Consider the following 81,242-nt stretch of genomic DNA (forward strand, 5'->3'; position numbering starts at 1 on the left):
GCGCTGCCCCTCTCCCAACTTCGCCTAGCCAGCAGGCTGGCAAGGCTTCGTATCCCTCTCCCCCCAGGGGCGAGGGTTTTTCAAGCGGTCCTTCGGGGCCGCTTTTTTTGTTTCATGAGCGGGAGAAGCATATGACGGATCAGGTGATGGATAAGCTGGACGGCGCTTTGGATGCGGTTCTTCAGGGTGAACGGATCGAGGGATTGGAGGGCGAAATTGCTTCGTTGAAAAGCGCTTTGCTCGCGCAGCAGCGGCCTGCTCTGGATGGCGTGAAGGGGGGTGCTGTCGATCCGGTGCGGGCGGCTTTTGTGGATCGTTATGTGCGGCAGGGGCTGGAAGCGGGGGTGGAGCTGAAAAGTTTCTCCGGGGCTTCGGGCGCGGCGGGTGGTTATGCGGTGCCGCGTGAGATCGACCAGTTGATCGGATCGACGCTCAAGGCCATTTCGCCGATCCGTGGCATTGCCAATGTCGTGCGGACGGGGTCGGCGGGCTATCGCAAGCTGGTGAGCGCTGGTGGCATCGTGTCAGGCTGGGCCAGCGAGACGGGGGCGCGGGCGGAGACGGCGACACCGGTATTCAATGAGATCGCGCCGCCTTTGGGGGAGTTGTACGCCAATCCGGCGGCGTCTCAGGCGATGCTGGACGATGCGCAGTTCGATGTCGAACGCTGGCTGGCGGACGAGATCGCCCGTGAGTTCGCGACGGCGGAAGGGGCGGCCTTCGTGAATGGCAATGGGGTGAACAAGCCCAAGGGCTTTTTGACCTATGCCACCACGAACGAGGCGGACGGCGTGCGGGCGTTCGGGTCGCTGCAATATGTCGCGTCGGGCGCGGCGGGGGCGTTCGGGTCGGGGCAGCAGGACAGGCTGATCGATCTGGTGCAGAGCCTGCGTGCGCCGTACCGTCAGGGTGCGTCGTTCGTGATGAACAGCGCGACGCTGAGCGTCATCCGCAAGATGAAGACCGCCGATGGCGCGTTCCTGTGGCAGCCGAGTCTGGCGGGTGGCCAGCCCGCGACTCTGCTGGGCTATCCGGTGGTCGAGGCGGAGGACATGCCCGATATTGCCGCGAACAGCCTGTCCATCGCGTTCGGCAATTTCCAGGCGGGCTATGTCGTGGCGGAACGGGGCGAGACGAGCATCCTGCGCGATCCGTTCAGCAACAAGCCGTTCGTGCATTTCTACGCCGTCAAGCGGATCGGCGGCGCGGTGGCGAACAGCGAGGCGATCAAGCTGATGAAGTTCGCCGCGTCCTGATTGGTCGGACTGGGAATGAGAGGGGGGTGCCTGCGGGCGCTCCCCTTTTTTGTGCGCTTTGGGGGAGACGGATGCGATGCTGACGCAGGAGGAAAACGGGGCGATGGCGGCCTCCCTCGACGAATTGAAAGCCTATTTGCGGATTGCGCGGGATGATGAGGATGGGGTGCTGACGGACCTGCTGCGCGGGGCGGCGGCGCTGTGCGAGCAGTTTGTCGGGCAATGGCTGATCGTGCGGGCGGCGCGGGAGACGGTGGCGGCGGGCGCGGGGTGGCAGCGGTTGATGGCGACGCCGGTGGTGAGCATCGTGAGCATGGCGGCGGTGGATGCGGGCGGCGTGGAGACGGTGCTGCCGGTGGATGCCTATGCGATCGACATCGATGCGGCGGGCGATGGATGGGTGCGGGTGACGCGCGGTGGCGATTGGCGTGGGTTGATCGTGCGATATCGGGCGGGGATGGCGGTCGATATGGATGGGCTGCCTGAGGCGCTACGGCAGGGGATCGTGCGGCTGGCGGCGGAGCATTTCATGGCGCGCGGGACGGAGAGCGCTGCGCCGCCTGCGGTGGTGAGCGCGCTGTGGCGACCCTATCGCCGGATGCGATTGTCATGAGGGCGGCGGTCGTGCGGATGGTCGAGCGCCGGGCGGCGGTGCGGCGGGCGAGTATCGCGGCGGCGCTGACGGCGGCGGGGGTCGAGGCGGTGGTCGTGGGTGAAGATGTGCGCGCGAGCGGGCGCGGCATCGTGGCGCGGTGGTGGCGCGACATGACGCTGCGCGATGCCGGGAGGGGCAGATTATGAGCGCGGAGGTGACGGTGCGCGCGGCGGTGATCGCGGCCTTGCGGGCGGACGGGGCGCTGATGGCGCAGGTCAATGCGCTGTTCGATGGGGAGCCGGTGCGAGCGACTGCGCCCTATGCCGTGGTGGGCGAGAGCGTGGGCGCGGAATGGGGCGGCAAAGGGATCGAGAGCGCCGAGGTGCGGGTGACGATCGCGCTTTATGACGCGGGGGAGACGCCTGCGTTGTTGGCGGGGATGATGGCGCGGGTCGATCCGGCGCTTGGGGGCGCGCCGGTGCTGGAGGGGTGGCGGATCGTGACCGCGCGGCTAATCCGGTCGCGGGTGGCGCGGAGCAGCAGGCAGCCGGGCAGCGGGTGGCAGGCGGTGATGGATTATCGGGTTCGGGCTGTGCGGGATTAACAACGCAGCGTGCTCCCGCGCAGGCGGAGTCCAGGGCGGCGGTGGGACTGGGTTCCCGCCTGCGCGGGAACACGGCGTTTCTTGCGGGATAGCTGTTTTCGATCGCGGCGCTTCGCCCCTCACCCCGGCTTGTTATAATCCTCATATTCCGCCGTGATCTTGTCGACATATTCGGAGATCTGATCGTCGGCGTCTGACTGGGCGGCTTTGTCGGACATGCCGTCTGCCTTGTCTGCGGCGAGGATAGCGTTGCGGAAGCTGGCTTCCTTGGCGGCGCAGGCTTTTTTCATTTCCGACTGAAAGTCACCGAGCGTCAGCTTCTTTTCGAGGCTGGGCTGGATCTGGCTGGCTACGCATTGCGCATAGGCTTTGCGGCCCGCGCCGACGGCATCGGCGGGTGTGGGCGCGGCGGCGGCCAGCAACATCAATGGGGCGACGAGCAACATAGGACTCTCCTTAACCTGCGTTTCACACGCTTTATCTGACGAAAGGATGCGCCATGGGCGTCGAAAAAGGAAGTGCATTTCTGCTGAAGGTTGGAAATGGCAACATGCCAGCAACCTATGCGACGGTGGCGGGGATGCGGACCACGCAATTGTCGGTGAATGGCGAGGCGGTGAACATTACCAGCAAGGATTCGGGTGGTTGGCGCGAATTGCTGTCGGGTGCAGGGGTGCGATCGGTCAGCGTATCGGCGGCGGGCATCTTTACAGGGTCAGCGGCGGAAGTGCGGATTCGCAATCATGCGCTGGCCGGCACGATCGAGGATTATGAACTGAGTTTCGAGAGTGGCGAGCGGATGCGCGGGCGCTTTCTGGTCACGCGGCTGGACTATGCCGGGGATTATAATGGCGAGCGCAATTATGCGCTGAGCCTGGAAAGCTCCGGCGCGGTGGTGAGCGAATGAGCGGGCCGAATGTCGCGCGCGGGGAGGCCGCGCTGGAGATTGGCGGTGACGTCATGACGCTGCGGCCGAGTTTCGCGGCGCTGGTGGCAGCGGAACAGGAGGTGGGGCCGCTGTTCGATCTGGTCGAGCGGGCGGCGGACGGGAAGTTGTCGCTGGGCGATCTGGCGGCCCTGTTCTGGCATTGTCTGGTGGATCGGGAGCGGTTGAGCCGGGAGGCGCTGGGCGAGGCGATGCTGGCGGTGGGGCTGGTGAAGCTGACGCCGGTGCTGAAAGCCATACTGCATCAGATATTGGCGGGGAAATGATGCGCTTTGCCGATGTGGCGGGGCGGCTGGCGGGGCTAAGCGGGTGGTTGCTGGGGTGGCGGCCTGATGAGTTCTGGCGCGCGACGCCGTTGGAACTGGCGGCGGTGCTGACGGCGGCGCGGGGTGAGGATGCGCCGGATGTGGGCGTCGATGGGGGTGAGTTGGTCAGGCTGATGGGGGTGATGCCGGATTGATGGTGGTGCGTGGGGCCAGCCCCCACCCCAACCCCTCCCCTGAAGGAGAGGGGCTATTCAGTTTTTGAGGGGGCGGTTTTATGGATGAGGATATCGAGACTTTGGTGGTGCGGGTGCGGGCGGATACGCAGGCGCTGGGGCGCGATGTGGAGACGATGCGCGCGGGGATCGAGGGGCCGCTGGCTTCGGGAGCGGAGCGGGCGGGGCGGCGGATCGAGCAGGGGCTGCTGCGGGCGGTGCGGACGGGCAAGCTGGGGTTCGAGGATTTGCGGCGGATGGCGCTGTCGGTGCTGGACGAGATTGCGGCGGGGGCTTTGCGGTCGGCGATGGGCGGCAAGGGCGGCGGCGGCGGGCTGATCGGGCTGGGGACGTCGGTGCTGACGTCGGCGCTGGGGCTGCCGGGTCGGGCGACGGGCGGGCCGGTCGCGCCGGGGCGGGCCTATATGGTCGGCGAACGCGGGCCGGAAATGTTCGTGCCGACGAGCAGCGGGCAGGTGATGGCGAGCGGGAGCGGCGCGCGCGACGTGCGGGTGAATATCGCCATTAGCGGGCGTGGGCAGGACAGCGAGCCACGGATGCTGGCGCGCAGCGCGCGGCAGGTGGCGCGGACGGTGAAGGGGGCGATCGGCGGATGAGCGGTATCGACTATTGGCTGGCCGATGCGCGGCGGGGGCAGGAGACGGCGTGGATGAAGCGCTTTGCGCCGACGCACTGGACCGTCAACTTCCCCCGGCCGATGATGGCGAGTGTGGTGACGACCGGGCCGGACAGCCTGCGCGCGGATGCGGTGTTTTACGGGTCGGGCGATCTGGCCGGGCTGATCTGGGAAGCGGAGGATCGGTGGAGCCATCCACTGCTGGCATACGAGACGGCGCGAGATTTCCGGGCGTGCGTGCTGCGCTTTCGGTGGCGTAGCGGGGGGCTGCGGAAACTGGACGAGACGCATGGGCCGACGCTGACGATCGAAGGGCGGGACGCGGCGGGGACGCCGCGCGCCTGGTATGTGCGGCTGTGGAACTATGCAAATGGCGTGCCGGAAGATGCGGAAATCACGCTGGATTTTGCCGAACTGGTTGGCGGGTTTCGATTGCCGGACGAGGCCGACCCGGTGTGGGCGGGGGATGTGGACCGGATGTTCATATCGCTGGTGTCGCCCGATTATGATGAGGGCGACACGCCCTTTACGGTTGGGGTCGAGGGGTGGGCCGAACTGTCTGGCATCCGTTGCGAGGGCGCAGGGTCGGTGCTGGCGGTGGGCGATGTGGTGCTGCCCGAAAATGGGCTGTCCATGGCGACCGGCTATGACGATTGTTTCAACCAGACGCCCGAACGGGTGGTGGGGGCGATCCATGCGCTGGGCTATCGCGGGGCGATCAATCATTATGTCGGCATGAGCCATTATTTTCGGCTCGAACGTGCGGACTCTGGGCTGTTCGTCAGTCTGGCGGGGGGTGTGCTCAATGCGCCTTGTGCGGCGTGGCATGGCGATTTTGCGCGGCGGGCCGGGGCGATGGGCATGGGGGTCATCTGGTCGCTGTCCTATGAACTGTTCGACGCGCATTGCTGGGGCGACTGGAAGCAGCGGGCGGCCAATGGCGACCCGGCGCTGACCGGATGGGTGCCGCCATCGACCTTGCTGTCGCCAGCCCATGGCGGGGCGATGGGCTATTTGCAGACGGTAGCCGGTGCGTTTGTTTTCATTGGGTTAGCGGCTAGACTGCCGATATTGTTTCAGGTGGGCGAGCCGTGGTGGTGGGTGATCCCCGCCGATGGGCGCATATGCCTGTATGATGATGCGGCGCGGGCAGCGCTGGGCGGCGATCCGGTCGTCATTGCCGATATTCGCGGCGAGAAAGATGCGGCGCAGCGCGCTTTGCTGGATGCGGCGGGGGCTTTGCTGGCGGCGTCTACGGCGGCGCTATGTGCGGCGGTGAAGGCGGTGGCGCCGGGGGCGGTGACGCATTTGCTGGCTTACCTGCCCACGATACTGGACCCGCGTGCGCCGGAGGCCAAGCGGGCGAACATGCCGGTCGGGTGGGCGAAACCCGCGTTCGATATACTGCAACTGGAAGATTATGACTGGGTGACGGAGGGGCGGTCGGGGCTGACGGCGCGGGGCGTGGAACTGGCGACGGCGCGGCTGGGCTATCCGATTGCGGAGCAGCATTATCTGTCGGGCTTCGTGCTGTTGCCGGAGCAGTCGGCGCAGTGGCGGCAGATTGCGGCGGCGGCGGATGCGGCGGTGCGGCGGGGGACGGCGGCGACCTATGTGTGGGCATTGCCGCAGGTGTGCCGGGATGGCTTTACCGCTTTCAGACTAGATGGAGGGGATGCGATGCAAGCCTTTGACGATGTGCCTTTTCCGATCGCGATCGGGCGGGAGGCGAGCCTTTCGCCGACCTTTTCCACGCAGATCGTGGAAAGTCCTTCGGGGCATGAGCGGCGCAGTAGCGACTGGGCGGATGCGCGGCTGTCGTTCGATGCCGGGCCGGGGGTGCGGTCGGAGGCGGATATTGCCGCGTTGATTGCTTTTTTCCGTGCGCGTCGCGGCGCGGCGCGGGGGTTTCGCTTTGCCGATCCCTATGATGATCGCAGCGGCGACATGGGCGCTGCGCCGAGACCATTGGATCAGCGGCTGGGCGTTGGGGACGGGGTGCGATCGGCTTTTCAGTTGATGCGTCATTATGGCGAGGGCGAGGAAGCGCAGGGGCGGATTATCACGCGACCGGTGGCGGGGACGATCCGCGTGGCCGCCGATGGCATCGAGATGGTCGGGGGTTGGCGTCATGACGGCATGGGGGTGATCGCGTTTGACGCGGCGCCGGGCGTGGGCGTGGTGCTGACCGCCGGATTTCGTTTCGATGTGCCGGTGCGCTTTGCCGAGGATCGGCTGGACATCAACCGCGCGACCTTTGCCGCTGGCGAAGCGCCGTCGGTGCCGTTGGTGGAGATACGCGAATGAGTGTGGCGGAGAGGCTGGATGCGCGGGTCAATACGCTGGCTTTTTGCTGGCGGATCGAGCGGCGCGATGGAGTGACGATCGGTTTGACGAGCCATGATCGCGATCTGGACGTGGGTGGGCTGCGGTATCGGGCGGCGGCGGGGATGGTGCCTTCGGCGATCCGCAGCGGGACGGGACTTGAAGGGGAGGACAGCGATCTGGCGGGGGCGCTGAGCAGCGATGCGATCAGCGAGGCGGATCTGATGGCCGGGCGATGGGACGGCGCGGCGCTGGAATTGCGGCTGACGCAGTGGGAGGAGCCGGGCGCCCTGTGGCTGTTGCTGGCGCGGGGTGAGATCGGTGCAGTGGCGCGAACGGGGGCGGCGTTCAGCGCCGAACTGATCGGCGCGGCGGCGGTGCTGGGGCAGAGCGTGGCGCCGACCACGTCGCCCGATTGCCGCGCGACGCTGGGCGACCGGGCGTGCCGGGTGGACATGGCGGGGCGGCGGCGCGTCGTGAGCGTGACGGGGGTGGATGACCTGAGCGTGCATGTCGCTGGATTGGAGGCGGGGGCTTATGCGTTCGGGACGTTGCGCTGGCTGACCGGGGACAATGCCGGGATGGGGCAGGCCGTCATCGACAATGACGGGGCGGGGCTGGTGCTGGACGATGCGCCGGCCTTTGCCGTGGCGGCGGGGACGCTGGCGCTGGTGACGGAGGGGTGCGACCGGCAGTTGGCGACCTGTGCGGGGCGTTTTGGCAATGGCGTGAATTTCCGGGGTGAGCCTTATCTGCCGGGGATGGACCTGCTGACCCGCTATCCCGGCGCATGAGCGGGGGCATGGAGGTGGTGGCGCGGGCGCGCGCCATCGTGGGCGCACCGTTTCGGCTGCATGGGCGCTGTGCGGTGCAAGGCGTGGACTGCGTGGGGCTGGCCATGCTGGCGCTGGGGCGGGACGGGCCGGACGCTTATGGACTGCGGATGAGGGATGTGGCGCGGGCGGCGGGTTGGCTGCGGGCGGCGGGGCTGCGTGCGGTGGAGGTGGCGATGCCGGGCGACGTGCTGCTGGTGCGGCCGGGGCCGTTGCAACTGCACCTTATGATCTGCGTGCCGGGCGGATTTATCCATGCCCACGCCGGATTGCGGCGGGTGGTGGAGATGCCGGGGGCATCGCCCTGGCCGGTCGCGGGATGCTGGCGCTTATAAGGAGAACAATTATGGCGACGATGGTGTTGAGCGCGGTGGGCACGGCGATCGGCGGGCCGATCGGGGGCGCCATCGGCGGGCTGATCGGCAATGTTTTCGATCATGGCGTGCTGTTCAAGCCCAAGGGGCGTGCGGGGCCGCGCCTGAGCGACTTGCAGGTGCAGACGTCGAGTTATGGGACGCAGGTGCCCAAGCTGTTCGGGACGATGCGGGTGGCGGGCACGGTCATCTGGGCCACCGACCTGCGCGAGAGCAAGACGAAGAGTGGCGGGGGCAAGGGGCAGGCGAGCGTCACCAGCTACAGCTATTCGGCGAGTTTCGCGGTGGCGCTGTCGGCGCGGGTGATCCGGTCGGTCGGTCGGATATGGGCTGATGGCAATCTGCTGCGCGGGGCGGCGGGGGATTTCAAGACCGAGGTCGGCGCGTTTCGCGTGCATGGCGGCGGGGATGATCAGCCGGTCGATCCACTGATTGCGGCGGCGCAGGGCGTTGGGGAGACGCCTGCGCACCGGGGTATCGCCTATGTCGTGTTCGAGGATCTGGCGCTGGCTGACTATGGCAATCGCATCCCGTCGCTGACGTTCGAGGTGGAAGCGGATGCGGCGGCGGTGACTGTCGGCGCGATTGCGGCAGAGTTGAGCGACGGGCGGATCGGCGGGGCGGTGACGGCGGCGGTGGATGGCTATGCGGCCAGTGGCGGGGATGTGCGCGATGCGATTGCGCCGCTGGTCGATGCCTATGGGCTGGCGCTGGGCGGTGGTGAGGATGGTTTGCAGTTGATGGCTGCAGGCGGTGCGTCTGGTGACGTGGCGGTTGGGGCGCTGGCGCGGCGGGTCAATGGGCGGGCGCTCGATCCGGTCGAGCGATCGGGCGGGGCGGCCGATGGCGTACCGGTGGCGCTGTCGCTGCGCCATTATGATGACGCGCGCGATTATCAGGCAGGCGTGCAGCGGGTGACGCGGCCGGGGCCGGGGCGCAGCGAGCAGGGGTTGGAATTGCCCGCCGTGCTGGGGGCAGATGCGGCAAGGGGCGTGGCGCGGGATCGGATGGCGGCGGGCTGGACCGGGCGGGCGACGATGACGCTGCGCTGCGGATGGGGTGCGCTGGCGCTCGATCCGGGCACGGTGCTGCGGGTAGCAGACGCGCCGGGGCTGTGGCGGATCGAGGAGCGGGAGTGGGAGGCTATGGCGGTGCGGCTGGCGCTGCGGCGAGTGCCGGGGCCGGGCGGGGCGATGCCGGGTGGCGCGTCTTCGGGCGTGATCGTGCGGCAGGTGGATGCGCCGCATGGGCCGACGAAGCTGATGATCGCGGATTTGCCGCGCCTGAAAGACGGGGTGGCGAGTGCGCCCTTCGTGATCGCGGCGGCGAGCGGCGGTGCGGGCTGGCGGAGCGCGGCGCTGTTCGTCACTAGCGCAACGGGTGAAGCGACGCCGATCGGACGCAGTGCGCCGCGTGCGGTGATGGGGATGGCGGACGTGGCCTTGCCGCCGGGCAGCGCGACGTTGGTCGATGGGCGGCAGGTTTTGCAGGTGTCGTTGCTGGCGGCGGACATGGATCTGGCTCCGGCGGATGAGGCGGCTTTGGCGCAGGGGCGCAATCTGTGTCTGGTCGGAGGTGAGTTGATCCAGTTTGGTGCGGCTGTGCGGACGGGCGCGGCGAGCTATCGGCTGTCGCATCTGCGCCGGGGGCTGCGCGGCACCGAGTGGGCAATGGCGGGGCATGGCGCGGGGGAGTCGTTCCTGCTGATCGAGGAGGATCGGCTGATTGAGCCGCTTGTCTCGTTAGGCGGCGCGGCGGAGGTGGGCGGCACGCTGCGGCTGTCGGCGATCGGGCTGGGCGATGTGGAACCGGCTGAGGCGGTGCTGACGATCGCGGGCGAAGCGCTGAAGCCGCCTTCGCCGGTGCATCTGACCGTGCGGGCGCTGGTGGGCGGCGGGTGGCGGATCGACTGGGTGCGCCGCAGCCGGGACGGGTGGCGGTGGAGCAGCGGGAGCGACACGCCGCTGGGCGAGGAAAGCGAGCGCTATGACGTGCGCGTGATGGTCGCCGATACGCTGGTGCGCGGGGCGACATGCGATGCGCAGGGCTGGACTTATGAGGCGTCGATGATCGCTGCCGACGGGATGGCGGGCGCTGAGATGCGATGCGAGGTTCGGCAGATCGGCACCTATGCGGTCGGTCGGGCTGCGGCGGTGGCGTTTGCGGCGTGAATGATCGAGGAGATATAGCATGACGATGGAGACGACACCGCGATGGGCCTTGCCGCTCCTGCTGGCGGGGCAGGCCCAGAAGGAATTGTTCCATAACGAAGCGCTGGTGCGGATCGACGCGCTGTTGCACGGGCGAGTGGAAAGCGCCGACGTGGCCAGTCCGCCATCGGCGCCGACGATCGGACAATGCTGGATCGTGGCGGACGGGGCGAGTGGCGATTGGAGCGGGCAGGCAGGCGCTATCGCCTGCTGGAGCGAGGGGGGATGGCGGTTTGTTCCAGCGCGTGCGGGCCTGTGCGTCGATGTCGCCGATCGGGATCATGCAATGATGTATGATGCGGGCGGATGGCGCGATGCTCCGCTCCGTGCCGACGGCCTTTATATGGCAGGGCAAAAAGTAGTCGGTGCCCGGCAGGATGCAATCGCGGTTCCAGCGGGTGGAGCGAACGTCGACGCGGAAGCACGTTCATCCATATCGGCCATACTGGCTGTTTTGCAGGCGCACGGCCTGATCGGCGCCTGATTTGCGTATATTTCGCTTTTGTTGCATTAAAGGCACGTTATTCATCATGCTGTCGGATGGAATATTCGGCAGCCCGCTCTAACCGGCGCTACTGCGTTATTTTTGCAACGGTTTCACTAATTGTAGACTTGCCATGAAACCTTCTCGCCTATACAGGGTTTCAGCAGTCCTTCGTGACACTTTTGAAAGGGGAATTCATATGCGGAAGCTTGCCCTCGCGGCCGCTCTTGCGACCACCGCCCTGGCCACTCCGGCCATGGCGCGTGATGACAGTTGGTATGTTGGCGTCGACGCCGGCGTAATGATCGTCGAAGACCAGAACGTTACCTTCACTCCTGCCCGTGCAGCCGCTCCTTCTGTGGATTACCACAAGGGCTACGATTTCGACGCCAATATCGGCTACGATTTCGGTGGCTTCCGTCTGGAAGCAGAAGCAGCTTACAAGCGTGCCAAGATCGATCTTGATCAAACCGGTTTCGGTGGCTCGGCATCGGCTCTGTCGTTCATGCTGAACGGCCTGCTCGACTTCGGTCCTGATGATGGCCTTCAGGGCTTCGTCGGTGGCGGCGTCGGCATTTCGCGCGGCAAGCTGGCCAATGACAATGTCAATGACAGTGACACCGGCTTTGCTTGGCAGGCTATCGCTGGCGTTCGTTACCCAGTGACCAACAATGTCGACGTGTCGTTGAAGTATCGTTTCTTCAACCAGGACGACATCAAGCTGATCTCGGCTTTCGGCGGCGCTTATGGCCCGGCTGGTGCCCAGGTGGACACCAAGCTGCGTACCCACAGCCTGCTGCTCGGCCTGACCTACAACTTCGGCGAGCCGGCTGCTCCTCCGCCGCCTCCTCCGCCACCCCCACCGCCGCCGCCTCCTCCGCCCCCGCCGCCTCCGCCGCCGGTTGCAGAGTGCTCGCCTGGCCCGTACATCGTGTTCTTCGAATGGAACAAGTCGGACGTCACACCTGACGCCGCCACCATTCTGGACAACGCGGTTTCGGCCTATGGCAACTGCGGCAGCGCCCAGGTCATGCTGGCAGGCTATGCGGATCGCTCCGGTTCGGCTTCGTACAACGTTGGCCTGTCGCAGCGTCGCGCTGATGCCGTTAAGGCATATATGGCGTCGAAGGGTATCCCTGATGGCGTGATGACGACCCAGGCGTTCGGTGAAGCGAACCCCCGCGTCGAAACCGCCGACGGCGTTCGCGAACTGCAGAACCGTCGCGTGGAAATCTCCTACGGCCCCGGTTCGGGCATGTAAGGCTCTGGTCCGTCCTTATGGATGGATCAAGAATGAGGGGCCGGTCGCAAGACTGGCCCCTTTTTCGTGGGCGAGCGTGACGGTGGTAGGCGACGTTGGCCGTTGTATCGCACCTTAAAATGCGATCACTCCATCCTGATCCGTTCGCCTAGGGCGAAACCTGGAAGCATATGGTGGCTAGCCAAGCGTTGCTCGACCCTGGCCTATTCTAAGCATTGCCTTGGCAGGCAGCCTGGCAGCTCGAAACAAACTGCAAGGGCGCAGGCCCTCCAGGATAGAAACAAGCGCGCTGCGGCGTTGGACCGCGATCATGCGATGCGCTTTTTGATCGAGCAGACGGCTTGCGCAGATGACAAATCGTTCCCGATGAGCAACAAACCCTATTCTCGCGCGTTCGCGTCATAGTTGTTGTTGCTGGAGCCTGTCATGAAATTCTTTCTCCTGATCATCGCACTGCCCCTGGCAGTCACCGTGGCGGGATGCGCCACGACCACCACCGGATCGCAAAGGGCTGCGCCAACTGCATCGGCGAAGCTGGCCGCCGGCGATGGCGCGCCGCGTGGTGAAGCCGTCGTGACGCAGGATGCGGACGGATTGCGCGTCGTGGTGAAGGCGCAGGGGCTGACCCCCGGCACGCATGCGGTGCATATCCACACGACCGGACAATGCGTCGGTCCCGATTTCACCAGCGCTGGTGGTCATTGGAACCCGACTGCGCGTAAGCATGGGAAGGATAATCCCATGGGTATGCACATGGGCGATATGCCCAATATGCTGGCAGGCCCGGATGGGTCGGGGCAGATCGAATATCAGATCAAGGGCGGAACGATCAGCGGGGGCGCTACGCCATTGCTCGACGCGGATGGCGCGGCGGTCGTGATCCATGCGCAGGCGGATGATAACAAGTCCGACCCGGCTGGCAATGCGGGTGGTCGCGTGGCATGCGGCGTGCTGAACGCCCAGTAACGGATGCTTGCCTGTATTAGGGCTTAGCCGGAATGTGAGAGTGGGCGATCCGATACCGTCGGTTCGCCTGCTTTTTTGCGAGATTCAGGGTGACGTCAGACGCTTTGTTCGCCGTCTATCCGTATCGGGCTAATGCCCGGTGATGATGACGCCCGAAAATGGTCCATGACATGATAGGTCGCACCTGCTCTCCCCAGAACGCTTTCGTAGAGGCCGAAGCTGTCGATGCGAAAGGGCATGCCAGCCAGTGCGGCATGGTGAGCAAGGAAGGGATCTACCGCGCCGCCCTGTCGGCCGAACCGGGCTAGCGTGATGTGTGGCAGATAGGCGCGGCTCTCCGGTGGCAGGCCCACCGAGATGCAGGCGCGATCGATCTTGCGGTGGAGGTGGCTGAGCGGATCGCGCGGGTGGACGCCCGCCCAGAGCGCATCGACGCGGCCCTTGCGCTCGAAGGTGCCTACGCCGCGCACCGCGCACTCGATGGGCGCAAAGACTATGCAGCGCAGGGCGTCGGCTATGTCCTGTGCGCCATGGGCATCGACATCGCCGACAAAGCGTAACGTCAGGTGCAACTGGTCATCATCCTGCCATCGCGCGCCAGCCAACGGCGTAGCAAGCGACATCAGCCAGGCGCGCTGGTCGGCAGGCGGGCGGATAGCGATAAACAGTCGGGGCATGTATAGAATATAGCGCGCAGATCATCGCAAGCCAGCGCTTGAATATGCGCGCAGAAGCGCCGATAATAGAAAAGCCGGTCGATGATGGCCGACGAAGGAGACTTTTCATGGCCAACTGGTCCGATCCCCGTTCCGACATTGCGGGCTTTGGCGGCGCCACCGCTGCGCGCAGCGAGGCTTTCGACGCCGGGATGCGCCGTTATATGCTGTCGGTATACAATTATATGGCGAGCGGCGTGTTGCTGACCGGCGTCGTCGCGCTGCTGTTCGCATCCAGCGGCATGGCCTATCAGGTGCTGGCTGGTCCCGGCATCCTGAAATATGTCATCATGTTCGCGCCGCTGGCATTCGTCATGGTGCTGAGTTTCGGCATCAACAAATTGTCGACCGTGACTGCGCAGGCGCTCTATTGGGCCTATGCGGCGGTGATGGGCCTGTCGCTGTCGTCGATCTTCCTGGTCTATACCGGAACGTCGATCGCGCAGACTTTCTTCGCCACGGCCGCGGCATTCGCCGGGCTGAGCCTTTTCGGCTACACCACGAAGAAGGATCTATCGGGTTTCGGCACATTCCTGATCATGGGCGTCGTCGGCCTGCTGGTCGCCAGCCTGATCAACATCTTCCTGAAATCCAGCGTCATGGACCTGGTCATCAGCGGCGTTGGCGTCCTGCTGTTCGCGGGCCTGACCGCTTATGACACGCAGAAGATCAAGAGCATCTATGCGCAGGTCGCCGGTACGGAGATGATGGGCAAGTCGGTCGTCATGGGTGCGCTGAACCTGTATCTCGACTTCATCAACATGTTCCTGTTCCTGCTGCGCTTCATGGGTGGCAATCGCAACTGACGCTGCGGTTCAGGATTAGGCTTAAAAAGGCCCGGTGGAGCGATCCACCGGGCCTTTTCCTGTATGGCGATGGAAGTCAGCTCTTCTGCATCTGGGCGATCAGGTCATTGTCGATGCCCTTCTGCCGCTTGTAGGCAGGACGGTCGCGGATGCGTTCGGCATAGGCAGTGAAGGCCGGGGAGGTGGGCATGGTGCCGAAAGCCAGACCCCAGTCGACCTGCGCGCCGACATAGACGTCGGCGGCGGTGAACTGCTCTCCGCAAATCCATTGCGGACCGGATATCGCCTTTTCCAGCGTGCTGAGTGCGGTCTCCAGATTGCCATATCCTGCCATGCGTTCTTTTTCCTCCGGCAGGACGAAGCCCATCGACATGTTGGTGATGGCGGATTCGACCGGGCCAGCGGTGAAGAAGAGCCAGCGATAATAAGCGGCGCGTTCACCTGGCGGGGGTGCGAGGTTCGCGGCGGGGAAGGCGTCGGCCAGATAGGCGCAGATGGCGGCGCATTCGGTCACGACCTGATCGCCGTGGACGATGGCGGGGACTTTGCCCATCGGGTTGATCGCGAGATAGTCGGGCGACTTCATGCTGTCGGCATAATCCAACAGGACAGTATCATAGGGTTGGCCCACTTCCTCCAGCATCCAGCGGGCGATCTGCCCGCGCGACATGGGGTTGGTGTAAAGCGTGATGTCGTGCGCCATGGTGCTGGGTTCCCGTTGTTGGATGGATGGGTCTGTCGTTTCGAAAAGATCAGTGCTGAGGGCAGCATGCGGTTTTTCGGTCGGCAGGCAAGCACGGCTTTGCGCATCACAGCCAGAGCGGGATGCTGCCGGCCGGTTGTCCGAAAACCCCGCAGAATGTCTTTATTTTGCGTTGGCTTTAGCCGACGAGACTGGCTGCTTTACAAGCCGTAAATAATAGATATCGGAATAAAAGTATATTTTACAGTAATGAAATAGCATTTTATATTGGAAATATTTTAATTGTAGCATTATGCGCGTAACTCGAAGGTCGAATCAAATAATAAAAGATAGATTTCATCAAAAATCATCCGCTGTTTTGGCATTAAGAGGATTACCTTCGATGTTTCATGCAATTGTCAAATATAGTGCTGCGGTCGTCTTGATCGGCTGTACAATTCCCGCAGTGGCCAGCGATGGTGCGGGCACCGTCAAGGTGGCACGCGAAGTGAGCCTGGCGGGCCTAGATCTGTCCAGCGACGCTGGTGTGACAATGTTGGACCGCCGCATCGCGCGCGCCGTGACCGAAGTTTGTGGCCGCGCTGATGGCCGCGACGTCGTCGTCGCGTCGCTGGCCCGCAAGTGCAAGGCACAGGCACGGGTAGAAAGCGACGCCCAGATGCGTCTGGCCGTGGCGCGCGCCAAGGATGCGAAATATGCAGGCGATCCGGCAAAGGTTGCAGCCGTGACGAGCATTCGCGTCGCTGCACGCTGAGGTTGACGCCCAGCACTCTGGCGTGTTTCGAGCCAGGTTAAGAAACGCGAACGGATTGGATAAGTGACCATGTTCTGGCGGCTTGATCCATAGGTTCGACGGACTTGGGCCATAAGCTGACACAAAAAAGAGCGGCGTTCCTGAGTGGAGCGCCGCTCTTTTGTGTTGGGGCTTATTTGCCCTTATTTGGTGCTTACCGACGCCTTGGTCTTGCTACCCTTCTTACCCTTTTTGGGGGCGGCTGGGGTGATTTCGAAGGCGAGGGCTTCATCTTTCAGATGGACATGGACTTCGCCGCCATGGACGAGTTTACCGAACAGCAGTTCCTCGGCCAGTGGTTGCTTGACCTTTTCCTGCATCAGGCGGCCCATCGGGCGTGCGCCGTACAGCTTGTCATAGCCCTTTTTGGTGAGCCAGGCCTTGGCAGCGTCGTCCAGCGTGATGTGAACGTCGCGATCGGCCAGTTGCAGTTCGAGTTGCAGCACGAATTTGTCGATGACGCGGGCGACGATTTCGGGCGGCAGATAGCCGAACGGCACGATCGCATCGAGGCGGTTGCGGAATTCGGGGGTGAAGAGCTTCTTCACCGCATCCTCCTGCACATCCTCGCGCGTCAGTTCGCCAAAGCCGATGCTTTCCTTCGCCATGTCCGACGCACCGGCATTGGTGGTCATAATGAGGATGGTGTTGCGGAAATCGACGGTCTTTCCGTGATGGTCGGTCAGGCGGCCGTTATCCATCACTTGCAACAGGATGTTGAACAGGTCTGGATGCGCTTTTTCGATTTCGTCCAGCAGCAGCACGCTGTGTGGTTGCTGATCGACGGCATCGGTGAGCAGACCGCCCTGATCGTAGCCGACATAGCCCGGAGGGGCACCAATCAGGCGGCTGACCGAATGGCGTTCCATATATTCGGACATGTCGAACCGCTGGAGCGGGATGCCCAGCAGGGTAGCAAGCTGGCGCGCAACCTCCGTCTTGCCGACGCCGGTGGGACCGGAGAAGAGATAGTTGCCGATCGGCTTGTCGGGATCGCGCAGGCCCGCGCGGGACAGCTTGATCGCCGATGACAGGGTTTCGATCGCCTTGTCCTGACCGAAAACGACGCGCTTGAGGTCGGTGGTCAGTGATTCCAGCACGCTCTTGTCATCGGACGACACGGTTTTGGGCGGGATGCGAGCCATGGTCGCGATGACCTGCTCGATCTCCTTGGGCGTGATCGTCTTTTTACGCTTCGACGGAATCACCAGCATCTGCATCGCGCCGACTTCATCGATCACGTCGATCGCCTTGTCCGGCAGCTTGCGATCGTTGATGTAGCGCGCGGAAAGCTCCACCGCCGCCTTGATCGCTTCGGGGGTATATTTGACGTGATGATGCTCTTCGAATGCGGAGCGCAGCCCGGCGAGGATCTTGATCGTATCCTCGATCGTGGGTTCGTTCACATCGATCTTCTGGAACCGGCGCAGCAGCGCGCGATCCTTTTCGAAATGGTTGCGGAACTCCTTGTAGGTGGTCGACCCGATGCAGCGGATGGTGCCGCCCGACAGAGCGGGTTTCAGCAGGTTCGAAGCATCCATCGCGCCGCCAGACGTCGCGCCAGCCCCGATGACGGTGTGGATTTCGTCGATGAAGAGCACGGCGTGCGGCATTTTTTCCAGTTCGGTGACGACCGCCTTCAGCCGTTCCTCGAAATCGCCGCGATAGCGGGTGCCAGCCAGCAGCGCCCCCATGTCGAGTGAGTAGATGACCGCTTCCTTGAGCACGTCGGGAACAGCCCCTTCGATAATCTTGCGCGCAAGACCTTCGGCGATGGCGGTTTTTCCGACGCCGGGATCACCGACATAGAGTGGGTTGTTTTTTGAGCGACGGCACAGGATCTGGATCGTGCGGTCAACCTCCGACGCGCGGCCGATCAGGGGATCGACCTTGCCGCGCTGCGCCTTTTCATTGAGGTTGACGGTGAACTGATCGAGGGCGCTGTCTTTCTTGGCCTTTCCGTCCTGCACCTTCTTTTCCTCCTCGGCGGCGCCCTTGGTATCCTGACGCTCGGGCGTGGGCGTGCCCTTGCCGACGCCGTGGCTGATGTAGCTTACGGCATCGAGGCGGCTCATATCCTGCTGTTGCAGGAAGTAGACGGCATAGCTTTCGCGTTCGGAAAAGAGCGCGACGAGGACGTTGGCCCCGGTCACTTCATCCTTGCCGGAGGATTGGACGTGGAGGATGGCGCGTTGGACCACGCGCTGGAAACCGCTGGTGGGGGAAGGGTCGCTGGCGCCCTCCACCTTCAGGCTGTCGAGTTCAGTGTCGAGATATTGGGTGACGGCGTCGCCCAGCTCACCCACTTCCACGCCGCACGCCTGCATGACTTTCGAGGCATGTTCGTCGTCGATCAGGGCGAGCAGGAGATGTTCCAGCGTCGCATATTCGTGCCGACGTTCCGACGCATGGGTCAGCGCGTTATGCAGGGTGGTTTCCAGAGCGGGTGCGAAAGAAGGCATGTCTGTTCTACTCCTGGCCCGGTGAGAGGGCGGTGTTGAACCTTATGTCGGCATTGCTCGACGCGGGATCAAGGCCATGGCCCCTGCCGCCCGAATTGCCAGACTGACCATGCCCGGTAGAACCCCTGTGCAGGGTGTCGAGGGCAAGGCGTGGGTTCATCGTTTGAATAACGCCTCTGCCGTTGCCTTATGGTTAACGGCATATTCCAGTTTCGATCTGGTGCGCGTTATTTCCGTTTCGAGGGCGGCGATGCGGGATTCCAGTTCGGTCACGGATAAGGGAGCCAGATCCTGTCGCAGCAGGCGGGCCAGAAGATCATCAGCCCTGTTTGGCAGATCGTCATCCATGTCCATGCAGGGCAATGTTGACCCTGCGGGCCACTCTGTCAATAAGAGCGCTGGTTGTCCCGGTCATTTTCTGATGCGGTGCAACAAAGACGAAGGTTTGGGGGCAGTGACGATGGCGGATGTGGGCGCAATGCCGACGGACATAGTGCCGACGGAAATGACGGCGATCGGCATAGCGCAACCGGGCGGTCCGCAAGCACTGGTGCCTCAGCGTCGCGCAGTCCCGGTGCCGGGCGCTGACGAGGTGCTGATCAAGGTCGCCGCCGCTGGCGTCAATCGCCCGGACGTGTTGCAGCGGCAGGGCAAATATCCGCCGCCGCCGGGAGCGTCCGACATTCCGGGGCTTGAGGTGTCCGGCACCATCGTCGCGGCGGGCAGCGGCGCGGACATGCTGTTGGGGCAACAGGTGTGTGCTTTGCTGACCGGGGGCGGTTATGCGGAATATGCGCTGGCGCCAGCGGGCCAGTGCCTGCCGGTGCCGTCCGGCTATGACCTGATCGAGGCAGCGGCTTTGCCAGAGACGCTGTTTACCGTGTGGACGAACCTGTTCGAGCGGGCCTACGCGGTGGGCGGCGACACGGTGCTGGTCCATGGCGGGACGAGCGGGATCGGGACGATGGCGATCCGCCTGTGCAACCTGTTCGACGTGAAGATCATCGTGACCTGTGGCAGCGACGAAAAGTGCGCGCAGGCTATCGGCTGGGGCGCCGATCATGCGATCAATTATCGCAGCCAGGATTATGTCGAGGAGGTCAAGCGCATCACCGGCGGGCAGGGCGTTCAGGCGGTGCTGGACATGGTGGGCGGCGATTATGTGCCGCGCAATCTGGCGTGCCTGAGCGAAGACGGGCGGCATGTGTCGATCGCAGTGCTAGGCGGGGCGAAGGCGGAGATATTCATTCCGGCGATCATGCAGAAGCGGCTGACGATCACCGGATCGACGCTGCGCGCGCGGTCGGTGGGGTTCAAGAGCCTAGTCGCCGACGAACTGATGCGCACGGTCTGGTCCTTCGTCGATGAAGGCAAGCTGCGCCCGGCGATGGACCAGCGCTTTGCCCTGACCGACGCGGCCAAGGCCCATGCGCGGATGGACGCGGGAGACCATTTCGGGAAGATCGTGCTGGTGGTGTGAGGTTTCCACAATCTCGTCGCGCACATCGAAAAGAAGAAGTGGGATGCCAGCCTGCGCTGGCATGACGGGGGTTGGGGCACGACGGGAGTGGGGGTTAGCCTAAACCCCGGAAACCGTAGTATTTCCGTCATATTCTCTGCGGTTTTGTCACATTATGGCGTTAAAGAATCATTCCCGAGGACAGTGTCTTTGGGGAAATGACCATGAACGCCATCACGCGCTTGCCCTTTCTGGCGGAGATTGAAGAAGGCGCCACCGACCGCTTTCACATACCTGAGCGGGAGGGGGAGCGGCGTCGGTATCGGACGATCTGGATTTCCGACATCCACCTTGGCACGCGCGGATGCAATGCGACGATGCTGATCGACTTTCTCGACAGCGTGGATAGCGACACCATCTATCTGGTCGGCGACATTATCGACGGATGGCGGCTGAAGCGGCGCTTTTACTGGCCGCAGACGCATAATGACGTGGTTGGTCGGCTGATGAAGCGGGCCAAGCGCGGCACGCGGGTCGTCTACATCCCCGGCAATCATGACGAGATGTTTCGCCAGTTCACCGGCATGAGTTTTGGTGGCGTGGAAATCCGGCGCAAGGCGATCCACCAGACCGCCGATGGCCGGTCGCTGCTGGTGCTGCATGGCGATGAATTCGACACGATCATGCTGGCGCATCGCTGGCTCGCCTTCGTGGGGGATGCGGCTTACACGATGTTGATGCAGCTCAATATCGTGGTCAACGCAGTGCGGCGGCGCATGGGGCTGCCCTATTGGTCGCTGAGCAAAATGGCCAAGCACAAGGTCAAGAACGCGGTGTCCTTCATTTCCCGCTTCGAGGAAGTGGTGGCGCATGAGGCCGGGATACGCGGCGTCGATGGCGTGGTGTGCGGGCATATCCACAATGCCGAAATGCGCGAGATCAATGGCGTGGCCTATTATAATGATGGCGATTGGGTGGAAGGCTGCACCGCTTTGGTCGAACATATGGATGGGCGAATGGAGATACTCCATTGGGCCGACGAAGCGGCCAAGCGGGAAGCGCGCAATGTGCCTGAGCGCGCGCAGATGGCCGCATGAGGTAGGGCAGCCTGCTCCCGCGCAGGCGGGAACCCAGTCTTGAGGTCTGATCTGGGTTCCCGCCTGCGCGGGAACACGGAAGATTATGGAGTAGCCTGATGCGGATAGCGATCGTCACGGATGCCTGGACGCCGCAGGTCAATGGCGTGGTGCGGACGTTGCAGACGATCCGTGCGCAGTTGGAGAGCATGGGGCATGAGGTGCGGGTGATTTCGCCTGACCTTTACGGCTCCATTCCCTGTCCGACCTATCCTGAAATACGCCTCGCGCTCGTGCGGCCGGGGGTGGTGGGGCAGGCGATTGCTGCGTTTCAGGCCGACGCGGTGCATCTGGCGACCGAGGGGCCGCTGTGTCTGGCCGCGCGGCGATGGTGCATCAAGGGCGGAGTGCCGTTCACGACCGCCTATCACACCCATTTCCCCGATTATGTGTCGCAACGCACCGGGCTGCCTGCTGCGTGGGTGTGGCGCTATATCCGCTGGTTCCATGGGCCGGCGCAGGCGGTGCTGGTATCGACGCGGTCGGTGCGGGCGCAGTTGCGCGCCCATGGGTTGAACAATGTGCGGCCATGGGGCAGGGGCGTCGATCTGGAGGCTTTCACCCCCGACGCGCCGTCGCCCGCATCGTTCCCGGACATGCAGCGGCCGATCCAGCTTTATGTCGGGCGCGTGGCGGTGGAGAAAAATCTCGAAGCCTTTCTGGCGGCGGATCATCCCGGTTCGAAGGTCGTGGTGGGGGATGGCCCGGCGCGAGTGGCGCTGGAAAAGCGCTACCCGGATACGCATTTCGTCGGGCCGTTGTTCGGCGCGGATCTGGCGGGGGCTTATGCGGGGGCGGATGTGTTCGTCTTTCCCAGCCGCACCGATACGTTCGGGCTGGTAATGATAGAGGCGCTGGCATGTGGGACGCCGGTGGCGGCTTTCCCGGTGACCGGGCCGATCGACATCGTGACACCGGAGACGGGCGCGCTGGCCGACGATCTGGGCGTGGCGATTGCCGGTGCGCTGACGCGGGATCGCGCCGCTTGCGCCGCTTACGGGCGCGGCTTTAGCTGGGAGCGGAGCGCGCGCGAATTTCTGGACGGGCTGCATGCCATTCCATCGGCGAAGATGCCACGTGCCGCCTGACGCTTTTTCTTGCTCCTTGTGCCGTCATCGACTATCTCCGGCCTATCGCGGCCGCCCTGCTTGGGCGGCCCTTATCGTTTTTAGTGCCGGAGAATTCCCGTGTCCCAGCCTCTCATGCCCCATGCGACCGCCAGCTGGCTGATCGACAACACCGCGCTGAGCTTTGACCAGATTGCGGAATTTTGCGGGCTGCACATCCTGGAAGTGCAGGCGATTGCCGATGACACGGCCAGCGCGAAATATACCGGCCGCGACCCTGTGCGCGCGCATGAAATCACCGTGGAGGAAATCCACAAGGGCGAGAGCAATCCCGATTATCGGTTGAAGATGCTCAAAGGCCCGGAGCCGGTTCGCCGCACCAAGGGGCCGCGTTACACCCCGGTCAGCAAGCGGCAGGACAAGCCGGACGGCATCGCGTGGATATTGCGCCATCACCCCGAAATTTCCGACGGCGCGATCGGCAAGCTGATCGGCACGACCCGCACGACCATCGCCGCGATCCGCGACCGGACGCACTGGAATATTTCCAACATCACGCCCAAAGATCCGGTCACGCTGGGTCTGTGTTCGCAGCGCGAACTGGATGCTTTGGTGATGAAGGCGGCGAAGAAGGCGGGCATCGAGATGCCGACCGATTCGCGTCTGGATGGTGATCGCGCCGCGCTGATCGAGGAATTGCGCCGCGAGCGTGACGACAATGTTCGTCGTGCCGAAGACGCCCTCAAGAGCGAGTCCGCGCTGATTTCCGGCGTTGCCACCATCCTTGACCCGTTCAGCAGCAACAAGGGCGAAGTATGATGCCGTAGCGTCAGGCAGCTTCCATTCAGGGCGTTGCGATGATGCAAGGGCAAGGGCTGCGCCGGGCGACTGGCGCGGCCTTTTTTCATGGGCGCGGTGCTTTGCTTGACGCTTGCGTAAAGCGGGACATGGACATAGTATTTGCCCATGGAGAATATAGAAAAAATCTGGAGAGAGCAGTACCAGCACCCTACGGTCTGGGACAGGACGTTCACCCCGCTGTCGATGGGGGAGATGGTCGCCAACAGCGCCATGGCCCACCCGGATGCGCCCATGATCGACTTTCTGGGGCGGCAGTTCAGCTATGGCGACGTGTTCGCGCAAATCCGCCGCGTCGCTTGCGGGTTGCAGGGCATGGGCGTGCGCAAGGGCGACCGGGTCGGCCTCTACCTGCCCAATACACCCCATTATGTGACGGCCTATTATGGCGCGCTGATGGCTGGCGCGATCGTCGTCAATTTCTCGCCGCTCTATACCGTTGCCGAACTGGAACATCAGGTCGAGGATAGCGGCACCAAGATCCTGTTCACTCTGTCGGCCAAGGCGTTGTTGCCGACCGCATTGAAGGTGCTGGACCATAGCAGTCTGGAAACATTGGTCGTCGGGTCGGTGGCCGAGATGCTGTCTCCGGTCAAATCCGCGCTGTTCCGCCTGTTCAAGGCCAGCGAAACGACGCCCTTGCCCCATGATCCGCGCGTCGTGCGCTATGACAGGCTGATCGCCAATCGTGGCGATTGCGGGACGGTCGCGATCGACCCGGTGGAGGACGTCGCCCTGTTGCAATATACCGGCGGAACCACCGGCACGCCCAAGGGCGCGATGCTGACGCACCAGAATCTGACCGCCAATGCGCGGCAGGCGCAGGCGATCGATCCCCATGCCAACGAGGCGGATCGCATCATCGCGGTGCTGCCTTTCTTCCATGTGTTCGCCAATACCTGCACGCTCAACCGCACCGTCATGAATGGTGGGCAGATGGTGATGCTGCCCCGGTTCGAGGCTGTGCAGGTGCTGGCCGCGATCCAGCGGACGAAGGCGACGTCGCTGCCCGGCGTGCCGACCATGTATCAGGCGCTGCTGGATCATCCAGCCATCCGCAACATAGACTTTTCGTCGCTGCGTGCTTGCATCTCCGGCGGCGCACCCTTGCCGCTGGAGGTCAAGCAGCGGTTCGAGGCGGCGACCGGCGCGAAGCTGATCGAGGGCTATGGCCTGACCGAAACCAGCCCGATCGTGTGTTCCAATCCCTATGAAGGGTTGAACAAGACCGGGACCGTGGGGCAACCTGTGCCGGGGACGCGCGTCAAAATCGTCAATCGCGACGATCCGACCCAGCCGCCGCCCGAAGGCGAGCCGGGTGAATTGATGTTCGCCGGGCCGCAGATCATGAAAGGCTATTGGAACAGGCCGGACGCCGACAAGGAAGTCTTCATCGGCGAGTTCCTGCGCACGGGTGACGTCGGCGAGATCGACGCCGACGGCTATGTCCGTATCGTCGATCGGTTGAAGGACATGATCTCCGTCGGGGGATTCAAGGTCTTCCCCAGCCAGGTCGAGGCGGTCCTCTATCATCATCCGCAGGTGAAGGAGGCGTTGGTGATCGGCGTGCCGGATCGCTATCGCGGCGAGCAGCCCAAGGCTTTCGTGACGCTGGCGGATGGCGCTGACGTAGATGGCGCGGCATTGAAGGACTGGCTGAACGCGCAGCTTGGCAAGCATGAACGGGTGAAGGAGGTCGAAGTGCGACTGAACCTGCCCAAGACATTGGTCGGCAAATTGTCGCGCAAGGAACTGGTGGCGGAGGAGCGGGCCAAGGCGGATGCGGCGGCGGACACTGGAACACCGGCCTGATACTTCTTATCTGTGCGTTCGATACAGATAAGGATTAAACAATGGCCGATGAAGTCGCAACGATAGCGGGTGGATGTTTCTGGTGTACCGAGGCGGTGTATCAGAATCTGAAAGGCGTGAGGGCGGTTGAAAGCGGGTATATTGGCGGAGCGCGCCCTGACCCGACCTATGAGCAGGTCTGTTCGGGCACCACCGGCCATGCCGAAGCGATCCGCGTGACGTTTGACGCGGACATTATCAGCTATGCCGACCTGCTCGACATTTTTTTCGCGACGCATAATCCCACGACGCTGAACCGGCAGGGCAATGACGTCGGCACCCAATATCGTTCCGCCATCTTTCCCCATACTCCGGAGCAGGAAGCGGAGGCCAAAGCTGCGATCGAGCGGGCGCAGGCGGACCATGGCGATCCGATCGTCACGACGATCGAGGCCGATGCGCCCTGGTATCCTGCCGAGGATTATCATCAGAAATATTGGGATAGGGTCGGCGCGCAAAACCCTTATTGCATGGCGGTGATCCCGCCCAAGCTGGCCAAGCTGCGCAAGGGTTTTGCGGAGCGCATCGACGCCTGATCGCTTGGGCACGGCTCGTCGCCTTTTCCGCCATGCTTCATCGACCTTTCATGTTGGTCATGGCATGGCGGGGTGAACCAAGTCGGGGGACTGTTGATGAATCGCGTGCTGCTACTATCCGTACCGTTGATGCTGGCGCTGCCGGGCTGCGTCGCCAAGACCGCGCTGGACGTCGTCACTCTGCCCGTGCGCGCCGGTGCGCAGGCGGCAGATTGGGCGACGACCAGTCAGGAAGAATCCGATCGCAACTATGGCCGCAAGATGCGCCAGCAGGAAGCGCGTGAAGGCAAGGCGCGCAAGCAGGCGGACAAGGACCGGCGGCGTCAGTGTCGCGATGCAGGCTATGATGAGAATTGCTGAGAATTAAGGGTTGTCTTTGTTCCATTTGCTTCGTGTGAAGTAAGTGGCGCGGGGCATGTGTATCTCGACTTCGCTCGAAACGAAGGGAAGCTGAGTAATGCCGCCCATCGTTTGGCGTTTCAGGCGGCGGCGCGTTTCAGGCGGTCGTTGATCGCCATGCCTATCCCTTCGAACGGGATGGGGGCGACAGCGATGCGGGTTTCCGCGCTGGCGTCGGCGATGTGGAGCGCGGCGAACAGGTTTGCCGCTGCTTCGCCGATGTTGGCGTCTGCACTGAGGTTCAGGTGGCAGGGCATCAGACCGAAGCCGATGAGATATTCGTTCTTCTCTGCGCGCAACACGTTCAACCGCACGGGTTTGGAGGGCGCATAATGACTCTCCATCTGGCCCGGCGCTTCGATTTTTCCGCCCGCGCCTATCAGAATGGGCAGGCCGCTCGCCTCCTCCAGCATTGCCGCCGTCACCGGGCCGGGGCGCAGCAGGCGAATGGCGTCCATGTCCGGCGCAACGATGGTCGATTCCACGCCCTCGCTGGTCGGCCCTTCATCCAAAATCATCCGCACGCGACCGTTGAGGCTGTTCAGCACATGGTCCGCGCGCGTCGGGCTGATCGACCCGCTGCGGTTGGCGGATGGGGCGGCAAGCGGACGGCCACTTTCGCGGATCAGCGCGCGCATGGCCGGGTGCGCGGGCAGCCGAAGCGCGACGGTAGGCAGGCCTGCCATGACGAGGGGCGACAGCCCGCTGTCTGGTCGCACGGGCAGCACGAGCGTCAAGGGGCCGGGCCAGAAGCGCGCGGCCAGCACGTTCGCCACGGGGGAAAATTCCGCCAGCCGACCTGCCATTTCGCGATCGGCGACATGGACGATCAGGGGATTGAAGCTGGGTCGTCCCTTGGCTGTGTAGATGCTGGCGACGGCATGATTGTCGGTGGCGTCGGCGGCAAGACCATAGACGGTTTCGGTCGGCACCGCGACTGGTTCGCCTGCGCGGATCAACAAGGCTGCCTCGCGCAGCGTTTCGGCGCTGTAGCGGCAGGATCGAGTGATATAGGCTGAATTTGCGATCGTCACGGTCCCGGCGCTATAATCGCGTCTGATCCCAAGTAAAAGACCATTGCGACGACAGCATGACATCGCCGTCGCCGCTTGCGGCATGGAGTTGGGAGCGGTAAGCCCGCGCCATGAACGACCTGCTGCTCACCCGCATCGCAGAGGCGCTGGAACGGATCGCGCCGCCGCCCGCGTCCTCCGCCGACCTGACCAGCGCGCCAGCCTATGTCTGGGATGGCGTGGCGATCGGCGCTGTGGAGGATTTCGCGCCAGTCGCCTATGACCTGCTGACCGGCATCGATGCGCAAAAGGCCGCGTTGCTGGAAAACAGCCGCCGCCATGCCGCTGGCCATGCGGCGCACGACGCGCTGCTATGGGGTGCGCGCGGGACAGGCAAATCTGCGGTCGTGGCTTCGGTCGTCGGGCTGCTCCAGCAGGAGGGGCAGGACATTGCGCTGCTGCAATGCGCGATCGACGAGCTGGCGAGCCTGCCCACACTTTTTTCGCTGCTGCGCGGGACGAAACGGCCCTTTATCCTATTTTTAGACGATCTGGGTTTCGATGAGGGGGTGGGCGACGCGCGCGCGCTCCGTTCACTGCTTCAGGGCGGAACGGCGGCGCGTCCGGCCAATGTCCGGCTCTATGTCACGTCCAATCGCCGCCACATCGTGCCGCGTCACCTGTCGGAACAGGATGATCCCGTCAATCCGCGCGATGTGGTGGACGACCGCATGGCGCTGTCCGATCGTTTCGGCCTCAGCCTTGGATTCCATGCGCTCGATCAGGACGCCTATGTCGCGATCGTCGCTGGCTATGCCGGAAAAATGGGGCTGGCGTTCGATCCGCTGGATGCGATCCAGTGGTCGACGCAGCGGGGCAGCAGGTCGGGCCGGGTCGCCTGGCAATATGTCGTCGAACTGGCGGGGCGACACGGACTGACCGTCTGACGGACGCCCGTTCGTTCCATCACTGCGCCTTCGTCACGCGCCAGATCACGCCGCCGACATCGTCGCTGACCAGCAACGCGCCTTTCGCGTCGGCGGTGACATCGACCGGACGGCCGCGCGCATTGCCCTTCGCATCCAGGAAGCCGTCCAGCACGTCGATCGGCTTGGCTTTGCCCGCCTCGCCATCGGTGAAGCCGACGAACACGACTTTGTAGCCAGCGGCTGGCTTGCGGTTCCAACTGCCATGCAGGCCCACGAACGCGCCGTCCGTATAGGGCGCGCCCAGCGTCACCTTGTCCGCGAAGGTCAGGCCCAATGGGGCGACATGGTTGCCCAGCGCATAATCGGGGCGCTTGGTATATTCGCGGATTTCGGGCCGCTGTGGCTGAACCCGGCGATCCTCATAGCCGCCCCAATAATTCCATGGCCAGCCGTAGAGGCCGCCAAACTCCACCCGTGCCAGATAGTCCGGCACCAGATCGCTGCCCAGCATATCGCGTTCGTTGACCACGCCCCACAGCGCGCCGCTCCTGGGTTCGAAAGCCAGACCCACCGGATTGCGCAGGCCCGACGCATAGATGCGATAATCGCCCTTCTTGGGATCGACTTCCAACACCGAGGCCCGGTTGGCTTCGGCTTCCAGGCCATTTTCGCCGATATTGCTGTTGGAGCCAATACCGACATAAAGCAGCCCTTCAGGGCTGGCGGTCAGGCTTCGGGTCCAGTGCATATTGGGCGCCTGCGCGGGCAGGTTCATGACCTTTCGCCCGGCCACGCTGATTTTCGTTTCCCCGACTTTATAGGGGAAGGCCAGCAGCGCGTCGGTATTGGCGACGTACAATGTGTCGCCGACCAGCGCCATGCCATAGGGGGAGTTGAGGCCGGTCAGGAAGGCGGTCTTCGTTTCCGCGCGCCCATCGCCATCGGCGTCCCGTAACAAAGTGATGCGATTGGCCGACGGGACGCCGGCGCCAGCCTTGTCCATCAGATAGTTCATGACGCGGTTGACGATGCCGCCAGCGGGGCGGGGAGGACTGTTGGTTTCGGCGACCAGCACGTCGCCATTGGGCAGGCGCAGCATGGATCGTGGATGGGCAAGCCCGTCGGCAAAGCGCGCTACGGCCAGCCCCTTTGCCGCAACCGGCTTTTCAGTCGCTGCCCATGGTTTGACGTCGGCTATGTTGACCGTTGGGATCATCTCGCTGCGAGCGCCGGTGAACACCGGCTCGCGGCCCGTATCCGCGCCTGGGGGCAGTTGCGCAGTGTCGCCCTGCGCCAGATAGAGGAAGGTGCCGCCTGCCAGGACGAGGACGACGAGGGGGAGGGCGATCAGATGCTTGTTCATGCCACACATCTATGTCGCCATGGCGCGCCGGGCAAGGTGGATGGCGGGTGCCGAACCGCTTATTTACGCTGGTCGCGCAACCACATCACAATGGCGATGACGATGCCGAGCGCCACGCCCGCCAGCAGGCCGATGCTGGGTTGTCCCATCAGCCCACCCGTGATCGCTCCTGCAATGATGAGAAAGGCGATGATCGCGCCCGAACCGGTCGGGTCTTTCCTGTCATTCGTCATATCGCTGTCCTTGCCACGGACCTGATGCCAAGGCCAGCGCCTTTGAAGCTGTATCGTTTCGGGATAATTCGTGTCGTTGCGGGACTATGGTCCCGGCTTGGGACTTACCTAACGGCCCATTTATCATTCTGCCCCGCCTGATACATCAAACTGTTGAAATGGCATGGATATTGAGTAGTGGGATGGACCCGGCAAGGTCGCTGTGGAAACAATAAGCGGGGATATATGCAGCTACCTTATCTTTCGGACCGAAAGAGCTACGAGGATGCCGCCGAACTCATGTCGCTGTTCGGCGACAACGCCGGTTACGAAGCCGCCGCCCGTGCGGACCGCAGCCTGGACGTCGGCAACCATATCCATTTTTGCCACTGGCGGCAGATCGAGCGGTTGATAGTGCTGCTCGCTTATGATGAGCCGTTAGGTACGATCCACTAAAGCCGGATGCCTTTTCATCCGTTCGCTTCGATCGAAGTCGAGAAGCAATGAGTGCTTCGCCTGGGCTTCTCGACGATGCTCGAAATGAACGGAAGTAGCGTTAAGGCGCGATTATAGCCGAAGACCCGCAGTTTCGGGCAGGCCCGCCAGGATGTTGAGGTTCTGCACCGCTGCGCCCGCCGCGCCCTTGCCCAGATTGTCCAGCGCCGCCACCAGTCGCGCCTGACCGCTGTCGGCATTGCCGAACAGGAACAGGGCCAGCCGATCGGTCGCGCCGACATGCTCAATCTCGATCTGACCCATGGCCGCGCTGTCGTCCAGCGAAGCCACCGACACGATCGGCGATCCGGCATAGGCTTGCGCCAGCACTGCGTGAACATCGCCCAGTGCCGGCACACCCGGCATCGCGCGCAATTGCAGCGGCACTTCGACCACCATGCCGCGATAGGCGCTGGCGACGGCAGGGGCGAACAGCGGCGGATGCAGGAGGCCCGAATAGCGGGTCATTTCCGGCACATGCTTATGCCCCAGACCAAGTCCATAACCACGGAATGCGGTGGGCGTACCGGCCGCTCCTTCATATTCCGCGATCATCGATTTCCCACCGCCGGAATAGCCCGACGCGCCCGACACGGTGACAGGCCAGTCGGCAGGAATCAGTCCAGCCAGGACCAACGGCCGCACCAGAGCGAGGAAACCGGTAGGCCAGCAGCCCGGATTGGCGACGAACCGGCTGTTGGCCAGCAGTTCGCGATGGCCAGGTTCCAGCTCGGGAAAACCATAGGTCCACCCATCGGCAACGCGATGCGCGGTCGATGCATCGATCACACGCGTATGGTCATTGTCGATCATGGCGACCGCTTCGCGCGCCGCGTCATCGGGCAGGCACAGAATCACGATATCCGCCGCGTTCAGCGCATCGCGCCGGGCTGCGGCGTCCTTACGACTTTGTTCCGGTATCGTAATAAGCGACAATTCGGGCCGTCCGGCGATTCGGTCGCCAATCTCTATGCCCGTCGTGCCCACGCCGCCATCGATGAATACTGTGGTGCTCACTCGATAATTCTCCGCCGTGCGACGATGGGCTGCGCATGGTCTTTCGTTAATCGCGCGACGACATCGGCCAAGGGTTCTGCGACGACCGCCATCCAGTGCGCGTTGGCATGTAGCAACGTCTCGCCATCGCTCATGATACCGACATGGCCGGGAAAGAAGATAAGGTCGCCCCGGCGCGATGCGACCTCGCTGTCAATCGGATTGCCGATTCCTTCGCATTGCAGATCGGTGTCGCGCGGCACGGACATTCCGTTCTGGCCAAGCGCGACCTGCACCAGTCCCGAACAATCGATGCCACGATAGCCGCGTCCGCCCCATACATAGGGCTGGCCGATATAGCGTTCTGCCACAGTGACCCAGTCGGGGGCTTTGTCATCGATCCCCTCAGCATGGCGGGCGTGGATATAGCCCTCCGCGCAAGCGACGAATGCGCCTTCCGCTTCGCCGGAAAACAGCGCGCCGACCGGCCAGTAATCGAGGATCGACGCCTTGATGTCGGGCGCGCTGAACAAAGGTGCGTTGATGGCGGTGACGCGGTGGCTGGGCGTTTCCAATATGTCGAGTGCATCGCGGCGGATGTAGCCGACATAGCCGTCATGGCCGCAAAAGCCCCATGCCCAATCTGTCATGACATCCAGCGCATGAAAGGTTTCGCCGCGCAGCAATTCGCTGACCGCTTCGGCCGTTACCATGGGGGACGAGAGGATGGGGCTGCCACCTGCGACGCAGGTCAGTGGAACGGCGCGGGCATAATGGGCCGAAAACAATGTGCCTGCCAAAGAGAGATCGGCCAGATCGCCACGCGCGGCGTGTATCCGGTGGTCGAGCGCAGTGGAGCGGCCATCCAGCCGAAACCGGGTCCGTTCAGGCGGTGCGTTCCGTGGTGGGGTGTTCGTGCCTTTCATCGCGCGCGGTTCCTGCGATGAAATGGTGAAAGGCGTCAAGGAATTCCGCGCCTTTTGATGTCCGCGTTATAAAAATATTGCGCCGGTCGGTCACATCACGTTCCCGCCGCAGGTATCCCAGCGCCGACAATTTGTTGAGCGCGCGGGTGATAACCGGTTTGGAAACATGCAATATCTCGGCAAGGCCGCGCACCGTATGCGGCCCTGAACCAATATAAACGGTCATCATCAGCGCCATCTGCCGATTGGTCAGATCAGGCTTACCCGATCGCACATAATCCACCAGCGTGCGCATCCAGTGGCTGAGTGGGCGAACGCCGGGGCGTTCGATTTCGAGCGATGAGTTGGGTGCGGCGTGAGCGTTCATGTCGGCTTAACGCATCGTGGCCAATCCGGTTGCGTAACGGCCATCGACAATATTGCGCTTATGGGACGAGGCGAGGGGAAGCACGTCAGTGGCGCGGGTAGCGTTGCTGCAACAGGCGGAAGGCAGCGCGCAGGCCAAGCGCTTCGCCGCCCTTGGGACGGCCCGGTTTGGACGCAGGGCGCCAGGCGAAGGTGTCGAGGTGGAGCCAGGGCGTATCGTCCGGCACGAACCGTTTGAGGAACAGGGCGGCGGTGATTGCGCCGGCAAAGCCGCCTTCGCCCGCATTGTTGATATCGGCTATGTCGGATTTGAGCATGTCGGCATAGCCGTCCCACAGCGGCAGTCGCCATGTCGGATCGTCCACGGCGTCCCCGGCCGCTGCCATATCTGCGGCCAGCGCGTCATCGTTGGCGAACAGGGCGGGCAGGTCCGGTCCGACCGCAACGCGCGCCGCGCCGGTCAGGGTGGCGAAGTCGATCAACAGTTCGGGCTTTTCCTCTCCGGCTCGTGTCAGCGCGTCGCCCAGCACCAGCCGCCCTTCGGCATCGGTATTGCCGATCTCGACGCTCAGCCCCCGGCGCGATCGCAATATGTCGCCGGGGCGGAAGGCATTGCCCGCAATCGCATTTTCAGCAGCCGGGATCAGCAGGTGCAGCCGAACGGGCAGGCGCGCACCCATGATCAGTTGCGCTAGCGCCAACGCATGGGCCGCGCCGCCCATGTCTTTCTTCATCAGGCGCATGCCAGACGAGGGTTTGATGTCGAGACCGCCACTGTCGAAACAGATACCCTTGCCTACGATCGCGATGCGGGGGGCGGCAGGATCGCCCCAGGTGAGTTCGATGAGGCGCGGGGCGAAGGCCTTGTCCGCAGCTTTGCCGACTGCATGGATCATGGGATAGCCCTGCTCCAGCACATCGCCGCGCGTGACTTCGACATGGGCGTCGAAGCTATCGGCGACCTGCCGCGTGGCTGCTTCCAGTTCGGCGGGGCCAAGGTCGGCGGCGGGGGTGTTGACGAGATCGCGGACCAGCGCGACCGCCTGCGCCAGACGCACGCTGTCGTCGATATGGGCGATGTCGCGGCTCAGCAGGATGCGCCGACCAACGGGGTTCTCGTCCTTGCGGTAGCGGTCGAAGCGATATTGGGCGGTCAGCCAACCGAGCGCCGCTGCGCCGGGGATGCCTTCGTGCAGGCGATAGGTGCCTTCGGGCAAGGATTCGGCCAGTTTGGCCAGGCACCAGCTGGTCAGCGCTGCCTTTTTCGCGACACCGGCCACGATGGTCCAGTCTTCGCCCGTGCCGCCGGGCAGGATGGCATATTCCATCGGCTTTGCGTGGAATTTATGGGCGGTGACGATGCCGCGCACGGCGTCGGATTGCGCCAGAAACCAGCCGTCGAAATCGGCGCTTTCGAGCAGGTGGATCGAACGGGCGGGCTGGTTGTTGTCTGGTTTGAGCAGGTCGGCATATTGGGTCATAGCCGGGATGTAGGTGAAAGGCCGGGGCGAAGGGAAGGGCAAAGTTCGTCGCTTCCCACGCACGTCTGGCCCGGTGCGTATTTGCCCAAAGCATCGGCCTGGCCTAGCCTGACGCCCATAAAGTAATGAGGAGAGATAAGATGGTTCATCAGGATGATCGCGGCATTCAGGCCGCGCGCGCCCGTGCCTATGCGCTGGCGGAAACCGGTCGGTTCGACAATCTCAATTCCGTGAAGAACGCGCTGGTCGCCGAAGGCTGGTCCAACGCGGGCGCGGCGCTGGACAGCGAATATGCGCGCAGTGCGATCGGGGAGCGCTGCCGCGCTGCGCAGGCCCACTGACCCGGGTGCGTCACATCATGCTCATGACGGCCGTGTTGGCCGTTGCCGCCTGCAAGGCTTCGCCTGACGCGCAGAATAGCCAGAGCGACAATGCGTCGGCCCGGCGGTTCGTGGAGAAGATGGCAGGGGCGCAGCCAGTCGCTGCGCCGCCTGCCAAGCCGTTTGCGCGCAAGGAAGCGGACGGGCTGCTGGAATTTGCCTATGCCTATCCGGCGCAGGCCGCCGCCATTCCCAAGCTGGTCGCCAAGTTCGAGAAGGACATGGAGATGACGCGGGCCGATGCGTTGAAGATGGCAAAGGACGATCGCGATTCCGCCAAGACGTCAGGCTTTCCCTATCACACCCATAGTCTGGAAACGGAATGGACCGTCGCAGGGGACACGCCGCGCTTCCTGTCGCTTCAGGCGCAGACCTATGTGTTCACGGGCGGGGCGCATGGCATGACGGCTTATGAGGCTTTGCTATGGGACAAGGCGCGTTTGCAGGAGACGAGCGTCAAGACGATCATGACGAGCGAGGCGGCCTTTGCCGAGGCCATTCGCGCCCGATTCTGTAAGGCTCTGGACAAGGAGCGGGCCGAGAAGCGCGGTGCGCCGGTCGTTCGGGGCAACGATGAATTTACCCAGTGCATCGACCCGATGAAGGAAGTGGTGGCGCTGACGTCGAAGGATGGCAAGGCGATCGACGGCGTTACCGTCATCGTTGGGCCTTATAGTGCCGGACCTTATGCCGAGGGTAGTTACGAGATCGCCCTGCCGGTCGATGCCGCGATGTTAAGCGCCATCAAGACCGACTACAGGGATGCATTCGTCAAGCCGTAAGGCGCGTCAGGCGGGGACGCCGTAGAGGTCGTGGTCGTCGGCGTCTTCGATGACGACGTCGATGATATCGCCCGCTTTGCGGCCTTCGCCCACGTCGCGCAGGAAGACGTTGCCGTCGATTTCGGGGGCGTCGGCCTGGCTGCGCGCGGTGGAACCGATGGAGCCGTCTTCCTCGTCGCGGTCGCCCACTTCGTCGATAATGACGGGCAGGGTGCGGCCGACCTTGGCGGCAAGTTTCGCCGCGCTGATCGCGGCGGTCTTTTCCATGATCCGCTGGTAGCGTTCTTCCTTGACCTCTTCAGGCACTGCGCCGTCGAGCAGGTTGGCGGCGGCCCCTTCGACCGGTTCGAAGCGGAAGGCGCCGACGCGGTCGAGTTGTGCTTCGTCGAGCCAGTCGAGCAGATATTGAAAGTCCGCTTCGGTTTCACCGGGGAAGCCGACGACGAAGGTCGAGCGGATCGTGATGTCGGGGCAGATGGCGCGCCATTTATGGACGCGGTCGAGCACCTTGGCTTCGTTGGCCGGGCGCTTCATTGCTTTCAGGACGCTGGGCGCGGCGTGCTGGAACGGGATGTCGAGATAGGGGGTCAGCAGGCCGTCGGCCATCAGCGGGATGACATGATCGACGTGGGGATAGGGATAGACATAGTGCAGGCGCACCCATGGGGCGATGCCTTCGGCCGTGCGCAGGCCGCCCAGTTCGCGGGCCATGTCAGTCATGTGGGCGCGCACGTCGCGGCCCTTCCACTGGCGCGATTCGTGGCGGGTGTCGACGCCATAGGCCGAGGTATCCTGGCTGATGACCAGCAGTTCTTTCGTGCCTGCCGACACCAGCTTTTCCGCTTCGCGCAGCACGGCGTCGATGCGGCGGCTGACCAGATCGCCCCGGATCGAGGGGATGATGCAGAAGGAGCAGCGATGGTTGCAGCCTTCGGAAATCTTCAGATAGCTGTAGTGACGCGGGGTCAGTTTCAGGCCGCCTTCGGGGACCAGATCGACAAAGGCGTTGGGGACGGGCGGCGAGGCGTCGTGGACGGCGTTGACGACCTGCTCATATTGATGCGCGCCCGTGACGGCCAGCACTTGCGGGAAGCGGGCGCGGATCATTTCCGCTTCGTTCCCCATGCAGCCAGTGACGATGACGCGGCCATTTTCGGCGATCGCTTCGCCGATGGCTTCGAGCGATTCTTCCTTGGCCGAATCGAGGAAGCCGCAGGTGTTGACCAGCACGACATCGGCGCCGGCATAGTCGGCGGACATCTGATAGCCATCGGAGCGCAGCTTGGTGAGGATGCGTTCGCTGTCGACCAGCGCTTTGGGACAGCCGAGCGATACCATGCCGATCTTCGGCGCTTGCGGAAATTTGGTTGCCATGATCGCCGGGCACATAGGGATTTTTGCGGCCAATGTCACGCGTCGTCCAATCAGGCGCGATCAGGTGGTTCTCCGCTCGTGTCGCTTTCCACGATTTCGATGATGAGGTCGCCGCTTTGCAGTTTTTGCGCGCCGTCCTCCCAGAAGCCGATCGGGCGCTCGTCGCGGTAGATGCGCACGCCAAGGCCGGTGGTGATGGCCGACAGCGGCTGGCCGATTTCCTGAGTGAGGACCAGACGTTCCTGCAATTTTACGCGACCACCGGAGGCCGCCAGATCGGACATATAATCGGCGATGTGGCGGCCGCTAGTGCTGCCCGCCAGCAGGAGGCCTGCGAAGCTGACGGGGTTGATGACGGTGGTGGCGCCTGCCTGTCGCGCGGGGAGTTCATTGTCTTCGTTGCGCACGACGATGCTGATCGGCAGGCGGGGGGCAAGGTGGCGGGCGGTCAGCGTAATGAGGATGGAGGTGTCGTCGCGCCCGGCGGACACGATCATGCTGCGGGCGCGGTGGATGGCGACGTCCTTTAACGTGCGGTCGCGGGTCGAGTCGCCGCACAGGATGTTGCAGCCCATGTCTTCGGCCAGCGAGAGCGCCTTTTCACTGCCGTCGATGACGACGATTTCGCGAGGGTCGGTGCCACGGGCGAGGAGTTCGCTGACCGCTTCCTGACCGCTGGTGCCAAAGCCGGTGACGATGATGTGATTGTGCAGATCCGCCTGTATTCGTGCCATACGCCACCTGTAGAGGATGTTGCGGAAAAAAAGATTATAGGCCGTGCCAAGGAAGATGAGCCAGACGAAGAGGCGGATCGGTGTGACCAGCAGGGCTTCGAACAGGCGCGCTTCGGGGGTGACGGGGACGATGTCGCCATAGCCGACGGTCGTAACCGTTACGGTAGTGAAATAAAGCACATCGACGAAGCTGATCTGGTTATCCAGATTGTCGCGCAGGCCGTCTCGCCCGACCCAGTGGAGCAGCAGCACCAACGAGATCAGCCCGAACACCAGCACCACGCGCCAGACGAGATCGGCCCACATCGGCAAAGACGAGCGCCGTCGCAGGAAACCGGCCATGGAGTCCGAAGGGCGGGTCTGATCGATGCGCATCAGGCGGGCGGTAACTGGGTGAGCGGGTTGACCGGCACCCGGTCTTTACGCAGTTCGAAATGGAGTTTGGGCTGACTGGCGTAGCCGGTGTCGCCGGTCTGGCCGATGACCTGGCCCTTCGTCACTTTTTGCCCGCGCACGACGGTTACGCGGCTGGCGTGGCCATAGGCGCTGACCCAGCCGCTGCCATGGGTGAGGATGATAAGGCCGCCGAAGACAGCCACCTTGTCCCCTGCGTAAGCGACGATGCCGTCGGAGGCTGCGCGGATGGGCGTGCCGGTGGGGGCGGCGATGTCGATACCGTTGTTGCGCGCGCCGCTTTCGCCGGGGCCGAAGCGGGAGAGGATCGGGCCGCGCACGGGCCAGAGGAAATGCCCGGCGAAGGGCTTTGGCTGAGCGATGGGCATGTTGGAGGGCAAGGGGCGGGGGCGGGCGGAGGCGGTGGCGACCGGGGCGTCGTCCGCCGCCGCTGGCTGGCCACCGGTGAGCACATCGTCAATGTCGATGCGAAAGGCGGAGGCGCGCTGTTCGAGGCTGGAGCGCGCGGGCGTTGACGCATTGTCGGGCAGCAGCAGGCGCTGGCCGCGTCGCAGGGTGTAGGGCGCGGCCATGCCGTTGGCGGCGACGATACGGCCCCATGGGATGCCATAGGCGGCGGCGATGGCGATGCCCGTCTCCCCCGATGCGACGCTGTGATAGCGGCCGCCGGGGATGGCGAGGCTTTGGCCTGCGCGCAGGGCGTAGGGCGGGGTGAGGGCGTTGGCGCGAGCGATGGCGTCCGACCCTGCGCCAGTGCGGTTGCCGATGCCGCCCAGCGTCTCACCGGGCTGGACGACATAGCGGGCGGGAGCGACGGTGCGGGCGTTGGCGACAACCTGCTGCGCGGTCCAGACCGGTTCGGCTTCGGCCAGCGACACGCCCGATGCATCAGTGTCGAGCCGGGGCGACGGGGCGGGTGTGGGCGCGGCTGGGTAACGCTCGGCTTGGTTGGGGATGCAGGCGGTCAGCGCGAGGGGCATCAGGGGCAGGGCCAGCAGGAGGGACGGGCGCGTCATGCGTCCGGTCTATCGCAACGCGCGCCGATTGCCATCCCCTGACGCTGCGCCGATCGTCAGGACGCGAAGGCGGCGGCGGTGGTGGCCAGAGCGCTGTCCTGCGTCAGGTCGTAATGGAGCGGCGTGACGGTGACATAGCCCTGTGCGATGGCGGCCAGATCGCTGCCGTCCGGCACGGCGTCGCTGGTGCCAAGGCCAAACCAATAATAGGGGTAGCCGCGCGGATCGACGCCGGAGATGATCTTTGTGCGGTCGACGTCATGAAAGCCCTGCCGCACGACGCGGATGCCCTGCACCGCTTCGGGTTCGATCGCGGGGAAATTGACGTTGAACAACATGCGCGGCGAGGGTGGCAGGTCGATCAGCGGGCGCAGCGCCCGTTCGCCCCATGCGCGGGCGACGGCGAAGGGGACGGCGTCGCCCATGCCTTCCTTGGCATAGACCTGACTGAGCGCGATCGAGCGGACGCCGGAAATGGCGCCCTCCATCGCGGCAGCGACGGTGCCGGAATAGGTGACGTCTTCGGCCAGATTTGCGCCGCGATTGACGCCGGAGAGGATGAGGTCGGGCCGGGCGTCCTGCATCAAATGGCCCATCGCCATCATCACCGCGTCGGTGGGCGTGCCAGTGACGCTGAAATGCCGGTCGCCATGTTTGTGGACGCGTAAGGGGCGAGTGAGCGTCAGGCTGTGGCCTGCGCCCGATTGCTCCTCATGCGGGGCGACGATCCAGATGTCGTCGGAGAAACAGCGGGCGATTTCCTCCAGCACCTTAAGGCCCGGTGCATGGACGCCATCATCGTTGGTGAGCAGGATACGCATAGTTAAACCACCTCCGTTCGGGCTGAGCTTGTCGAAGCCTTCGGCTTAGCGCAGCGAAGTTCGCCTCGCTGGCGCTCGGCAAAGCCCTTCGACTTCGCTCAGGGCGAACGGCTAAGCTTTTGGTGTCAGGCGCGTCACCCCACCCATATAGGGGGCGAGCGCTTCCGGCACGATGACGCTGCCGTCGGCCTGCTGGTAATTTTCCAGCACGGCGACCAATGTGCGTCCGACGGCGAGGCCAGAACCGTTGAGGGTATGGAGGAAGCGGGTCTGCTTCTCCCCCTCCGGCCTGTAGCGGGCGTTCATGCGGCGGGCCTGAAAATCGCCGCAGTTGGAGACGGAGCTGATTTCGCGATAGGTGTTCTGGCTGGGCAGCCAGACTTCCAGATCCCAAGTCTTGCGCGCGCCAAAGCCCATGTCGCCGGTGCAGAGCAGCATCTTGCGATAGGGGAGGTTGAGCGCTTGCAGGATGCCTTCGGCGGCGGCGCACATGCGGGCGTGTTCGGCCTCGGACTCCTCGGGCGTGCAGATGGCGACCAGTTCGACCTTTTCGAACTGATGCTGGCGAATGAAACCGCGCGTGTCGCGCCCGGCCGACCCGGCTTCGGAGCGGAAGCAGGGGGTGAGCGCGGTGAGGCGGACGGGTAAGCTGGCGGTGGGCACGATCTGCTGCGCGACGAGATTGGTGAGGGAGACTTCGGCGGTAGGGATGAGCCATCGCTTCGGGACAGCATCATTACTAGCTTTTATTTGCGCAGAAAGCCCAGCGACGAACAAGTCCTCTGTTATCGTGTTTGCGAACTTTCCTGCACACTCGCTTCTTATATTTGCTTGAAGCTTTGGAAGGTCCAGCGAGTATGACGTCGAAAAAAGATCTTCGGCGAATTTGGGCAATTGCCCCGTGCCAAATAGCGCCTCGTCCTTTACCAGCAGCGGCGGGTTGGTTTCTTCATAGCCATTTTCGCCGGACTGGGTGTCCAGCATATATTGGGCCAGCGCCCGGTGGAGGCGGGCCATGGGGCCGCGCAGGGCGGTGAAGCGGGCACCGGACAAGGCCACGCCAGCTTCGAAGTCGAGGCCCAGCGCTGGGCCGAATTCCGCATGGTCCTGTGGGGTAAAATCGAAGCTGCGTCGTGTTCCCCAGCGGCTGACTTCGACGTTCGCGTCTTCGTCCATCCCTTCCGGCACATCGTCGGCGGGCAGGTTGGGGATGGCGGCGAGCATGGCGGTCAGCGCGTCGCCTATCTCGCGATCCTGCGCTTCCAGTGCTGGCGTGGTTTCCTTGAGCGCGGCGACTTCGGCTTTGAGCGCTTCGGCTTTGGCCATGTCCTTGGCGGCCATTGCCTGACCGATCAGTTTGCTCGCTTCATTGCGGCGGGCCTGCCCCGTTTGCAACTCGGTCTTGATCGCGCGGCTTTGTTCATCGAGCGCAAGGATCTCGCCGGAGAGGGGAGGCAGGCCGCGACGGGCAAGGCCTGCGTCGAAAGCGGCGGGGTTTTCGCGGATGAAGCGGATGTCATGCATGGGGCGGTTCTATGCCGCCGTGCGACGGGCCGCGCAACCCTGTGCGCTGCTGGATCGTTGGTCGATTATCTTTCAGAAACGAAAGAATGGCAAAAACGAAAAGGATGGATGCGATGCAAATCGATCATGACGCGGTGGTGCTGGTGGCCGATGGCCGCAAGATGCTGTTCTTCCGCAACAAGGGGGATGCGACTCATCCCAATCTGGAAACTGAAACGGTCAAGATGCAGGATAATCCCGCGCATCTGGACCAAGCGTCGGACAAGGCGGGGCAATCGTCATCGACTGGCACTGCATCCGGCACGATGGGCGAGAACGACTATCATGTGCTGGAGGAGCAGCGCTTTGCGGCCGAAGCGGCGGATATGTTGAAGCGCGGGGCGCTGGCCAATGATTATGAGAAGCTGATTATCGTCGCGTCGCCCAATACGCTGGGAGAGATGCGCAAACATTATCACAAGGCGGTGTCGGACCGGCTGGTGGGCGAGATCGCCAAGGATCTGTCCAATCATCCGGTGCCGGAAATCGAGAAGATCATCGCGCAAAGCTGATCGGGTTTGGAGGCATGAAAAAGGGCGGCGCTGGATATCCAGCGCCGCCCTTTTTATCTGGCATTGTGATGCGAGGTCAGGCCGCCTTTTGTGCCTTGCGGTCGGCGAATTTGCGACGGGCGATGAGCGCTGCGGCGGCCGCGCCGAACAGCAGAACCATCGGCGGCGCAGGAACGTCCGTGCCGCCCGTGCTGGTCGATGTGCCGCCCGACGAGGACGACGATGTGCTCGACGAGGAGGAGGTGCTGGACGATGTGCTGGTCGAGGACGACGTGCTGGATGACGTCGAACTGGATGTGGAACTGGACGACGTCACGTTACCGCTGGAGGTGGACACGTTGCCACTGGAGGTCGAGACGCCGCTGGACGTCGAAACGTTGCCGCTGGACGTGGATACGCCGCCGGTCGATGTCGATACGCCGCCCGTCGAAGTGGACACCCCGCCGGTGGAGGTGGAAACGCCGCCCGTGGTCGAGCTGGTCGAGCTGCTGATGCCGCCGGTCGAGCTGCTGGTCGAGGAGATGATGACCGAACCGCCGCCGCCTCCCCCGCCGCTGCCGCCGAAGAATCCGCCCATGAACCCGCCGCCGCCAAAGCCGCCGCTGCCGCCCATGACGACAGGTACAGCGCCGCCGCCGCCCGACATCATCGGCATTTCAGCCATCGGTGCAGGCAGGGGGGCTGGCAAGGGAATGGGACCGGAGCGGGTGGTCACCGTCACCGTCTGCGGCGCGCAGGACGTGACCGTGCGCACCACCTTGCGCTTGACGGTGCGGGCGGCATAGCGCTTGGGCGCGGCCTTCACGCTCTTGTTGCTGTGAACCACCGCCGGCCGCGCGCTTTCGGCAACATGCACGGCGCCCCCGCCAATGATCGCTCCGCCACAAGTGCAGGCGCACAATTTAGCCAATGCCATTCGTACCGACATAGGTTCCACTCTTTTATTGTTGCCCCCCTGACCCGATGCTGGCGTTATCCAGTAACTGGCCGGTGGGAACTTCCTATGCGATAGAACGCAAAAGAAAGCGTTAACTGCAATGGCGTTAACCCCGAATGTGGGGGGCAAGTCGAGGAAAATCCGCCCTTTGCATCAAGCGATATGGTTAACGTCCCACTATGGAACGACTCCTGGCCTGTATGTAAAAGCGTGAGCTGTAAAAGCGCGGCAGGGGGGTGCGAAAAAATGGAGCGGGGCAGGCGCCCGTAAGCCCATTGCGCGCTTGTGCCTCCCTGCGCCGATGGCTATGAGGCGCGACTAATGAAAAGTCTTGGGCGGCCGGACAGTTACGTGCCGGAACCCTTCGAGTCGGAGAGCCAAATGGCATCGGTATTGAATTCCGATAAAGACGGTGAAAAGCCGCCCAAATCGACTGTGTCCCTTCCTGCGGATTATCGGCCGTCTTCAGACGAAGAGTTCATGAATCCGGTGCAGCTGGAATATTTCCGACAGCGCCTGCTGGACTGGAAGAAGCAGATATTGAGCGAGGCGGAAGGCACGCTCGCTGTCCTGCAGAACGAGCCGCTGCGCGAGCCTGACCTCAATGACCGGGCGTCGAGCGAGACCGACTGGTCGATCGAACTGCGCACCCGCGACCGGCAGCGCAAGCTGATTTCCAAGATCGAAGCGGCGCTACGCCGGATCGACGATGGCGAATATGGCTATTGCGAAGTGACGGGCGAGCCGATTTCGCTGGGTCGGCTGGAAGCACGGCCGATCGCGACGATGACGGTCGAAGCGCAGGAGCGGCATGAGCGGCAGGAAAAGATCTCCCGCGACGATTAACCTTTTTTCCATTCCCCATGGCTAGATCATGCAGCGTCACATTATAATTTGGGTCGTTGGCATGAATCATGAGCAGGATGGTAACGATCGAGGTCCGGCGCGCAATTCTCCGCGCGACAGCCTGTTTCTGTTGACCAATTTCAGCACGCCCGAAGGCGTCCCTTTGGGCAAGGCGCGGGTGCGCAACCTGTCGGCGACTGGCCTGATGGCCGATTGCGAACGGGCGGTGCCTGCAGATACAAAGGTCCAGTTCGACCTGCGCGGAATCGGCCGGGTATCGGCCAGCGTCGCGTGGGCGCGGGGGGACAAGGTCGGTGTGACCTTCGACACCCCGATCGATCCGCAACTGGCGCGCAAGCCGGTGTCGAGTGGTGCCGAGCAACCGATGATGCCTGATTATCTGCGACCGTTGGCGGGCAGATCGCCGCGTCGGTGATTGCGTTTGGGAGCCAATGATTTCAGACGATTTGGGGATTATGCAATAGCCTGTCGTAGCCAAGACGCATCTGCCTGATGCGTCGATACGGGGCTTCGACTTTGCTCAGTCCCTATTCATCGCGAACGGGCGGGAAGGACATCCTTCTTTATGCATCGAAGCGCTGGGACGGCCGGATCGACGGTCTTTCGCCATCGATCCCGACCTCTTCCCTTCAAGCGCGGATCGGCGTCAATGTTGCGCCGATATTTCTTCCTTCAACCGCAGCTTCTGCTTTTTGAGCGAAGCCACGAGAATGGCGTCGGGCATGGGCCGACTCGTCTCCGCCTTGATTCGGGCATCAAGGCCGGCATGTTTAGCTGAAAGGGCAGAGGTATGGCTACTTTCCATGACATTCTCCTTACGAGGGGTGATGGATGACGAAGTAGATCATGAAAGTTGGAGCATGTCTCGCGCAGATTCGCGCTTTGCGACGATCTGCTGGAAATTTTGCGATGGCTCGCAGCGGGCGACCCGGCTATCCATAGCGTCATGGAATTGATGGGTCGGGAAAAGGGCGCGCGATGAGCCGGGAAGACATCATGCGCCGACTGGAGTTGCTGCGCGTCGAACATCGCGATCTCGACAGCGCGATCGCTGCTCTGGCGGTCAGCGGCGGGGGCGACCAGATGCAGATCGCCCGGTTCAAGAAGCGCAAGTTGCGGCTGCGCGACGAGATAGCCCAACTCGAAGACGCGCTGGTCCCCGACATCATCGCCTGACCGCCTCACAGCCTTTTATGGTTAATGGCGCGGTAACTGATCCCGAATGGGACAGGGGCGGGCATGGTGCCGCCAATGGGCCTGACAAGATTGCGATAATGTGCAAGGCAGGGTCGATGCAAAGCGCAACCTTTCTCGATCGTGGCCTTCATCGTCGGCTGGTAGATGGCCTTTATCTGGAGGCCATGATCATGGCGGATGAAGCGCGCTCTTATTTCGATGGCGGCAGCGCGCTGGATGACGGGATTGCCGATCCATTGCGCAGGGTATCCTTTGCCTGCGAATCGCTGAAAGTCACGACGCGGCTGATGCACATCATCGCCTGGCTATTGAGCCAGCGCGCCTGGCAGCGCGGCGAAATTGGCGACGCGGATCTGGCGGACGACAAATATCGTCTGGGTCGTGCGGCAGAGACGGACACCGCGCTGTCCAACGGTTTCCCGTTCGCTGCCCGTTCGTTGATCGAGGGAAGCCAGGAACTTTATGATCGCGTCGGTCGGTTACAGGATCGCATGGACATGATGCTGTGCCCGGCGAGCGTGCCGGACGCCAACCCCGCCCGTGCTCTGCTGGATCGGTTGCACACCGCCTTTTAAGCCAGACGCACACGCTTTTACAGGCTGGCGCTATCGCCCATATTTGGTCTAAACCGTTGCGATGACCCATGGTTTGCGGACAGTATGCCGCACTTCTGGCCGCCCGCACGCCGCCCGGCTTATTCTGGCCCCGTTGCTGTTCGCCCTTCCTTGTGGCGCACAAGGGCAGACGGCTGGCCCGGCTCCATCGTCGCCCGCACCTTCGCCCACCGCAGTCACGCCCGATCCTGCCGCGCAGGTGGACCAACCGCTCGACGCGATGCCGGACATCGGGCTGGACTGGCCCGACATGGGGCAGGCCGATAGCGTGGTGCCATTGCCCGAGGATTCGGTGGATGTGCAGGCGGCCACTGCTGACAAAGCGCCCGAGACGGCCAGTCCCGACGAGGCGGTCGAGGATGTGGCGGCCTTCGCCGACACGGGGGAGGAGCGGCGCTATACAGTTAGGCTGAGCGGGATCGATGGCATTGCGGACGCGTCCTTCTCCGCGCGATTCGACCAATTGTCGGCTCTGCGTCAGGGGCAGGGCAAGTCTGCCAACCTCGCCCAGATCAACCGTCGCGTGAAAGAAGATAGCGACCTGCTCGACACGTTGTTGCGGGCCAAGGGCTATTATGCGGCGCGGATTCGGGGGGGAGTCGCGCCACCGCCCACTGGCGGTGACAAACTGGCCGTGACGTTCGTCATCGTGCCGGGGACGCAATATCTGCTCGATACGGTGGACGTTACCGGGCTTGCCGAAACCGGCGAGCGGGAGCCAAAGCTGCGTGAGGCGTTCCCGCCCAAGCCGGGCGATCCGGTCGACGCCGACGTCATATTGGCCGCACGCGACACATTGACGACAGCGCTGCTCGACAATGGCTTTCCCTTCGCCAGGGTGGACGAGCCGGAAGTGCGCATCGACCATGAGGAGCGCAAAGGCGATCTGGACATCATCGTGACGCCCGGCGGCTATCGCAGTTTCGGGGCGATCGTGATGAGCGACGACCGCCTCTTCGACGCCAGACATGTGGCGGAGATTGCCCGTTTCAAACGGGGCGACACTTATATGGCGTCGGATGTCGAGGATTTGCGCCGCGCAATCGTAGCAACCGGGTTGGTGTCCTCGGTCAGCCTGAAGCCCAGGGATGCAGGCGATGGCGAGCATGTCGATCTGGCCGTCGATCTGCGTCCTGCTCCGCTGCGCACGATCGCTGGCGAACTGGGCTATGGCACGGGTGAGGGCTATCGCGCGCAACTTAGCTGGCAGCATCGCAACCTGTTCCCGCCCGAAGGCGCGGTGACGGTGCGCGGGGTGGTGGGGACGCAGGAGCAGACCGCGTCCTTCACCTATCGCCGCAACAATTTCCACCGGCGCGACAATGTGCTGACGGGACTGGTGTCGGTCAGCAATATTCGCCGCGATGCCTATGACGCGCGGACCGTCACGCTGTCGGGCGGGCTGGAGCGGCAGACCAATATATTGTTCCAGAAGAATTGGGTATGGCGGTTCGGCGCGGAGCTGATCGCGTCGGATGAGGCGGATGCGTTTTCGGGCGGGGCGCGGCGCACGTTCCTGATAGGCGCGATCCCGCTCAGCCTGACCTACGATGGTAGCGACGATTTGCTCAATCCGACCAAGGGCTTTCGACTGGGCGGACGCCTCAGCCCGGAATTGTCGTTCCAGAACACGACGTTCGGCTATGCCAAGGTGCAGGTGGATGGCAGCCTTTATCAGCCAGTGGGCGAAAAGGTCGTGATCGCCGCTCGATCGCGGTTCGGGACGATATTGGGATCGACGGTGGACCAGATCGCGCCTTCGCGGCGTTTCTATGCGGGCGGTGGCGGGTCGGTGCGCGGCTACGGCTATCAGGCGATCGGACCGCGTTATGGCCCGGACGACAAGCCGGTGGGCGGCAAGAGCCTGGCGGAATTTTCGCTGGAGGCGCGAGTGCGTTTCGGGAATTTCGGCGTGGTGCCGTTCGTGGATGCGGGGAATATCTCCACCACTTTCCTGCCGCGCTTTCGCGACCTGCGCATCGGGACCGGGCTTGGCTTGCGCTATTACAGCAGCTTTGGCCCGATCCGTATCGACGTGGGCACGCCTGTCAATCCGCAGTCGGGCGACCCGAAGATCGCCGTCTATGTCTCCCTGGGGCAGGCATTTTGATGGACGAGGATATGCCAAAAGCCGCCGCCGTGCCACCGCGTCGTCGGGCATGGGACGGGCGTTGGCAGCGCTGGGTGCTTGGCCTTTTGGTCGGTGCGATCCTGATCGTGGCGGGTGCGCTGATGTGGCTGGATACCGGGTCGGGGCATCGCTTTCTGGTGTCGCGCATTGGTACGATCAAGCCGCCATCGGGCCTGCATATCGATGTCGAGCGGATCGACGGGAGCATTTACCGCAAGGCGGTGCTGCGCAACCTGACGCTGTCGGATGCGAGTGGGCGGTTCTTTCATGCGCCGCGCGTCGAACTGGATTGGTGGCCGTTCGCCTGGGCCTATAAGCGGCTGGACATCGACCGGCTGGTGATCCCGACGGCGACGCTGGATAAATTGCCAAAGCTCAACCCCAGCCAGCGGCAAGGGGCGATATTGCCCGGATTCGACATGAGGCTGATGCAGTTTTCCGTAGGACGCCTGACCATTGCGTCAGGCGTGTCGGGGCGGGCGCAGCAGGCGACATTGAGCGGCGACGCCGATATTCGTGGCGGGCGGGCGATCATCGACCTGACGGCGCGTGTGATCGATGGGGACGATGCGCTGACCATCGCGCTCGACAGTCGGCCCGATCAGGACAGGTTCCGGCTGGACGTGACGGTGAATGCGCCCAAGGGCGGCGTGCTGGCGGCGATGGCGGGATTGCGGCAGGACGCGAACCTGCGCATCGGCGGGCGCGGTAGTTGGAGCAAATGGGACGGCCGCCTGTCGGCGACGCTGGATGCCAGGCCAGCCGCCGAAATGATGCTGGCGGCGCGCGGTGGCGCCTATTCCGCGCGCGGGTCGATCGAGGGATCGGCGATTGCGGGTAATGGGCTAATCGCGCGTCTGGCCGCGCCGCGCTTGGGCGTGCGCATCAGCGGGACGATGGTAGACCGGGTAATCGACGGGCGGCTCTGGCTGCGGTCGGCTGCGATCGATATGGACGCGGACGGGGCGATAGACCTGCGCAACAATGCGCTGGACAATCTGCTGGTCACGGCGAAGCTGGCGCGTCCGCAGGCGTTGCTCAAGACGATGCAGGGGCGGGATGTCGTTGCCAAGGTCCGGCTGGACGGGCCGTTTGCGACGCCGGGCTATGAATATCTGGTGACGGCGCGCGAACTGGCGTTTGGCAAGACCGTCATCAGCGGCGTGCGTATGGACGGCAAGGGGCGGGCTGCGCGCAATGGTCCGGCGATTATTCCGTTGCGGCTGCGCGCTGCGCGCCTGACGGGGCAGGGCGATCTGGTCGAGGGGATCGTGCGCAATTTTGCGCTGGATGGCGTGCTTCAGTTGAAGGGGCAGCAGATCGTCAGCAACCCGATGCAGGTGCGATCCGACAAGTTGCGTGGAAAGCTGATCCTGCTCGCCGACCTTAAGACCGGGCGATATGATGTCGGGCTGGACGGGCAGATACAGGGACTGGCCATTCGCGGGCTGGGCATCGTCGACCTGACGTCCAAATTGCGTGCGGTGCCGGGGGCGAACGGCGCGTTTGGCCTGAGCGGCAATGCGATGGCGCGGGTGCGGCGGTTGGACAATGATTTCCTGCGCACGCTGGGCGGTGGCTTGCCGACCGTGCGGAGCGGGCTGACATTGCAGGCAGGGGGCGAAGTTGCGCTGACGAATTTGCGTGTGGATTCGCCATTGCTGACGCTGGCAGGGAGTGGCGTGCGGCATCGCGACGAGACGCTGCATCTGGAAGGCAGCGGGCGGCATAAGCAATATGGGCCGGTGCGGCTGACTCTGGACGGGAAGATCGAGCGGCCCACGATCGACGTCACGCTGGCGCAACCGATGAACGCGCTCGGCCTGCGCAACGTGCATGCACATTTGATCCCCGATGCCGCCGGATACAGTTATGTCGCGGAAGGTGGATCGACGCTGGGTCCGTTCACCGGCAGGGGCGTCATCCTGTTGCCGCAGGGCGGGCAGGCGGTCATTCGCGTTGCGCGGATCGACGTGTCGGGGGTGAGTGCCAGTGGCGATATTCGTCCGGTGCCGGGCGGGCTGGATGGGCAGTTGGCGGTTAACGGGCCGGTCACGGGCTTTGTCGCGCTGAAACCTGTCGGGACGGTGCAGCAGGTGCAGTTGAAGCTGACCGCCAATGACGCCAGCTTCGACGGGCCGACGGTCATCGCGATGCGGCGGGGATCGCTGGACGCGACCATCTTGCTCGATCCCGCTGGCACGAGCGTGACCGCCACGATGCAGGCGCGCGGATTGCGGGTCGGCGGGCTGTTGCTGGGGCGCTTTGCTGCCAATGCCGATCTGGTCGATGGCAAGGGCGTGGTGCGCGGTAGCCTGGCGGGGCAGCGTGGGCGGATATTCGATGTGCAGGGCGAGGCGCAGGTCGATACCGACAGCGTGCGGGTGAGCGCGAGCGGGACGATCGACAAGCGGCCCATTCGCCTGAGTCGCGCGGCGTTGCTGACGCGGACGGAGGATGGCTGGCGACTGTCGCCCGCGACCATTCGCTACGCCGGCGGTTCGCTGCAACTGGCGGGCGAACTGGGCAGCGCTTCGGTGCATGTCGAGGCGCGGCTGGAGAAGTTGCCGCTGTCGCTGCTTGATATTGGATATGACAATCTGGGTCTGGGTGGATCGGCGACGGGGTCATTGAGCTACGTGCAGCCTCGGGGAGGATTGCCGACTGGCAAGGCGGAATTGCGCATCAGAGGACTGTCGCGGTCTGGCCTGTCGTTGAGTTCCCGGCCCGTCGATGTCGGCGTGAACGCCGCGCTGACGGCGGAGCGGCTGGCGATGCGCATGATCTTTGTGTCGGAAGGCAAGACGATCGGGCGGGCGCAGGCGCTGCTTAACCCGCTTGGCCGTGAAGGTGGCGTGGTCCAGCGGTTGAACGCTGCGCCCTTCTTCGCGCAACTACGCTATAATGGCGCGGCCGATACGCTCTGGCGGCTGACCGGCGTGGAGATTGTCGATATTGGCGGGCCGGTCGGCGTGTCGGCGGATATGCGCGGAACGCTGGGCCAGCCGGTTATCAGCGGCGTGCTGGCGACCGATAATGCCACGATCAACAGCCCGGTGACGGGCATGCGGCTGCGCGGCGTCAAGGCGCGGGGGCGCTTTTCGGGCGCGCAACTGGTCATTTCCAGCTTTGCCGCGACCGCGCAAAATGGCGGGGGTGTCAGCGGGACGGGCAGCTTCACCTTCAACGGCATCGGCGGCGTGGGCATGGACCTTGCGTTTCAGGCGGACAATGCCGCGCTGCTGGAGCGGGACGATATTGCCGCGACCGTGACTGGGCCGGTGACATTGCGATCCACCGGCGTCGGCGGGACGATCGGCGGTGATCTGCTACTCAACCGTAGCCGTTTTACGATGGGCCGCGCTGCTGCCGTAGCCTCCATTCCCGAACTGCGCGTGACGGAGGTGAACCGTCGTGGCGAAGAATATGCGCCTGTGCGTACCAATGTGCCATGGGCGCTGGCGATCAAGGCGCGGGCGCGCAATCGGCTGACCGTCACGGGGTTGGGGCTGGACAGCGAATGGCGCGCGGACCTGGACATTGGCGGCACGGTGACTGCACCTGCGATCGCGGGCCGCGCCGAACTGGTGCGGGGTGGATATGAGTTTGCGGGGCGTCGCTTCGACCTGCGCGAAGGGCGCATCCAGTTCGATGGGCGCACGCCGACCAACCCCACGCTGGACATCGACGCCGAAGCCAACGTCAATGATTTGAGCGCGACCATCCATGTCGGCGGAACGGGATTGAAGCCGGACATCACGTTCAACAGCGTGCCCGCTTTGCCACAGGACGAACTGCTGTCGCGCATCCTGTTCGGCACGTCGATCACCAACCTGTCCGCGCCCGAAGCGTTGCAACTCGCGTCCGCCGTTGGATCGTTGCAGGGCAGCGGCGGGCTGGACCCTATCAACGCTGTGCGCAAGGCGGCGGGGCTGGACCGGCTGCGCATCATCGCCGCCGATCCGACGCAGGGGCAGGGGACGTCGATCGCGGCGGGCAAATATCTGACGCGCAAAACCTATGTCGAACTGATTACCGACGGGCAGGGCTATTCGGCCACGCGGATGGAATATCAGGTCACACGGTGGCTGTCGTTGCTGGCGGCGATCTCTACGTTGGGCCGGGAAAGCGCGAACGTGCGCGTGTCGAAGGATTATTGACGTGACCAAGTCCCGCCTGGACGCCGCCGCTGCGATCAGCATCACCGACCTGTTTACCATCGGCATAGGCCCGTCCAGTTCGCATACGGTCGGGCCGATGCGGGCGGCAAGGATTTTCATGGAATCGTTGCCTGCCCAGCCGATAAGGGTGCAGTGCGACCTTTATGGATCGCTGGCGCTGACCGGCCATGGCCATGCAACCGACAGTGCGATCCTGCTGGGCCTGTCAGGCTATCGGCCCGAGGGGGTGGACCCGGACGGCATCCCCGCCATATTGGCCGCCATTCGCGCCGACCACCGCATTGGCTGGGCGAGCGGGAAGGACGCATGGGTGGTGTTCGACGAAGCGACCGACCTCCTCTTTCATAAGGGCGAGTTTCTGGAAGCGCACAGCAATGGCATGCGCTTTTCCGCCTGGTTCGAGGGACAGGACGATCCACAGGTCCAGGATTATTATTCGATCGGCGGTGGGGCGGTACTGCCCGGATCGATCGCCAGCGATTTGCCCGTTGGCCATAATATCGTCCAGTCCTATCCCTTCTCATCCGGCGTGGAGATGCTGGAACAGGGCGAGGCAAGTGGCCTGAGCATCGCGACGCTGGTGCTGCGCAACGAAGGGGCGTGGCGAACGCAGGCGGAGACCGAGGCGTTTCTGGACAGCGTGATCGACGCCATGTCCGCATCGATCGATCGTGGGCTGCTGCAGGAGGGGCTGTTGCCCGGCGGATTGAAGGTGCGGCGGCGCGCCCGCGCCATTCACCAGCGGTTGCGGTTGCAGCAGGATGCGCTGGGTCCGGCGCAGATTTTCGAATGGGTCAGCCTGTTCGCGCTGGCCGTTAACGAGGAAAATGCGGCAGGCGGTCGGGTGGTTACGGCGCCGACCAATGGCGCGGCCGGGGTGATTCCGGCGGTGCTGCATTATTATCGCCGCTTCGTGCCGGGGGCCGACCGGGACGGGGAGCATCGGCTGTTGCTGACGGCGGCGGCAATCGGCTTTCTCTATAAGAAGCGGGCGTCCATATCGGCGGCCGAAATGGGATGTCAGGGTGAAGTGGGCGTTGCATGTTCGATGGCGGCGGCGGGGCTGGCGGCGGTGCTGGGCGGGACCAATGGCCAGATCGAAAATGCCGCAGAGATCGGCATGGAGCATAATCTGGGCCTGACCTGTGACCCGATCGGCGGACTGGTGCAGATCCCCTGTATCGAGCGGAACACGATGGGCGCGGTAAAGGCGATCAATGCGGCGTATCTGGCGCTTCAGGGTGACGGGAGGCACATCGTCAGCCTGGACGCGGTGATCGAAACGATGCGTCAGACCGGTGAGGATATGGCCAGCCGATATAAGGAGACGTCGCTGGGCGGATTGGCCGTCAACGTGGTGGAGTGTTGAAATCCATTCCCACGCTTCGTCGTCAGTGGCGCACATAAGCCAGACGAGCCGATCCGATTTTGTGACCTTAATGCAACATATTCAAATGTTTATCTCCCGTTCATGCAACTGACAGGGCTGGGCTGCTTTGAGCCTCCTACCCTGCGGGGTGAATGACAACGGAGTCAAAACAATGAATAAGATGATGGTCGCAACCCTTCTCGCCGGCGCAACGATCGCCGCTGCTCCAGCTTTCGCGCAGGATAGCGCACCCACCTTCACCGGTCCTCGTGTTGAAGCCATTTTAGGTTATGACCATGTCGGCGCAGGCAGCAAGGTCGACAATAATAACGACCGGGATGACCAGTCGATCGACGGGCTGCTGTATGGCGTAGGCGCTGGGTATGACGTCAATCTGGGCAGCGCGGTCGTTGGCGTCGAGGGCGAATTTACCGACTCCACCGCCAAGAGCGATCGGTCCGACCTGACCGACCAGTTCGGCTTCGGGCGCGTAAGCCAGGGCCGCGACCTGTATGTCGGCGCCCGTGCCGGTATTCTCGCCAGCCCAACAACGCTGGTCTATGTAAAGGGCGGTTATACGAACACCAAGCTGAACGTGCTGGCCGGTGATACGAACCAGACCACCGACACGGCTTTCAAGCTGGACGGCTGGCGCATCGGCGGCGGCGTGGAACGCGCGATCAACGCCAACACCTTTGCCAAGGTCGAATATCGCTATTCCAAATATGACAGCGCTCATATTGATTACATGGACGGCGCAACCAGCCGGGAGTTCGACATCGACACCGACCGGCATCAGGTTGTCGCAAGCGTCGGCTGGCGTTTCTGATCGAAATTTAAGGGTGGGGGCGGCGTGTGGCCGCCCTCATTTCATCGCGAATTGCCGCAAAAGCCTATCTGTGTGGCTGCCGACCTGTTATTGACATGTCTGTGAGTAACGCGATTCCCCATAATTATCCGGTCGGCATAGCCGCCGATGACATCGACTTCATGGGTCATGTCAACAATGCCAGCTATCTGAAATGGGTGCAGGCGGCAGTGCTGGACCACTGGCGCGCGCTGGCGCCCGCCGAAGCGGTGGCCCAGCATATGTGGGTCGCGCTCAAGCATGAGATCACGTACCGCAAGCCCACTTTTCTGGACGATGACGTCATCGCGACGGTCCTGTTGGAAAAGGTGCAGGGCGCGCGGGCATTTTATGAGACGATTATCCGGCGTGGCGAGGATGTGCTGGCCGAAGTGAAATCCAGCTGGTGTTGCGTGGACGCCAGCACGTTGCGCCCCGCCCGGCTGGCGCGCGATGTTATCCAGCATTTCTTTGCGAGCGATGAGCGGCCCGAAACGGTTTAGAGGGTCGCCTCTATTTCCCGCGCGGCGAAGTCGGGGTTTTCGGCCATGCTGATGGGGCGTCCGACGACCAGGATCGACGCGCCGCGATCGAGCGCCTGTCGAGGCGTCACGGCGCGCTTCTGGTCGCCCATTGCGCCACCGGCGGGGCGCACGCCGGGCACCACGAAAAAGCCGTCGGGCCAGCTTTCCTTGACCATGGCGACTTCCTCGCCCGAACAGACGATGCCGTCCAGGCCCGCGCTTTGGGCGAGGTCGGCGAGGCGGCGTACCTGATCCTGCGCTTTGCCACCGACGCCGACGTCCAGCAGGTCGGCATCGTCCAGGCTGGTCAGGACCGTCACGGCGACGACCTTGGTATTCACGCCAGCGGCGGCTTTGGCATCCTCCAGCATCGCGCGGCCACCGGCGGCATGGACTGTCAGGATAGCCGGTTCCAGCACATGAAGTGACTGGACCGCTTTGGCCACGGTGTTGGGGATGTCGTGCAGCTTGAGATCAAGGAAGATCGGCAGGTCGAACTTCATCATTTCATGCACGCCATGATGGCCGTTAGCGCAGAAAAATTCGAGGCCGAGTTTCAGGCCGCCCACATGATGTCGCACCTGCCGGGCCAGATCCTGCGCCTTGGCAAGGTCGGGCGTATCGATGGCGACATAGATGGGGCTGGTCATAGCGGTCCTGCTGGGCTGGTCGGGGAAATGGGCTGGTCGGGTAATGGGGTGACGTCAGGCGTCGTCATGGGTGTGAAGGCGGGGACGGTGGGCGCGGCTGACGCGGTTGCGGCGACAAGCGCGCGTTCGGTACTGTCCAGCCGCCGACGCATGCGCCAGCGGGTGGCGCGCGCCATGACCCAGAAGGGCAACGCACCCAGCAGGAATGCGCCGATCAACAGGACCGGCAGCTTGGTTTCCATAACCATGTCGCCCCACAGGCGCACGGTGACGGGGACGTAATTCGCCATGCAGAAAAAGGCGAGGGCGACGGCGATAACGACCCAAAAGGCTGTCCGCAAAAATTGCATCGGCTATCCTCTAGCGGCTGATTTCAGGCAGCTTAGGATAATTCGTCGCCATTCGGAAGCGTCTCGTCCGATTTGCCGATGGCGATGGTCATCGACAGGCTGCGATGTGCTCCCGGCAGCAGGCTTTCCATGCCCTCAGACAGGTTGAGGGCGTCGGGCATGTGCGTGACCGGTTCCACGCAGAAATGCGTCGCGTTGGGTGGGCGATAGACGTGCAGCCAGTCCGCGCCTTGCGCCGTCAGGGTCAGGCGGGTGCCGCCGCCGCGCTGAATAAGGGCGCTGCCGGTCCAGCCGCCATAGACATTGTCGATGAGGCTGTCGCCGGGCACGACCCCGCCGCGCGACCAGTCGCCCAGTGTGTCGGCAGCGACTTCGCGGTCGGGGAGCATGTCGGGCGTGGAGAGCCAAAGGCTGGCGGCGTCGAACGTCAGACGGGTGTCCGCGTCGGCCAGGAAATAGGGGTGGAAGCCAAGGCCGACCGGCATGGCGCGATCGCTGCGGTTCGTGACCGTCAGCCGCAGCGTCAGGGCATCGGGCGTCAGGAGGACGTGCTGCTGTGCCCCATAGTCCCAGGGCCATGCAGCATCCGCCATGTGATCTAGTGCTAAGTTCACACTGTCGCTGGCGACATCCTGCGCCGCCCATTTCGACTGCCAGCCATTGCCGTGGATGCTGTGCGGATGATCGCCGAAATTACGGGGCAGCTTGTGGGACTGTCCGTCGAAGGTGAAGCGGCCATGGGCGATGCGGTTGGCATAGGGCACCAGCGGGAAGCTGGCCGTCAGCAGCGGATCATGCCCATCACCGGGCGCGCGCTGCAACAGGTCGATGCCGCCCGATGTGAGCCAGAGCAACGCGCCGCCCATGTCGGGCGAGAGCGCCGCCTCCAGCGCTCCCGCTTTCAATTTAATCATGCTGTTGCTCAGCCCTCCATGTCTTCCAGCTCGCGCCCCTTGGTTTCATGCACCATGGCGCGCACGAAGAAGAAGGAGATTGCCGCGAACAGGGCGTAGCCGGTGTAGGTGAACACCAGCCCCGGCGACACGGCGAGCGCGGGGAAGCTGACCGAGATTGCCGCATTGGCGATCCACTGCGCAAAGCCTGCGACGGCCAGACCCGATCCACGGATCTGGTTGGGGAACATTTCGCCCAGCATGACCCACATGATCGGACCCCAGCTGAGGTTGAAGAAGATGACATAAAGGTTGGCGGCGATCAGGGCCATCAGGCCGTTATGCCCCGGCAGGCTGACCGCGCCGTCCGCGCCAGTGATCGCAGTGGAAAAGGCATAGGCGACGACGGCCAGCGTCACGGCCATGCCCGCCGAACCGACGAGCAGCAAAGGTTTGCGTCCGATGCGATCGACCATCATGATCGTACCCAGGCACGCGCCGATCGACAGGACGCCCGACAGGATGTTGATCTGAAGCGCATTATCTTCTGAAAAGCCGACCGCTTCCCACAAGGTTGCGCCATAATAGAAGACGACGTTGATGCCGACCAGTTGCTGGAACACCGCCAGGCCGATGCCGGTCCAGACGATCGGGCGAATCTTGCCGCTGGTCTTATCGATCAGGTCGCGCATCGTGGGGCGGTGATGATCGGCAGCCAGGCTGGCACGGATTTCGGCAACCTTGCGGGCTGCTTCCAGCGGGCCAAACAGGCGGGTCAGCACGGCTTCCGCTTCGGCATCGCGGCCGCGTGCGACCAGATAGCGGGGGCTTTCGGGAATGAAGATCAGTGCGACCAGATAGATGGCGGCAGGGATAGCCTGCAACCAGAACATCCAGCGCCAGGCGGGATAGTCGAGCCACAGTGGCGCGGTCGAACCGCCCGCATAGCGCGCGAGCACGAAATTGGCGACGAACGCTCCGGTCAGGCCAGTGATGATCATCACCTGCTGAATGCTGGACAGGCGGCCACGCACGGCGGCGGGGGTGACTTCGGAGATGTAGACAGGCGAAATGACGCTGGCCGCGCCGACGCCAAGGCCACCGATGATACGGGCGAAGATGAAGATGGCGGACGAACCGGCTGCTCCGGCCAGCAGCGCGCTGACCAGAAAGAGGACGGCAGCGAGCATCATGACGCCGCGTCGTCCGATGAGGTCGGCCATGCGGCCCGCCATGAACGCACCGATGGACGAGCCGACCAGGATCGCGCCGACGTTGATACCGATGCCCAGCTTGCCCAGGTCGAAGGCGGCCTCCAGACCTTTCTGGGTGCCGTTGATGACCCCGGAATCATAGCCGAACATGAAGCCACCGATCGTCGCGACTGCAACAATGGCGGCGATAAAGGCCATGTTGACCTTCTCGGCGCTCCCCTCATTCATCGTCCTGCATCCTTCCTGATTTTTCTATCGTAGATATTAAACGCTGGCGTGGAACCCCGGCAGTCCGGTGGCGCCCGGATCGAAGGCGAATAGATCGCCCGCCAGCGGCTGTGCGGCAAGCGCCTTTTCGTCCAGCCCCTTGCGCGCGGTGGTCGCATAAGCCACCGACAGGTCGTCGCCGCCAAAGGCGATTTTGGTGATGTTCGCGACGGGAAAACGGATTTCCCGTATCAATGCGCCGGCCGGATCATAGCGCCGCACGGCCCACCCGCCAAAGAGACCCGTCCACAGGCAGCCTTCGGCGTCCACGGTCGGACCGTCGGGGTAGCCCGCATCCTCCTCGATCTGGACGAACAGGCTGGTGTCGCGCACCGCGCCGTCATCGTCCAAAGTGGAACTCCAGATGCGTTTGCCCAATGTGTCGGTGTGATAGAGTATGCGGCCGTCGGGGGAGAGGGCGGGACCGTTGGTGATCGATACCGGGGGCAGGCCGGTTTCGACGCAACGACCCTGATGATAGCGGTAGAAACGGCCACTGGCGTCCTGCTCCGCATCGTCCATCGACCCAAGCCACAAGGCTCCGTCCGGCGCCACGCAGGCGTCATTCTGACGATTGCCGGGCAAGTGGGCTTCGGGCGCATGCAGCAGCGTGAAGCTGGCGTTGGCAGGATCGAAACGATGGATGCCCGATTGCAACCCTACAGCAAACAGCCCGTCGTTTGTCGGCAAGACCCAGCCGACCTGTCCGGGCGTCGCCCAGCTGCGCGCTACGTCCAGTTCGGGGTCAAAGCGATGGATGCGTTGGCCCTTTATATCGACGAACCAGAGGGCGGCGTCGCGCGCGACCCAGACCGGGCCTTCGCCCAGTGTCGCACCGACGCTCAGTACGCTGCGCGGTTCGACGCCGCTCATGTCAGCGCCAGCCGGCATCGATGAAATAATCATGGCCGGTGCAGTAGCGCGCATCGTCCGACGCCAGGAACATCGCCAGTGCGGCGACGTCCACGGGCATGATACGCCCATCCAGACATTGGGCCGAAACGATTTCCGCCTCCCCCTCGGGCGTGTACCATTTCATCTGGCGCGGGGTTTTGACATTGCCCGGAACGATGGTGTTGACGCGGATATTGTCGCGGCCAAGGTCGCGCGCCAGGCTGCGGGTCAGTCCCTCGATCGCGGCTTTGGCGGTCTGGTACAGGGTCAGTTCGGGTAAGGCGAGGTGCCAGCTGATCGATCCGAAGTTCAGGATCACGCCGCCGCCCGCACGCCGCATGGCGGGGACCGCTGCCTGCGCCGCGAAAAACAGATGGCGCAGGTTTACGGCCATGCGATCGTCCCAGTAAGCGGGCGTGACTTCCTCGATTGTGTGGCGGTCATCATTGGCCGCGTTGTTGACGAGGATGTCGATGCCGCCAAAGTCTGCATCGACTTGTGCGATCATCGCCTGAACGGCGTCGAGTTCGCGCAGGTCAACATGATGGAATACCGGCACAAACGCGGCATCCGCCAGCCGTTCCACGATCGCAAGACCGTCGGCCTGCGCGATGTCGCAAAAGGCGACCTGCGCACCCTGACCGACAAAGGCTTCCACCAGTCCTTCGCCGATCCCGCTGCCACCGCCAGAAATGAACACCCGCTTGCCCTTCAGGCTGGGGTAGATGGCGCGGTTCATGCAGTTGCTTTCTGTTTGGCGCTGTCGAGCAGGCCGCGCTGCGCCAGATTGCGCATCAGGGCTGTCAGGCCATAGGTCCAGGGCGTTGCGTCCTTCGACGTCACGACTTCATTGACCAGACGGCCCAGTTTCGGGGTCGAGATCGTGACCACGTCGCCGACCTTGTGCGTGAAGCCGCGACCGGGATCGTCGCGATCCTGCACCGGCGCGAAGAGGGTGCCCAGGAACAGGGCGAAGCCGTCGGGATATTGATGCTCGCTCATCGTCTGACGCACCAGTTCGAGCGGATCGCGGCTGATCTGGTTCATGCTGCTCGTGCCTTCGAGCCGATAGCCCTCCGGTCCTACAATGGTCAGGCCAACTTCGGCGGCGCGAACATCGTCGATAGTGAATGCGCCATCGAACAGGCGAACCAGCGGGCCTAGCGAACAGGACGCATTATTATCCTTTGCCTTGCCCAGCAGCAGGGCCGAGCGCCCCTCAAAATCGCGCAGATTGACGTCATTGCCCAATGTCGCGCCTACGGCTTCGCCTGCGCTGTTTACCAGCAGCACGATTTCAGGTTCGGGATTGTTCCAGGTGGAATCAGACCGGATGCCGATCTGCGCGCCAGCGCCGACCGTCGCGAGGACTGGCGCCTTGGTAAACACCTCCGCATCCGGGCCAATCGCGACCTCCAGATACTGAGACCACAGGCCATCCTCGATCAGGGCGGCCTTCAGCGCGGCGGCTTCGGGCGACCCCGGCACGACGGCACGGATCGATCCGCCCACGCGTTCTTCCAGCCGTCCGCGAATATCCGTTGCGGCGGCCGCATCACCCCGCGCACGCTCTTCGATCACCCGCTCGATCGCCGAGAGGGCGAAGGTCACGCCGCATGCCTTGACGCATTGCAGGTCGACAGGGGTGAGGAGGGGAAGGTCGAGCGTGTCCAACGGGCCGAGAGATTGTCCGGCCTGCGCGGCGACGGGAAAGGCTTCGACCAGTTCGGCCACGGTGGGCGCCACCTGGCTCATGTCATACACGAGTCCATCGGCAATGAGAATCGGGCTTGGGCCAGCGGCGGTCATCACGCGGCCGACGAAACGGCCTGCGCGCCAATCGGCAGGCAATGCTTCAAGCAAGGAGGCGTCCCCCGGCATTATCAACTCCTAAACGATACCATTATCTGATAGCGCTACCAACATGGAAGAGGGTGCGAAGTCAAGAGGGGTTTGCATCTTTCCGTGGCCGCCGAAATTTGGCATAGCATGAGGGATCATGAGCAAAAATGACACAAATGCGCCGGAAAGCGGCGCTCAATCCACCCCATCCGCAGTAGCGCCGTCGGGTTCCGATGCGGAAACGACCGATCTTGCAATGGCAGGCCGCAAGTCGGTGGGTAAGGCGGTATGGACCGGTGCGGCGGTAGGCATTGGTTCTGCTGCCATCGTCGCGGCGCTGCTCTATTCACGCAAGAAACCCTGATCGCAGCATAAGCAAAGGGCGACATGGAATATTCCATGCCGCCCTTGCCGTGCCGATCATTCTGCCGGATTATTTCAACCCATCCTTCGTGACGGGGTGGGGAATTGCCGGAGGTGGATCAGGCTGCGCCGCCGCTCAAAAATGTGACAAGCTCAGGCTTGGAAATGGTCGTGCTCTTGTCGGCATCGGCCGTCGTGAAAGCGCCCGTGGCCCAGGCTGTAACCTGCTCAGGCGGCAGCGTCTTGCCGGTCGCCTTCATTTCCTGATCCTTCAACGCGACCATCCAGCGGGAAAATTCAGCCTTGTCGAGCGCACCGTCGTTATTGGCGTCATAGGCTGGAAATTCCGTGTCCACGATGGTGGCGACCGCATTGGCTGGGTTTGCTGGGGCTGGGTTCGCTGGCATCGCTGCCTGAGGCTGGCCAGCGGTTGCCGGGTCAGCAGGCTGCACGCCAGCGGGGGCGGCAGGGGCCATCGGCGTCGCCGCCTGACCGGGAGCGGCTGCTTCCTGCGCCATGGCAGGCGCGGCGATTGCAAGAGCGGTAGTCAAAAGCAAAGTGCGGATCATGATAATCTCCTGTCACTGTAAATATAAGACGACGAACAAGGCATGTCGTCTTTTTGAATAGCCAGGCATCAATAGCCCAGTTGACCCTATTGTTCCTGAACAGTTGTTCATACCGTTCGGTTCGTCTTGGGAATCGTTTCATTTGACCGCCCTTGCAGGCCATAATTGCGACGAACCGAGTGGCGGCGCGTGCGGCATTGCGCCATTTGCCCTGTGCGACCGACACTGCTAGTCGCGCGGCAGCTATTTTCACCCTTGATGCAAGGATTCGTCCATGATCCCGCGCTATTCCCGCCCCGCCATGACCGCCCTTTGGGAACCGGAGGCGCGTTTCCGCATCTGGTTCGAGATCGAAGCGCATGCCACCGAGAAACTGGGCGAGTTGGGCGTGGTGCCGGAGTCGGCAGCCAAGGCGCTGTGGGACTGGTGGGCCACCAATCCGGCGATCGATGTCGCGGCGATTGATGCGATCGAGGCGGTGACCAAGCATGACGTTATCGCGTTCCTGACATGGGTCGCCGAACAGGTTGGCGACGAAGCCCGCTTCATGCATCAGGGGATGACCAGTTCCGACGTGCTGGACACCTGCCTGGCGGTGCAACTCGCGCGGGCATCCGACCTGCTGATCGAGGATCTCGACAAGTTGCTGGAGGTCATCAAGCGTCGTGCGTTCGAACATAAGCTGACCCCCACGATCGGGCGCAGTCATGGCATCCATGCCGAACCCGTCACATTCGGCCTGAAGATGGCGGAAGCCTATGCGGAGTTCAGCCGGTGTAAGGCGCGGCTGATCGCGGCGCGTGCGGAGATCGCGACTTGCGCCATTTCGGGCGCGGTCGGCACCTTCGCCAATATCGACCCGCGCGTTGAAGAGCATGTCGCGGAAAAGCTGGGGCTGGCGATCGAGCCGGTATCGACGCAGGTCATCCCGCGCGACCGGCATGCGATGTTCTTCGCCACGCTGGGCGTGATCGCCAGTTCGATCGAGCGGCTGTCGGTCGAAGTCCGCCATCTTCAGCGGACCGAGGTGCTGGAGGCAGAGGAATATTTCTCGCCGGGCCAGAAGGGATCGTCGGCGATGCCGCACAAACGCAATCCGGTGCTGACCGAAAATCTGACCGGTCTCGCCCGCATGGTGCGCAGCTATGCGATGCCCGCGATGGAAAATGTCGCGCTGTGGCATGAGCGGGACATCAGCCATTCTTCGGTCGAACGCTATATCGGTCCTGACGCCACGATTACGCTGGACTTCGCGCTGGGCCGCCTGACCGGCGTGATTGACAAGCTGCTGGTCTACCCTGAGCGGATGATGAAGAATCTCGACAAGATGGGCGGCCTTGTCCACTCGCAGCGCGTGCTGCTGGCGCTGACGCAGGCAGGTGTCAGCCGCGAGGACAGCTATCGCTTCGTCCAGCGCAACGCGATGAAGGTGTGGGAATCGGACGGCCAGCTATCGCTGCTCGAACTGCTCAAGGCCGATGCCGATGTGACCGCCGCTTTGCCGCCAGCGCAGATCGAGGAGAAGTTCAACCTCGATTATCATTTCAAGCAGGTCGACACGATCTTTACCCGCGTTTTCGGAGCGGCATAAAGCCGTGGCCCGTCAGGTGGCGAGGCCATGGCCTTTCCCCTGACGGGGCCGCATTCTGGGCGCGGCATCCGACTGGCGGCGGATCAGGGCATGGTCCAGCACCAGATGTTCGGGTGCATCATCGGCGGTCGCCCTGCGGCCTTTGAGCAGACGCACCAGCACATCGACCGCTTCGCGCGACATTGCCTGAATGGGTTGGCGGATCGTAGTCAGTTCCGGCCAGATCGTCGTTGCAAGCGAGGTGTCATCGAAGCCGCAGACGGTCAGGTCGCCCGGCACGTCGAGGCCACCGCGATGCGCGATCGCGACTGTCGCGGCGGCCATATCATCGTTGCTGGCAAAGATGGCGGTGGGCGGATCGGGCAGCGCCAATATCTGTTCCGCTGCATCCAGGCCTGACCGATAGGTGAAATAGCCCGGTGCGATCAACTCGTCCTGTACCGGCAACCCAGATTCGCCCAGAGCGGCGGCATAGCCTTCGAACCGGCGGGCGCTGGCGGTCTGGTTGGGGTTGCCCGTAATAAAGCCGATGCGGACATGGCCCAGGCCGATCAGATGGCGCGTCATTTCATAGGCGGCGGCCCGGTCGTCAATGCTGACCGCAGCCAGATCGCCGGGTGCGCGCCCCGTCGCGACGGCCACGGCGGGAATGTCGGCAGCGTTCAGCGCGGCAATCATGTCCTCCAGGTCGCAGAGCGGCGGCGGCAGGATGACTCCGTCGATCCGCCCGCGTCGCAGATGGTCGACCACAGCCTTGACCGATGTCTGCTCGTCCCACTTTTCGACTACCAGATGCACGCCGCTGCGGCTCGCCTGATCCAGACTGCCGACCAGAAATTCGCTGAGGTAGGAGGATGACGGGTTGCTGTAGAGCAGGCCGATGCGGATTTCCTCACCACCGGCCAGACTGCGCGCGGCCGCGCTGGGCGCATAATTGAGCGCGAGGATCGCGGCATCGACTTTCGCCTTGGTTACGGGGCGGACGACCTGTTCGCTGTTGATGACCCGCGACACCGTCATAGGCGAAACGCCCGCGTGCCGTGCGACATCGTTGATGGTGGGTGCGTTGCGTTGTCGGCGGGGTGATCGAGTGTCAGTCAAGGAGGCGGCTTTCGAAAAAGTCATTGTCTTATGGTAACGGCATCATTCGATAAATAAAAGCAAATGCCACCGACAGTCCGGAGCGTCCAGAGGGGCCAATGCCCAGATAAGCGCCTCCTTCCCATGGCGAGGCGCGTGATGAGCCTGTCACCTTGTTTCCTTTGAAGTAAAGTGGATTGATGGGTTTACTGCGCGCCTGTTGTCCAAAGGCTGGACAGTCGATGACGGTCCCGATCTTCCACTCCCGTCCGGTCGCCCTGACCGGGACGGGATAACGCGAGATTGCCTACGACTATATTGGTCAGTCCGCTTGGCATTTTTGCGTTGAATAATCCGTCCGATGCTTTTAATTGGCCTGACCAGTATCGGAAAGGTTCCCATGTCCAGGATTATCGACGCCAAGGTTATCGTTACATGCCCCGGCCGCAATTTCGTAACCTTGAAGATCATTACGGACGATGGTGTCTATGGGCTGGGCGATGCCACGCTGAACGGACGCGAACTTTCCGTCGCCAGCTATTTGCAGGATCATGTCATTCCCTGCCTGATCGGTCGCGACGCACATCGGATCGAGGATATCTGGCAGTATCTCTACAAGGGTGCCTATTGGCGGCGTGGACCTGTCACCATGTCCGCAATCGCCGCCGTCGATACCGCGTTGTGGGACATCAAGGGTAAGCTGGCCGGTCTGCCGGTCTATCAATTGCTGGGCGGGGCGAGCCGCGAGAGCGTGATGGTCTATGGCCATGCCAACGGCACGACGATCGAAGATACCGTGCGGGTCGCTCTGGAATATCAGGCGCAGGGGTATAAGGCGATTCGCATCCAGTGTGGCGTGCCGGGCATGGCATCGACCTATGGCGTGTCGAAGGATAAATATTTCTACGAACCCGCCGACGCTGATCTGCCGACCGAAAATGTCTGGAACACCAGCAAATATATGCGGGTCGTCCCGGAGCTGTTCAAGGCGGCGCGCGAGGCGCTTGGGTGGGACGTCCACCTGCTGCATGACATCCATCATCGCCTGACGCCGATCGAGGCCGGGCGGCTGGGCAAGGATCTGGAGCAATATCGCCCCTTCTGGCTGGAGGACGCGACGCCTGCGGAAAATCAGGAAGCGTTCAAGCTGATCCGCCAGCACACCACGACGCCGCTGGCCGTGGGCGAGATTTTCAATTCGATCCATGATTGCCGCGAACTGATCGAAAACCAGTTGATCGATTATATTCGTGCGACCGTGGTCCATGCTGGCGGCATCAGCCATCTGCGCAAGATCGCCAATCTGGCCGACCTCTATCAGGTCCGCACGGGTTGTCATGGGGCGACTGACCTGTCGCCGGTGTGCATGGCCGCTGCGCTGCATTTCGACCTGTCGGTGCCCAATTTCGGGGTGCAGGAATATATGCGCCATACGCCCGAAACGGATGCGGTCTTCCCGCATGCCTATACGTTCGCGGATGGCGCGATGCATCCGGGCGAAGCGCCGGGGCTGGGCGTGGATATCGACGAGGAACTGGCCGCGAAATATGAATATAATCGGGCTTTCCTGCCAGTGAACAGGCTGGAAGACGGGACGATGTTCAACTGGTAATTGCCCGGACCGCCTCGTGCAGCCGGTGTCATTCCCGCGAAGGCGGGAGTCCATCTATCATCGCTGCGGCTATGGAGATGGCGGGAGATGGATCCCCGTTTTCGCGGGGATGACGAACTATGTTTTGGAGAGGTCAATGACAGCTATTCCCAAGCCGTCCGGGAAGGTCCGCTGGATCGTCTGCGGCCTTCTCTTCGCCGCAGTGGTGCTGAGTTATATCGACAGGCTGGTCCTGCCGACGCTCAAACCCGATCTTCAGGCGCGCTATGGGTGGAGCGAGCGGGGCTATGCCGATCTCGCCATCTGGTTTCAGGCAGGCTATGGCATTTCCTACGTCTTCTTTGGGCGGCTGATCGATCGGATCGGCGCGCGGGCGGGCTATGCGCTGGCGGTCACGCTGTGGACGATCGGGCATGTCGCGCACATCTTCTTTACATCGACCGCCGGCATGCTGCTCGCGCGCATTCCGCTGGCGATCGGGGAAGCTGGGACGTTTCCCGCCGCCATTGCCGCGACCAACGAATGGTTTCCCAAGAAAGAACGCGCGCTCGCCATCGGTATCTTCAACGCCGGGTCGAATGTCGGCGCGATCCTGACGCCGCTGATCGTGCCGATCATCGCGGTCACGCTGGGATGGCGCTGGGCCTTCATCCTGACTGGGCTGTTGACGGTGGTATGGCTGACCGCCTGGCTGAGTTTCTATCGCAGCCCGCGCGAGAAGAAGAGCCTGAGCGCAGAAGAACTGGCCTGGATCGAGACCGACCCGGTGGAGCCGCAGCGGCCGGTCAAATGGTCCACATTATTCCGGTTGCGCCAGACCTGGGCCTATATGCTGGGCCGCTTCATGATCGATCCCGTCTGGTGGACGTTCCTGTTCTGGTTGCCCGACTTTTTCAACAAGCAATATGGCGTGAAGATGCTTGATTTCGGCCCGCCATTGATCGCTGTTTACCTGTTGGCAGACGTCGGGTCGGTGGCGGGCGGCTGGGCGTCGTCGCGCCTGATGGGCAAGGGGTGGAGCGTCAACAAGGCGCGCAAGACGGCGATGTTGATGGCGGCGCTATGTGCCGTGCCGATCGCTTTTGCCGCTCATGCGCCATCCATGTGGGTTGCGGTCGGGTTGATCGGCCTGGCCTGCGCGGGGCACCAGGGTTTTTCCGCCAATCTCTATGCATTGCCCGGTGACGTATTCCCGCGCTGGATGGCCGGGTCCGTCGTTGGTCTGGGCGGACTGGCAGGCGCGATCGGCGGCATGTTGATGGCGAAGTTCGCTGGCACGATATTGGAAACGGTCGGCAGCTATGGACCGATCTTTGCCGTGGCGTCCTGTGCCTATCTGGCTGCGCTTTGCACTATTCATATCATCATACCGCGCTATCAGGGCGTTGACACCGGTATCCATGGAGTCCCGTCATGACCAAGCCGCTCAGTCTGCATCCCGATCGCCTTTTCCCCGCTGAGCCGCGCACGCGTGACATCGCGCGCGCACTTTATGCGTCGGTGAAGGATCTACCGATCGTCAGTCCGCATGGGCATACCGATCCGCGCTGGTTCGCCTATGACGAGGCATTCGCCAATCCCGCAGAGCTGTTGATCATGCCGGATCATTATGTGTTTCGCATGCTCTACAGCCAGGGCGTGAAGCTGGAGCAACTGGGCGTTCCGACTATCGATGGCAGTGTGACGGAGGCGGACCCGCGCGCGATCTGGCGTATCTTCGCTGCCAATTATCATCTATTTCGCGGCACACCTTCGCGCATGTGGCTCGATTGGGTCTTTGCCGAGGCGTTTGGCATTGATGTGCGGTTGGAGGCAGAGACCGCCGATCATTATTATGATGTGATCGACGCAGCGCTCAAGACGCCGGCTTTTCGCCCGCGCGCGCTGTTCGATCGCTATAATATCGAGGTGATCGCGACCACCGAAGGGCCGCTCGATCCGCTGACGCATCATCGGGCGATTTGCGAATCGGGTTGGGGCGGCAAGGTCGTCACCGCCTATCGCCCCGATCCGGTGCTGGACCCCGACGATCCCACATTCATCGATAACGTTCGGGCGTTCTGCGCGATGACGGGTGAGGATGCGGGCAGCTATGCGGCTTATCTGCGCGCGCATGAAAAGCGGCGCGCCGATTTCCGGGAAGCGGGCGCGACATCGACCGACCATGGCCATCCCAGCGCTTTCACCGCCAATCTTTCGGCGGATGAGGCCGAGGCGCTTTATGCCAAGGTCATGGGCGGTCCGGTCAGTGCGCAGGATGCCGAACTGTTTCGCGGGCATATGCTGGTCGAAATGGCGCGCATGTCGACGCAGGACGGCATGGTGATGCAGTTGCATCCCGGCGTTCATCGCAATCATAATGACGCCGTTCGCGCCCGGTTCGGCAAGGACAAGGGCGCGGACATGCCCGCGGCGGGCGAGTTCATCCGGTCGCTCAAGCCTCTGCTTGATCGCTATGGCAATGATCCGCGCCTGACGCTCATCCTCTTCACGCTGGATGAGGATGTCTATGCGCGCGAACTCGCGCCTCTCGCCGGTCATTATCCGGCGTTGAAGCTGGGGCCGCCCTGGTGGTTTCATGACAGCCCGGAAGGGATGCGCCGCTTTCGCGAGCGCGCGACGGAGACCGGCGGTTTCTACAATACGGTCGGGTTCAACGACGATACCCGTGCTTTCCTGTCGATCCCGGCACGGCATGATGTTGCCCGCCGCATGGATTGCGGATGGCTGGCGCAACTGGTGGTCGAACATCGGCTGGAGGAGGATGAGGCGTTCGAGGTTGCACGGGCGCTGGCCTATGATCTGGTCAAGAAGGCGTATAATCTGTGAACCGCCTGTCATTGCAAACAATAGGCACGCTGCCGGCGGATGTCGCACGTCCTGGCTATGATCGTGCCGCCATGACTTGCGGCGTTGTACATCTGGGCATCGGGGCGTTTCATCGGGCGCATCAGGCGGTGATATTCGACGACGCGCTCAATGCCGGCGACCCGCGCTGGGGCATTACGGCCGCGTCGCTGCGATCGCCGACCGTGCAGGCGCAGATGGTGCCGCAGGACGGGCTATACACTATGCTGGTGCGCGATGGCGTGGCCGAGCAGGCGCGCATCATCGGCGCGGTGCGTGATGTGATCGTCGCACCGCAAGACCCGCAGGCGCTGCTCGCCGCGCTGGCGTCGCCCGACACGCATATCGTGACGCTGACCATCACGGAGAAGGGGTATAAGCTGGACCCGGCGACCGGTGCGCTGATCGAGGAGGATCCGCAAATGGCCGCCGACCTCGTTGCGCTGGATGCGCCACAGACCGCGCCGGGCTATCTGGTCGCGGCACTGGCCATGCGTCGGGCGGCGGGGCTTGCGCCATTTACCGCCATTTCCTGCGACAATCTGCCGCATAACGGCACGCGGTTGCGCAACGCCGTGCTGGAACTGGCGCGGCGGCATGACGCGTCGCTGGCAGAGTGGATCGCGGAGCGCGGAGCGTTTCCTGAAACGATGGTCGATCGCATCGTGCCAGCGACGACAGCGGACGATATTGCCGCGCTCGCCACGCTGCTGGGCGTCGAGGATCAGGCGATGGTCAAGACCGAGCCATTTATCCAGTGGGTGATCGAGGACCGGTTTTGCGGACCCCGGCCGGAATTTGGCGCAGGCGTCCAGATCACGGCGGCCGTCGCGCCATGGGAGGAGGCCAAGCTGCGGCTGCTCAATGGCGCGCATAGCGGGATCGCCTATCTGGGCGGGCTGGCGGGTATTGACTATGTGCATGAAGTGCTGGCGCTGCCAGAGGCGCGCTATTTCGTAGAAGCGCTGTGGGATGAGGCGGAAACGACGCTATCACCGCCACCGGAACTGGATGTCGCGGCCTATCGCCAGGATTTGATGGCGCGGTTCGACAACCCGACCCTGCAGCACCGCACGCGGCAGATTGCCATGGACGGGTCGCAGAAACTGCCGCAGCGTTTGTTGGCGACCATAGCCGCGCGGATCGACGCGGGGCAGGGGATTGAGGCGCTGTCGCTGGCCGTTGCCGCGTGGGTGCGCTGGCAGGCGGGGCAGGACGATCTGGGGCAGGCGCATCAGGTGGACGACCCGCTGGCCGCGCCAATTGCAGCGGTCCTGGCGAGCGCGGAATCGGCGGAAGACCGCGTGGCGGCGATATTGGCGTTCGATGCGGTGGTTCCGGCGAAACTGGCGTCCAGTGCTGTGTTCCGCGATGCGCTGACGCGTTGGTTGGCTCTGCTTGAAACGCAGGGCGCGCGGGCGGCGCTGGCGCGCTTTCAACAGGGGTAAGGCTCTATCGGGGGCGTTTGCTGCCCGATTCCAGCACGGTTTCCATCGCGACGAAGGTCGATGTGCTGGCGACATGGGGCAGGGCGGAGATTTTTTCGCCCAGCACTGTGCGATAGCGGCGAATGTCAGCGGTCCTGACCTTGAGCAGATAGTCGAAGCTGCTGGCGATCATGTGGCATTCCTCGACTTCGGGGATGCGCCGCACGGCTGCGTTGAAAGCGGCCAGAGCCGTTTCGCGCGTGTCGGACAGCTTGACCTCCGCAAAGGCGACATGGGTGAGGCCAAGCTTCGCGGGATCGACGATCGCTCGAAATCCCTGAATGACGCCGGCGTCCTGTAAGCGTTTCAGCCTGACCTGACAGGGTGTCTTGGACAGGCCGACCTGCACGGCCAGGTCAGTCACCGTTTTCCGGCCGTCCTCGACCATCGCGGCGATAATCTTGCGGTCGAATTCGTCCAGTTCGACTGTAGAGGTCTTGTTATCCATGCCTTCTGCCTAGCAGGATGGCGATAATAAGTCATTTCGATCTGGCTGGACGTTCTGAAAGGGCGGAACGATCAGGTAAAACGAGATATTATCCCGTGATGACCCAGCAAGCCCCCTTCGCGACTTTCGCTCCCCCCATTCGTGACCAATCCGCCCTGCGGCAATCGATCACGGCCGCCTATCGTCAGGACGAGGCGGAGGCACTGGCGCCATCAATCGCGGCGGCGACCATGCCCGATGCGACCCGCGCGGCCATTGCGGATACCGCGCGTGCGCTCGTCACGGCGCTGCGCGCCAATCATAAAGGTACGGGCGTCGAGGGTCTGGTGCAGGAATATGCGCTGTCAAGTCAGGAGGGCGTGGCGCTGATGTGCCTGGCCGAAGCGCTGTTGCGTATTCCCGACAATGACACGCGCGATGCGCTGATCCGCGACAAGATCGCCAATGGCGACTGGAGCGCGCATCTGGGCGGGGACAAGTCGCTGTTCGTGAATGCGGCGACATGGGGACTGGTGGTCACGGGCAAGCTGGTGGGGAGCGTCGATGATCGCGGGCTTGGCGCGGCGCTGACGCGACTGGTCGCGCGTGCGGGCGAACCGGTGATCCGGCGTGGCGTGGACCTTGCCATGCGGATGATGGGCGAGCAGTTCGTCACCGGCGAGACCATCAAACAGGCGTTGAAGCGCGCGAAGGAGATGGAGGCCAGGGGCTTTTCCTACAGCTATGACATGCTGGGGGAAGCGGCCACGACGGCGGCGGATGCGCATCGCTATTTCGCCGATTATGACGCGGCCATCCATGCGATCGGTAAGGCGTCGAACGGGCGTGGCATCTATGCGGGGCCGGGCATATCGATCAAGCTGTCGGCGCTGCATCCGCGCTATGTCCGCGCACAGGCGGATCGGGTCATGGGTGAACTGTTGCTGCGTGTGAAGACGCTGGCGCTGCTGGCCAAACGATATGACATTGGCCTCAACATCGATGCGGAGGAGGCGGATCGGCTGGAACTGTCGCTCGACCTGCTCGAAAGTCTCGCGCTCGACACCGATCTGGCCGGCTGGAACGGGCTGGGCTTCGTGGTGCAGGGCTATGGCAAACGCTGTCCCTTCGTCATCGACTGGATCGTCGATCTGGCCCGCCGGGCAGATCGGCGGATTATGGTGCGGCTGGTCAAGGGCGCCTATTGGGATGCCGAGATCAAGCGGGCGCAGGTGGATGGGCTGGCGGATTTCCCGGTCTATACGCGCAAGGTCCACACCGACGTGGCCTATGTCGCCTGCGCGCGCAAACTGCTGGCCGCGCCCGACGCGGTGTTCCCGCAATTTGCGACCCATAATGCGCAGACGCTGGCGGCGATCTATCACCTCGCCGGACCCGATTTCGCCATAGGTCGTTATGAGTTCCAGTGTTTGCACGGCATGGGCGAGCCTTTGTACGAACAGGTGGTCGGCAAGGGTAAGCTGGATCGGCCGTGCCGCATCTATGCGCCGGTCGGCACGCATGAGACGCTGCTGGCCTATCTGGTCCGCCGTCTGCTGGAAAATGGAGCGAACTCGTCCTTCGTCAACCGGATCGCAGACCCCGATGTGTCAGTCGATGAGATGATCGCCGATCCGGTCGATGTCGTGCGGGCGATGGCGCAGCCGGGCGCGCGGCACGACCAGATCGCACGACCGGCGGACATCTATCCCGATCGGCGCAATTCCGATGGCATCGACCTGAGCGATGAGAGTTCGCTCGATACGCTGACAGACGCCTTGCGCCATAGCGCCACGATTGAATGGACTGCCTCCGCTGAAGGAAGCACGGGCGACAGACGTTCTGTGCTCAACCCGGCGGATCATCGCGATGTCGTGGGCATGGTGACGGATGCCACGCCGCAGGATGCGCGCACGGCAGCGATCCGTGCCGCCGCATCGCTTTGGCCCAACACGTCGGTGGCAGACCGCGCTGCCATGCTAGATTCCGCTGCCGACGCGATGCAGGTGGAAATGCCCGTGCTGTTGGGCCTGATCGTGCGGGAGGCGGGCAAGTCCATTCCCAACGCCATCGCCGAGGTGCGCGAAGCCATCGATTTCCTGCGCTATTATGCGGCGCAGGCGCGCGCGACCTTTGGGCCGAAGCAGCAGGCGCTTGGGGTCGTTACCTGCATATCCCCATGGAATTTCCCGCTGGCGATTTTCACAGGGCAGGTCGCCGCAGCGCTGGTCGCGGGCAATCCGGTGTTAGCCAAGCCTGCCGAGGAAACCCCGCTGATTGCGGCGCAGGCCATTCGGCTGTTGCATGAAGCGGGCATTCCCGCCGATGCATTGCAGTTGATTCCCGGTGACGGAGCAATCGGCGCGGCACTGGTGGGGGTGCGGGAGACAGCCGCAGTGATGTTCACCGGATCGACCCAGGTTGCCCGGCTGATCCAGCGGCAACTGGCGGATCGGTTATCGCCCGATAATAAGCCCATTCCGCTGATCGCCGAGACGGGCGGGCAGAACGCGATGATCGTGGATTCGTCCGCGCTGGCCGAACAGGTTGTGGCCGATGTCATCGCTTCGGCGTTCGACAGCGCGGGCCAGCGCTGTTCGGCGCTGCGCGTCCTGTGTTTGCAGGAAGAGATTGCCGACCGGACGCTAACGATGCTGAAGGGCGCGCTGGCCGAACTGCGGATCGGCCGCACCGATGTCCTGGCCAACGACATCGGCCCTGTCATCACGGCGGAGGCGCAGGCCAATATTACCGCGCATATCGATGCGATGCGAGCGGCTGGGCGCAAGGTGGATCAAAGCGTGCTGCCCGATGATGCCTCGTACGGCACCTTCGTTGCGCCCACGATCATAGAGATCGACAGCGTGTCGCGGCTGGAGCGGGAAGTTTTTGGCCCGGTTCTGCACGTACTGCGTTTCCGGCGCGATGGGCTGGACGCGCTGGTCGATCAGATCAATGCGACTGGCTATGGGCTGACGTTCGGGCTGCATACGCGGCTGGATGAAACGGTCGCCCGCGTCACTGCACGGGTGAAGGTGGGCAATATCTATGTGAACCGCAATGTGATCGGCGCGGTCGTGGGCGTGCAGCCCTTTGGCGGGTGCGGCCTGTCTGGCATGGGACCGAAGGCGGGCGGACCGCTTTATCTGGGGCGGCTGGTCAAGACGCCGCCTGCCTTCCCGGCGCCGATCACGCCGCTCCAGTCGCCTGTCCATGTTTTTGCCGATTGGCTGGAGTTGCAGGGGGATGCAGAAGCGGCGATTCATGCACGGCGGACCGGCGACGCATCATTGCTTGAGTTGGCAATGGTGCTGCCCGGACCTGTGGGTGAGCGTAATCTCTACGCGCTGCACCCCCGAGGCTGCGTGCTGATGCATCCTGCGACGCGCCAGGGACTGTTCCGGCAGATGGCGGCGGTGCTGGCGACGGGCAATTATGGCGTGGTGCAGGGGATGGCGGTGCCGCCCGGCCTGCCGCCGCAAATCGCCGTGCGGTTTGGTGCGGAGGGGACTGAGCCGATTGCCGTAGCACTGGTGGAGGGGAGCGCTGCGCGGGTTGCAGCCGTGGTGCAGTCGGTCGCGGACCTGCCGGGGCGGATCGTGTCGGTTCATGCCGAAGGGGCGGACGGCTATTGCCTCGACTGGTTGCTGGAGGAAGTGTCGACGTCCATCAACACCACGGCTGCCGGGGGGAACGCCAGCCTGATGATGATCGGTTGATGGAAGGGGTCAGCGGGCGGCGGCTACGGACGTCTTGCCCCTGACCATGGTCGCGCGGCCATTGGCACCATAGGCGACGGTGGCTTCGGCCTGCGCAGTCTGGGGATCTTTGCCATCGACGATGGCGGCGATCTGATGCGCGCTGGGGAGCCGATCATAAACGCCATAGAGGTCCGTCTGGCCGACCATGTGGATCGACAATTGATATCCCGTGCCGACCGAGGCGGGATCGAAGGCTAATATGGTGCCGCTGTCATCGATCGGCACGATCATCGTTCCGTCGCTGTGCCCGCTCTGCTGGAGCATGTCGTAGGTGCCGTCGGCCGTGGTCACGGTGCCGCGCACGCACAGCGCATCCTTGCCTTCGCGCGGCATCGGGGTGTCGAGCGAGGTTGCAGTCCGCGAAGGATCGACGCTGTTGAGGCGGGCGTCGCCCTGCTGAGCGGTGGGGCAGTGGCCGAAGCTGGCAGGAGCCGTGGTGTGGAGGATCGAGGTGTCGTCCAGCGACAATTTGGACAGCATGCCGTCGAGACCGGCCAGAACTTCGCCCCGGCGCGCGGTAGGGCCAGTGACGCGGATCTTGACGATCCAGCGCCCGGCATGGACGAAGCCTGCCGCCGTCGTCAGCGCGCCTTCGGCAGCATCGTCATAGACAGCGCGGATGGCACTGTTGGCCTTGCCCGCTGCGGATGTGCTGGCATAGGCGGTGCGGCGCGTCTGGGTGCCAAAGCGCGTCATGATCGCCTTGTCGGTCATATAGGCGGCGAGTGATGCGTCGGCATAGGTGGGAAGATAGACGTAGAGCGTGGCCTGCACCGCGCCGTCTTCGGAAAGATATTGCGCATAATTGTCCACGGCTCGCCCGCCGTTGGACACTTCGCCGCTTTTGGTCAGGGACAGGGAGGCGACGGTTTGCGGCAGGCTGATCCCCGCAGCGGTGGCGCGGATGGCGGTGTCGCCAGGCGTCCATGCCTCGACCGTGTCGGCGGCAATTTCCTGAGCGAGGACCACAGGTGTAGCGACACAGCAAAGGGCTGTGGCGAGGGCTGAAAAGAGAAAGCTGGCGCGCTTTGGCATGGCATCCTGTCCCGGTCACACCGTCTTTGCGCGGCGTTGATTGGTTTGGGACAAGGCTACAGACAATGCACGACGGCGCAAGCCGCTTTTCAGGTCGCCGCCGGGATTTGTGCGCGATAATGGGGCAGGGCCGGGTCATGATGCGCCCAGTCGGGGGCGGCGTCGGTCCAGATTTCAGCCTGCGGTGCGATGAGGCCGGGATCGTCCAGTGCGCCGGCGCGGATGAAGATGAGGTGCGGGCGCGATTCGGCCTTGCTGAACAGGGGCGTGCCGCAGGTTGGACAGAAGCCCCGCTGCATGGCGTTGCCGCTGTCGGCGGTACTGTCGTGCCAGCGCACTTCGCCAGTGGTTGTGACGGCATCGGAGGGGAAGCAGACATTGACCGTCGATCCGCCGCCGCCCAGATATTGGCACAGGCGGCACCAGCACATGCGGGCGGCCATGGGTTCGGCGTCGATCGTGATGCGGACGGAGCCGCAGAGGCATTGAGCGTTGTGGGGCATGGCCAATCCTAGGATAAAGTCCGTTCGTTTCAAGCATGCCTGGAAACATACAGGGCAGCGCTTGTGGCTTTTCGACTTCGCTCGAAGCGAACGGGGTGATGCAAACGGGGTTTGGTGATCCTGCCTTACCGACCCTGACGCCGGGCCATGAAGGCGAGCCGTTCGAACATCATAACGTCCTGCTCATTTTTCAGCAGCGCGCCGTGGAGGGGCGGGATCGCTTTGGTGGGGTCGCTGTTTTGCAGGACGTCAAGCGGCATGTCTTCGTTCAGGAGCAGCTTGAGCCAGTCGATCAGTTCGCTTGTCGACGGCTTTTTCTTCAGGCCCGGCACATCGCGTATCTCGTAGAATATATCCATCGCGCGGCTGACCAATATTCGTTGGATATCGGGGAAATGAACGTCGACGATGGCCTGCATCGTGTCGCGATCAGGGAATTTGATATAGTGGAAGAAGCAGCGACGCAGGAAAGCGTCGGGCAGTTCCTTCTCGTTATTCGATGTAATGATGACGACCGGGCGTTCGCGCGCGGCAATAGTTTCGCCGGTTTCATAGACATGGAAGGCCATGCGATCGAGTTCCTGCAACAGGTCGTTGGGAAATTCGATGTCGGCCTTGTCGATCTCGTCGATCAGCAGGACGGGCAGGGTGGGGGATGTGAATGCCTCCCACATCTTGCCCTTGCGGATATAATTACCGATGTCGTGGACGCGTTGGTCGCCAAGCTGGCCGTCGCGCAGGCGAGCGACGGCATCATATTCGTAGAGACCCTGATGCGCCTTGGTCGTGGATTTGACGTTCCATTCGATCAGCGGCGCGCCGAGCGCGGTGGCGATTTCCTGCGCCAGCACGGTCTTGCCGGTGCCCGGCTCACCTTTCACCAGCAAGGGGCGACGCAGCAGGATGGCGGCGTTGACCGCCACCTTCAGATCGTCGGTGGCGACATAATCGCGCGTGCCTTCAAAGCGCATATGGGTCCAATCGCTTGCCTAACCTGTCCTCTGACTAGGCAAGGCGAACGTCAGGCGCAAGGCGCGTGCGTAAAGCGAAGGTTAGCCAAAGTGCGATCAGCGCGCCCTAAGGATCAGTTCTGGCGGGCGCGCACGTCCGCACGAGCCGCGAGCAAGTCCCACAGGCCGCGATGCTGGTTGAGAAGCTGGCGCGCGCCGAACTGCATGGCGCGGTCGATGGCGTCGTCGCCGCCCACGGCACGGGCGACGTCGAGCGTGGCGGCGCGTTCGGGCAGGTGGCAGCGATGCGGTTCCAACCCTGCACGGACGGCGGCGATGTCGAGCACATGGCGCACGGCGCGCCAGTCGAGGACCAGCGCCATGGCCGCGCCCATGGCGCAGCCGCGACGGTCGGACTGGGCGAGCATATCGAGGGCGTGGCGTTGTTGCCCCACGGTGCTTTCGCAATCGCTCTGGCCAGCCGTGCTGGGGGCAGGACCGGCGGCGACCGTGACCTGCGCGAGATAGGCGCGTTCGGCGGCAAAGGCGTCGGCGGCCTCGATCAGCCAGACGCGGGCGGCATTGTCGGCGGATCGGGTTGCGGCATGATCAATGACGCCGGGATGACGGCCATGCAGCATGCAGAGATAATAGGCCGCGTCGGCCAGATCGCCGAGCGAGAGCAAGGCGTCGCGGGCCACACCGCTGCTGGCGCGATTTGCATAGGCGTGGGCCGCCGTGCCGTCGGCGCTCACCAACGCCTCCAGGACATGCGATATGTCGCCAAACTGATAGCGCGGTGCCGCTTCGCTCATTTCTGCAATTCCCTGTTCGTCCAGTCCGCCGATCGGTGTTGCAACGTAGATTAAGAGGTCAGGGTAAAGGAGCCGTTACGTGTAAAACAAAAAAGGGCGACCCGTGAGGCCGCCCTATTCTGGCATCGCATGCGATGGCGATTACTGGTCGAGGAAGCTGCGCATCTTGCGGCTGCGCGAGGGGTGCTTGAGCTTGCGCAGCGCCTTCGCCTCGATCTGACGGATGCGTTCGCGGGTCACGCTGAACTGCTGGCCCACTTCCTCGAGCGTGTGATCGGTGTTCATGCCGATGCCAAAGCGCATGCGCAGGACGCGTTCTTCGCGCGGAGTAAGGCTGGCAAGGACGCGCGTGACCGTTTCCTTCAGGTTGGCCTGAATGGCGGCATCGACCGGGATGATCGCATTCTTGTCTTCGATGAAGTCGCCCAAATGGCTGTCTTCCTCGTCGCCGATCGGCGTTTCGAGGCTGATCGGCTCCTTGGCGATCTTCATCACCTTGCGGACTTTTTCCAGCGGCATGGACAGACGCTCTGCCATTTCCTCCGGGGTCGGTTCGCGGCCCTGCTCATGCAGGAACTGGCGGCTGGTACGGACCAGTTTGTTGATAGTTTCGATCATATGGACCGGGATGCGGATGGTCCGCGCCTGATCTGCGATCGAACGAGTGATCGCCTGCCTGATCCACCAGGTTGCATAGGTGCTGAATTTATAGCCGCGACGATATTCGAATTTATCGACGGCTTTCATCAGGCCGATATTGCCTTCCTGAATAAGATCAAGGAATTGCAGGCCACGGTTCGTATATTTTTTAGCGATGGAGATGACGAGGCGCAGATTGGCTTCGACCATTTCCTTCTTGGCGATGCGCGCTTCACGCTCGCCCTTTTGCACCATGTTCACGATGCGGCGGAACTCGCTCAAGGACATGCCCGTCGCCTGCGCGATTTCGCTCACCTCGTTGCGGATGCGCTCGACGGCACGGCTTTCAGCAGCGGCGAAGGCAGCCCATTTCTTGTCCACGCCAGCGACGCGATCCATCCAGCCGTCGTCCAGCTCATGATTCACATAGCGGTCCAGAAAGTCCTTGCGGCTGACCTTGTGCCGTTCGGCCAGACGCATCATCTGGCCACCCAAGGCGGTCAGGCGACGGTTATAGGCATAGAGCTGATCGACCAGATATTCGATCTTCTGCTGGTGGAATTGCACGCTCTCGACCTGCGCGGTCAGGCTTTCGCGCAGTTCCTGATAATGGTCCTCATGCGCCTGGCTCATCACTTCGCCAGCGCCCATCGCATTCATGCGTTCGGACTGCGCCTTGGAAAAAGCGCGGAAGATTTCGGTGATGAGGGCGAACTTCTCAAGCGCCATGGGCTTGAGCGTTTCTTCCATCTGGGCGAGGGAAAGGGTGTTGTCCTCTTCCTCTTCTTCCTCGACCCGGCGAGCGCGCCGTTCGGACGAACCATCCTCATCCTCTTCGGCGTCGGCGGATTCTTCCTCCGGCTCTTCTTCTTCCTTGAAGCTGGGACCGGCGGTTTTTTCGCTGATCTCGCCATTATCGTCCTCGGCCCCTTCCTCCAGATTTTCAGGAGCGGGGTCTTTGGACAGCATGGCGTCGAGATCGAGAATCTCGCGCAGCTGCATTTCGCCATTGTTGAGGGCGGTGGACCATTCGATGATCGCATTGAAGGTGGTCGGGCTTTCGCACAGACCCAGAATCATGGTGTCGCGACCGGCCTCGATCCGCTTGGCGATGGCGATTTCGCCTTCACGGCTGAGCAGTTCGACCGCGCCCATTTCCCGCAGATACATGCGCACCGGATCATCGGTGCGGTCGACCGTTTCCTTCTTCTTTTCGGTAATCAGCTTCGGGCCGTCGTCGTCGGAACTTTCATCCGCCGAATCATCGTCGCTGTCGTCGCGCTGCGGCTCTTCGCCGTCCTCGCTCGCTTCCTCATTTTCAACGACGTTCACGCCCATTTCGTTGAGCGCGGACATCACGTCCTCGATCTGATCGGTGGACATCTGGTCCTGCGGCAGGGCGTCGTTCAGTTCGTCATAGGTTATGTAGCCGCGCTTTTTGGCGCGGGAGAGCAGTTTCTTGACCGAGGCTTCGTTGAGGTCGAGCAGGGGGGCGTCGCCGCCTTCATCACCGCCGTCGCCCGCACCCGCTGCACTCTTGCTGTTCGCCTTGGTCGCCATCTACTCGCCTTACTCCGCCGCCCCCTGATAAGGGACGATCCAAATCAACCTAAATCAAACAATGTCTTCGGACTGCACCAGTTCCGCCAACCGCAGGTCATGTTCTGCCTTCAGCGCGCGAACCCGTTGCTGTTCCGCCAGATTTTCCTCGCTCACATCGCTCGTGAAGCGTTTCGTCGCTTCGACCAGTGCTGCTTCCAGTTCCGGTCCCTGCACCATCACACGAATGGCTTCCTCCAGATCACGTTGCACGCGATCGGGGTCTGACGCCATCTTATGCGGGGTGAATGTGAACGTGTCGGCCCGGAGCATCCCCTTAGCCATATTATACAAGTCACCTCGTCCCAATATGGTAAGGAGTGCCTGTGTTTCAACTGTTTCTTTGCGAAACGACGCCGCAATCATCGCAGCGAGCAATTGGGCGAGCGCAGGGTCGCCGACATGGAGGCCCGCCAGCGTCTCGCGATGGGCGATAATCTGCTGAGGATGGCGCAGCAGGCTGGCGAGAATCGCACGCAGCAACCGCTGTTCCATGCCTGTTGCGCCGATCGCGCGGACTTCCTGTCCGGCGGGCGCCAGCGGCGCTTTCCAGTTGCCGCGCCGGTCGCGTTGCCATTTGCCCGGCCCGCCTGCGCCAGAGCCGCGTTGGTTCGGGACGAAGGCGGGGCGAGCGAAGAAGAGCGCGTCGTAACGCTGGCGAAAGGCGTGGGCGTAGTGGGCGCGGATGTCGGGGTGCCCAATCGCTTCGGTGATCGCGGCCAGCCGTTGTTTGAGCGCGGCCTTCTGTTCGGGCGTGTCGAGCGGGGCGGCGGCCTGTTCATGGGTCCACAGGCGATCGACCAGCGGCTGCGCTGCGTTGAGCACGGCGTCCATGGCAGCGGGACCATCGGCGCGGATCAGGTCGTCGGGGTCTTTGCCGGGCGGAAGCGTGGCGAAGGCGAGGCTATGGCCGGGGCGCAGCAGGGGCAGGGCGCGGGTGGCGGCGCGGATCGCGGCCTTCTGCCCCGCTGCATCGCCATCGAAGCAGAGGATCGGCACTTCGACCATTTTCCATAGCCGCTCGATCTGATGCTCAGTGAGGGCTGTGCCGAGCGGGGCTACGGCGTCGGCGAACCCGGCTTGGGAAAGGGCGATGACGTCCATATAGCCTTCGACCACGATCACCCGGCCGGTCGTGCGGCTGGCGGGGGAGGCGCGGTCGATATTGTAGAGGGTGCGGCCCTTGTCGAAGAGGGGCGTGTCGGGGGAGTTGAGATATTTCGGCTCGCCTGCGCCCAATATGCGACCGCCGAACGCGATTGTGCGCCCGCGAATGTCGCGAATCGGCAGCATCAGGCGACCCCGGAAACGGTCGTAGCTTTCGCGTCTGGTCTTGCCCGGCTCCAGACTGTCAGGGTCGATCAGCAGACCCGCTTCGACCAGCATCGGGTCGCCATAATCCTTGAGCGCGGCCTTGAGTCGGTTGCGGGCATCAGGCGAGTAGCCAAAGCCGAAGGCGCGGCGGGTCGCGTCGCTGATGCCGCGCTGTGTGAGGTAGGCGCGGGCCTGCGCGCCGTCGATCCCGGCCAGTTGTTCTTCGAAGAAGGTTTGCGCTGACGCCATGGCGTCATGCAGTCCCTTGGCCTGCTCGGCGCGTTTGGCGGCGCGGGGATCGGCGGCGGGGACGTCCATGCTGGCGGCTTGGGCGAGTTCCTTGACCGCCTCCATGAAGGGCAGGCCGCGCTGGTCCGTCATCCACTTGATCGCGTCGCCATGCGCGCCGCAGCCGAAGCAGTGGTAGAAACCCTTCTCATCATTGATCGTGAAGCTGGGCGTTTTTTCGTTATGGAACGGACAGCAGGCCTTATATTCGCGGCCAGCCTTCGTGACCTTGATGGTGCGGCCGATGAGGGTGGAGAGCGACGTGCGAGCGCGTAGTTCGTCCAGCCATTGCGGGGTTAGGGTCATGGGTGGTGCTCGGGATTTGGCTCACAACCGCCGTTCGTTTCGAGCGAAGTCGAGAAACCTGACGCGCCACGCTCGACACTGGAGCAGGTTCAGGCATATTCGATAAATGGCCTTCTGGACTTACATACTCAAATGCGCGGATGGTTG

81 protein-coding genes are annotated in these 81,242 nt (G+C 63.2%); 46 read left to right on the top strand and 35 right to left on the bottom strand.

All coding sequences use genetic code 11. The features are described 5' to 3' along the window. Positions 1-131: 131 nt before the first annotated feature. The 4 genes from WA070_RS02675 to WA070_RS02690 all read left to right on the top strand — a co-directional run bounded on the left by WA070_RS02675 (position 132) and on the right by WA070_RS02690 (position 2,455). Positions 132-1,256, top strand: coding sequence for a phage major capsid protein (locus WA070_RS02675; protein ID WP_422632623.1), 1,125 nt, complete (start codon positions 132-134; stop codon positions 1,254-1,256). A gap of 76 nt (positions 1,257-1,332) precedes the next feature. Continuing rightward, positions 1,333-1,869: a head-tail connector protein gene (locus WA070_RS02680; RefSeq protein WP_422632624.1), complete on the top strand. Its 537-nt coding sequence runs from the start codon at positions 1,333-1,335 to the stop codon at positions 1,867-1,869. Then, positions 1,866-2,057 carry a hypothetical protein gene (locus WA070_RS02685; RefSeq protein ID WP_422632625.1) on the top strand — a complete coding sequence of 64 codons (192 nt, stop codon included), beginning with the start codon at positions 1,866-1,868 and terminating at the stop codon, positions 2,055-2,057. Before WA070_RS02680 ends, WA070_RS02685 begins: the two co-directional genes overlap by 4 nt. After that, entirely contained in the window at positions 2,054-2,455 is a 402-nt protein-coding gene (locus tag WA070_RS02690) for a DUF3168 domain-containing protein (protein ID WP_422632626.1), read from the top strand. The genes WA070_RS02685 and WA070_RS02690 overlap by 4 nt, the downstream gene beginning before the upstream one ends. A gap of 119 nt (positions 2,456-2,574) precedes the next feature. Here the strand turns inward: WA070_RS02690 and WA070_RS02695 are convergent, their stop codons facing one another. Beyond that, positions 2,575-2,901: a hypothetical protein gene (locus WA070_RS02695; protein WP_422632627.1), complete on the bottom strand. Its 327-nt coding sequence runs from the start codon at positions 2,899-2,901 to the stop codon at positions 2,575-2,577. Positions 2,902-2,954: 53 nt separating this feature from the next. Here WA070_RS02695 and WA070_RS02700 point away from each other — a divergent pair, with 53 nt between their 5' ends. The 11 genes from WA070_RS02700 (at position 2,955) to WA070_RS02750 (ending at position 12,969) form a co-directional block, all read left to right on the top strand. Further along, positions 2,955-3,362: a phage tail tube protein gene (locus WA070_RS02700; RefSeq protein WP_422632628.1), complete on the top strand. Its 408-nt coding sequence runs from the start codon at positions 2,955-2,957 to the stop codon at positions 3,360-3,362. Continuing rightward, positions 3,359-3,667 carry a gene transfer agent family protein gene (locus WA070_RS02705; RefSeq protein WP_422632629.1) on the top strand — a complete coding sequence of 103 codons (309 nt, stop codon included), beginning with the start codon at positions 3,359-3,361 and terminating at the stop codon, positions 3,665-3,667. Before WA070_RS02700 ends, WA070_RS02705 begins: the two co-directional genes overlap by 4 nt. Then, positions 3,664-3,861, top strand: a complete 198-nt coding sequence (locus WA070_RS02710) for a phage tail assembly chaperone (protein ID WP_422632630.1) — start codon at positions 3,664-3,666, stop codon at positions 3,859-3,861. The genes WA070_RS02705 and WA070_RS02710 overlap by 4 nt, the downstream gene beginning before the upstream one ends. Positions 3,862-3,941: 80 nt before the next feature. After that, positions 3,942-4,496: a tail tape measure protein gene (locus WA070_RS02715; protein WP_422632631.1), complete on the top strand. Its 555-nt coding sequence runs from the start codon at positions 3,942-3,944 to the stop codon at positions 4,494-4,496. Continuing rightward, positions 4,493-6,823, top strand: coding sequence for a DUF2460 domain-containing protein (locus tag WA070_RS02720; protein ID WP_422632632.1), 2,331 nt, complete (start codon positions 4,493-4,495; stop codon positions 6,821-6,823). Before WA070_RS02715 ends, WA070_RS02720 begins: the two co-directional genes overlap by 4 nt. Continuing rightward, positions 6,820-7,635 (top strand): DUF2163 domain-containing protein, encoded by an 816-nt coding sequence (locus tag WA070_RS02725; protein WP_422632633.1) that lies wholly within the window; start codon positions 6,820-6,822, stop codon positions 7,633-7,635. Before WA070_RS02720 ends, WA070_RS02725 begins: the two co-directional genes overlap by 4 nt. Then, complete coding sequence (locus WA070_RS02730; protein ID WP_422632634.1) at positions 7,632-8,009, top strand: peptidoglycan endopeptidase; 378 nt, start codon at positions 7,632-7,634, stop codon at positions 8,007-8,009. Before WA070_RS02725 ends, WA070_RS02730 begins: the two co-directional genes overlap by 4 nt. Positions 8,010-8,020: 11 nt before the next feature. Further along, on the top strand, positions 8,021-10,219 hold the full coding sequence (locus WA070_RS02735; RefSeq protein WP_422632635.1) for a phage tail protein: 2,199 nt from the start codon (positions 8,021-8,023) through the stop codon (positions 10,217-10,219). Positions 10,220-10,238: 19 nt separating this feature from the next. Next, on the top strand, positions 10,239-10,742 hold the full coding sequence (locus tag WA070_RS02740) for a DUF2793 domain-containing protein (protein ID WP_422632636.1): 504 nt from the start codon (positions 10,239-10,241) through the stop codon (positions 10,740-10,742). 199 nt (positions 10,743-10,941) lie between these two features. Next, positions 10,942-12,003, top strand: a complete 1,062-nt coding sequence (locus WA070_RS02745; RefSeq protein WP_422632637.1) for an OmpA family protein — start codon at positions 10,942-10,944, stop codon at positions 12,001-12,003. Positions 12,004-12,429: 426 nt separating this feature from the next. Next, a complete protein-coding gene (locus WA070_RS02750; protein WP_422632638.1) occupies positions 12,430-12,969 on the top strand; it encodes a superoxide dismutase family protein in 540 nt (179 codons plus the stop codon). Between the two features lie 95 nt (positions 12,970-13,064). Here WA070_RS02750 and thpR read toward each other — a convergent pair whose 3' ends face one another. Then, the gene (thpR, locus tag WA070_RS02755) at positions 13,065-13,646 is read right to left on the bottom strand and encodes an RNA 2',3'-cyclic phosphodiesterase (RefSeq protein ID WP_422632639.1); all 582 of its coding nucleotides are present in this window, start codon (positions 13,644-13,646) and stop codon (positions 13,065-13,067) included. 107 nt (positions 13,647-13,753) lie between these two features. Between thpR and WA070_RS02760 the strand changes: the two genes are divergently transcribed. Continuing rightward, positions 13,754-14,491 (top strand): Bax inhibitor-1/YccA family protein, encoded by a 738-nt coding sequence (locus tag WA070_RS02760; protein WP_422632640.1) that lies wholly within the window; start codon positions 13,754-13,756, stop codon positions 14,489-14,491. A gap of 76 nt (positions 14,492-14,567) precedes the next feature. Here the strand turns inward: WA070_RS02760 and WA070_RS02765 are convergent, their stop codons facing one another. After that, on the bottom strand, positions 14,568-15,194 hold the full coding sequence (locus WA070_RS02765) for a glutathione S-transferase family protein (protein WP_422632641.1): 627 nt from the start codon (positions 15,192-15,194) through the stop codon (positions 14,568-14,570). A gap of 382 nt (positions 15,195-15,576) precedes the next feature. Here WA070_RS02765 and WA070_RS02770 point away from each other — a divergent pair, with 382 nt between their 5' ends. After that, positions 15,577-15,948, top strand: a complete 372-nt coding sequence (locus WA070_RS02770; protein WP_422632642.1) for a UrcA family protein — start codon at positions 15,577-15,579, stop codon at positions 15,946-15,948. A 182-nt stretch (positions 15,949-16,130) separates the two neighbouring features. Here the strand turns inward: WA070_RS02770 and clpA are convergent, their stop codons facing one another. Genes clpA through WA070_RS02785 form a run of 3 tightly spaced genes read right to left on the bottom strand, consistent with a single transcriptional unit; the run spans position 16,131 to position 18,803 of the window. Then, complete coding sequence (clpA, locus tag WA070_RS02775) at positions 16,131-18,449, bottom strand: ATP-dependent Clp protease ATP-binding subunit ClpA (protein ID WP_422632643.1); 2,319 nt, start codon at positions 18,447-18,449, stop codon at positions 16,131-16,133. Positions 18,450-18,456: 7 nt separating this feature from the next. Beyond that, on the bottom strand, positions 18,457-18,609 hold the full coding sequence (locus tag WA070_RS02780; RefSeq protein WP_422632644.1) for a hypothetical protein: 153 nt from the start codon (positions 18,607-18,609) through the stop codon (positions 18,457-18,459). Next, positions 18,606-18,803 (bottom strand): DUF1192 domain-containing protein, encoded by a 198-nt coding sequence (locus WA070_RS02785; protein WP_422632645.1) that lies wholly within the window; start codon positions 18,801-18,803, stop codon positions 18,606-18,608. Before WA070_RS02785 ends, WA070_RS02780 begins: the two co-directional genes overlap by 4 nt. Positions 18,804-18,909: 106 nt before the next feature. Here WA070_RS02785 and WA070_RS02790 point away from each other — a divergent pair, with 106 nt between their 5' ends. From WA070_RS02790 to WA070_RS02820, 7 genes are all read left to right on the top strand, one after another. Continuing rightward, positions 18,910-19,929 (top strand): NAD(P)H-quinone oxidoreductase, encoded by a 1,020-nt coding sequence (locus tag WA070_RS02790; RefSeq protein WP_422632700.1) that lies wholly within the window; start codon positions 18,910-18,912, stop codon positions 19,927-19,929. Between the two features lie 203 nt (positions 19,930-20,132). Further along, positions 20,133-21,005 carry a UDP-2,3-diacylglucosamine diphosphatase gene (locus WA070_RS02795; protein WP_422632646.1) on the top strand — a complete coding sequence of 291 codons (873 nt, stop codon included), beginning with the start codon at positions 20,133-20,135 and terminating at the stop codon, positions 21,003-21,005. 98 nt (positions 21,006-21,103) lie between these two features. After that, a complete protein-coding gene (locus WA070_RS02800; RefSeq protein WP_422632647.1) occupies positions 21,104-22,132 on the top strand; it encodes a glycosyltransferase family 4 protein in 1,029 nt (342 codons plus the stop codon). A gap of 114 nt (positions 22,133-22,246) precedes the next feature. Beyond that, positions 22,247-22,930 (top strand): DUF1013 domain-containing protein, encoded by a 684-nt coding sequence (locus tag WA070_RS02805; protein WP_422632701.1) that lies wholly within the window; start codon positions 22,247-22,249, stop codon positions 22,928-22,930. Between the two features lie 147 nt (positions 22,931-23,077). Then, complete coding sequence (locus WA070_RS02810; protein ID WP_422632648.1) at positions 23,078-24,781, top strand: long-chain-fatty-acid--CoA ligase; 1,704 nt, start codon at positions 23,078-23,080, stop codon at positions 24,779-24,781. 41 nt (positions 24,782-24,822) lie between these two features. Next, the gene (gene msrA / locus WA070_RS02815; RefSeq protein WP_422632649.1) at positions 24,823-25,356 is read left to right on the top strand and encodes a peptide-methionine (S)-S-oxide reductase MsrA; all 534 of its coding nucleotides are present in this window, start codon (positions 24,823-24,825) and stop codon (positions 25,354-25,356) included. A 96-nt stretch (positions 25,357-25,452) separates the two neighbouring features. Beyond that, entirely contained in the window at positions 25,453-25,716 is a 264-nt protein-coding gene (locus tag WA070_RS02820; protein WP_422632650.1) for a hypothetical protein, read from the top strand. 119 nt (positions 25,717-25,835) lie between these two features. Here the strand turns inward: WA070_RS02820 and WA070_RS02825 are convergent, their stop codons facing one another. After that, positions 25,836-26,789 carry an L-threonylcarbamoyladenylate synthase gene (locus WA070_RS02825; RefSeq protein WP_422632651.1) on the bottom strand — a complete coding sequence of 318 codons (954 nt, stop codon included), beginning with the start codon at positions 26,787-26,789 and terminating at the stop codon, positions 25,836-25,838. Between the two features lie 110 nt (positions 26,790-26,899). Between WA070_RS02825 and WA070_RS02830 the strand changes: the two genes are divergently transcribed. Then, positions 26,900-27,715, top strand: a complete 816-nt coding sequence (locus tag WA070_RS02830) for an ATP-binding protein (protein WP_422632652.1) — start codon at positions 26,900-26,902, stop codon at positions 27,713-27,715. Positions 27,716-27,734: 19 nt separating this feature from the next. On the opposite strand, the gene WA070_RS02835 is transcribed toward WA070_RS02830, so the two are convergent. Both WA070_RS02835 and WA070_RS02840 read right to left on the bottom strand, forming a co-directional pair. After that, positions 27,735-29,060 carry a PQQ-dependent sugar dehydrogenase gene (locus WA070_RS02835; RefSeq protein WP_422632653.1) on the bottom strand — a complete coding sequence of 442 codons (1,326 nt, stop codon included), beginning with the start codon at positions 29,058-29,060 and terminating at the stop codon, positions 27,735-27,737. Between the two features lie 59 nt (positions 29,061-29,119). After that, complete coding sequence (locus tag WA070_RS02840; RefSeq protein ID WP_422632654.1) at positions 29,120-29,293, bottom strand: hypothetical protein; 174 nt, start codon at positions 29,291-29,293, stop codon at positions 29,120-29,122. A 225-nt stretch (positions 29,294-29,518) separates the two neighbouring features. On the opposite strand from WA070_RS02840, the gene WA070_RS02845 reads away from it, so the two are divergent. Beyond that, on the top strand, positions 29,519-29,728 hold the full coding sequence (locus WA070_RS02845) for a hypothetical protein (RefSeq protein WP_422632655.1): 210 nt from the start codon (positions 29,519-29,521) through the stop codon (positions 29,726-29,728). Between the two features lie 111 nt (positions 29,729-29,839). Here WA070_RS02845 and argC read toward each other — a convergent pair whose 3' ends face one another. The 4 genes from argC to WA070_RS02865 form a co-directional block, all read right to left on the bottom strand. Further along, entirely contained in the window at positions 29,840-30,784 is a 945-nt protein-coding gene (argC, locus tag WA070_RS02850; protein WP_422632656.1) for an N-acetyl-gamma-glutamyl-phosphate reductase, read from the bottom strand. Next, complete coding sequence (locus tag WA070_RS02855) at positions 30,781-31,689, bottom strand: C40 family peptidase (RefSeq protein ID WP_422632657.1); 909 nt, start codon at positions 31,687-31,689, stop codon at positions 30,781-30,783. The genes argC and WA070_RS02855 overlap by 4 nt, the downstream gene beginning before the upstream one ends. Continuing rightward, positions 31,649-32,056 carry a MarR family winged helix-turn-helix transcriptional regulator gene (locus WA070_RS02860; protein WP_422632658.1) on the bottom strand — a complete coding sequence of 136 codons (408 nt, stop codon included), beginning with the start codon at positions 32,054-32,056 and terminating at the stop codon, positions 31,649-31,651. Before WA070_RS02860 ends, WA070_RS02855 begins: the two co-directional genes overlap by 41 nt. An 85-nt stretch (positions 32,057-32,141) precedes the next feature. Then, positions 32,142-33,536, bottom strand: a complete 1,395-nt coding sequence (locus WA070_RS02865) for a leucyl aminopeptidase family protein (RefSeq protein ID WP_422632659.1) — start codon at positions 33,534-33,536, stop codon at positions 32,142-32,144. A gap of 140 nt (positions 33,537-33,676) precedes the next feature. On the opposite strand from WA070_RS02865, the gene WA070_RS02870 reads away from it, so the two are divergent. Further along, positions 33,677-33,877: a hypothetical protein gene (locus WA070_RS02870; RefSeq protein WP_422632660.1), complete on the top strand. Its 201-nt coding sequence runs from the start codon at positions 33,677-33,679 to the stop codon at positions 33,875-33,877. A gap of 17 nt (positions 33,878-33,894) precedes the next feature. After that, on the top strand, positions 33,895-34,698 hold the full coding sequence (locus WA070_RS02875; RefSeq protein WP_422632661.1) for a DUF4163 domain-containing protein: 804 nt from the start codon (positions 33,895-33,897) through the stop codon (positions 34,696-34,698). A gap of 6 nt (positions 34,699-34,704) precedes the next feature. Here the strand turns inward: WA070_RS02875 and rimO are convergent, their stop codons facing one another. The 5 genes from rimO to serS all read right to left on the bottom strand — a co-directional run bounded on the left by rimO (position 34,705) and on the right by serS (position 40,581). After that, entirely contained in the window at positions 34,705-36,087 is a 1,383-nt protein-coding gene (gene rimO, locus WA070_RS02880; RefSeq protein ID WP_422632702.1) for a 30S ribosomal protein S12 methylthiotransferase RimO, read from the bottom strand. 35 nt (positions 36,088-36,122) lie between these two features. Then, positions 36,123-37,181: a potassium channel family protein gene (locus WA070_RS02885; RefSeq protein ID WP_422632662.1), complete on the bottom strand. Its 1,059-nt coding sequence runs from the start codon at positions 37,179-37,181 to the stop codon at positions 36,123-36,125. After that, positions 37,181-38,236, bottom strand: a complete 1,056-nt coding sequence (locus tag WA070_RS02890; protein ID WP_422632663.1) for a peptidoglycan DD-metalloendopeptidase family protein — start codon at positions 38,234-38,236, stop codon at positions 37,181-37,183. The genes WA070_RS02885 and WA070_RS02890 overlap by 1 nt, the downstream gene beginning before the upstream one ends. 56 nt (positions 38,237-38,292) lie before the next feature. Next, positions 38,293-39,057, bottom strand: a complete 765-nt coding sequence (surE, locus tag WA070_RS02895) for a 5'/3'-nucleotidase SurE (RefSeq protein WP_422632664.1) — start codon at positions 39,055-39,057, stop codon at positions 38,293-38,295. A 111-nt stretch (positions 39,058-39,168) separates the two neighbouring features. Beyond that, positions 39,169-40,581, bottom strand: a complete 1,413-nt coding sequence (gene serS, locus WA070_RS02900; RefSeq protein WP_422632665.1) for a serine--tRNA ligase — start codon at positions 40,579-40,581, stop codon at positions 39,169-39,171. A 113-nt stretch (positions 40,582-40,694) separates the two neighbouring features. Between serS and WA070_RS02905 the strand changes: the two genes are divergently transcribed. The 4 genes from WA070_RS02905 to WA070_RS02920 all read left to right on the top strand — a co-directional run bounded on the left by WA070_RS02905 (position 40,695) and on the right by WA070_RS02920 (position 43,351). Beyond that, positions 40,695-41,132: a host attachment family protein gene (locus tag WA070_RS02905; RefSeq protein WP_422632666.1), complete on the top strand. Its 438-nt coding sequence runs from the start codon at positions 40,695-40,697 to the stop codon at positions 41,130-41,132. A 68-nt stretch (positions 41,133-41,200) separates the two neighbouring features. Further along, on the top strand, positions 41,201-41,917 hold the full coding sequence (locus tag WA070_RS02910) for a hypothetical protein (RefSeq protein ID WP_422632667.1): 717 nt from the start codon (positions 41,201-41,203) through the stop codon (positions 41,915-41,917). Between the two features lie 533 nt (positions 41,918-42,450). After that, positions 42,451-42,915: an RNA polymerase-binding protein DksA gene (dksA, locus tag WA070_RS02915; RefSeq protein ID WP_422632668.1), complete on the top strand. Its 465-nt coding sequence runs from the start codon at positions 42,451-42,453 to the stop codon at positions 42,913-42,915. A gap of 61 nt (positions 42,916-42,976) precedes the next feature. Further along, a complete protein-coding gene (locus tag WA070_RS02920; RefSeq protein WP_422632669.1) occupies positions 42,977-43,351 on the top strand; it encodes a PilZ domain-containing protein in 375 nt (124 codons plus the stop codon). 231 nt (positions 43,352-43,582) lie between these two features. Here WA070_RS02920 and WA070_RS02925 read toward each other — a convergent pair whose 3' ends face one another. Beyond that, positions 43,583-43,741 carry a YdcH family protein gene (locus tag WA070_RS02925; protein ID WP_422632670.1) on the bottom strand — a complete coding sequence of 53 codons (159 nt, stop codon included), beginning with the start codon at positions 43,739-43,741 and terminating at the stop codon, positions 43,583-43,585. Between the two features lie 173 nt (positions 43,742-43,914). Here WA070_RS02925 and WA070_RS02930 point away from each other — a divergent pair, with 173 nt between their 5' ends. From WA070_RS02930 to WA070_RS02960, 7 genes are all read left to right on the top strand, one after another. Continuing rightward, the gene (locus tag WA070_RS02930) at positions 43,915-44,112 is read left to right on the top strand and encodes a YdcH family protein (RefSeq protein WP_422632671.1); all 198 of its coding nucleotides are present in this window, start codon (positions 43,915-43,917) and stop codon (positions 44,110-44,112) included. Positions 44,113-44,228: 116 nt separating this feature from the next. Further along, positions 44,229-44,708: a DUF1465 family protein gene (locus WA070_RS02935; protein WP_422632672.1), complete on the top strand. Its 480-nt coding sequence runs from the start codon at positions 44,229-44,231 to the stop codon at positions 44,706-44,708. Between the two features lie 61 nt (positions 44,709-44,769). After that, the gene (locus WA070_RS02940) at positions 44,770-46,857 is read left to right on the top strand and encodes an autotransporter assembly complex protein TamA (protein ID WP_422632673.1); all 2,088 of its coding nucleotides are present in this window, start codon (positions 44,770-44,772) and stop codon (positions 46,855-46,857) included. A gap of 11 nt (positions 46,858-46,868) precedes the next feature. Continuing rightward, entirely contained in the window at positions 46,869-51,038 is a 4,170-nt protein-coding gene (locus WA070_RS02945) for a translocation/assembly module TamB domain-containing protein (protein WP_422632674.1), read from the top strand. Between the two features lies 1 nt (position 51,039). Next, positions 51,040-52,428: an L-serine ammonia-lyase gene (locus WA070_RS02950; RefSeq protein WP_422632675.1), complete on the top strand. Its 1,389-nt coding sequence runs from the start codon at positions 51,040-51,042 to the stop codon at positions 52,426-52,428. A 172-nt stretch (positions 52,429-52,600) separates the two neighbouring features. Further along, the gene (locus WA070_RS02955) at positions 52,601-53,257 is read left to right on the top strand and encodes an outer membrane protein (RefSeq protein WP_422632676.1); all 657 of its coding nucleotides are present in this window, start codon (positions 52,601-52,603) and stop codon (positions 53,255-53,257) included. A gap of 95 nt (positions 53,258-53,352) precedes the next feature. Next, positions 53,353-53,778: an acyl-CoA thioesterase gene (locus WA070_RS02960; protein WP_422632677.1), complete on the top strand. Its 426-nt coding sequence runs from the start codon at positions 53,353-53,355 to the stop codon at positions 53,776-53,778. Here the strand turns inward: WA070_RS02960 and pyrF are convergent. Genes pyrF through WA070_RS02995 form a run of 7 tightly spaced genes read right to left on the bottom strand, consistent with a single transcriptional unit; the run spans position 53,775 to position 59,948 of the window. After that, positions 53,775-54,449, bottom strand: coding sequence for an orotidine-5'-phosphate decarboxylase (gene pyrF / locus WA070_RS02965; RefSeq protein WP_422632678.1), 675 nt, complete (start codon positions 54,447-54,449; stop codon positions 53,775-53,777). The two genes, WA070_RS02960 and pyrF, sit on opposite strands and share 4 nt — an antisense overlap. After that, positions 54,446-54,799: a lipopolysaccharide assembly protein LapA domain-containing protein gene (locus WA070_RS02970; RefSeq protein ID WP_422632679.1), complete on the bottom strand. Its 354-nt coding sequence runs from the start codon at positions 54,797-54,799 to the stop codon at positions 54,446-54,448. Before WA070_RS02970 ends, pyrF begins: the two co-directional genes overlap by 4 nt. A 32-nt stretch (positions 54,800-54,831) precedes the next feature. After that, positions 54,832-55,713 carry an aldose 1-epimerase gene (locus WA070_RS02975; protein WP_422632680.1) on the bottom strand — a complete coding sequence of 294 codons (882 nt, stop codon included), beginning with the start codon at positions 55,711-55,713 and terminating at the stop codon, positions 54,832-54,834. 8 nt (positions 55,714-55,721) lie between these two features. After that, positions 55,722-57,134, bottom strand: coding sequence for a sugar porter family MFS transporter (locus WA070_RS02980; protein ID WP_422632681.1), 1,413 nt, complete (start codon positions 57,132-57,134; stop codon positions 55,722-55,724). Between the two features lie 36 nt (positions 57,135-57,170). Further along, positions 57,171-58,046: an SMP-30/gluconolactonase/LRE family protein gene (locus tag WA070_RS02985; protein WP_422632703.1), complete on the bottom strand. Its 876-nt coding sequence runs from the start codon at positions 58,044-58,046 to the stop codon at positions 57,171-57,173. A 1-nt stretch (position 58,047) separates the two neighbouring features. Next, entirely contained in the window at positions 58,048-58,806 is a 759-nt protein-coding gene (locus tag WA070_RS02990) for an SDR family NAD(P)-dependent oxidoreductase (RefSeq protein ID WP_422632682.1), read from the bottom strand. Beyond that, the gene (locus WA070_RS02995; protein ID WP_422632683.1) at positions 58,803-59,948 is read right to left on the bottom strand and encodes a fumarylacetoacetate hydrolase family protein; all 1,146 of its coding nucleotides are present in this window, start codon (positions 59,946-59,948) and stop codon (positions 58,803-58,805) included. Before WA070_RS02995 ends, WA070_RS02990 begins: the two co-directional genes overlap by 4 nt. Positions 59,949-60,066: 118 nt before the next feature. On the opposite strand from WA070_RS02995, the gene WA070_RS03000 reads away from it, so the two are divergent. Beyond that, positions 60,067-60,273, top strand: coding sequence for a hypothetical protein (locus WA070_RS03000; RefSeq protein ID WP_422632684.1), 207 nt, complete (start codon positions 60,067-60,069; stop codon positions 60,271-60,273). A 118-nt stretch (positions 60,274-60,391) separates the two neighbouring features. Here WA070_RS03000 and WA070_RS03005 read toward each other — a convergent pair whose 3' ends face one another. Continuing rightward, the gene (locus WA070_RS03005; RefSeq protein ID WP_422632685.1) at positions 60,392-60,841 is read right to left on the bottom strand and encodes an EF-hand domain-containing protein; all 450 of its coding nucleotides are present in this window, start codon (positions 60,839-60,841) and stop codon (positions 60,392-60,394) included. A gap of 274 nt (positions 60,842-61,115) precedes the next feature. Here WA070_RS03005 and purB point away from each other — a divergent pair, with 274 nt between their 5' ends. Further along, the gene (gene purB / locus WA070_RS03010; RefSeq protein ID WP_422632686.1) at positions 61,116-62,432 is read left to right on the top strand and encodes an adenylosuccinate lyase; all 1,317 of its coding nucleotides are present in this window, start codon (positions 61,116-61,118) and stop codon (positions 62,430-62,432) included. A 12-nt stretch (positions 62,433-62,444) separates the two neighbouring features. Here purB and WA070_RS03015 read toward each other — a convergent pair whose 3' ends face one another. Further along, positions 62,445-63,533, bottom strand: a complete 1,089-nt coding sequence (locus tag WA070_RS03015) for a LacI family DNA-binding transcriptional regulator (RefSeq protein WP_422632687.1) — start codon at positions 63,531-63,533, stop codon at positions 62,445-62,447. A 379-nt stretch (positions 63,534-63,912) separates the two neighbouring features. On the opposite strand from WA070_RS03015, the gene manD reads away from it, so the two are divergent. The 4 genes from manD to WA070_RS03035 all read left to right on the top strand — a co-directional run bounded on the left by manD (position 63,913) and on the right by WA070_RS03035 (position 69,419). Beyond that, positions 63,913-65,124 carry a D-mannonate dehydratase ManD gene (manD, locus tag WA070_RS03020; RefSeq protein ID WP_422632688.1) on the top strand — a complete coding sequence of 404 codons (1,212 nt, stop codon included), beginning with the start codon at positions 63,913-63,915 and terminating at the stop codon, positions 65,122-65,124. A 136-nt stretch (positions 65,125-65,260) separates the two neighbouring features. Beyond that, on the top strand, positions 65,261-66,541 hold the full coding sequence (locus WA070_RS03025; RefSeq protein ID WP_422632689.1) for an MFS transporter: 1,281 nt from the start codon (positions 65,261-65,263) through the stop codon (positions 66,539-66,541). Further along, the gene (gene uxaC, locus WA070_RS03030; protein ID WP_422632690.1) at positions 66,538-67,953 is read left to right on the top strand and encodes a glucuronate isomerase; all 1,416 of its coding nucleotides are present in this window, start codon (positions 66,538-66,540) and stop codon (positions 67,951-67,953) included. Before WA070_RS03025 ends, uxaC begins: the two co-directional genes overlap by 4 nt. Next, positions 67,950-69,419, top strand: coding sequence for a mannitol dehydrogenase family protein (locus WA070_RS03035; RefSeq protein ID WP_422632691.1), 1,470 nt, complete (start codon positions 67,950-67,952; stop codon positions 69,417-69,419). Before uxaC ends, WA070_RS03035 begins: the two co-directional genes overlap by 4 nt. Before the next feature lie 4 nt (positions 69,420-69,423). On the opposite strand, the gene WA070_RS03040 is transcribed toward WA070_RS03035, so the two are convergent. Beyond that, positions 69,424-69,906: an Lrp/AsnC family transcriptional regulator gene (locus tag WA070_RS03040; protein WP_422632692.1), complete on the bottom strand. Its 483-nt coding sequence runs from the start codon at positions 69,904-69,906 to the stop codon at positions 69,424-69,426. Between the two features lie 98 nt (positions 69,907-70,004). Between WA070_RS03040 and putA the strand changes: the two genes are divergently transcribed. Beyond that, on the top strand, positions 70,005-73,604 hold the full coding sequence (gene putA / locus WA070_RS03045; protein ID WP_422632693.1) for a trifunctional transcriptional regulator/proline dehydrogenase/L-glutamate gamma-semialdehyde dehydrogenase: 3,600 nt from the start codon (positions 70,005-70,007) through the stop codon (positions 73,602-73,604). A gap of 9 nt (positions 73,605-73,613) precedes the next feature. On the opposite strand, the gene WA070_RS03050 is transcribed toward putA, so the two are convergent. The 6 genes from WA070_RS03050 to dnaG form a co-directional block, all read right to left on the bottom strand. Beyond that, the gene (locus WA070_RS03050; RefSeq protein ID WP_422632694.1) at positions 73,614-74,681 is read right to left on the bottom strand and encodes a hypothetical protein; all 1,068 of its coding nucleotides are present in this window, start codon (positions 74,679-74,681) and stop codon (positions 73,614-73,616) included. Positions 74,682-74,770: 89 nt separating this feature from the next. Then, positions 74,771-75,184, bottom strand: a complete 414-nt coding sequence (locus WA070_RS03055; RefSeq protein WP_422632695.1) for a GFA family protein — start codon at positions 75,182-75,184, stop codon at positions 74,771-74,773. Positions 75,185-75,309: 125 nt separating this feature from the next. Continuing rightward, entirely contained in the window at positions 75,310-76,155 is an 846-nt protein-coding gene (locus WA070_RS03060; protein ID WP_422632696.1) for an AAA family ATPase, read from the bottom strand. A 113-nt stretch (positions 76,156-76,268) separates the two neighbouring features. Then, the gene (locus tag WA070_RS03065; RefSeq protein WP_422632697.1) at positions 76,269-76,949 is read right to left on the bottom strand and encodes a DUF6975 family protein; all 681 of its coding nucleotides are present in this window, start codon (positions 76,947-76,949) and stop codon (positions 76,269-76,271) included. Between the two features lie 141 nt (positions 76,950-77,090). After that, positions 77,091-79,148, bottom strand: a complete 2,058-nt coding sequence (gene rpoD, locus WA070_RS03070) for an RNA polymerase sigma factor RpoD (RefSeq protein WP_422632698.1) — start codon at positions 79,146-79,148, stop codon at positions 77,091-77,093. A 54-nt stretch (positions 79,149-79,202) separates the two neighbouring features. Beyond that, complete coding sequence (dnaG, locus tag WA070_RS03075; protein ID WP_422632699.1) at positions 79,203-81,095, bottom strand: DNA primase; 1,893 nt, start codon at positions 81,093-81,095, stop codon at positions 79,203-79,205. Between the last annotated feature and the right edge of the window lie 147 nt (positions 81,096-81,242).

Source organism: Sphingobium sp. (genome assembly GCF_049304695.1).
In the GTDB taxonomy this organism is placed as follows: domain Bacteria; phylum Pseudomonadota; class Alphaproteobacteria; order Sphingomonadales; family Sphingomonadaceae; genus Sphingobium.

Coding starts and splice junctions, on each gene's coding strand:
- WA070_RS02960 (WP_422632677.1), top strand. CDS start 53,353: ATGTCTGTGAGTAACGCGATTCCCCATAATTATCCGGTCGGCATAGCC.
- WA070_RS02795 (WP_422632646.1), top strand. CDS start 20,133: ATGAACGCCATCACGCGCTTGCCCTTTCTGGCGGAGATTGAAGAAGGC.
- manD (WP_422632688.1), top strand. CDS start 63,913: ATGTCCAGGATTATCGACGCCAAGGTTATCGTTACATGCCCCGGCCGC.
- WA070_RS03000 (WP_422632684.1), top strand. CDS start 60,067: ATGAGCAAAAATGACACAAATGCGCCGGAAAGCGGCGCTCAATCCACC.
- WA070_RS02855 (WP_422632657.1), bottom strand. CDS start 31,689: ATGAAAGGCACGAACACCCCACCACGGAACGCACCGCCTGAACGGACC.
- WA070_RS02765 (WP_422632641.1), bottom strand. CDS start 15,194: ATGGCGCACGACATCACGCTTTACACCAACCCCATGTCGCGCGGGCAG.
- WA070_RS02885 (WP_422632662.1), bottom strand. CDS start 37,181: ATGCGCATCGATCAGACCCGCCCTTCGGACTCCATGGCCGGTTTCCTG.
- WA070_RS02940 (WP_422632673.1), top strand. CDS start 44,770: ATGACCCATGGTTTGCGGACAGTATGCCGCACTTCTGGCCGCCCGCAC.
- WA070_RS02870 (WP_422632660.1), top strand. CDS start 33,677: ATGGTTCATCAGGATGATCGCGGCATTCAGGCCGCGCGCGCCCGTGCC.
- WA070_RS02975 (WP_422632680.1), bottom strand. CDS start 55,713: ATGATTAAATTGAAAGCGGGAGCGCTGGAGGCGGCGCTCTCGCCCGAC.
- WA070_RS02705 (WP_422632629.1), top strand. CDS start 3,359: ATGAGCGGGCCGAATGTCGCGCGCGGGGAGGCCGCGCTGGAGATTGGC.
- WA070_RS02935 (WP_422632672.1), top strand. CDS start 44,229: ATGCAAAGCGCAACCTTTCTCGATCGTGGCCTTCATCGTCGGCTGGTA.
- WA070_RS03055 (WP_422632695.1), bottom strand. CDS start 75,184: ATGCCCCACAACGCTCAATGCCTCTGCGGCTCCGTCCGCATCACGATC.
- WA070_RS02730 (WP_422632634.1), top strand. CDS start 7,632: ATGAGCGGGGGCATGGAGGTGGTGGCGCGGGCGCGCGCCATCGTGGGC.
- WA070_RS02920 (WP_422632669.1), top strand. CDS start 42,977: ATGAATCATGAGCAGGATGGTAACGATCGAGGTCCGGCGCGCAATTCT.
- WA070_RS02790 (WP_422632700.1), top strand. CDS start 18,910: ATGGCGGATGTGGGCGCAATGCCGACGGACATAGTGCCGACGGAAATG.
- WA070_RS02845 (WP_422632655.1), top strand. CDS start 29,519: ATGCAGCTACCTTATCTTTCGGACCGAAAGAGCTACGAGGATGCCGCC.
- WA070_RS02770 (WP_422632642.1), top strand. CDS start 15,577: ATGTTTCATGCAATTGTCAAATATAGTGCTGCGGTCGTCTTGATCGGC.
- WA070_RS02700 (WP_422632628.1), top strand. CDS start 2,955: ATGGGCGTCGAAAAAGGAAGTGCATTTCTGCTGAAGGTTGGAAATGGC.
- WA070_RS02745 (WP_422632637.1), top strand. CDS start 10,942: ATGCGGAAGCTTGCCCTCGCGGCCGCTCTTGCGACCACCGCCCTGGCC.
- WA070_RS02955 (WP_422632676.1), top strand. CDS start 52,601: ATGAATAAGATGATGGTCGCAACCCTTCTCGCCGGCGCAACGATCGCC.
- WA070_RS02905 (WP_422632666.1), top strand. CDS start 40,695: ATGCAAATCGATCATGACGCGGTGGTGCTGGTGGCCGATGGCCGCAAG.
- WA070_RS02685 (WP_422632625.1), top strand. CDS start 1,866: ATGAGGGCGGCGGTCGTGCGGATGGTCGAGCGCCGGGCGGCGGTGCGG.
- WA070_RS03040 (WP_422632692.1), bottom strand. CDS start 69,906: ATGGATAACAAGACCTCTACAGTCGAACTGGACGAATTCGACCGCAAG.
- WA070_RS02740 (WP_422632636.1), top strand. CDS start 10,239: ATGACGATGGAGACGACACCGCGATGGGCCTTGCCGCTCCTGCTGGCG.
- WA070_RS02910 (WP_422632667.1), top strand. CDS start 41,201: ATGCGAGGTCAGGCCGCCTTTTGTGCCTTGCGGTCGGCGAATTTGCGA.
- msrA (WP_422632649.1), top strand. CDS start 24,823: ATGGCCGATGAAGTCGCAACGATAGCGGGTGGATGTTTCTGGTGTACC.
- WA070_RS03060 (WP_422632696.1), bottom strand. CDS start 76,155: ATGCGCTTTGAAGGCACGCGCGATTATGTCGCCACCGACGATCTGAAG.
- WA070_RS02970 (WP_422632679.1), bottom strand. CDS start 54,799: ATGCAATTTTTGCGGACAGCCTTTTGGGTCGTTATCGCCGTCGCCCTC.
- WA070_RS02710 (WP_422632630.1), top strand. CDS start 3,664: ATGATGCGCTTTGCCGATGTGGCGGGGCGGCTGGCGGGGCTAAGCGGG.
- thpR (WP_422632639.1), bottom strand. CDS start 13,646: ATGCCCCGACTGTTTATCGCTATCCGCCCGCCTGCCGACCAGCGCGCC.
- WA070_RS02725 (WP_422632633.1), top strand. CDS start 6,820: ATGAGTGTGGCGGAGAGGCTGGATGCGCGGGTCAATACGCTGGCTTTT.
- WA070_RS02820 (WP_422632650.1), top strand. CDS start 25,453: ATGAATCGCGTGCTGCTACTATCCGTACCGTTGATGCTGGCGCTGCCG.
- WA070_RS02990 (WP_422632682.1), bottom strand. CDS start 58,806: ATGAACCGCGCCATCTACCCCAGCCTGAAGGGCAAGCGGGTGTTCATT.
- WA070_RS02690 (WP_422632626.1), top strand. CDS start 2,054: ATGAGCGCGGAGGTGACGGTGCGCGCGGCGGTGATCGCGGCCTTGCGG.
- serS (WP_422632665.1), bottom strand. CDS start 40,581: ATGCATGACATCCGCTTCATCCGCGAAAACCCCGCCGCTTTCGACGCA.
- WA070_RS02995 (WP_422632683.1), bottom strand. CDS start 59,948: ATGCCGGGGGACGCCTCCTTGCTTGAAGCATTGCCTGCCGATTGGCGC.
- WA070_RS02840 (WP_422632654.1), bottom strand. CDS start 29,293: ATGACGAATGACAGGAAAGACCCGACCGGTTCGGGCGCGATCATCGCC.
- WA070_RS03005 (WP_422632685.1), bottom strand. CDS start 60,841: ATGATCCGCACTTTGCTTTTGACTACCGCTCTTGCAATCGCCGCGCCT.
- WA070_RS02785 (WP_422632645.1), bottom strand. CDS start 18,803: ATGGACATGGATGACGATCTGCCAAACAGGGCTGATGATCTTCTGGCC.
- WA070_RS02805 (WP_422632701.1), top strand. CDS start 22,247: ATGCCCCATGCGACCGCCAGCTGGCTGATCGACAACACCGCGCTGAGC.
- WA070_RS02875 (WP_422632661.1), top strand. CDS start 33,895: ATGCTCATGACGGCCGTGTTGGCCGTTGCCGCCTGCAAGGCTTCGCCT.
- surE (WP_422632664.1), bottom strand. CDS start 39,057: ATGCGTATCCTGCTCACCAACGATGATGGCGTCCATGCACCGGGCCTT.
- uxaC (WP_422632690.1), top strand. CDS start 66,538: ATGACCAAGCCGCTCAGTCTGCATCCCGATCGCCTTTTCCCCGCTGAG.
- WA070_RS02695 (WP_422632627.1), bottom strand. CDS start 2,901: ATGTTGCTCGTCGCCCCATTGATGTTGCTGGCCGCCGCCGCGCCCACA.
- WA070_RS02800 (WP_422632647.1), top strand. CDS start 21,104: ATGCGGATAGCGATCGTCACGGATGCCTGGACGCCGCAGGTCAATGGC.
- putA (WP_422632693.1), top strand. CDS start 70,005: ATGACCCAGCAAGCCCCCTTCGCGACTTTCGCTCCCCCCATTCGTGAC.
- WA070_RS02930 (WP_422632671.1), top strand. CDS start 43,915: ATGAGCCGGGAAGACATCATGCGCCGACTGGAGTTGCTGCGCGTCGAA.
- dnaG (WP_422632699.1), bottom strand. CDS start 81,095: ATGACCCTAACCCCGCAATGGCTGGACGAACTACGCGCTCGCACGTCG.
- WA070_RS03025 (WP_422632689.1), top strand. CDS start 65,261: ATGACAGCTATTCCCAAGCCGTCCGGGAAGGTCCGCTGGATCGTCTGC.
- WA070_RS02865 (WP_422632659.1), bottom strand. CDS start 33,536: ATGACCCAATATGCCGACCTGCTCAAACCAGACAACAACCAGCCCGCC.
- WA070_RS02835 (WP_422632653.1), bottom strand. CDS start 29,060: ATGAACAAGCATCTGATCGCCCTCCCCCTCGTCGTCCTCGTCCTGGCA.
- WA070_RS02680 (WP_422632624.1), top strand. CDS start 1,333: ATGCTGACGCAGGAGGAAAACGGGGCGATGGCGGCCTCCCTCGACGAA.
- WA070_RS02810 (WP_422632648.1), top strand. CDS start 23,078: ATGGAGAATATAGAAAAAATCTGGAGAGAGCAGTACCAGCACCCTACG.
- WA070_RS02860 (WP_422632658.1), bottom strand. CDS start 32,056: ATGAACGCTCACGCCGCACCCAACTCATCGCTCGAAATCGAACGCCCC.
- purB (WP_422632686.1), top strand. CDS start 61,116: ATGATCCCGCGCTATTCCCGCCCCGCCATGACCGCCCTTTGGGAACCG.
- WA070_RS03050 (WP_422632694.1), bottom strand. CDS start 74,681: ATGCCAAAGCGCGCCAGCTTTCTCTTTTCAGCCCTCGCCACAGCCCTT.
- pyrF (WP_422632678.1), bottom strand. CDS start 54,449: ATGACCAGCCCCATCTATGTCGCCATCGATACGCCCGACCTTGCCAAG.
- WA070_RS02925 (WP_422632670.1), bottom strand. CDS start 43,741: ATGGAAAGTAGCCATACCTCTGCCCTTTCAGCTAAACATGCCGGCCTT.
- clpA (WP_422632643.1), bottom strand. CDS start 18,449: ATGCCTTCTTTCGCACCCGCTCTGGAAACCACCCTGCATAACGCGCTG.
- WA070_RS02735 (WP_422632635.1), top strand. CDS start 8,021: ATGGCGACGATGGTGTTGAGCGCGGTGGGCACGGCGATCGGCGGGCCG.
- WA070_RS02720 (WP_422632632.1), top strand. CDS start 4,493: ATGAGCGGTATCGACTATTGGCTGGCCGATGCGCGGCGGGGGCAGGAG.
- WA070_RS02985 (WP_422632703.1), bottom strand. CDS start 58,046: ATGAGCGGCGTCGAACCGCGCAGCGTACTGAGCGTCGGTGCGACACTG.
- WA070_RS03065 (WP_422632697.1), bottom strand. CDS start 76,949: ATGAGCGAAGCGGCACCGCGCTATCAGTTTGGCGACATATCGCATGTC.
- WA070_RS02830 (WP_422632652.1), top strand. CDS start 26,900: ATGAACGACCTGCTGCTCACCCGCATCGCAGAGGCGCTGGAACGGATC.
- WA070_RS02780 (WP_422632644.1), bottom strand. CDS start 18,609: ATGAACCCACGCCTTGCCCTCGACACCCTGCACAGGGGTTCTACCGGG.
- rpoD (WP_422632698.1), bottom strand. CDS start 79,148: ATGGCGACCAAGGCGAACAGCAAGAGTGCAGCGGGTGCGGGCGACGGC.
- WA070_RS02890 (WP_422632663.1), bottom strand. CDS start 38,236: ATGACGCGCCCGTCCCTCCTGCTGGCCCTGCCCCTGATGCCCCTCGCG.
- WA070_RS02750 (WP_422632638.1), top strand. CDS start 12,430: ATGAAATTCTTTCTCCTGATCATCGCACTGCCCCTGGCAGTCACCGTG.
- WA070_RS02675 (WP_422632623.1), top strand. CDS start 132: ATGACGGATCAGGTGATGGATAAGCTGGACGGCGCTTTGGATGCGGTT.
- rimO (WP_422632702.1), bottom strand. CDS start 36,087: ATGTGCCCGGCGATCATGGCAACCAAATTTCCGCAAGCGCCGAAGATC.
- WA070_RS02760 (WP_422632640.1), top strand. CDS start 13,754: ATGGCCAACTGGTCCGATCCCCGTTCCGACATTGCGGGCTTTGGCGGC.
- WA070_RS02980 (WP_422632681.1), bottom strand. CDS start 57,134: ATGAATGAGGGGAGCGCCGAGAAGGTCAACATGGCCTTTATCGCCGCC.
- WA070_RS02945 (WP_422632674.1), top strand. CDS start 46,869: ATGCCAAAAGCCGCCGCCGTGCCACCGCGTCGTCGGGCATGGGACGGG.
- dksA (WP_422632668.1), top strand. CDS start 42,451: ATGGCATCGGTATTGAATTCCGATAAAGACGGTGAAAAGCCGCCCAAA.
- WA070_RS02715 (WP_422632631.1), top strand. CDS start 3,942: ATGGATGAGGATATCGAGACTTTGGTGGTGCGGGTGCGGGCGGATACG.